Origin of the sequence: Nesterenkonia sp. AN1 (assembly GCF_000582475.1) — a bacterium.
GTDB lineage: Bacteria > Actinomycetota > Actinomycetes > Actinomycetales > Micrococcaceae > Nesterenkonia > Nesterenkonia aurantiaca.
In genome coordinates, this window is record NZ_JEMO01000014.1 from 57672 (window position 1) to 169051 (window position 111380).

General features: G+C 67.7%; 103 protein-coding genes, 2 tRNA genes and 2 pseudogenes (1 of these 107 only partly in view). 51 read left to right on the top strand and 56 right to left on the bottom strand.

All coding sequences use genetic code 11. The features are described 5' to 3' along the window. From BG28_RS07465 to chrA, 3 genes are all read right to left on the bottom strand, one after another. Window positions 1-819, bottom strand: partial view of a gamma-glutamyltransferase gene (locus BG28_RS07465; protein WP_036475446.1) — the 5' portion only. Its footprint begins 912 nt before the window's first position; 819 of the gene's 1731 nt are visible here — the first part of the coding sequence; it begins with the start codon at window positions 817-819; the stop codon falls past the left edge of the window. Between the two features lie 12 nt (window positions 820-831). Then, on the bottom strand, window positions 832-2001 hold the full coding sequence (locus BG28_RS07470; RefSeq protein WP_051501153.1) for a DUF418 domain-containing protein: 1170 nt from the start codon (window positions 1999-2001) through the stop codon (window positions 832-834). 100 nt (window positions 2002-2101) lie between these two features. Next, the gene (gene chrA / locus BG28_RS07475; RefSeq protein WP_036475448.1) at window positions 2102-3334 is read right to left on the bottom strand and encodes a chromate efflux transporter; all 1233 of its coding nucleotides are present in this window, start codon (window positions 3332-3334) and stop codon (window positions 2102-2104) included. A gap of 101 nt (window positions 3335-3435) precedes the next feature. On the opposite strand from chrA, the gene BG28_RS16220 reads away from it, so the two are divergent. Genes BG28_RS16220 through BG28_RS07490 form a run of 4 tightly spaced genes read left to right on the top strand, consistent with a single transcriptional unit; the run spans window position 3436 to window position 8145 of the window. Beyond that, window positions 3436-4044: a hypothetical protein gene (locus tag BG28_RS16220; RefSeq protein ID WP_235181021.1), complete on the top strand. Its 609-nt coding sequence runs from the start codon at window positions 3436-3438 to the stop codon at window positions 4042-4044. Next, window positions 4011-4598, top strand: coding sequence for a hypothetical protein (locus tag BG28_RS16225; RefSeq protein WP_235181022.1), 588 nt, complete (start codon window positions 4011-4013; stop codon window positions 4596-4598). Before BG28_RS16220 ends, BG28_RS16225 begins: the two co-directional genes overlap by 34 nt. A gap of 8 nt (window positions 4599-4606) precedes the next feature. Continuing rightward, entirely contained in the window at window positions 4607-6466 is a 1860-nt protein-coding gene (locus BG28_RS07485) for an ABC transporter ATP-binding protein (RefSeq protein ID WP_133726378.1), read from the top strand. After that, window positions 6463-8145 (top strand): amino acid ABC transporter ATP-binding/permease protein, encoded by a 1683-nt coding sequence (locus BG28_RS07490; RefSeq protein ID WP_036475450.1) that lies wholly within the window; start codon window positions 6463-6465, stop codon window positions 8143-8145. Before BG28_RS07485 ends, BG28_RS07490 begins: the two co-directional genes overlap by 4 nt. Here BG28_RS07490 and BG28_RS07495 read toward each other — a convergent pair. The 4 genes from BG28_RS07495 to mptB (BG28_RS07510) form a co-directional block, all read right to left on the bottom strand. Further along, entirely contained in the window at window positions 8111-9130 is a 1020-nt protein-coding gene (locus BG28_RS07495; RefSeq protein WP_036475452.1) for an AEC family transporter, read from the bottom strand. The genes BG28_RS07490 and BG28_RS07495 overlap by 35 nt on opposite strands. 70 nt (window positions 9131-9200) lie before the next feature. Further along, complete coding sequence (locus BG28_RS07500) at window positions 9201-10610, bottom strand: glycosyltransferase family 87 protein (protein WP_036475454.1); 1410 nt, start codon at window positions 10608-10610, stop codon at window positions 9201-9203. Continuing rightward, the gene (mptB, locus tag BG28_RS15390) at window positions 10607-12250 is read right to left on the bottom strand and encodes a polyprenol phosphomannose-dependent alpha 1,6 mannosyltransferase MptB (protein WP_051501155.1); all 1644 of its coding nucleotides are present in this window, start codon (window positions 12248-12250) and stop codon (window positions 10607-10609) included. Before mptB (BG28_RS15390) ends, BG28_RS07500 begins: the two co-directional genes overlap by 4 nt. After that, window positions 12240-14078, bottom strand: coding sequence for a polyprenol phosphomannose-dependent alpha 1,6 mannosyltransferase MptB (gene mptB, locus BG28_RS07510; RefSeq protein ID WP_166645908.1), 1839 nt, complete (start codon window positions 14076-14078; stop codon window positions 12240-12242). Before mptB (BG28_RS07510) ends, mptB (BG28_RS15390) begins: the two co-directional genes overlap by 11 nt. Window positions 14079-14148: 70 nt before the next feature. Between mptB (BG28_RS07510) and orn the strand changes: the two genes are divergently transcribed. After that, entirely contained in the window at window positions 14149-14763 is a 615-nt protein-coding gene (gene orn, locus BG28_RS07515) for an oligoribonuclease (RefSeq protein ID WP_051501156.1), read from the top strand. Window positions 14764-14869: 106 nt separating this feature from the next. Further along, window positions 14870-14945 (top strand) — tRNA-His (locus tag BG28_RS07520). Window positions 14946-15075: 130 nt separating this feature from the next. Here the strand turns inward: BG28_RS07520 and BG28_RS07525 are convergent. Next, complete coding sequence (locus BG28_RS07525) at window positions 15076-15294, bottom strand: hypothetical protein (protein WP_133726379.1); 219 nt, start codon at window positions 15292-15294, stop codon at window positions 15076-15078. Between the two features lie 221 nt (window positions 15295-15515). On the opposite strand from BG28_RS07525, the gene BG28_RS07530 reads away from it, so the two are divergent. Together BG28_RS07530 and BG28_RS07535 are read left to right on the top strand one after the other, a co-directional pair. Next, window positions 15516-15875, top strand: a complete 360-nt coding sequence (locus BG28_RS07530; protein WP_036475458.1) for a hypothetical protein — start codon at window positions 15516-15518, stop codon at window positions 15873-15875. 279 nt (window positions 15876-16154) lie between these two features. Continuing rightward, the gene (locus tag BG28_RS07535; RefSeq protein ID WP_036475460.1) at window positions 16155-17981 is read left to right on the top strand and encodes a long-chain fatty acid--CoA ligase; all 1827 of its coding nucleotides are present in this window, start codon (window positions 16155-16157) and stop codon (window positions 17979-17981) included. An 80-nt stretch (window positions 17982-18061) separates the two neighbouring features. On the opposite strand, the gene BG28_RS07540 is transcribed toward BG28_RS07535, so the two are convergent. The 4 genes from BG28_RS07540 to BG28_RS14955 all read right to left on the bottom strand — a co-directional run bounded on the left by BG28_RS07540 (window position 18062) and on the right by BG28_RS14955 (window position 21461). Continuing rightward, window positions 18062-18592, bottom strand: a complete 531-nt coding sequence (locus BG28_RS07540; RefSeq protein ID WP_036475461.1) for a DUF1697 domain-containing protein — start codon at window positions 18590-18592, stop codon at window positions 18062-18064. Between the two features lie 51 nt (window positions 18593-18643). Further along, window positions 18644-19618, bottom strand: a complete 975-nt coding sequence (locus BG28_RS07545) for a universal stress protein (RefSeq protein ID WP_036475463.1) — start codon at window positions 19616-19618, stop codon at window positions 18644-18646. 134 nt (window positions 19619-19752) lie between these two features. Continuing rightward, complete coding sequence (locus BG28_RS07550; protein WP_036475464.1) at window positions 19753-20796, bottom strand: NAD(P)-dependent alcohol dehydrogenase; 1044 nt, start codon at window positions 20794-20796, stop codon at window positions 19753-19755. Between the two features lie 26 nt (window positions 20797-20822). Continuing rightward, the gene (locus BG28_RS14955) at window positions 20823-21461 is read right to left on the bottom strand and encodes a BON domain-containing protein (protein ID WP_084479557.1); all 639 of its coding nucleotides are present in this window, start codon (window positions 21459-21461) and stop codon (window positions 20823-20825) included. A gap of 138 nt (window positions 21462-21599) precedes the next feature. Here BG28_RS14955 and BG28_RS15395 point away from each other — a divergent pair, with 138 nt between their 5' ends. After that, window positions 21600-22652: a universal stress protein gene (locus BG28_RS15395; RefSeq protein ID WP_161634815.1), complete on the top strand. Its 1053-nt coding sequence runs from the start codon at window positions 21600-21602 to the stop codon at window positions 22650-22652. A 7-nt stretch (window positions 22653-22659) separates the two neighbouring features. Further along, window positions 22660-23118 carry a pyridoxamine 5'-phosphate oxidase family protein gene (locus tag BG28_RS07565; RefSeq protein ID WP_036475467.1) on the top strand — a complete coding sequence of 153 codons (459 nt, stop codon included), beginning with the start codon at window positions 22660-22662 and terminating at the stop codon, window positions 23116-23118. Between the two features lie 15 nt (window positions 23119-23133). Here the strand turns inward: BG28_RS07565 and BG28_RS07570 are convergent, their stop codons facing one another. Together BG28_RS07570 and BG28_RS07575 are read right to left on the bottom strand one after the other, a co-directional pair. Next, the gene (locus tag BG28_RS07570; protein ID WP_235181024.1) at window positions 23134-23403 is read right to left on the bottom strand and encodes a PLD nuclease N-terminal domain-containing protein; all 270 of its coding nucleotides are present in this window, start codon (window positions 23401-23403) and stop codon (window positions 23134-23136) included. A gap of 19 nt (window positions 23404-23422) precedes the next feature. Beyond that, window positions 23423-23917, bottom strand: a complete 495-nt coding sequence (locus BG28_RS07575; RefSeq protein WP_051501158.1) for a BON domain-containing protein — start codon at window positions 23915-23917, stop codon at window positions 23423-23425. Between the two features lie 292 nt (window positions 23918-24209). Here BG28_RS07575 and BG28_RS07580 point away from each other — a divergent pair, with 292 nt between their 5' ends. Beyond that, window positions 24210-24560, top strand: coding sequence for a DUF2200 domain-containing protein (locus BG28_RS07580; RefSeq protein ID WP_036475468.1), 351 nt, complete (start codon window positions 24210-24212; stop codon window positions 24558-24560). 60 nt (window positions 24561-24620) lie between these two features. On the opposite strand, the gene BG28_RS07585 is transcribed toward BG28_RS07580, so the two are convergent. The 9 genes and pseudogenes from BG28_RS07585 to BG28_RS07625 all read right to left on the bottom strand — a co-directional run bounded on the left by BG28_RS07585 (window position 24621) and on the right by BG28_RS07625 (window position 36241). Beyond that, the gene (locus BG28_RS07585; RefSeq protein ID WP_084479558.1) at window positions 24621-26024 is read right to left on the bottom strand and encodes an NAD-dependent succinate-semialdehyde dehydrogenase; all 1404 of its coding nucleotides are present in this window, start codon (window positions 26022-26024) and stop codon (window positions 24621-24623) included. Further along, window positions 26024-27967: an FAD-binding monooxygenase gene (locus tag BG28_RS07590; RefSeq protein WP_036475469.1), complete on the bottom strand. Its 1944-nt coding sequence runs from the start codon at window positions 27965-27967 to the stop codon at window positions 26024-26026. The genes BG28_RS07585 and BG28_RS07590 overlap by 1 nt, the downstream gene beginning before the upstream one ends. Before the next feature lie 10 nt (window positions 27968-27977). Next, complete coding sequence (locus BG28_RS07595) at window positions 27978-28763, bottom strand: HpcH/HpaI aldolase/citrate lyase family protein (RefSeq protein ID WP_036475470.1); 786 nt, start codon at window positions 28761-28763, stop codon at window positions 27978-27980. Next, window positions 28748-29533 carry a 2-oxo-hept-4-ene-1,7-dioate hydratase gene (gene hpaH / locus BG28_RS07600; protein ID WP_036475472.1) on the bottom strand — a complete coding sequence of 262 codons (786 nt, stop codon included), beginning with the start codon at window positions 29531-29533 and terminating at the stop codon, window positions 28748-28750. The genes BG28_RS07595 and hpaH overlap by 16 nt, the downstream gene beginning before the upstream one ends. Before the next feature lie 32 nt (window positions 29534-29565). After that, window positions 29566-30674 (bottom strand): annotated as a pseudogene (gene hpaD, locus BG28_RS07605) (3,4-dihydroxyphenylacetate 2,3-dioxygenase). A gap of 147 nt (window positions 30675-30821) precedes the next feature. Then, window positions 30822-32327, bottom strand: a complete 1506-nt coding sequence (hpaE, locus tag BG28_RS07610) for a 5-carboxymethyl-2-hydroxymuconate semialdehyde dehydrogenase (RefSeq protein WP_036475473.1) — start codon at window positions 32325-32327, stop codon at window positions 30822-30824. 15 nt (window positions 32328-32342) lie between these two features. Beyond that, window positions 32343-33005: a GntR family transcriptional regulator gene (locus BG28_RS07615; protein ID WP_235181025.1), complete on the bottom strand. Its 663-nt coding sequence runs from the start codon at window positions 33003-33005 to the stop codon at window positions 32343-32345. Further along, on the bottom strand, window positions 33002-34489 hold the full coding sequence (locus BG28_RS07620; RefSeq protein ID WP_036475475.1) for a fumarylacetoacetate hydrolase family protein: 1488 nt from the start codon (window positions 34487-34489) through the stop codon (window positions 33002-33004). The genes BG28_RS07615 and BG28_RS07620 overlap by 4 nt, the downstream gene beginning before the upstream one ends. Window positions 34490-34759: 270 nt before the next feature. Then, entirely contained in the window at window positions 34760-36241 is a 1482-nt protein-coding gene (locus tag BG28_RS07625; protein WP_051501181.1) for an APC family permease, read from the bottom strand. 303 nt (window positions 36242-36544) lie between these two features. Between BG28_RS07625 and BG28_RS07630 the strand changes: the two genes are divergently transcribed. Both BG28_RS07630 and BG28_RS14405 read left to right on the top strand, forming a co-directional pair. Further along, on the top strand, window positions 36545-37543 hold the full coding sequence (locus BG28_RS07630) for a helix-turn-helix domain-containing protein (RefSeq protein ID WP_036475477.1): 999 nt from the start codon (window positions 36545-36547) through the stop codon (window positions 37541-37543). A 27-nt stretch (window positions 37544-37570) separates the two neighbouring features. Next, window positions 37571-38188, top strand: coding sequence for a TetR/AcrR family transcriptional regulator (locus BG28_RS14405; protein ID WP_161634816.1), 618 nt, complete (start codon window positions 37571-37573; stop codon window positions 38186-38188). Window positions 38189-38216: 28 nt separating this feature from the next. Here BG28_RS14405 and BG28_RS07640 read toward each other — a convergent pair whose 3' ends face one another. Next, window positions 38217-40244, bottom strand: a complete 2028-nt coding sequence (locus BG28_RS07640; protein ID WP_084479559.1) for a primary-amine oxidase — start codon at window positions 40242-40244, stop codon at window positions 38217-38219. Window positions 40245-40325: 81 nt separating this feature from the next. On the opposite strand from BG28_RS07640, the gene BG28_RS14410 reads away from it, so the two are divergent. Next, window positions 40326-40922 carry a hypothetical protein gene (locus BG28_RS14410; protein WP_051501160.1) on the top strand — a complete coding sequence of 199 codons (597 nt, stop codon included), beginning with the start codon at window positions 40326-40328 and terminating at the stop codon, window positions 40920-40922. After that, window positions 40919-42328, top strand: coding sequence for an aldehyde dehydrogenase family protein (locus tag BG28_RS07650; RefSeq protein WP_051501161.1), 1410 nt, complete (start codon window positions 40919-40921; stop codon window positions 42326-42328). Before BG28_RS14410 ends, BG28_RS07650 begins: the two co-directional genes overlap by 4 nt. Before the next feature lie 63 nt (window positions 42329-42391). Here the strand turns inward: BG28_RS07650 and BG28_RS07655 are convergent, their stop codons facing one another. Genes BG28_RS07655 through BG28_RS07665 form a run of 3 tightly spaced genes read right to left on the bottom strand, consistent with a single transcriptional unit; the run spans window position 42392 to window position 43269 of the window. Then, window positions 42392-42559: a hypothetical protein gene (locus BG28_RS07655; RefSeq protein WP_036475479.1), complete on the bottom strand. Its 168-nt coding sequence runs from the start codon at window positions 42557-42559 to the stop codon at window positions 42392-42394. After that, the gene (locus BG28_RS07660; protein WP_051501162.1) at window positions 42552-42890 is read right to left on the bottom strand and encodes a helix-turn-helix transcriptional regulator; all 339 of its coding nucleotides are present in this window, start codon (window positions 42888-42890) and stop codon (window positions 42552-42554) included. The genes BG28_RS07655 and BG28_RS07660 overlap by 8 nt, the downstream gene beginning before the upstream one ends. 40 nt (window positions 42891-42930) lie before the next feature. Further along, window positions 42931-43269 (bottom strand): hypothetical protein, encoded by a 339-nt coding sequence (locus tag BG28_RS07665; protein WP_036475480.1) that lies wholly within the window; start codon window positions 43267-43269, stop codon window positions 42931-42933. Window positions 43270-43369: 100 nt separating this feature from the next. Between BG28_RS07665 and BG28_RS07670 the strand changes: the two genes are divergently transcribed. The 7 genes from BG28_RS07670 (at window position 43370) to BG28_RS07700 (ending at window position 51191) form a co-directional block, all read left to right on the top strand. Next, window positions 43370-44755, top strand: coding sequence for a deoxyribodipyrimidine photo-lyase (locus BG28_RS07670; RefSeq protein ID WP_036475602.1), 1386 nt, complete (start codon window positions 43370-43372; stop codon window positions 44753-44755). A 281-nt stretch (window positions 44756-45036) separates the two neighbouring features. Next, on the top strand, window positions 45037-46380 hold the full coding sequence (locus BG28_RS07675) for a DEAD/DEAH box helicase (protein ID WP_036475482.1): 1344 nt from the start codon (window positions 45037-45039) through the stop codon (window positions 46378-46380). 126 nt (window positions 46381-46506) lie between these two features. Beyond that, window positions 46507-47655, top strand: a complete 1149-nt coding sequence (locus BG28_RS07680; RefSeq protein ID WP_036475483.1) for a PP2C family protein-serine/threonine phosphatase — start codon at window positions 46507-46509, stop codon at window positions 47653-47655. A gap of 228 nt (window positions 47656-47883) precedes the next feature. Beyond that, window positions 47884-49614 carry a glycosyltransferase family 2 protein gene (locus BG28_RS07685; protein ID WP_369797210.1) on the top strand — a complete coding sequence of 577 codons (1731 nt, stop codon included), beginning with the start codon at window positions 47884-47886 and terminating at the stop codon, window positions 49612-49614. Next, on the top strand, window positions 49611-49943 hold the full coding sequence (locus tag BG28_RS07690) for an STAS domain-containing protein (protein ID WP_036475485.1): 333 nt from the start codon (window positions 49611-49613) through the stop codon (window positions 49941-49943). Before BG28_RS07685 ends, BG28_RS07690 begins: the two co-directional genes overlap by 4 nt. Continuing rightward, a complete protein-coding gene (locus BG28_RS07695) occupies window positions 49936-50352 on the top strand; it encodes an ATP-binding protein (RefSeq protein WP_036475486.1) in 417 nt (138 codons plus the stop codon). Before BG28_RS07690 ends, BG28_RS07695 begins: the two co-directional genes overlap by 8 nt. A 95-nt stretch (window positions 50353-50447) precedes the next feature. Then, window positions 50448-51191, top strand: a complete 744-nt coding sequence (locus BG28_RS07700; RefSeq protein WP_036475488.1) for an MBL fold metallo-hydrolase — start codon at window positions 50448-50450, stop codon at window positions 51189-51191. 85 nt (window positions 51192-51276) lie between these two features. On the opposite strand, the gene BG28_RS07705 is transcribed toward BG28_RS07700, so the two are convergent. Beyond that, window positions 51277-51819 carry a TetR/AcrR family transcriptional regulator gene (locus BG28_RS07705; RefSeq protein WP_036475490.1) on the bottom strand — a complete coding sequence of 181 codons (543 nt, stop codon included), beginning with the start codon at window positions 51817-51819 and terminating at the stop codon, window positions 51277-51279. 199 nt (window positions 51820-52018) lie between these two features. On the opposite strand from BG28_RS07705, the gene BG28_RS07710 reads away from it, so the two are divergent. Next, on the top strand, window positions 52019-53494 hold the full coding sequence (locus BG28_RS07710) for an APC family permease (RefSeq protein ID WP_051501163.1): 1476 nt from the start codon (window positions 52019-52021) through the stop codon (window positions 53492-53494). Continuing rightward, window positions 53494-54726, top strand: a complete 1233-nt coding sequence (locus BG28_RS07715) for a saccharopine dehydrogenase family protein (RefSeq protein ID WP_036475491.1) — start codon at window positions 53494-53496, stop codon at window positions 54724-54726. Before BG28_RS07710 ends, BG28_RS07715 begins: the two co-directional genes overlap by 1 nt. A gap of 40 nt (window positions 54727-54766) precedes the next feature. On the opposite strand, the gene BG28_RS07720 is transcribed toward BG28_RS07715, so the two are convergent. Continuing rightward, complete coding sequence (locus tag BG28_RS07720) at window positions 54767-55324, bottom strand: flavin reductase family protein (RefSeq protein WP_051501164.1); 558 nt, start codon at window positions 55322-55324, stop codon at window positions 54767-54769. Window positions 55325-55441: 117 nt separating this feature from the next. On the opposite strand from BG28_RS07720, the gene BG28_RS07725 reads away from it, so the two are divergent. Both BG28_RS07725 and BG28_RS07730 read left to right on the top strand, forming a co-directional pair. Next, window positions 55442-56965 carry an acetyl-CoA hydrolase/transferase family protein gene (locus BG28_RS07725; protein WP_036475493.1) on the top strand — a complete coding sequence of 508 codons (1524 nt, stop codon included), beginning with the start codon at window positions 55442-55444 and terminating at the stop codon, window positions 56963-56965. Beyond that, entirely contained in the window at window positions 56962-58359 is a 1398-nt protein-coding gene (locus BG28_RS07730; RefSeq protein WP_133726390.1) for an ASCH domain-containing protein, read from the top strand. Before BG28_RS07725 ends, BG28_RS07730 begins: the two co-directional genes overlap by 4 nt. Here the strand turns inward: BG28_RS07730 and BG28_RS07735 are convergent. Genes BG28_RS07735 through BG28_RS07750 form a run of 4 tightly spaced genes read right to left on the bottom strand, consistent with a single transcriptional unit; the run spans window position 58352 to window position 60777 of the window. After that, window positions 58352-58726, bottom strand: coding sequence for a hypothetical protein (locus BG28_RS07735; protein ID WP_036475495.1), 375 nt, complete (start codon window positions 58724-58726; stop codon window positions 58352-58354). The genes BG28_RS07730 and BG28_RS07735 overlap by 8 nt on opposite strands. Continuing rightward, window positions 58723-59379: a hypothetical protein gene (locus tag BG28_RS07740; RefSeq protein WP_036475497.1), complete on the bottom strand. Its 657-nt coding sequence runs from the start codon at window positions 59377-59379 to the stop codon at window positions 58723-58725. The genes BG28_RS07735 and BG28_RS07740 overlap by 4 nt, the downstream gene beginning before the upstream one ends. A 58-nt stretch (window positions 59380-59437) precedes the next feature. Further along, window positions 59438-60349, bottom strand: a complete 912-nt coding sequence (locus BG28_RS07745; protein WP_235181026.1) for a DMT family transporter — start codon at window positions 60347-60349, stop codon at window positions 59438-59440. Then, complete coding sequence (locus BG28_RS07750) at window positions 60346-60777, bottom strand: RDD family protein (protein WP_051501165.1); 432 nt, start codon at window positions 60775-60777, stop codon at window positions 60346-60348. The genes BG28_RS07745 and BG28_RS07750 overlap by 4 nt, the downstream gene beginning before the upstream one ends. Window positions 60778-61015: 238 nt before the next feature. Here BG28_RS07750 and glnA (BG28_RS07755) point away from each other — a divergent pair, with 238 nt between their 5' ends. Continuing rightward, window positions 61016-62440: a type I glutamate--ammonia ligase gene (gene glnA / locus BG28_RS07755; RefSeq protein WP_036475498.1), complete on the top strand. Its 1425-nt coding sequence runs from the start codon at window positions 61016-61018 to the stop codon at window positions 62438-62440. Window positions 62441-62567: 127 nt separating this feature from the next. Here glnA (BG28_RS07755) and BG28_RS07760 read toward each other — a convergent pair whose 3' ends face one another. Next, window positions 62568-62999 carry a VOC family protein gene (locus BG28_RS07760; protein WP_036475500.1) on the bottom strand — a complete coding sequence of 144 codons (432 nt, stop codon included), beginning with the start codon at window positions 62997-62999 and terminating at the stop codon, window positions 62568-62570. A gap of 61 nt (window positions 63000-63060) precedes the next feature. On the opposite strand from BG28_RS07760, the gene BG28_RS07765 reads away from it, so the two are divergent. The 3 genes from BG28_RS07765 (at window position 63061) to BG28_RS07780 (ending at window position 65528) form a co-directional block, all read left to right on the top strand. Continuing rightward, entirely contained in the window at window positions 63061-63285 is a 225-nt protein-coding gene (locus tag BG28_RS07765) for a hypothetical protein (RefSeq protein ID WP_133726391.1), read from the top strand. Window positions 63286-63726: 441 nt separating this feature from the next. Then, the gene (locus BG28_RS07775; protein ID WP_036475504.1) at window positions 63727-64758 is read left to right on the top strand and encodes an LLM class flavin-dependent oxidoreductase; all 1032 of its coding nucleotides are present in this window, start codon (window positions 63727-63729) and stop codon (window positions 64756-64758) included. Between the two features lie 89 nt (window positions 64759-64847). Beyond that, a complete protein-coding gene (locus BG28_RS07780; protein ID WP_036475505.1) occupies window positions 64848-65528 on the top strand; it encodes a type 1 glutamine amidotransferase domain-containing protein in 681 nt (226 codons plus the stop codon). Between the two features lie 604 nt (window positions 65529-66132). Here BG28_RS07780 and BG28_RS07785 read toward each other — a convergent pair. The 4 genes and pseudogenes from BG28_RS07785 to glnA (BG28_RS07800) all read right to left on the bottom strand — a co-directional run bounded on the left by BG28_RS07785 (window position 66133) and on the right by glnA (BG28_RS07800) (window position 72828). Continuing rightward, entirely contained in the window at window positions 66133-66441 is a 309-nt protein-coding gene (locus BG28_RS07785) for a carboxymuconolactone decarboxylase family protein (protein ID WP_235181027.1), read from the bottom strand. 111 nt (window positions 66442-66552) lie between these two features. Beyond that, window positions 66553-67530: an alcohol dehydrogenase AdhP gene (gene adhP, locus BG28_RS07790; RefSeq protein WP_235181028.1), complete on the bottom strand. Its 978-nt coding sequence runs from the start codon at window positions 67528-67530 to the stop codon at window positions 66553-66555. A gap of 839 nt (window positions 67531-68369) precedes the next feature. Then, a pseudogene (locus BG28_RS07795) lies at window positions 68370-71485 on the bottom strand (bifunctional [glutamine synthetase] adenylyltransferase/[glutamine synthetase]-adenylyl-L-tyrosine phosphorylase). A 2-nt stretch (window positions 71486-71487) separates the two neighbouring features. After that, window positions 71488-72828 (bottom strand): type I glutamate--ammonia ligase, encoded by a 1341-nt coding sequence (glnA, locus tag BG28_RS07800; protein ID WP_036475508.1) that lies wholly within the window; start codon window positions 72826-72828, stop codon window positions 71488-71490. Between the two features lie 102 nt (window positions 72829-72930). Here glnA (BG28_RS07800) and panB point away from each other — a divergent pair, with 102 nt between their 5' ends. Continuing rightward, window positions 72931-73749, top strand: a complete 819-nt coding sequence (gene panB / locus BG28_RS07805) for a 3-methyl-2-oxobutanoate hydroxymethyltransferase (RefSeq protein WP_036475509.1) — start codon at window positions 72931-72933, stop codon at window positions 73747-73749. 3 nt (window positions 73750-73752) lie between these two features. Here the strand turns inward: panB and BG28_RS07810 are convergent, their stop codons facing one another. Further along, entirely contained in the window at window positions 73753-74034 is a 282-nt protein-coding gene (locus BG28_RS07810; protein ID WP_369797211.1) for an SPOR domain-containing protein, read from the bottom strand. 23 nt (window positions 74035-74057) lie between these two features. On the opposite strand from BG28_RS07810, the gene BG28_RS07815 reads away from it, so the two are divergent. From BG28_RS07815 to BG28_RS07840, 6 genes are all read left to right on the top strand, one after another. After that, on the top strand, window positions 74058-75287 hold the full coding sequence (locus tag BG28_RS07815) for an MFS transporter (protein ID WP_051501166.1): 1230 nt from the start codon (window positions 74058-74060) through the stop codon (window positions 75285-75287). Between the two features lie 10 nt (window positions 75288-75297). Further along, window positions 75298-76200 carry a type I methionyl aminopeptidase gene (map, locus tag BG28_RS07820; RefSeq protein WP_133726393.1) on the top strand — a complete coding sequence of 301 codons (903 nt, stop codon included), beginning with the start codon at window positions 75298-75300 and terminating at the stop codon, window positions 76198-76200. Window positions 76201-76241: 41 nt separating this feature from the next. Next, window positions 76242-77105 carry a polyphosphate--glucose phosphotransferase gene (gene ppgK, locus BG28_RS07825; RefSeq protein ID WP_084479563.1) on the top strand — a complete coding sequence of 288 codons (864 nt, stop codon included), beginning with the start codon at window positions 76242-76244 and terminating at the stop codon, window positions 77103-77105. Window positions 77106-77172: 67 nt separating this feature from the next. Then, window positions 77173-77248 (top strand) — tRNA-Val (locus tag BG28_RS07830). 96 nt (window positions 77249-77344) lie between these two features. Next, complete coding sequence (locus tag BG28_RS07835) at window positions 77345-78025, top strand: hypothetical protein (RefSeq protein ID WP_200869313.1); 681 nt, start codon at window positions 77345-77347, stop codon at window positions 78023-78025. Between the two features lie 42 nt (window positions 78026-78067). Then, a complete protein-coding gene (locus tag BG28_RS07840) occupies window positions 78068-78454 on the top strand; it encodes a membrane protein (protein ID WP_036475512.1) in 387 nt (128 codons plus the stop codon). Window positions 78455-78472: 18 nt separating this feature from the next. Here BG28_RS07840 and BG28_RS07845 read toward each other — a convergent pair whose 3' ends face one another. Continuing rightward, the gene (locus BG28_RS07845) at window positions 78473-79225 is read right to left on the bottom strand and encodes a hypothetical protein (RefSeq protein WP_152539245.1); all 753 of its coding nucleotides are present in this window, start codon (window positions 79223-79225) and stop codon (window positions 78473-78475) included. A 133-nt stretch (window positions 79226-79358) separates the two neighbouring features. Further along, a complete protein-coding gene (locus BG28_RS07850) occupies window positions 79359-79847 on the bottom strand; it encodes a hypothetical protein (RefSeq protein ID WP_036475515.1) in 489 nt (162 codons plus the stop codon). Between the two features lie 292 nt (window positions 79848-80139). Between BG28_RS07850 and BG28_RS07860 the strand changes: the two genes are divergently transcribed. Next, window positions 80140-81304, top strand: a protein-coding gene (locus tag BG28_RS07860; protein ID WP_152539246.1) for an IS3 family transposase whose coding sequence is annotated in 2 segments (ribosomal slippage) — window positions 80140-80595 and window positions 80597-81304 — 1164 coding nt in all. Because the reading frame shifts where the segments join, the coding sequence is not laid out codon by codon here. Window positions 81305-81997: 693 nt separating this feature from the next. Here BG28_RS07860 and BG28_RS07865 read toward each other — a convergent pair. Then, window positions 81998-82450 (bottom strand): reverse transcriptase-like protein, encoded by a 453-nt coding sequence (locus BG28_RS07865; RefSeq protein ID WP_036475517.1) that lies wholly within the window; start codon window positions 82448-82450, stop codon window positions 81998-82000. Between the two features lie 62 nt (window positions 82451-82512). Beyond that, a complete protein-coding gene (locus BG28_RS07870) occupies window positions 82513-83400 on the bottom strand; it encodes a Nif3-like dinuclear metal center hexameric protein (RefSeq protein ID WP_036475519.1) in 888 nt (295 codons plus the stop codon). A 62-nt stretch (window positions 83401-83462) separates the two neighbouring features. On the opposite strand from BG28_RS07870, the gene msrA reads away from it, so the two are divergent. Genes msrA through epsC form a run of 3 tightly spaced genes read left to right on the top strand, consistent with a single transcriptional unit; the run spans window position 83463 to window position 85591 of the window. Further along, window positions 83463-84017 carry a peptide-methionine (S)-S-oxide reductase MsrA gene (gene msrA / locus BG28_RS07875; RefSeq protein WP_036475521.1) on the top strand — a complete coding sequence of 185 codons (555 nt, stop codon included), beginning with the start codon at window positions 83463-83465 and terminating at the stop codon, window positions 84015-84017. A gap of 1 nt (window position 84018) precedes the next feature. Beyond that, a complete protein-coding gene (gene cysK / locus BG28_RS07880; RefSeq protein WP_036475523.1) occupies window positions 84019-84954 on the top strand; it encodes a cysteine synthase A in 936 nt (311 codons plus the stop codon). 49 nt (window positions 84955-85003) lie between these two features. After that, window positions 85004-85591, top strand: a complete 588-nt coding sequence (epsC, locus tag BG28_RS07885; RefSeq protein ID WP_036475525.1) for a serine O-acetyltransferase EpsC — start codon at window positions 85004-85006, stop codon at window positions 85589-85591. Between the two features lie 63 nt (window positions 85592-85654). On the opposite strand, the gene BG28_RS07890 is transcribed toward epsC, so the two are convergent. The 4 genes from BG28_RS07890 to zapE form a co-directional block, all read right to left on the bottom strand. Then, entirely contained in the window at window positions 85655-86761 is a 1107-nt protein-coding gene (locus BG28_RS07890; RefSeq protein ID WP_036475526.1) for a nitronate monooxygenase family protein, read from the bottom strand. Window positions 86762-86841: 80 nt separating this feature from the next. Beyond that, window positions 86842-88302: an NADP-dependent phosphogluconate dehydrogenase gene (gene gndA, locus BG28_RS07895; protein ID WP_036475527.1), complete on the bottom strand. Its 1461-nt coding sequence runs from the start codon at window positions 88300-88302 to the stop codon at window positions 86842-86844. Window positions 88303-88602: 300 nt separating this feature from the next. Next, window positions 88603-89526, bottom strand: a complete 924-nt coding sequence (gene ppk2, locus BG28_RS07900) for a polyphosphate kinase 2 (protein ID WP_051501168.1) — start codon at window positions 89524-89526, stop codon at window positions 88603-88605. 110 nt (window positions 89527-89636) lie between these two features. Further along, a complete protein-coding gene (zapE, locus tag BG28_RS07905) occupies window positions 89637-90692 on the bottom strand; it encodes a cell division protein ZapE (protein ID WP_036475528.1) in 1056 nt (351 codons plus the stop codon). A gap of 89 nt (window positions 90693-90781) precedes the next feature. Here zapE and BG28_RS07910 point away from each other — a divergent pair, with 89 nt between their 5' ends. Then, window positions 90782-91672: a sulfurtransferase gene (locus BG28_RS07910; protein ID WP_036475530.1), complete on the top strand. Its 891-nt coding sequence runs from the start codon at window positions 90782-90784 to the stop codon at window positions 91670-91672. Then, window positions 91669-92142, top strand: a complete 474-nt coding sequence (locus BG28_RS07915; RefSeq protein ID WP_036475531.1) for a SufE family protein — start codon at window positions 91669-91671, stop codon at window positions 92140-92142. The genes BG28_RS07910 and BG28_RS07915 overlap by 4 nt, the downstream gene beginning before the upstream one ends. Here the strand turns inward: BG28_RS07915 and BG28_RS07920 are convergent. Then, window positions 92087-93481: a S9 family peptidase gene (locus BG28_RS07920; RefSeq protein ID WP_235181029.1), complete on the bottom strand. Its 1395-nt coding sequence runs from the start codon at window positions 93479-93481 to the stop codon at window positions 92087-92089. The genes BG28_RS07915 and BG28_RS07920 overlap by 56 nt on opposite strands. Before the next feature lie 45 nt (window positions 93482-93526). Between BG28_RS07920 and msrB the strand changes: the two genes are divergently transcribed. The 6 genes from msrB to BG28_RS07950 all read left to right on the top strand — a co-directional run bounded on the left by msrB (window position 93527) and on the right by BG28_RS07950 (window position 99800). Continuing rightward, window positions 93527-93943, top strand: a complete 417-nt coding sequence (msrB, locus tag BG28_RS07925; RefSeq protein ID WP_036475532.1) for a peptide-methionine (R)-S-oxide reductase MsrB — start codon at window positions 93527-93529, stop codon at window positions 93941-93943. A 3-nt stretch (window positions 93944-93946) separates the two neighbouring features. Continuing rightward, window positions 93947-95005 carry a low specificity L-threonine aldolase gene (locus tag BG28_RS07930; RefSeq protein ID WP_235181030.1) on the top strand — a complete coding sequence of 353 codons (1059 nt, stop codon included), beginning with the start codon at window positions 93947-93949 and terminating at the stop codon, window positions 95003-95005. Window positions 95006-95124: 119 nt separating this feature from the next. Further along, the gene (locus BG28_RS07935; RefSeq protein WP_036475625.1) at window positions 95125-95742 is read left to right on the top strand and encodes a DUF3000 family protein; all 618 of its coding nucleotides are present in this window, start codon (window positions 95125-95127) and stop codon (window positions 95740-95742) included. A gap of 19 nt (window positions 95743-95761) precedes the next feature. Next, window positions 95762-96991, top strand: a complete 1230-nt coding sequence (locus tag BG28_RS07940; protein ID WP_036475627.1) for an HRDC domain-containing protein — start codon at window positions 95762-95764, stop codon at window positions 96989-96991. Window positions 96992-97097: 106 nt separating this feature from the next. Then, a complete protein-coding gene (locus tag BG28_RS07945; protein ID WP_051501169.1) occupies window positions 97098-99269 on the top strand; it encodes a 3-hydroxyacyl-CoA dehydrogenase NAD-binding domain-containing protein in 2172 nt (723 codons plus the stop codon). Between the two features lie 99 nt (window positions 99270-99368). After that, window positions 99369-99800, top strand: a complete 432-nt coding sequence (locus tag BG28_RS07950) for a Rieske (2Fe-2S) protein (protein WP_036475533.1) — start codon at window positions 99369-99371, stop codon at window positions 99798-99800. Window positions 99801-99807: 7 nt separating this feature from the next. On the opposite strand, the gene BG28_RS07955 is transcribed toward BG28_RS07950, so the two are convergent. From BG28_RS07955 to dut, 7 genes are all read right to left on the bottom strand, one after another. Beyond that, window positions 99808-100299, bottom strand: coding sequence for a hypothetical protein (locus BG28_RS07955; RefSeq protein WP_051501170.1), 492 nt, complete (start codon window positions 100297-100299; stop codon window positions 99808-99810). Window positions 100300-100301: 2 nt separating this feature from the next. Continuing rightward, on the bottom strand, window positions 100302-102329 hold the full coding sequence (gene dxs, locus BG28_RS07960) for a 1-deoxy-D-xylulose-5-phosphate synthase (protein ID WP_036475536.1): 2028 nt from the start codon (window positions 102327-102329) through the stop codon (window positions 100302-100304). A 166-nt stretch (window positions 102330-102495) separates the two neighbouring features. Then, window positions 102496-105315: an aconitate hydratase gene (locus BG28_RS07965; protein ID WP_036475537.1), complete on the bottom strand. Its 2820-nt coding sequence runs from the start codon at window positions 105313-105315 to the stop codon at window positions 102496-102498. Between the two features lie 127 nt (window positions 105316-105442). Further along, entirely contained in the window at window positions 105443-106975 is a 1533-nt protein-coding gene (locus BG28_RS07970) for a class I SAM-dependent RNA methyltransferase (RefSeq protein ID WP_051501171.1), read from the bottom strand. Between the two features lie 7 nt (window positions 106976-106982). Beyond that, entirely contained in the window at window positions 106983-107777 is a 795-nt protein-coding gene (locus BG28_RS07975; protein ID WP_051501172.1) for a DUF3159 domain-containing protein, read from the bottom strand. Further along, entirely contained in the window at window positions 107767-108693 is a 927-nt protein-coding gene (locus BG28_RS14415) for a DUF3710 domain-containing protein (protein WP_051501173.1), read from the bottom strand. Before BG28_RS14415 ends, BG28_RS07975 begins: the two co-directional genes overlap by 11 nt. A gap of 31 nt (window positions 108694-108724) precedes the next feature. Then, complete coding sequence (dut, locus tag BG28_RS07985; RefSeq protein ID WP_036475538.1) at window positions 108725-109165, bottom strand: dUTP diphosphatase; 441 nt, start codon at window positions 109163-109165, stop codon at window positions 108725-108727. Window positions 109166-109226: 61 nt separating this feature from the next. Here dut and BG28_RS07990 point away from each other — a divergent pair, with 61 nt between their 5' ends. Beyond that, window positions 109227-109754: a DUF3093 domain-containing protein gene (locus BG28_RS07990; RefSeq protein WP_051501174.1), complete on the top strand. Its 528-nt coding sequence runs from the start codon at window positions 109227-109229 to the stop codon at window positions 109752-109754. A gap of 78 nt (window positions 109755-109832) precedes the next feature. On the opposite strand, the gene BG28_RS07995 is transcribed toward BG28_RS07990, so the two are convergent. Further along, the gene (locus BG28_RS07995) at window positions 109833-110132 is read right to left on the bottom strand and encodes a DUF4193 domain-containing protein (protein WP_036475539.1); all 300 of its coding nucleotides are present in this window, start codon (window positions 110130-110132) and stop codon (window positions 109833-109835) included. Window positions 110133-110519: 387 nt separating this feature from the next. Between BG28_RS07995 and sepH the strand changes: the two genes are divergently transcribed. Then, the coding region (sepH, locus tag BG28_RS08000) for a septation protein SepH (RefSeq protein WP_152539247.1) at window positions 110520-111380 on the top strand (861 nt) is incomplete at its 3' end.

The following is a 111380-nucleotide window of genomic DNA, read 5'->3' on the forward strand; positions in this document are numbered from 1 at the left end:
GTCGGCGAGGGTCTGCGCGTCGATGCCGTCCACCTGGGTCAGCTCCTCCGCGAGACTCCCGGTGTAGAAGGACTCCCAACCCTCGGCGGCAAGCGTCTCCAGGGTGCTGGCGAGCTCGGTCTGGACCAGCTGGTCCCCGCTGGCCAGCGGCTCGCCGTCGACCTCGAAGGGCTCCACCCCTTCGATGGCCTCCGGGCCGAGGTCCTCGGTCATCCGGGTCTCCAGGAAGTCGTAGACCTCGAAGCCCTCGGCGGCCAGCTGCTGGGCGGGCTGGATCAGCCGCTCCCAGTCCAGGCTCCCCTGCTCCTCATGCAGCCGGCCCATGCCCGCGGCGAAGCCCGGTGCGCCGATGCCGTTCTCCGGGATCTCGCCATCCACGCCGACCATCTCGCGATAGTCATAGGAGAGCGGGTCCCCGTCCTGACCGGCGATGAGCACCGAGCCGCCGCCGCCCAGGCCGGAGGCGAAGGGCTCCACCACCGACATCGCGAAGGCCGTGGCGATCGCCGCGTCCACGGAGTTGCCGCCCTCGGCGAGGACCTGCTCGCCGGCCTCCACGGCCAGCGGATGTCCGGCGCTGACGCCCTGCTGGGTGAGCACATCCTCCACCGGTTCCGGTGTGCTGGTGGGCTCTTCAGGCTCCTCACTGGGCGCCGGCGGCGGCGGTGGGGGCGGCTCCTCCTCGGCGGCGCAGGCGGCGAGCATGCCCCAGGCGGTCAGCAGGGCCGTGGTGCGCAGGAGCCTGTTTCCTCCGGTGCGCCGAGGCGCGTTCCGAGTGGTGGGTGCGTGGCTGCGCGGCGGCTGGTTCTTCGGCTGCATGTTTCGTCTCCCTCAGGAAGGCGTCGGCTTCTGTTCCATGGATGACCCGGGCTTCGCCCGGCGCGGGTAGGGACGGGCGAGCTGGCGGCGGCGGTGGCGTTCGGGCAGCCGGTAGGTGACCCGCAGGAATCCGGGGGTCTTGCGCAGCAGCGTCTCCAGCGGACCGTAGCGGAAGTTCGCCATCCACAGGACGGCGAAGAGGATCAGCCCCAGCATGATCGCGCAGCTGATCAGGAACCCTTCGATGGGATTCTGCGGACCGGGGTAGATCACCAGCGCGATGATCACCAGGTGAACCGTGTAGGCGGTCAGCGGCATCTGCCCGACGACGACCAGCAGCCGGATGCGCTGGCTGATGTGCGGGACGACGATCAGCAGGATGCCCAGCAGCATGACCGCAGTGCCGATGGAGCTGATCAGCCATAGCGGCATCTGGGAATGTCCCACCGCAGAGATCATTCGGTCGAAGCCGACCTCCGTGGTGTCTGGTTCGCCCAGGACCCGCACCAGCACCTCAGAGGCGCCGAATGCGCCGAATGCGCCGAAACCGGCGATGGCGCCCAGGTAGACCAGACGCCATTGGACCTTGGAGTTGCCCAGCGGCTGCCGACCCAGCCAGACCCCGAGGAAGAACGGGGCGATCCAGACCACCAGTGGATACGGGCCGGAGACCAGGATGGCGCCGATGATCTCGAACGGAGAGTCCCCGATCTGGGCCGGTTCGATCTGGAAATGGGTGGTCTGCCGCGCCAGGATCCACAGCACGGGTCCTAGCAGCGCCGAGGCGGTGGCGGAGAAGAAGAGCCAGCGGGTGGACATCTTGACCATGAACGCGGCAAGGAAGAACAGCGCCGCGTAGGTGGAGAGGATCACGTTGACCCCGTGCTCGAGGGTCTGCAGACCCAGCCCCAGCGCGAGCAGCAGCAGACCCCGCCAGAGCAGCGTGCTGCGTCGGGTGATGCCCTTGGTCAGCGAGCGGCGAGCCAGGAAGGTCACGCCGATCCCGGCGAGCACCACGAACAGGATCGAAGCACGTCCGTTGAGCGCCCGGACGATCCAGGAGGCCCAGCCGTCGGTGTTGTAGGGACCGACGTTGACGATGATCATGCCGAACACCGCGGCGGCCCGCGCCACGTCGAGGGCATAGAGGCGACTCAGCCCGCGAGCTTGGGAGCTCAGCATGCGGCAGGGTCCTCCTCGCCAGAGCGGTCAAGTACCTCAGAACTGTACCTCTCGGCCCTGCGCTTTGGCTCGCACTGTGTCCCCCGGCCAGTCGAGGGGCTCATAGCAGCGCCCAGCCGAGCAGCCCCGCAGCAAGCACCACCGCCCAGGCCGGGGCCCGCCAGCTGTTCAGCGCCACGAAGGCCAGCACCGCCAGCGCCAGGGCCTCGATCCCGACCTCGAGCACCCCGGCGGTGAACACCGGGGTGTAGAGCGCCGCGGCCAGGATGCCGACCACGCCGGCGTTGACCCCGGCCAGTGCCTTCTGTGCAGACACATTGCCGCGCAGCCGCTCCCAGAACGGCAGCGCCGCGATCACCAGCAGGGCAGCGGGCAGAAAGATCGCCAGCACCGCGATGACCGCGCCGAGCACGCCGGTGGGCTCGCCCATGCTGGAGGCACCGAGGAACCCGGCGAAGGTGAACAGCGGACCAGGCACCGCCTGGGCGGCCCCGTAACCGGCGAGGAAGACCTCAGGGTCCACCATGGCGGGGACGGTCTCTGCCTGCAGCAGCGGAAGCACCACATGCCCGCCGCCGAACACCAGCGCCCCGGCCCGGTAGAACGAGTCGATCATCGCGGTCCATCCGGCGCCGGTGGTGGCCGCGAGCACCGGCAGTCCAGCCAGCAGCGCGGCGAAGAGCGTCGCTGCGGTCCATGCGGAGCGCCGGGAGACTCGCACTGTGAAGGCGTCCGCGGGCCTGGGTCCGGCATCTGGGCCGCGCAGCCAGAGGAAGCCGGTGATCCCGGCGATCAGGATCGCAGCGACCTGGATGAAGGGGTGCGGCACGAGCAGCACCAGCACCATCGCGGCGGCGGCGATGGAGGCGCGCGGAGCGTCCGGGGTCAGCGTCTTGGCCATCGAGAGCACAGCGTGGGCCACCACTGCCACCGCGGCGGCCTTGAACCCATCGATCCACCCGGCCTCGGTGAGGTCCCCGGCATGCTGGACTCCCAGTGCGAAGACGACCAGCAGCGCCACTGAAGGCATCGTGAACGCGAACCAGGCCGCGATCATCCCGGGGTAGCCGGCGCGCTGCAGCCCGAGTGCCATGCCCACCTGGCTCGACGCCGGGCCGGGCAGGAACTGGCAGAGTCCCACCAGGTCCGCGTAGGCCTTCTCGCTCAGCCACTGCCGGTGAGTGACGAAGGCGTCACGGAAGTAGGCCAGGTGGGCCACCGGACCGCCGAATGAGGTGAGCCCCAGACGCAGGAAGACCAGGAAGACCTCTGCCACGGTGCCGGGGTGTCGGGAGGCGGCGGGGCCGGCGTCGTCCGCTGAATGCTCAGTCATCGGGACCCACACTCAAGCAGGAAGGTTAACAGCGGTTGAACAGACCCGGCCCGCCGGTTGGTACTGTTCAGCCCACGCGACTCCTGGGATTGGGGACACATATGAGAATCTCTGCCGAGGCCCTGGCCCCGCTGCTCCTCGGTGCGCTGGAGCACGAGTTCACCGACCGGGGTCTGCTGCCCTGGCGGTTGCCCGCCACCGCGCGGCGCCAGAGCACCGATCCCGGTGTGGAGCGCGTGGCCGCAGAGCCCAGCGGAGTCCACCTGGACTTCCGCACCGAGGCCTCGAGACTGGCGCTGATCACCCACCCGACCCGCGAGCTCACCGGGGATGAGATTCCGCACGGTGCGGTCTACGACGTGCTGGTGGACGGGGAGCTCTACGCCCAGCTGTCCTCGCCGGTGCAGGGCGTGGGCACCACCCGCCGCAGCGACCCGATCACCGGTGAGGTCTCCAGCACCAGGGGCGGCGACGCCCGGATCGAACTGCCCCGGCTGCCTCCGGGCGCCCACGATGTGCAGATCTGGCTGCCCCATGACGAGCGGACCGAGCTGGTCGGACTGGAATCCGACGCCACGGTGATCCCTGCTGGAGCCGAGGGGACGACCCGCTGGCTGCATCACGGCAGCTCGATCAGCCACGCTTCGCCGTCAGCCACCCGACCGGCACCTGGCCCGTGGTGGCCGCCCGGGCCGCCGGGGTGCAGCTGACCAACCTCGGGCTCGCCGGACAGGCGATGCTTGACCCGTTCACCGCCAGGACCATCCGCTCCGCCCAGGCCGATGTGATCAGCCTGAAGCTGGGGATCAACATCACCAACGGGGACACGATGCGCCTGCGCACCTTCATCCCGGCGGTGCATGGCTTCCTCGACACGATCCGCGAGGGTCCACACGCCGAGACCCCGCTGCTGCTGGTCTCCCCGCTGCACTGCGCGATCCAGGAGACCCGGCCCGGACCGTTACAGATGGAGCTGCTGGAGTCAGGCCCGCGCTTCTCCTCGATGGGAGATTCCCGCGAGGTGGCCTCCGGCAAGCTCACCCTGCAGGTGATCCGCCGTACGCTGCGCGAGATCGTCCAGGCACGCCGCACGGAGGATCCGCAGCTGCACTTCCTCGACGGTCTGGAGCTCTTCGGGGAACCCGACGAGGCGGAGCTGCCGATGCCGGACCAGCTGCACCCGGACACTGCGGCCCAGCAACGGATCGGGACCCGCTTCGCAAATGTTGCGCTCGCTCCCGGAGGGCCGCTGAACCTGGAATGATCTGAGGCGTGCTTCTGCAAGACATGCCTCCCCGCGCCTGGATCGCGACCGCCCTGCAATGGGCGCGCACGCTCGCGCTGACCACCCTGTTCCTCGCCCTCGGGCGGGTGCTCGACGCTGCCCTGAACGCCACGGACACCACCGGCGGGCTGATCCTCGGCGCGGTCGCCGGCGCCGTGGCGGTGATCTGCTCCGGCATCGCCGCGTCCGTGCCGCCTCGGCTGCGCGCGGTAGAAGAACTGCGCTGGCGCGGCAGCGGAATCCGGGCCGCCCTGAACCGCGATCCGGCGGGTACGGCGACGGGTGCTGCGAGGGGCGCGTCGAGGGTCGCGTCACGGCCCCCCGCGCCCAGCCACGCCGGCGCAGCCCACGGGCGCGCCGGTGGTGGGCGTCCAGCGGGGCGCGCCGGCGGTGGGCGTCCCGGCATGGGTGAGGCTGATCTGCTCACCGGCGGGGTCGAGCGCATCGCCGAGTACCGTGCGGAGTTTCTGGGTCCGGCCCTGGCGGCCTTCACGGCCCCGGCGCTGGTGCTGCTGATGCTGGGCAGCTTCGTGGACCCGATCATCGCGGTCGTGCTGCTCGTCCTGGTGCTGCTGGTTCCGCTGCTGGTCCGGTTCTTCCTGAAACGCTTCCGCGGCCCCACCGCCGCCTACCGGCGGCTCGCCGGGGCGGCGACCGCGAAGTTCCAGGAGGTCCTGCGCTCGCTCGGCGGCCTGGTGCTGCTCGGCGCCGAAGATGCCGGCCGGCGCAGCGTCGCCGAGGCGGCCGCCGCGCTCCGGGTCCAGGCGGTGGCCCTGCTCAGGCGCAGCCAGCTGATGATTCTGGTCAACGACGCCCTGTTCTCCCTGGTGATGATCACCTCCGCCGTCGGCCTTGCGCTGTGGCGCTTCCAGGATGGTGCGATCACCGCTGGCGATTTCCTCGCCGTGGTGCTGCTGACCACGCTGCTCTATGAACCCATCGACAAGCTCGGTCGCTCCTTCTACGTGGCGATGGCCGGGCGGACCCAGCAGGGGCTGTTCACCCAGACCCTGAGCACCCCGGGGGAGGCGACGTCCAGGACCCCCGCCGAGACCGCAGCCGAGTCCCCTGCCCAGTCTCCTGCCCAGCCGCTCGCCCAGTTCCCGGCCCGGACCTCAGCCCAGACCACGGAGCTGCTGCGCCTGGAGGATCTCGGGGTGGATCGCGGCGGCGAGCGCGTGCTGCGTGGGGTCACGCTGAGCGTGACGCGCGGCGCCGCGATCGCCGTCGTCGGGCCTTCCGGTGCGGGCAAGTCCACGCTGGCCCAGGTGCTGCAGGGACTGATCCCGCACGCCACCGGAGAGCTGCTGCTGGAAGGGCGACCTGCCGACTCGACTGCGCTTCAGCAGGCCGCCGTGACCGTCGCGCAGAAGCCGTTCATCTTCTCCGGCACTGTGGCCGAGAACCTTCGCCTGGCCCGGCCCGAGGCCACCGATGACCAGCTCTGGGAGGTCCTGACCCAGGCGCGCCTGGACGCGGAGATCGCAGCGAAGCCGCGCGGGCTGGCCACCCAGGTCGGCGAGGACGGCGGAGCCCTCTCCGGGGGACAGATCCGCCGCCTGGCGATCGCCCGTGCGCTGCTCTCCGGGGCAAAGCTGCTGATCCTGGATGAGCCCACCGCCGACCTGGACCGGCGGGCAGAACGGCTGGTCGATGAGACCCTGCGCGGCCTCGCCGGAGACCACACGCTGATCCTCATCGCCCACCGGCTGGCCACCACCCGCTGGGCCGATCAGGTCCTGGTGCTCGAGGCTGGAGAGCCCGCGGCGCTGGGCAACCCGGAGGAGCTGCTCGCCCAGTCCGGCTATTACGCGCAGGCCACGGCCGGAGAAGGGGAAGACCGATGATCTTGCATCTGCTGACACTGGCCCGGGGCTCCGCCGGGCTGCTCGCGCTCTCAGCCTTCGCCCGCACACTGACCCTGCTCTGCGGCGCCGCCCTGCTGGCCTACCCGGCATGGCTGGTGGGACGCCTCGCCGACGGTCAACAGGTCCCGCCGCTGGGCAGCGTCATCGCGGTGATGATCACCCTGGCCGCGGCCAAGGGCCTGACCCGCTACGCCGAGCAGCTCTCCGGACACACCGCCGCCTTCGCACTGCTGGAGCAGCTGCGGGTCCGGCTCTACGAGAAGCTGATCCCGCTCGCCCCGGCGGTGACCGCCTCCCGCGGCAGCGGCCGGCTGCTCTCTGCGGCCACCCGCGACGTGGACCGGGTAGAGGTCTTCTTCGCGCACACCCTGGCCCCGGTGGTGACCGCCGTGGTCATCCCCGCCACCGCGGTGGCGCTCACCTGGACCCTCACCGGGCCCGCGCTGGCACTGGGGCTGCTGCTGATCTTCCTGGCCGCGGCGGCCACGCTGATCGGCCTCGGGCGCCGTGGTGCCCGTGCAAGCAGCACCGCCGCGGTCCGGGCCCGCGGTGCGCTGGCCCAGGAGATCAGCGATGATCTGCGCGGCCGGCAGGAGATCACGATCTTCGGCGCCCAGGAACAGCGCGCACTAAGGGTGGACCGGATCGGCGCCCAGATCGGTGAGAACTCAGGCGGCGCCTCGGTGCTGCAGGGGCTGCGCGCCGCCGCCGGGCAGGGCTGGCAGGTGCTCGCGCTCTTCGTGCTGCTGCTGTTGGGACTGCCGCAGGCCCAGGCAGGCGTGATCGGCTACACCGAGCTGCTGCTGGTGCTCGCCCTGGTGCCGGGCACCGCACCGGCCTTGGCCGCGATCGAGGCGCTGGGGCTCTCGCTGCCCGCTGCGCTGGCCTCCGCGGCGAACCTGCGCGAGCTCGAGGAGAGCTCCCCGGAGGTCGCCGAGCCGAAGCACCCGGTCCCGGTGCACACCGAGCACGAGGCCGCCGCCTCGGTGTCCTTCCACGGCGTCAGCTTCGGCTACCCCGGCACCGAGCGGGAGGTGCTGCAGGAGGTGGACCTGCGGATCAAGCCCGGAGCGGTGGCCGCCGTCGTCGGGGTCAGCGGATCCGGCAAATCCACGCTCGCCTCGCTGCTGACCCGGGTCTGGGACCCCCAGGCCGGCGAAGTGCGACTCGGCGGCACCGACGTGCGTGAGCTCTCGCTGGCCGCGCTGCGCGCACATATCACCGTGGTGGAGCAGCGCCCGGTGCTGATCAGCGGCAGCATCCGCGAAAACCTGCTGCTGGGCAGCCCGGCGGCCACCGAGGAGCAGGTGCTGGCCGCGTGCCGTTCGGCCTGCTTCGACGGTGACATCGCCGCGATGCCCGAAGGTCTGGACACCCAGATGGGAGCTGAGGGCGCGCGGCTCTCCGGAGGCCAGTCCCAGCGTCTGGCGCTGGCCCGCGGGTATCTGCGCCGCAGCCCGGTGCTGATCCTCGATGAGATCACCTCGGCGCAGGATCCGCTCACCCAGGCCGAGATCCTGCGACGCATGCCCGAGGCCACCAGCGCCACGGTGATCATGATCGCCCACCGCAGCGCGGTGCTGCGCCATGTCAGCAGCGTCTACGAGGTCGACGCCGGGAGGATCAGAGCAGCAGCTCCGCCAGCAGCGGGAGCGTGAGCAGGCAGGCCAGCGTGCTGGTCACCAGGATCGAGGCGGCCAGGCGGCCGTCACCCTCGTACTGCTGCGCGAAGATGTAGACCGTGGTGGAGGAGGGCATGGCGGCGATGATGATCAGCGTGCCGGCCCAGACCGGTCCGAGCTGGTCGTAGAAGGGCAGCACCGCCAGCCAGGTCAGCAGCGGCAGGACCAGGATCTTGCCCAGAGTGCCCAGTGTGATCAGCCGCTTGGGCACTCCCCCGCTGCGGATCCCCTCGATCGCCGGGTGCAGCGCCAGCCCGACGCAGAACAGCGCCAGCGGCACCGCCGTCTGCCCCAGCAGGCTCACCGATTCGTTGATCGGCGCCGGCAGTCCCAGCGGGCTGAACACCACCAGCAGCGCCAGCCCCATCGCGATGAACACCGGGTTCAGCAGCAGCGCACGCTTGAAGATCGGCCCGATCTGGGTGCGCAGCAGCTGCCCGACGCCGGCGGCCCGGCCGGTCTTCCTCGGGTCTGCGGCATTCGTGCCCGCCGCCGAGGACTGCTCGGCGCGGGAAGCCACTATGGTGCGCACCAGCGGGTAGCCGTTGAGGTAGATCAGGTTGTGCACCATGTGCACGATCCCGGCGGCCAGTCCGGCCTCCGGGCCGATCACGCTGATCGAGACCGGGATCCCGAAGTACCCGACGTTGCCGAAGCTGCCGGCCAGTGAGGTCGCCGCCGCGCCCTCCCGGCCGCGGGCGCCGAAGAGGAAGCTGCCGTAGTACAGCGCGATGGAGACCAGTGGGGTCACCACGGCGACGATCGCCACCGCCAGCACGGGGAAGCCGGCGGTGGGCGGAGCCGTGACCATCGCGGTGTAGATGAAGGTGGGCAGCGCGAAGTAGAACAGGAAGCCGTTGAGGTGGTCCTGGGCGCTGCGGAAGCGCGGGACGAACCCGGCGGCGAATCCGACGCCGAGCACCAGGAACATCGGCCCGATCACGGTGAGCATCTCAAGCATCAGAGCCTCCGGAGCCGCGGAAGCAGTCCGTCACCGGAATCCGGGCGAGCCTGTGGCGTCGGAGGGCGGTTCACCAGCGCAGTCTCCACGAGGTGGGCCGGCCGAGTCCGGGCAGCGCGAAGGTCTCGGGCTGCCCACGGGTGACCCCGGCCAACGGGTCGCTCTCCCCCAGCTCTTTCCGCCGCGGTTCGGCGGCGAGCCACTCGGAGCTGTGCGCCTCGTCGTCGGCCGCTGCTGCGCTCACCGTGACCCGGTCACGGTCCCGGCTGCGCACGATGTCCTTCTCGGGATCCAGGATCTCGCGGACCACCTGGACCATCAGATAGATCAGGGTGGCCATATGGGCCAGGATCCCGAGGTGGTAGGCCCAGTCGATCAGCTCGGTGCCGCCGGCGAACTCCCCGCCGGAGGTGATCTTCGCGCTCATCATCCACACCGAGACCCAGTGGTAGACCTCCGCGGCCTGCCAGAGAAGGTAGCCGCGGACCTTCGGGCGGGCCAGCACCAGCAGCGGGATCAGCCAGATCACGAACTGCGGGGAGTAGACCTTCCCCAGCAGCAGGAAGCTGGCGACGATCAGGAAGCACAGCTGCGCCATCCGCGGTCGGGTCGGCGCGGCCAGGCCCAGGTAGGCGACGCCGAGGCAGCACAGCAGGAAGAGCCCGTTGGAGAGCAGCGAGAACCCAGCTCCGTCCAGCGGCAGCCAGCTGAAGAACAGCCAGACCGAGGAGAAGCTGACATCGCGCTCGGAGGAGAAGCGGTAGAAGGTCGACCACTGCTCGAACTGCAGAAGCATGAAGGGCAGGTTCACCGCGAGCCAGGTGAGCACCGCGGCGAGCGTGGTCGCGGCGAAGGAGCGCAGCCGTCCGCTGCGCAGGCACAGCACCAGGATCGCGCCCAGGAAGAAGAGCGGGTAGAGCTTCATCGCCGTCCCCAGGCCGATCAGCACCCCGGCCCAGACCGGATGTGAGCGGCCCCAGAGCAGCAGCGCCAGCGCGCCCAGGAAGACCGCCCACATGTCCCAGTTGATCGACAGCGAGAGGATGATTCCCGGGGCCAGGGCGACCATCAGCGCGTCCTTGCGGCGGTGCCCGGCGGTGGAGTAGGCGGTGGCCAGGACCACGCCGAGCCAGCACAGCACCACCGCGAAGTGGTTGAGGTCGTAGAACGCCAGGATCCGTTCCTCGGTGATGCCCTGCCCGGGGACCAGCAGGGCGAGCACCCCGGCCACCATGACCAGCAGCACCGGGTACTCCATGACCTGGTCCGCCGGGACGTCGTCGACGAAGGGGAAGAGCCCTTCGGCGAGTCCGCGCTGGCTGAACAGCAGCGAGAAGTCGGAATAGCACATGTGGATGTGCTGATCGGGGTCGGTCCAGCCGTTGATCCGGCACCACTGCACGGCGACCACCGACAGCGCGGCGCCCAGGGTGGTCGCGGTCAGCAGCAGCCAGAGCAGCCGGGAGCCGGGGAGCTTCACGTGGTGTCCTTCTCGTAGATGTCCTCGGCCGCCCAGGAGGTGCGCGGCGCGCTCAATCCTCTCAGCCGCTGCCACCCGTGCTGCGCATTCCAGCGCTGGGAGCGGCGGCGCATGTCGAAGAAGTCGGTGGTGTTGGGGTCCAGGAACACCACGTAGATCAGATACAGCGTGACCACTGCGATCGCGATGGTGTGGATCACGGCGGCATCGATCCACTGCGCCACCGAGAGCTGGCTGACCATGGAGAGCAGCACCATCACGGTGATGACCGTGGTGACCAGCACCAGCACGCGCCCACGGTAGATGTGCACCACGGCATAGAAGGGCAGCAGCCAGAGCAGGTACCAGGGTTGGATGATCGAGGAGGTCAGCACCACCAGGGTCAGACCGTAGCCGGCCCAGAGCACCGGGTTGCCGACGTTGCGGCGCAGCAGCATCCAGGCGATCATCGCGCCGGCCGCGGCGCGCGCCAGGTTGTAGAAGATCTCGGTGACGACGGCGGCCTCCACACCTGTCAGCGCTGCCAGCCCGGCGCCCAGGCCGATGCCGAGCAGTCCGACCGGGGCGGCCTGCAGCACCGCGCCACCGGCCCCGAGGGCCGCGGCCACCCAGCCCAGCCCGATGCCCAGCGCCGCGCCGGAGGCCACCAGCAGCACGGCCGCGGCGGTTCCGCCGATGGCCCATTCGCGGAAGCGATGGCGCAGCGCCGCGGTGCTGCGCAGCGGCAGCAGCAGGATGAAGGGCAGCACCACCATGGCGATGGGCTTGACCGCGATCCCCGCGACCAACAAGACGATGCACAGCAGGCGTCTTCGACGCAGCCCGGCCAGGGTGCCGGCGAGCATCAGTCCGATCATCAGCGCGTCGTTGTGCGCCGCGGGCAGAAACACCAGCAGCGTCATCGGGTTCAGCAGGCACAGCCACAGCGCCCAGGAGGGCTCGGAGCCGAAGGCTCGAGCCAGCCGCGGGATGCAGTAGAGCATCAGCGCCATCCCGACCAGAGCCAGTCCGCGGAAGAGCAGGATGGCGATCTCCGGGACGCCGCCAGAGACGAACCAGACCAGCTGTGCGAGCACCAGGAACAGCGGTCCGTAGGGCGACGGGGATTCGGCCCAGAGCCCGTCGGCTCCCTCCATGAACCACCCGGGGAGCTCGGAGACCCCGTGCTCATAGGGGTTCAGCCCGGCGTGCAGCACCCGGCCCTGGGCGAGGTAGGAGAAGACGTCGCGGGAGAAGATCGGCAGGGTGAACATCAGCGGGGTGGCCCACATGATCAAGGTTCGGCGCATCACCGGGGTCGCCCGGGGTGACCAGGACCCTACCCGCTGGGAGAGTCGCAGCCAGGAGCGCACGAGCAGCAGCGCGCCGAAGACCAGCAGCACCGTGCAGGCGACCACCCCCGCGGTCGTCGTGCGCAGCGGCAGCAGCAGCGGGTTCAGCGCGAGCAGCGACTGCGGGGTCATCGCCAGCCAGCCGACGCCCCAGGAGCCCAGCATGATCATGATCGAGGCGAGCAGCCCCTGACGTGCGGTGTGCGAGGCGGCGGCTTCTTCGCCGCCGATCAGCCAGGCGGTCGGCGGCCACTGGCCCAGGAAGGACCGGGCGCGCAGCGCGTTGCGGGAGACCAGGTTAGCGCGCACCGGGGGTGGGCTCCTCTCCCCCGGGCCGCGCGCCCTGAGCGGTGACCGGTTCGGGGGTGACTGGTGCTGCACTGACCGATTCTGCGCTGACCGATCCTGCGCTGACCGGTGCGGCGTCGTCGGCGTCGTCGTCCTCGGCATCCCCGGCATCCTCGGCGGCGCGGCGGCCGCGCAGCCTGGGCCATTCCCAGCGGACCGCGGGCAGGCCCCAGCCGTCCCAGACCACCCAGCGGGTCTGCCGGTCCAGCAGCCCCAGCCAGATGATGCAGATCCAGGACACGGTGATGGACAGGGCCAGCATCTCCTGGTCCAGCTGCAGGAACTGGTAGATCGAGAGCTGGTCCGAGGCGCCGAAGGCCAGGAAGAAGGCGATGGTGAACACCACCCACTTGAACTGCCAGTCTTTGCGGATCCCGGTGATGGCGAACAGCGGCAGCAGCCACAGCAGGTACCAGGGCTGGACGATCGGGGAGAGCACCACCAGCGCGGTGAACGCCCAGACCATCCGCTGGACGATGAACTTCTCATCGCCCCGGAACATCAGCCACAGCACCACGGCCACCGAGAGGATCCGGCCGGCCACCTTGAAGACCTCCAGCGTCCAGCCGCTGTCGAGTCCGAAGGAGCGCAGCAGCGTGCCCAGCCAGCCGTCGGCGATCCCGATCGGGGACCAGAAGACGCTGCCGGTGCCGGTGCCTGCCAGCACGGCGAGCCAGCCGAACCCGTAGCCCTGCACCAGACCGATGCCGATCATCACGGTGCCGGCGATCCCGGCGGTCAGGAACCAGTAGGTGAACTTCCGCGACCAGGAGGCTCCCGGTCCGGCCCAGAGCAGCCCGATGAAGGGAAGCAGCACGATGGTGATCGGTTTGATCCCGATCGAGACCACCACCAGCAGCGTGGCGAGCACTCCCCGGCTGTGGGCCGCGGCATAGACCCCGGCGAGAGCGAAGCCGACCATGATCGCGTCGTTGTGGGCGCTGGAGATGAAGCTGATGATCAGCAGCGGGTTCGCCAGGGTGATCCACTGTGCGCGGGCCGGGTCGACCCCGTGGATCCGGGCCAGCTTGGGCACGAAGATCATCATCATGACCACCCCGCCCACGCAGGCGAGCCGGAACAGAAAGAGCGCCAGGTCGGGGCTGTCTCCGGCGATGCGCATCACGGCGGCCTCGAGCCAGAGGAACAGCGGGCCATACGGGGTCTCGGATTCGGCCCAGAGGATGTCGGTGCCCAGTTGGAACCAGTTGTCCAAGCTGGAGACCCCGGTGGTGTAGGGGTCCTGCCCGGCCAGGACCAGGCGGCCCTGGTTGAGGTAGGCGAAGACGTCACGGGAGAAGATCGGGATCGCGACCAGCTGCGGGAGCGACCAGAGCACGACGGCGGCGTTGACCGTGCGCAGCGAGCGGGTGGGCCACGGCTGGTTCGGGTCGGGGTTCTCCAGCACCCGGCCCAGGCGCAGCCAGGCGCGCAGCATGACCCAGCAGCCCAGGGTCAGCGCGATCGTGGCGAGGACCACGCCCACCGTCTCGGTGCGGAACGTGATGATCCACGGCTGGCGGGACAACGGCGAGACGCTCACCAGCCATCCGACGCCGAAGGAGCCCAGTAGCACCAGCATCGACCCGAGCAGGCCTTCGACCATCGGGGACCAGACGCTCTTGGGCCGGGTGGAGGAGCGCAGGATGTGCAGCCAGATGTCCCGCTTGCGCTGCGTGGGCCGAGGAGGTTCACCCTCGGCGGGGTGGGCGGGGTTGCCGAGCCCGACGGCGCCCTCGGCACCGCGCGGTGCAGGGCTGTTCTCGGCGGCTCCAGCCTCAGCGCTCATCGCCCTTGAATTTATCACCACTGGTGCCGCTCAGCCCGGCGCCGGGCGGGCGGTCGGTAGAGTGAGAACCGTGACTTCCCAAGAGACTGAGACCAACGCCTCATCCGCCACGACCGTCCCGGTCACCCCCGGGGGCTCCTGGGCGGGCCGGATGGTGTGGATCGACTGTGAGATGACCGGGCTGAACCCCGATCACGATGTCCTGGTGGAGATCGCGGCACTTGTCACCGACGCCGAGCTGAACGTCCTCGGCGAAGGGGTGCAGGTCGTCATCGCCCCGGACCCGGCCGAACGGCTCAAGACCATGGAGCCGATCGTGCAGAAGATGCACACGGAATCAGGGCTGCTCGAGGATCTCAAGCACGGGGTCTCGGTGCAGTTCGCCGAGCAGAAGGTCCTGGACTACGTGAAGGCCTGGATCCCCGAGGCCGGGGTCGCACCGCTGGCCGGCAACTCGATCCACGCGGACAAGGCCTTCCTGCGGGTGGCCATGCCGGAGCTGATGAAGCACCTGCACTACCGGCTGATCGATGTCTCCACCATCAAGGAGCTGTCCTCGCGCTGGTACCCGGAGGCGAAGAAGGCCGCGCCGGCGAAGACCGGCAACCACCGGGCGCTGGGCGATATCCAGGACTCCATCGAGGAGCTTCGGCACTATCGCCGGACGGTGTTCAAGCAGAACTGAGCCGATTTCCGGATCCGGGGAGAATCTGTGTAGACTGACATGCGTTGCTTTCGGCCGCTCATGGTTGATCAGCAGCGGGTACGGGAGCCGGTCTCGGCTCCACATGGTGGGCGTAGCTCAGCTGGTAGAGCATCGCGTTGTGGTCGCGAGGGTCGCGGGTTCAAGCCCCGTCGCTCACCCCATGGAACGGTCCTGGTCATTCGACCAGGGCCGTTTTTCGTTGTGTGGACAGATGGGCATGGCGAAGAATCACGCTCTGATCGTCAGGCAGCTGCGCGGTGGCGGCTGAGCAACCCTGGACGGCTCCTGACCTCAGGCTGCGTGTCCCCTGCGCCGCCGTTCCTCGCCCATGCTCTCCAGGGCCTCAAGTGCGGCCTTGCCCGCGCGCGCGGCGGTGATCATGTCCTCGAACGCGGCGTGCGAGCCGGTCCGATCCCTCGCCTGCTCGGCGGTGAGCGCTTCCAACCAGTGCTTATTCACGTCCATCAGGGCGAAGTGGGCCTGGTCCTCTAGCTCAGCTCGGGTGCTCATGTCGTGGCGTCCCCTCGGTCGACGGGTGAGATGGTCTAGGGGATACGCCATTCACCCTGGTTTCGTTCAATCTCTCCTCAAATTTCTTTACAGCCATCTTCTTCGCAGCCATCGAACTCGCGCCGGACCTGCATGGTCAGGGGCTCTGGAGCCTGGGGATCGGACTCTGGGCCGCTCCCCCGCCGTCATGGGTCTCCGTCGCGGTGAGTAGGGTTGGGTCCATGGACATTCTCTCCGCGAACTGGCTCGCTGCCGGCGCGATCGTGATATTGGCGGTGGCGGCCATCGTGGTGGCCATTGCGCGTGGGCACACCGGCAAGGACGCACGGATCACCGCCTCGCATCAGCCTGGCATCATCACTCTGACCAGCAGTCTCGACGCCACGGTCGTCGCCATCCTCAATGACGGGGACAGTCTGGCCGAGTCTCTCCAGCGGGACCCGCTCGACCTTCCCATTGCTCTGGCGGCCGAGGAGCCCTTCAGCATCCGCTACCAGAGTGACCTCGCTCGCGCGCCGCGCAGCCTGCTGCTGCGCCTGCAGGACGGCGCGATCAAACATGTAGATCTCCCGTCGGTGTAGACCCTCCGCCGGAGAAGACTGTCGCATGCCTATGCCATGTCCCATCGCTATGTCCGTCCATAGGGATGGGACATGGCATAAGCATGCGACAAACCGGGTGCGCCCCGGCCGGGACCAGCGCAGGCGGGTCAGCATGGACGGGCACTTCACACGAGGTCGCCGGATTTCGCCCCTGAACGCCTGGCCCCCCGGGCACGATATTCTTGCCCAGGCAGTGGTCACCACCGGATCACCAGCAGCACTCACCGAAGAGCGCGTCACCAGACCGGGAGGAACTCCGTGCAGGAAACCGCGATATCGGCGCTGATCGATGTGCCGTCCGATATGAACACCACCGATCTCTTGGAACAGCAGCGGACCGAGGATCCCGAGAACGTCCTTTTCACCCGCCGTGACGCGTCCGGCGAATGGGTCGAGGTGTCCGCCGCCGCCTTCCACGCCGACGTGGAAGCTCTCGCCAAGGGTCTCATCCAGCGCGGCGTCGCGCCGGGTGATCGTATCGGGATCATGTCGGCCACCCGGTATGAGTGGAGCCTGTTGGACTTTGCGCTCTGGTACGCCGGCGCCGTCTCGGTACCGGTCTATGAGACCTCCTCGGCCGCGCAGATCGCCTGGATCGCGGAGGACTCTGAGCTCAGCCTGGTCTTCGCCGAGACGCCTTCGCATCGCGAGACCATCCTCCTGGGCCTGCGGGATTCCGGACTGCAGAAGACCCCCGAGGTGCTGTTGATCGAGTCCAGCGTCCTGGACCAGCTCCGTGAGGCCGGTGGGTCCGTGCCGGACCAGGATCTGGAGACCCGCCGGGCCAGCGCCGACGGTGCAGACCTCGCCACCATCATCTACACCTCCGGGGCCACCGGTCGGCCCAAAGGCTGCGAGCTGACGCACGGCAACTTCGTGGACCACAGCCTGCAGACCTTGGCCGCCATGGACGGCGTCGTCGGCAAACACTCCTCCACCGTGCTGTTCCTGCCCATGGCCCACGTCTTCGCCCGATTCATCTCGGTGATCTTCATCGCCGCCGGTGGTCGAGTGGCGCACACTCCCGATATCAAGCAGCTCATCGAGGATCTCGGGGTGATCCGCCCGACGTTCCTGCTCGGGGTCCCTCGAGTCTTCGAGAAGATCTATAACGCCGCGGCGCTCAAGGCCGAAGGCGATGGGAAGAAACGGATCTTCACCATTGCCGCTGATGTGGCCGTGGACTGGTCACGGGCCTCCGCCGAGGGCCGTGTCCCGCTGGGACTTCGGCTCAAGCATGCGGTGTTCAGCAAGCTGGTCTACTCGAAGCTGCGCCATCGGATGGGCGGCAACGTCACCCACGCCTTCTCCGGGGGCTCGCCGCTGGGTGAGCGGCTGGGGCACTTCTTCAACGGCGTGGGCATCCAGATCATCGAGGGCTACGGGCTCACCGAGACTACGGCGCCGGTCACCGGCAACATCCCCTCGGTCTACCGGATCGGCACCGTTGGGATCCCACTGCCCGGCAACGCTGTGCGCGTCGAAGCCGACGGCGAGCTGCTGGTCAAGGGCAGCAGCGTCTTCCGCGGCTACCACAACCGGCCCGAGCTCAACGCGGAATCCTTCACAGCCGACGGGTGGTTCAACACCGGCGACCTGGGCCGGCTCGATGATGCGGGACGGCTGATCATCACCGGCCGCAAGAAGGAGATCCTGGTGACCGCCGGGGGCAAGAACGTCGCTCCCGCTCAGCTCGAGGACTCCATCCGGGCAGACCTGTTGGTCTCCCAGGCGGTGGTCGTCGGTGACGGCAGACCCTTCATCTCCGCGATGATCACCCTGGACGGTGATGTCATACCGGCCTGGCTGCGCAGCAGAGGCCTCGACCCGGACACCTCGATGAGCGAGCTCACGGAGCACCCTCAGGTCCTGGAGCATCTGCAGCAGGTCATCGACTCGACCAATGCGAGTGTCTCGAAGGCTGAATCCATCCGCAGCTTCACCGTGCTCGAGGACGACTTCACCATCGACTCCGGGCACCTGACACCCTCCCTGAAGATCCGCCGGGCCGAGGTCATGCGTGACTTCCAGCGTGTGGTCGAGAACCTCTACGAGAAGGCGGCACAACGCGCCAAGCGTCACTGAGCCGCCCGCTCCGCGGCGGATCGGCCGGCCTCACCGGAATTGATGATCGTGCCATACACGTCGCGGCCGAGCAGCCCAGGTCAGTTCCCGGCGAGCTCGATGAGCTTGCGCACGGTGTTGAGGTTCCGCGCAGTGCCGGTCACTCCCAGGGAGCGGGTGATCGCTGCCTCCTTCATCTGGGCGGATCCGGCACCGTTGGCGTAGCGCAGGTGCATCTCGCGACCGATCACCTGCCAACGGTCCTGGCCGGTCTCCAAGCGTGCCGCGGCGGCCACCGCCTCGGCCTCGGGTGCGGAGTGGAGGAAGCTGATGTGGGAGAAACGAGGGTCGATCTCCTCGAACGGGTGGCCGGCCAGCGCGGCGGAGACCTCTTCCCCGGACCGGCTGATCACTTCTCGGAAGAACCCGAACCGGGCCTGGACGGCGTCCTGCAGCGTCCGGTCGAAGTCCATGTGCGGGCCAGGCGGGGTGCAGAGAAGATTGCCGGAGGCGAGATAGCTCGTGACCTCGGTGGCTCCGAGGGACTCGGCCAGGCTCCGCCATTGCGCCATCGGCAGCCTGGCCGTCCCGCCGACATTCACGGCGCGGAGAAGAATGATCCTCCGGCTCACGGGGAAGCGCTCACTGCCGGGACCTCATGGCGCGGCAACCGTTGCCGCGGCCTATCGGGAAGATTCGGGCTGGTCGCTCAAGCGTGGTTCCTGCAGCTCCGGGACCACCATCACCGGCCCCATCGCGCGCAGCAGCACCCCACGAGACACCGAACCCAGGAGTGCTCCGGTGAAACCGCCACGCCCGCGGGTGCCCACCACGGTGAGCTGGGCCTCTCGGGTCTGTTTCACCAGCTGCGCGACGGGGTCCCCCGGTTTCACCGAAGCCGTCACCTCCAAAGCGGGATAGTGCGCCTTGACCCACTGGACCTCCGTCTCGAGGTCCTTCTCCAGCTGAGTCTGGCGCCGGTCGGTGACCCCGGCATCACTGGGCTCGAGTTCCGGATACCACTCGAGCCAACCCTCCAACGAGGGCAGAGCAAGCAGCATCTGCAGGGCCACCCCACGGTTCTGCGCGGCGAACGCCGCTTGGAGCACCGCAACCCTGCTCGCCGGGGATCGATCGATCCCCACCACCACAGGCCGCCGGTCCTCTCCCTGGGCGAACCGCGCAGCTCCCCCGGCCTCGCTGACCTTGTACTGCCGCGGGACCACCACCGTCGGGCAGTCGGCGTGGGCCGGCAGCGCCGAGGACACCGACCCCAGCACCCGGCCCAGAAAGCCGCCCCTGCCCCGAGCCCCCACCACGGCGAGCTCGGCGAGGGCGGAGAGGTCCACCAGCACCCCGGCGGCATCGCCACGCTCGATCCGGTAGATCACCTTGCCCGGATAATCCTGCAGATATCGCCGGGCTTCATCGAGCACCTTCTTGGCAGCGGCGCTGGCGAGCTCGGCCTCCGACTTATTCGGCACCGCGGCCAGGGTCGTGTACACCGGGGTCGGGACGCTGTAGGCACTCACCACGGTCAACACCCGCCCGCTGCGCTGCGCCGCCAGAGCACCATAGTGAAGCGCCAGGATGGATTGTCGGGAACCGTCGAAACCGACCAGCACACCCAGATCGCGGGTGGCCCGGTCAAAGGCCACAGGCCTCGCGCCGAGTGAATGTCATTGTCCATGATGTGCCTCTCCCGGGGGGCCTGACCTCGGCCGACGCGAGCGACGCCCCCATGGTTTGGAATTCGCCCGCTTAGTCGTTGATCCTATTCCTCGACCTGTGATCAGGGAACCACCACGGCGCGGCCGCGCAGCTCGCCGTCGTGAAGTCGGCGGTATGCCTCAGGACCCTCATCCAGGCTGAAGGATTCGGTGTCCACGCTGAGCCGGCCCGTGCGTGCCAGTTCAAGGACCTCCATGAGCTCCGGGCGAGAGCCCCAGTAGGGAGCCCGGATCCGGGAGCCGAAGGGCTGTCCCAGCAGCCCCACCGTGGTCTCAACCGCTCCTGCCCCGACCAGCACCAGGTCAGTACGGGGTCCGCTGAGTGAGCGGACGATCTTCAGCACCGGCTCGGTGGTGACGAAGTCAAAGACTGCCGTGACCGGACCTGGACCGAGGGCTTCGGCGACCTGTGCAGCGGCCTGGTCGTCCGAGAGGAAGGCGTGATGGGCTCCGACCTCCCGGGCGAAGTCGAGCTTGCTCTGGCTGATGTCCAGCGCGATCACCGTGGCGGAGGTCAGAGTGCGCAGCAGCTGGATCGCAAGGTGGCCCAGACCGCCCACGCCGATCACGACGGCGACGCTGCCGGGCACCAGCAGCTCCAGAGAGCCCATGATGGCGTGGTAGGGAGTGAGCCCAGCGTCGGTCAGGGCGACCGTGGCTACCGGATCCAGACCTCCCAGCGGGATCAGCAGCCGCGGGTCTGTGACGATCATATATTCGGCCATCACCCCGTCTTTGCCCAGTCCGGGGGGCGTGATGCCCAGGGCGGCGGCATGGGAGCAGTAGTTCTCGATGCCCGCAGCGCAGCTGTGGCACCGTCCGCAGCCCTGCGGACCATAGACCGCAACGGGCTCTCCGAGCTCGACGCCGGTAGCGCCCTCCCCCAGCGCGTCGACCACCCCGACGCCTTCGTGGCCCAGCGTCATCGGCAGCGGGTAGCCGAAGCCGGCGTACTGCTCCGCGCTGAGTCCCATCACGAAGCTGTCCGAATGGCACGCTCCGGCCGCGGTGATGCGCAGCCGGACCTCGCCGGGCCCGGGTTCCGGGGTGGGGACCTCGCGCACCTCGGGGGGCTGGCCGACGGCGACGTACTGCAGTGCCTTCATGGTGGTCCTCTCAGGGCTTCGAGACGTCATCGGTGACTTCGGAACGACCCGGAGTGGTGTCGACGCACTGCCAGGCGGTTCTCGATCCGAGTCACATCGTGGGATGCCCCGGTTGCGAGTCCGGCCTGCTTCTTCTCGAAGAGAGATCTGACATACCCGCTGAGCACCGCGGTGGTGCCGGTGATGGTGACCACAATGTGGCTCGCGTCGATCTTCTTGTTCAGAGCCAACGCCTTCATGACCCGCTGCGCCGGGCTGTCACTCGGGGGGCGCGCCCGAAGAGTGATCTGCTGTTCCACCCGATCCACCCCCGCAATGTCTCTCACGACACGGACGGCGAGCTCTCGCTGAAAGTTCCACTCCACCTGGCCGGAGAGGATCGCGGTGTGGTTCTGCACGCGAACTCTGACCGTGCTGGGTACTGTCTTGGACCCCGCGAGAATCCCTGCAGCGCGGCTTGAGATCGACGCATCGGGACGCAGGGCGGGGGAGGCCGGTCGAATGCTCCCATCCTCCCTGGGCGCCGCAGCTGCCGCGGATTCCAGAGGGTGGCCGTTGAGGTTCTTTCGCATGTATGTCATAGAAGGAATCCTTCGGGTTGCCGATCGGGTCCCCCCGACGTTGCCCCCACTATGAGACTTCATCGGCGGCACGGGCAGGGCCATTGGTCCCGCAGGCTTCCCAGAGCAGGGACCGAAGCGCGGAGGCTGCCGGTTTGCGTAGAACTTCTTCCTGGTAAAACAGCTTTCCTGCCAGGGTCCAAAGACCCTAGACCTTTCTCCGATGAGACGTATGGTTGGGCCATGAATCCATCACAGGAGAATCACTCTGGCCGCGAGCCTGGCGTCCTCGTGGGCATGGACGGCTCACCGGCAAGTCAGCGCGCCTTCCGAGCTGGCCTGAGGATCGCCCGACAGCGAGATCTTCCGCTGCGACTGGTAGGAACGTTCCCCCGCCCGGTGGTCACCGACGCCTACTACGTCCCCATGATGGATGAGTATTTCGAGACGGTGGTGCGGGAAGTCCAGAAGATGCTGGGCGAGTATGCCGCCCAGGCGGAACAGGTCGGGGTGCCGGTCACCACTCGTGCGGTGCAGGGCGACCCTGGATCGGAGCTGGTGGCGGAGAGCAGATCGGCGCAGGTCGTGGTCGTGGGCAAGCGTGGGCGAAACCGCTTCGCCGGTCGTGTCCTCGGCAGCGTCTCGGCGAAGCTTGCGGCTCATGCAAGCTGCCCGACGCTCGTGGTGCCCGAGCGCTGGGAGACCGAGTCTGCAACGGAGCTGCTCGCCCCGGCGCAGGACCTCCCCTCCCACCATGGGGCACCGGCCGAGCCGTTGACACAGGTCGAGGAGTCGAGTCCGCGGTCCCATGAACGCCGCCACTTCGCCAACGTGGAACAGGATCTGAACTTCGATTCCGAGATCGTCGTGGGCATCGATGTCCAGGCCGACCCTGATCTGGTCGTGGACCTGGCGGCTCAGGCCGCCGCACTGTTGCAGAACCCGCTGACCCTGGTATCGGCTGCCCCGCTGAATGCACAGGGGCATTGGTGGCCCAACACCATCGAGCACAACCTCGATATACCCAATCTGCGCCGCCCCTACATCGAGCATCTGCAGAAATCCGCGGAGCGGGTGTCTGGGGCGTTCCCGACAGTGTCGGTGCGCTGGCAGTTCTTCGACGGCTCACCGGCCGGTGTGCTCTCAGAAGCTTCCAGGACGGCTGCGCTGGTGGTGCTCGGCACCCGAGGTCACGGCGGGTTCTCCGGACTGCTTCTAGGGTCCGTGAGCCAGGCGGTCCTGAATCGTGCGGTGTGTCCGGTTCTGGTGGTGCCGACCCACAAGCACCACGAGTGACGCCCTGATGATTCTCGAACACGCAGACGGTGCACCGACCCTCGTGTTGGAACCCGAGCAGAGCTGGGGACTTCTCGAACCGGGCCGGTTCGGGCGACTGGTCGTCGTCCTGGGCCAGCGGGCCGATGTCTTCCCGATCAACTACGCCGCGGCCCCCGACCGGACCTTGATCTTCCGCACCGCCCCGGGCACCAAACTTGCCAAGCTTGCGATCAATGCCGAGGTCCTGTTCGAAGCCGACCAGGTCTCGACCGACACCGCGTGGACCGTGACCGTTCGTGGCCAGGCGCACTGGCTGCAGACCTCTTCCGAGATCGAGGCCGCCGAGGAGCTGCAGCTTCGACCCTGGGTGCCCACGCTGAAGGACAACTATGTGCGCGTGACTCCTACCGAGATCAGTGGACGTCACTTCCAGCTCAGTCCGCATCCCGCGCGGGAACTCGGTGAAGCCCCCGCCACCGGCTGATGGCCGGCGCAGGGCTCAGCTGGTCTGCCGCCCCTTGAGGAAGTAGGCGATCGGGCCGACGTAGTTGACCGCGATGACGCCCGCCCAGACGCCCTTGCTCCCCTTGACCTGATCCGCGGGCCGTCGGGCCAGATCGATCCAGGCCGCCGCGGCCAGCGTGATCTGGATCGAGGCAAGCACCATCGTGCCGAGCCTGCGCTCCGGGCTCATGTCTTTCCAGCTCTTCTTGGAACTCTTTGTCGCGCCCTCCACGGGGTGCTTCTTCATCACGGTCTTCTTCTTCATGCTCGGCTCCTCTTGAAGGTCACAGTGGGCGAATGTCGAGACGGTTCTCGATGGCGGTCACGCCCGGGGCGATCCAGGCGGCAAGCCCTGCCTGCCGCTTCTCCGCAAGCGACCCGACATACCCGGTCAGCACTGCTGTCTGACCGGTGATCGTGACCACGACGTGGTCGGGCTGGATCTGCGGGTCCCGGAATCTGGCGTTGTTGAGGCGTTCTTGGGCATTCTCCAGAGGTGTCCGCGCAACGGTGGTGATCTGGTTCTCCACAGATCCGACGCCGGGCAGGCTACGAACGATCTGTTCTGCGGCCTCGCGCTGGTAGGTCCAGTCCACCTGACCGGTCAGGGTGACATTCCGGTCAACCACCTGGGCTGCGATTCCTTCGGGCACGGAGGGTGATCTGGTCAGGGCCGCTTCAACGCCTCGGCAGATCACGGACTCGGTGAGATGTCTCAACGCACAGAGGTCCACCGTGACGTCGGCGGTATGGGTGGTGGTCCTTGTCGCGGTCTCCATCGGCGCACCCTTTCATTCGATGATCGCAGTCCTCGAGCCCTCCCCCACTCTCGTAGGGACCTGAGCCGCCGCCTAGGGCCATTGGTCCCGTCGCGGTTGGCAGCGAAATCGTGTTGAGCTGGGACAGAGGCGGAGGATGACACCTGGTCAGGCGCCGGGCCGAGGAGGAAACGGCCCACCGGGGCGAGGGCCTGGCGGCTTCGGGGCCTGGCGCCGTTGAACCCTCGGGTGAGGCCATGGGACCGTGGTGGACCAGAAGCCCGCAGAGTTCCGTGCCCACCCAGGAGTCCCGATGACCACCCACCGGATCTATACGATGAGCTTCGCCAGCGTCTATCCGCACTATGTGACCAAGGCGGAGCGCAAGGGACGAAGCCAGGCCGAGGTCGACGAGATCATCTCCTGGCTCACCGGATACTCCGCGAAACAGCTGCAGACGGTCCTCGAAGAGGAGGTCGACTTCGAGACGTTCTTCGCCCAGGCGCCGGCGATGAACCCCTCCCGCTCGCTGATCACCGGGGTGATCTGCGGGGTCAGGGTGGAAGAGATCGAGGAGCCGTTGATGCGCGAGATCCGCTACCTGGACAAGCTCATCGACGAGATGGCTCGGGGCAAGGCGATGGAGAAGGTGCTGCGCAGCTGATCCCCTGCCTGATCCTCTGGTGGATCCTCAGTGGTGAACCTCCGCGTGAACCTGAGTGGGTCAGGACCAATCCACGCTCAGGTACTGCACCTCGGTGAACTCCTCCATCCCGAAGGACCCGCCCTCGCGGCCGATTCCGGCCTGCTTGACCCCGCCGAAGGGCGCGCTGGGGTCCGAGACGATCCCGCGATTGACCCCGACCATCCCGGCCTCGAGCCGTTCGGCGATCTTCATCGCGGTCTGCAGCTTCCCGGCATAGACATAGGCAGAGAGCCCGACCTCCGCGGCATTGGCAAGTTCGATGACAGCGTCCAGATCGGTCCAGGCCACCACGGGAGCGACCGGTCCGAAGATCTCCTCGCTGAGGATCTCCGCGTCCAGCGGCACGCCCGTGAGCAGGGTCGGGGTGAGGAACGCTGAATTGGCCCCCTCGGGCAGGACCGCCTGAGCGGCGATGACCGCGCCCTGCTCGGTCGCCCGCCGGATCAGGCCCCGGATCTCCTGCGCCGCCTGCTCGGTGATCATCGGACCGATGTCTGCGCCGGAGGCTGGGTCTCCCACGCGCAGCTGTGCAATCCGGGCACCGAACTTCTCGGTGAACTCTCCCAGCACGTCCTGGTGGATGTAGAACCGGTTCGCCGCGGTGCACGCCTGACCGCCGTTGCGGAACTTGGCGAGCATTGCCCCGTCCACGGCGGCGTCGATGTCGGCCCCGGAGGTCACGATGAAGGGCGCGTTCCCGCCCAGCTCCATGGAGGTGTTGACCACCCGATCGGCGCACTGCGCCAGCAGCCGCCTCCCGACCCCGGTGGAGCCGGTGAAGGAGAGCTTGCGCACCCGGTCATCGGCGAGCCAGGCGGTGACCACACGGCTCGCGGAGCTCGACGCCGCAACCTGTACCACCCCCTCCGGGACCCCGGCTTCGGTGAGGATCTCGGCGATCGCGAAGGCGGTCAGCGGAGTCTCGCTGGCGGGCTTGAGCAGCACCGCGCACCCCGCCGCCAGCGCGGGGCCGATCTTGCGGGTGGCCATCGCGGCCGGGAAGTTCCACGGGGTGATCAGCACCGCGACCCCCACCGGGTGCCGGGTGACCACATTGCGCACTCCCCCTGCCGGCGCCTCGGTGTAGTCCCCCGGGCTGCGCACGGCCTCTTCGGCATACCAGCGGAAGAACTCGGCGGCATAGCTGACCTCGGCAGCGGCGTCGGCCTGGGACTTTCCGTTCTCGGCCACGATCAGGTCCCGGAGCCGCTGCGCCTGTTCGCGCATGCCGTGGAAGGCCGCCATGAGCACCTCGGAGCGCTGCCTGGGCGTGGTGCCGCGCCAGGTGCGGAACCCGGCCGCTGCGGCGTCGACCATGGCTGCGGCCTGCTCCGCGGAGTGATCGTGAACATGGTCAAGGACGGCTCCGGTGGCGGGGTTGCGCACCGCGAGCATGCGGTCTTGTGCGTGGTCAGCAGTCATCAGATGGCCTCCAGGAAGATTTCGGCGAAGAAGTCGCTCAGCGCCGCGGTCTCGGTCAGCGGGAGCACGTGGGCGACGTATTGGTCGGGGCGCACGACGACGACGCAGCCCTCCCGGCTGATGCCGCGCTCGCCGAAGATGTCCTGCTCCGGGTGGGTGCCGAAGATCCGGTCCCGCGCGGTAAGTCCGAAGGGCCCCACCGTGGGCAGGAACGCGCGCGGCGCATCGGTGACGTCGAACTTCTCGTGCGGCTGCTGATAGATCACCTTGATGTCGAAGAGCGTGTCCTCATCCTGGGCGGCCGGGGTGTGGCGCAGCACCGGTGAACCAGGGTCGGTGTGCAGCCAGTGCGCCCAGTCGGTGAGCGCGGAGGGCGCACCCGCGGCGGGGGCATCGGCGAAGGCGTAGATCCGCCAGCGGCCGTCCGCCGTGGCGAGGTGTCCCAGCTGCAGCGGGTTGCCGTCGCAGACCCGTGAGACCAGGGCGGACTTGAACCGTTTGCCCACCGGGTAACCGGTGGCCAGCGCCTGATGGGTGGCCTTCCCGGTGATCATCGAGGGGGTGTATTCGGTCATGAATCCGGCGGGGAACTCGATGGTCTTGACATAGAAGTCCTCCAGCGCGGAGGGGTCCTCCATCTCTTCGGGCCTCTGTGCCATCAGGGTGGACCACTTCTTGTCGAAGTCGATCAGGTTCTGCGCGATCACCTGGCGCTCGTCCGAATAGGTGCTCAGCAGCGCTGCCGGGCTGCGTCCGGTGAGCACCTGTCCCAGTTTCCAGCCGAGGTTGAAGCCGTCCTGCATGGACACGTTCATCCCCTGCCCGGCCTTCGCGCTGTGGGTGTGGCAGGCGTCCCCGGCGATGAACACCCGTGGGGTCTGCTGAGCCGTGAGCTCAGCGGGCACGTCGTCGAACCTGTCCGTCACCCGGTGTCCGACCTCGTAGACGCTGTGCCAGGCCACGTGCTTCACGTCCACCGTGTAGGGGTGCATGATCCGGTTGGCGTGGCCGATGATCGCTTCGATGCTGGTCTGGCGGACCTGAGCGCCCTCTCCGGGCTGGACCACCCCGAGATCCACGTACATCCGGAACAGGTGTCCGCCCTCACGCGGGATCAGCAGGATGCTGCCGCCGGAGCGAGACTGGATGGCGCATTTGCGTCGAATATCGGGGAAGTCGGTGACCGCCAGGACGTCCATCACGCCCCAGGCGTGGTTGGCCTTGTCCCCTTCCAGGGTTCGACCGATCGCGGCGCGCACCCCGCTGCGGGCTCCGTCGGCGCCGAGCACGTATTTCGCCCAGACGGTGCGCTGCTCACCCGGCTCAGCCGTGGCTCCGGCGGCCTCGCCGGTCGCGTCGCTGGTCGCGTCGCCTCCGGCACTAGCCGTGCGGCGCAGCGTCACCTCGACCGGGTGCTCCCCGGTCTCGTGCACGTTCAGGTCGACGAACTCCCAGCCGAAGTCTGGTGCCATCCGGGAGGGCGAGTTCGCCATGGACTCCCCGAAGTAGTCCAGCACCCGCGCCTGGTTGACGATCAGGTGCGGGAACTCGCTGATCCCGTGCGGGTCATCGGCGGGACGCGCGGTGCGCACGATGTCCTCCGGCGCCTCAGGGTTCGGCTTCCAGAACGCCATCTCGGTGATGTGGTACGCCTCGTTGGAGATCTCATCGGCGAAGCCGAACGCCTGGAAGGTCTCCACGCTGCGCGCCTGGATGCCGTCGGCCTGCCCGACCTGGAGCCGGCCTTCGCGCTTCTCGATGATCCGGGTGTGGGCCTGGGGGAACTGCGCCAGCTGTGCGGCGGCGATCATTCCGGCGGGGCCGGTGCCCACAATGAGCACATCCATGTGCTCGGGAAGCTGAAGCGGGCGGTCCAGTCCGACGCCGGCGGGTGCCTGCACGCGCGGGTTCTTGGAGACATAGCCGTGGTGGTGGAACTGCATAGATGACTCCTCAGTGAGCGGTGCGGGGGATGAAGTCTGTGGCGAGCTGCTCCGAGCCTCGGGCCACGAGCGAGACGTCGGCGCCCACGAGCACCCAGGACGCTCCGGCGTCGAGGTAGTCCCGGGCGGCCACTGGATCGAAGGCGTTGACGCCGGCCGTCGTGCCGGCACGCTTCGCGGCGCTGAAGGTGTCCTTCACGGCCTTGACCACCTGGGGGTGGGTCTGCTGACCGAGCAGGCCCATCGAGGCCGAGAGGTCGCTGGGACCGGCGAAGATCCCGTCGATGCCCTCCACCGCGGCGATGGCCTCGGCGTTCTCGACTCCCTCCATGGTCTCGATCTGGAGATAGACGCTGATGTGGGCGGCCGCGTCATCGAGATAGCTCTGCACTCGGTTCCAGCGCCCGGAGCGGGCCAGAGCGTTGCCGATTCCCCGCCGACCGGCCGGCGGGTACTGGGTGGCTGCGGCGACCGCGCGGGCCTGTTCCGGGGTGGAGATCATCGGGATCAGCAGGTTCGCCACGCCGAGGTCCAGCACCTGCTTGATGCTGACCGGGTCATCAGAGGAGAGCCTGACCAGCGGAGTCACCGGGTAGCCGGAGAGCGCGTGCAGCTGGGCGAGCACGGATTCAAGCCCGTTGGGGGCGTGTTCCATGTCGATGAGCACCACGTCGAGACCTGATCCGGCCATGATCTCGGCCATCACGGGTGACCCGGAGCAGACCCAGCCGCCGATCAGCGCACGATCGGCGGCGGCGAGCTCCTCGCGCAGGGTGGGTGTCAGTTGAAGCGGCATGTCAGGGTCCCCAGCTCTCTATAGTCACAGGTCACGGTGTCCCCGGGCTCCACCCACATCGGCCGGGTGAAGGAGCCGGCGAGGATCAGCTCGCCGGCCTGCAGGCTGTCGCCGTGGGAGGCGAGCTTGTTCGCGAGCCAGACCACGCCCATCGCGGGGTGGTTCAGCACCGCGGCGGCGACGCCGGACTCCTCGATGGTCTCGTTGCGGTAGAGCAGCGCGGAGACCCAGCGCAGATCCACCGCATCCGGGGCGACGGGGTTGCCGCCGTAGACCATGGCGCCCATCGCCGCGTTGTCGCTGATGGTGTCCACGATGGTGCGCCCGGCCATCTCGATCCGACTGGAGAGGATCTCCAGCGCGGGGACCACGTAGTCCGTGGCATCCAGGACGTCGAAGACCGTGATCCCGGGGCCCTTCAGCGGCTTGCCGAGCTTGAAGGCGAGCTCGACCTCGATGCGGACGTTGGAGAAGCGGCCGTGCTCGATCACTGAGCCGTTCTCGAAGACCATATCGTCGAAGATCGCCCCGTAGTCGGGTTCGGTGATCCCGGTGGCCACCTGCATGACCTTGGAGGTGAGCCCGATCTTTCGGCCCACCATCCGGCGGCCCGAGGCGACGGCGCGGCGTCGCCATTCGTTCTGCACCGCGTAGGAGTCCTCGATGGTCATCTCGGGGTGGCGGGTGGTCAGCAGCGGGATCATGCTGCGCTGCGCCTCGGCCTCGGCGAGCTCATCGGCGATCGTGGTGATCTGTTCTGGGGTCAGCATTCTGTTCTCCGGATCATGGTCGCTCGAGGGCATCAGAGCTGGTGGCCCAGCTTGTACTCGCCCTGTTTCCAGGACGGCATGGACTCCTCGTCCTCCTTGCGGGTATAGGAGAACCCGTCGGCGCCGATGGTCACGTCCATCTCGGAGTTCTCGGTGCGCTCCACCGAGGGGACCGGACGACCGTGCAGGTCCAGCACGGTGGAGGCCTCGGTGTACCAGGATGGGACCACCGGGTTGCCCCACCAGTCGCGGCGCTGGTTGTCATGCACGTCCCAGGTGACCACCGGGTTGTCCGGGTCTCCGGTGTAGTAGTCCTGGGTGTAGATCTCGATCCGGTGCCCGTCGGGGTCACGGATGTAGAGGTAGAAGGCGTTGGAGACTCCGTGCCGGCCGGGACCGCGCTCGATGTGGTCGGAGAGCCGCAGTGCCCCGAGCTTGTCGCAGATGGCGAGCACGTTGTGCTTCTCATGCGTCGCGAAGGCCACGTGGTGCATCCGAGGCCCGGCGCCGCCGGTCATCGCGGTGTCGTGCACCGTGGCTTGCGCCGCATCCAGGCCGCGTAGGTGGTGCCGTGCTCGTCCTGGATGTCCTCGGTGACCCGGAAGCCGAGGTCCTCCATATAGGCCACGGCCTTGGGCACGTCCGGGGTGACCTGGTTGAAGTGATCCAGCCGGACCAGGGCGCCGGGCGTGTAGAGGTCGTAGCGCCACGCCAGGCGTTCCACATGCTCCACGTCGTGGAAGAACTCGTAGGGGAAGCCCAGCGGGTCCTGGACTCGGACGGAGTCTCCGATGCCGCGGGTGAAGCCTTCTTTGGCGCGGATGACCTCGCAGCCGAGCTCTCGGTAGAAGGCCTCGGCCTTGTCCAGGTCCTCCGGTGCACGGACCCGGTAGGAGAAGGCGGCGACGGCGGCCTGCTCGCCGCGGCGCAGCACCAGGTTGTGGTGGATGAACTCCTCCATGGAGCGCAGGTAGATCGCGTCCTCGTCCTCGGCGGTGACCGTGAGGTCCAGGACGTCGACATAGAAGTCCCGGGAGCGCTGCAGATCGGTCACGATCAGCTCCATATACGCGCAGCGCAGGATGTCCGGCGCCGGGGAGGCGGGGGTGGGGATCCGATCCTGGGTGGGGGTGTCAGTCATCAGAAGCGTCCTTGCTCGATGGTGGAAGGTGTGGGGGTGTCGCGCTGCCGGGTGTGGCAGTGCGGCGAGGTGGGTCTTGTAGCAGGCCAGGGTGGCCGAGCGGGGTGGCGGGGCAGGCTTGCTGGCCGGGCCACCGGCTCAGTCGGCTCAGTCGGCCTTGCCGAAGACCGGGTTGTGGACCTCGCCGAGGTTGATGTGCACGGCCTGCTGGTCGGTGTAGAAGTCCAGCGATCGGTAGCCACCCTCGTGGCCCAGTCCGGAGGCCTTGACCCCGCCGAAGGGGGTGCGCAGGTCACGGACGTTGTTGGAGTTCAGCCAGACCATCCCGGCCTGGACCGACTGGGCGAAGTTGTGCGAGCGTTTGAGGTCATTGGTCCAGATATAGGCGGCCAGCCCGTACTTGGTGTTGTTGGCCAGCTCAAGCGCCTCCTCGTCGGAGTCGAAGGGGGTGATCGCCACGACCGGACCGAAGATCTCCTCCTGGAAGATCCGCGCCTCGGGCGCCACGTCGGCGAAGACCGTGGGGGCCACGAAGTTGCCGGTGGGGAAACCCTCAGGGCGGCCGCCGCCGGCGACCAGCCGGGCCTCCTGCTTGCCGATCTCGATGTAGCTCATGACCTTCTCGAAGTGCTCAGGGTGCACCAGCGCTCCGACCTCGGTGCCGGGCTCGTGCGGCAGCCCCACCTTGACCCGTTCGGCCTGGGCCGCGTAGCGCTCGAGAAACTCCTTGTAGATGCTGCGTTCCACCAGGATCCGGCTGCCCGCGGTGCAGCGCTCGCCGTTGAGCGAGAACACCCCGAAGACGGTGGCGTTGATGGCCGCCTCCAGATCCGCATCGGCGAAGACCACGGCGGGCGACTTCCCGCCGAGCTCCATGGAGAGCCCCTTCAGCGCCGGTGCCGCGTTGGCGAAGATGGTCTGCCCGGTGCTGGATTCTCCGGTGAAGGAGATCAGCGGCACGTCGGGGTGTTTCACCAGGGCATCGCCGGCCTGCTCACCGAGCCCGTTGACCAGGTTGAACACGCCCTTGGGCAGTCCTGCCTCGTTGAAGATCTCGGCCCAGAGGCTGGCGGAGAGCGGCGTGAACTCAGCGGGCTTGAGCACCACCGAGTTGCCCGCGGCAAGGGCTGGTGCCAGCTTCCAGCTCTCCAGCATGAATGGGGTGTTCCAGGGGGTGATCAGACCGGCCACCCCGATGGGCTTGCGGCTGACATAGTTGATCTGCCGACCCGGCACCTTATAGACGTCATCGGCCTGGGCGACGATCAGATCGGCGAAGAAGCGGAAGTTCTCAGCGGCGCGTCTGGCCTGCCCCAGCGCCTGGGTGATGGGCAGCCCGGAGTCGAAGGACTCCAGCTCAGCGAGCCGGTCGCCGCGGGACTCGACGAGGTCCGCGATCCGGTGCAGCACCCGGGAGCGCTCCCTGGGCAGCGTCTCGCGCCAGGGTCCGGTCTCGAAGGCCCGGGCGGCAGCGGCGACGGCGAGGTCGACGTCGGCCTTCGTGCCGGCGGCGGCGCTGATGTAGACCTCATTGGTCACCGGGTTGAGCACCTCGAAGCTGCCGCCCTCGACCGAATCGAGGAGCTCGCCGTCGATGTAGTGCTGGATCCGATCCGGCAGATCAGCCGGAACGGGGCTCTGGTAGTCGTTCATCTGTGGTGGGTCTCCTTAGGAAGAGGTGCGCTGCTGGCGGTAGGCCTCGACGGTGCGCCATTTGTGCTCGCGCACGGCCAGCTCGATCTCCAGCGGCTCGGCGTTCTCGCGGATGAGTCGCAGGATGTCGTCATGTTCCATCACCGAGCGGGGCGCCCGGTCAGGGACGAAGGCGAAGGTGGAGCTGCGCAGACCGGACATCCGGTTCCAACCGCGGTCGGCGAGCTCTGAGATGTGCGGGTTGGGGCAGCGTTGGAAGAGCGCCCGGTGGAACTTCTCGTTGAGCGAGGTGAAGGCCACCGGGTCGAAGTCCTCCAGCATCGCGCGCATGGAATCGTTGATCGCCTGGGCCCGGGCGAGGTCGGCCTCAGTCATCAGCGGCAGCGCCAGTGCGGTGGCGGCTCCTTCGAGCACGCCGAGGGTCTGCATGGTGTCGATGTATTCGTCCTGGTTCACCATCGCGACCCGGGCCCCGACGTTGCGCTCGAACTCGATCAGCCCTTCGGCCTCGAGCCGGCGCACCGCCTCGCGGACCGGGACCACGCTGATGCCCAGCTCCTTGGCGATGGCGCCCAGCACCAGCCGGTAGCCGGGGTTGAACTCACGGCCGATGATGCGCTCGCGGATCCAGTCGTAGGTCAGCTCGGACTTGCTGATCCGCTCGTCGATGCGGATCACGGACCTTCCCCCGCTTCGACGGGCGCCTCAGCGCCGGGGCGCCCCTGCTCCTCCTCGTAGCGGGCCCGCCAGGTCGAGTTCATCGGGAACAGCCCGTCCACCGGGTGTCCGGCACTGACCTGCTCCGCGACCCAGGCGTCCTCGGTCTCCTTGACCAGCGCCGCCTGGGCCACCTCCGCGGCGATCGCCGCGGGAAGCACGATCACGCCGTCGTCGTCTCCGACGATGACGTCCCCGGGCTGGACGGTCGCCCCGCCGCAGGCCACGGTGAGGTCCGCGTCCCAGGGCACGTGCTTGCGGCCCAGCACCGCTGGGTGCGGGCCCTGACTGAACACCGGGAGACCGATCTCGGCCACGGTGGAGTAGTCGCGCACCCCTCCGTCGGTCACGACGCCGGCCGCACCGCGGTGCAGCGCGCGCAGCGCCAGGATGTCACCGAGGGTGCCGGAGCCGCGCTCGCCGCGGGCCTCGATCACGATGACCTCGCCTGGGCCCACGGAGTCGAACACCTGTTTCTGAGCGTTGAAGCCGCCGCCGTGGGCGGAGAAGAGGTCCTCGCGGTGGGGCAGGAAGCGCAGGGTCCGCGCGGTGCCGATGAGCGTGGCGCCGGGCCGGGTGGCGCGCACGCCATCGATGGTGACGTTGTTGTAGCCGCGTCGGCGCATCTCCTGTGAGAGCGCAGCGACCGGCACCTGCTCCAGCACGGCGCGCAGCTCGGGATCCACCCCGGAAGCCTGCTTCGGCGGCAGCCCGGCGGCCTCGCGAGAGCCCCAGGCCTCTTCGCGCTGGGTGTCATCCACCGTGGGCAGCGATCCCAGTGCGGGATCGAACTCTGCCGGAACCTCGGTGACCGGACTGATCAGCCGGCCGCTGGTGAGCCCGCCGGCTGCGTCCACCTCGACCTCGATGGTGTCCCCCGGTTCCGCCACGGAGGCGCCGGCCGGGGTGCCGGTGAGGATGATGTCCCCGGGCTGCAGGGTCAGGTGCTGGGAGAGGTCGGCGATGAGCTGGGTCAGCGGGAAGATCATCGAGCCGCTGGTGCCGTCCTGCACCAGGTGGCCGTTCTTCCAGGTGCGCAGGCGCAGCTGGGTCGGGTCCACTGCGGCGGCGTCGATGAGCTCCGGGCCGACCGTGGTGTAGCCGTCGCGCCCCTTGTTGCGCACGTTGGAGCCCTTGTCGGCGGCGCGCAGATCGTAGAGGCCCCAGTCATTGGCCGCGGTGACCGCCCGAACGTGGGCCCAGGCTTGATCGGCGGTGACCTGCCGCGCCGTGGTGCCGATGATCAGCGCGATCTCGCCCTCGAAGGCCAGCAGCTCGGTCCCGCCCGGGCGCTGCACCGGCTCCCCGGAGACGCCCAGCGAGCTGGTCGGCTTGAAGAAATAGGACGGGGTGGCGGGACGTCGGCCCCGTTCCGCGGCACGAGACTCGTAGCTGATGTGGACGGCGACGATCTTGCCCGGTGTGCCCAGCTCTTGTGCGCTCATAGGATCTCCTCCTCGAACCGTCCCGGATCCTTCCGGCGGATGATATTCCAGATCGTATACGGTATGTGATGCGGCGCACAAGCTTCTGCGTGGAATCTCTTGTTCCTGTCATCGAGTGTGCAATCTGCGCAGGTTCTTCCGCCGAAATCACCCGGAACGGTGGTCGAACTGCACCATCGATGCGGCAGGGCGACACGGCGGGGCGGCAGGGTGACGGGGCGACAGGGCGGCGACGGGCGTGGCGGAGCGGACCGGCTTGGCAAGACCAGCTCAGCCGATGTTCGCCTGGCGGACCCCCTCATAGATCTCAGGGCGCCTCACCCGCAGATACTGGGCCCAGAGCAGCCCGACCACACCGGATCCCACGATCACACCGGGCAGGATGAACACGAGCGCCGGGGAGCTGGAGGAATCGATCATCACCTCGAAGTTGAACATGATGAGCACCGCGATGATGCCCAGTCCGATGGCCGCCAACAGCGGAGCAATGGTGCGCACGAAGAGCGGATGCTGCTCGGGATCTCGGTTGAAATAGCGCAACACCGCCACCGAGGTGATGCACAGCAGCAGCACCAGACCGAATCCCGCGGCATTGGTCAGCCAGGGGAACATGGTCAGCACCGGAAACAGCGGACCCAGCTCCGATCCGGCCCCGGCGATCGCGAAGATCAGGATGAACCCGAGCCCGAGTCCGCTCTGCACCAGAGAACCGACCACCGGCGCACCGCTGCGTGCACCGGTGTGCGCCAGAACTCCGGGCAGCACCCGGGCGCGGCCCATGGAGAAGAAGTACCGGGCGGCGGCATTGTGGAAGGCCACAAGTGCCGCCATGATGCTGGTCAGGAAGAGCACCGCGGCAAGATCGACCAGCAGGGCCGGGAGCCTGCCCTCGAGGAAGACGAAGACCAGGTCCGGACCCCACTCCTGGGCCTGCGCCACGATCTGGGAGGGGCCGAGGCCGATGGCCAGCGCCCAAGAGGATGCTGCATAGAACACCGCGATGATCCCGACGGCGATATAGGTGGCACGAGCCACGGACCGTTCCGGGTTCTTCGCCTCCTCGGAGTAGATCGCTCCGGACTCGAAGCCCATGAATGCCGCCATGCCGAACGCGAGCAGCGCTCCCAGGCTTCCGTTCATCCAGTTCTGCGCAAGCAGCGGGGCCGCGGTCACCCCCTCGGGAGCCGAGGAGAGCGAGAGCAGACTCACGACGATCACGACGAGGAACTCCAGAAGCACGATCACCGCGAGCACCTTCGCGGAGAGGTCGATGCGGTTCACGCCCAGCCAGGCCACCAGCAGCCATCCGGCCAGAGCACAGATCCACCAGGCGATCGTGACGCCGAAGAGGCCCTCGATGAGGGAGGACGCGGTGAACCCGAAGACGCCGTAGATGCCGATCTGCATCGCGTTATAGGTCATCAGCGCCAGGAACGCGGTGCCGATGCCGGGCCGGGTGCCGAGACCCGAAGCCACATAGGCATAGAAGGCACCGGCATTCTGCACATAGGTGCTCATCCGACCGTAGCCCACGGCGAAGAGACCGAGGATCACGCCCAGCAGCAGGTACCCCACAGGCACGCCGGACTGCGCCGTGATCGCGAAACTGGTGGTGGCGCCGCCGGCCAGAACCGTCAGCGGCGCGGAAGCGGCGATGATCAGGAACACCAGGGCAGGAACGCCGAGCGTGCGTCGCGCCAGTGCGGTGTCCGCCACCGCCGCGGGCCGGGTTGAGGCAGAGTGCTCAGTCATCAGGTGCTCCATCTCTTCGCAGGTGCCGGCCGGGTGCAGCTGCCGGTGCTTCGAAGTATCCCGAGACGCGGACGGATGAATCTTGCACCACGGTGCACAGGCCTTGCGGATCAAGGCTGAGACCTCCAGGCACGCCTCGTTTGCCCGGGTGTCCCGACCCACCCTTTACATTGCCTGTGAGCACTGTCACACTCAGAAGTCACCCAGGTTCACGTGTTTGAAATCCCTCTGTCATCGATTTTGAGCACGCGCTCAATAACCTGGGATGGACCCCTGCACTGCGGCCACTGCACAGGAGAGACGATGCCCACCACCCACGCCACGAGTGCGGACCTCGAACGGCCCTCGCCCGAGCTCTCCCCTCCGACCACCGACCTCGCCACCTGGCGCGAGGCCATCGCCGCCGCCGTCGTCCCGCTCGACATCCAGGCAAAACCGGGCACCACCTTTGCCGGGCGCATCCGCAGCTCCTGCGTGGACGGCGTGGGCGTCTATGAGCTGCTCACCACCGCCCACAGCGTGCGGCGCACCCCGAGCCTGATCTCCAAGCACGACCCCAGGTTCTACAAGCTCAGTCTGCAGCTCTCCGGACGGGGCATTCTGGAGCAGGACGGCCGCCGCGCCGACCTGGGTCCCGGGGATCTGGCCATCTATGACACCCACCGGCCCTATGCCCTGCACTTCCCCGAGCCCAGCCGGACCATGGTGATGGTGATCCCTCGCGAGCCGGTGGACCTCACCGCAGAACAGATCGCAGGGGTCACCGCCACCTGCTTCTCCCACGACCGCGGATTCGGACGAATGGTCAACCCGTTCTTCGTCGAGCTCTGCAACAGCATCGAGCAGCTGCCAGGGGCCTATGGCGCTCGGCTGGTCCATTCTGCACTGGACCTGATGGTGACCATGCTGGCCCAGGAGCTCGACAGCCGCCGCGAGGAACCCAGCTCCATCACCGGCAGCCTCCACCGGGAGATCCGCGAGTACATCCTGAACCACCTGAGCGATGAGACGATGACCCCGGCCTCTATCGCCGCCGCGCATTTCGTCTCGCTGCGCTACCTCTACACGATCTTCTCGGGGCAGGGCGACACGATCTCCGCCTGGATCCGTGCCCGTCGGCTGGAGCATATCCGCCGGGACCTGCTCGACCCGCTCCACGCGCAGCGCACCGTCTCATGCCTCGCCGGCCGCTGGGGCCTCCATGACGCCGCGCACTTCTCCCGGCTGTTCAAGGCCGAGTACGGCGAGTCCCCGAGCGTGTACCGCCGGCAGCGTCTGGTCGGGGGGTCGCGGGCCGCCTGAGCTCGCGTGATGCGGGAGAATCGGCTCATGCCGAAGAAGATCGACCGTGAAGACCGCCGCCAGCAGATCGTGCGGACCTATCTGCGCATCGCTGACCGAGATGGACTGGAGGCGGCGACCTCCCGGGCCGTGGCCACCGAGCTGGGAGTCTCGACCGGGTCGCTCTGGCATTACTTCACCGGGTTCGACGACGTCGTGTTTCGTGCCTTCACCTTGATCTTCGATCGCACGAACACCCGGATCACCGAGCAGGTCGGCGAGCTGGCCGGCCTGCGGGCTCTGATCGCCATGCTCCGAGAGATCCTGCCGGTCGGCGAGGAGACCGAACGTGAGGCCCTCATCGTGGCCAACTTCTGGGGCCGCGCATCATCGAAGCCTGAGCTCGGTCGGTTCCAGACCGAGGTCGGCGCTCGGTGGCACCGCCAGATCACCGACCTGCTCATCGAGGCGATAGAGGCCCAGGAGCTCATCGACTCCGTCCCGCTCGAGGAGCTCACCGATGTACTCATGGTGCTGATCACCGGCCTGCAGGTGGAATGCGCGCTGCGCACGCCGCTGTCCCCGGCGGAGCGGCAGTGGCGGATGGTCCGCCACTGCCTCTCCCCCTGGCTCACCGAAACGGGCCATGCCGCGGTCATCGCCTGAGAGCTGCCCGACCCGCAGGTGAAACGGTTCAGCTGCAGCCGCAGCCGCAGCCGCCGGATCCCTCGGCATCACCGGATGCCTCGGCGCCGCCGGATCCTTCGGCATCACCGGTCCTGGAACCCTCCGGGGTCGCCGCGCAGTGCCCGGAGGGCTCCGGGGGCACGTCCAGGGTCGGGTTGCGGTCGAAGAAGCCGTTGGGGGTCAGCGTGAAGCCTGCATAGTCCACCGGCATGATCGGCCAGTCCTCGGTCCGCGGGAAATGGGTCAGCCCGAAGGTGTGCCACAACACCAGGTCTTCTCCCTCCAGCGAGCGATCCTGCTCGATGTAGCTCGGCAGCCCGCCGAATCCTGGGTTGAGATTCACCTGGTCGCCGGCTGGGAACTGCTCGTCGGGATGATGCTGGGTCACCCACAGATGGTGCCCGGCGAAGGCCGCGCGGCGCCGGATCGAGGAGTCCTCGGCGGCCAGCAGCGTGGGACTCTCCTCAGGGTGCAACAGATACGCGGTGGGAGCTCCGAGCCGGTTCGTCTGCTCCGCGCTGCTGATCTGCCAGACCCGCCCCACCGAGCCCTTGGCGTCGCGCACCGCCTGCTTCTCCGAACGCAGCCGGGTGACGCTGCGGGTAAAAGCATTGCCCCACGGGTTCTCCTCGCTGGTGGGCACCTGGACAGCGTCGATCTCATCGATCGAGTTCCTGATTCCATCCACGGTCATGTCCAGCCGGGCGCTGAAGAGGTGTTGATGGACGGGTGCCCCCAGACCCGGGGCCAGTTCGGTGGCGTAGGGGTAGTCGGGCGAGGGCATGCCGGAGGTGAAGACGATTCCGGTGGCCTTGGACTCCAGCTCGATCTTGCCGTCAAGGTAGAGGTACCAGTAGAAGCCGTAGTCGTAGTTGCCCACCGTGACGAAGAAGGAGATCACGAGTCGGCGCTGGCGGCGCACCTCGCTGGTGCCCGAGAAGTCGTCGGTGTGCTTCCAGAGGATGCCGTAGTCCTCCTCGTGGATGCAGATCGCATTGGGCAACGTCTTGGGCCGACCGTGGTCATCGACGACGACGGCGTCCACATAGGTGATCTCCCCCTTGCAGTCACAGCCGAGCTCCAAGGCGTTGGCGAGCCGACCGAACTGGTACTCACCGACGTCGAAGTAGTTCTGCCAGGCGTGGGTGGGTGTGGGGTCCCCATAGTTGACCACCATCTCCGCGACCGAGCCGCGGTAGAGGATGGGCCGGTCGACGCCGCGATCGTGGAAGCTCAGCTGGTGCAGGGTCAGACCCTCGCGGCCGTTGAACCCGACCCTGACCTTCCAGTTCTCCCAGGCCAGCACGCCGTCTTGGAGGCTGAAGCTGACCCCCTCGGGCTGGGTGATGGAGATCGGCTTCAGCGAGGTGCGGTACTCCCCCCGAACGGCGGGGTCCAGGTAGTCACCGGACTCCTCGGGCACATGCATCACCTCGGTCTCCACCACACGCAGGACCTTCTTATGGGTCAGGTCCACGTGGGCCACGACTCCGTCGATCGGATGCGCCCATACCGAGTCGCTCGGGTAGTCCTGGCGGAACGCCAGCGCGCGGACCATGCGCACCCCGACCTCATCGGAATAGCCGAAGATCCCTGCGGAGAGCCCGACGACGACGACCTGGTCCAGATCGGTCACACCCCGCTTGGCGACCGCCTCGACCCAGCGCGGATCTGCCTTCACGATCGGGTCCGCGCCGGCGAGGTCTTCGTCGAAGCTCGGGGCCGAGCCCTTCTCCACCGCGTCGACCTCACGGCGTTCCACGATGGCCTCGCGGTCCAGGTCCAGCACCAGCTCGGTGAGTGTCAGCGTGCTCAGGTCCGTGAGCAGCAGCGCCACCTGACGCGGCAGCCGAACCCCGGGGCTCCAGGCGATGACGTCTTGCTTGCTGGGTTCGCGCAGCGTCACGTAGGAGACGCGGGTGGCATCGGTGAGCAGGGATTCGCGTTCCAGCACACCCCGCATCGCCTCGATCTCGGGGACCGAGAGCGGTGTCAGTGGGTGGCGGGACTGCGGGTCTGAGGTCTTGTCAGCCATGGTGATCCTCCTTATAGTTGAGCGCACGCTCAACAATAAATATGACACATCTCACACAGGTTTCGGAAGGGTTCGATGCATATGACGATCCTGCTTCGTCGGACGGCGGCCGCGGGCGCCGCCCTCTCCGGACTGCTGCATCTGCTGATGCTCACCCATGGGCACCACCTGGGCTCGGCCCTGGCGATGGCGGGGATGGCGATCATCTGCCTGCCCTGCGCCGGGCATCTCTGGCGGACGCCCAGTCCCCGCTCCTGGCTCACGATCGCGGCGATGAATGCCGCCATGCTGGGGCTGCACCTCTGGCTGATCGCCGGGACCGAGCAGAGCCACACGGACCCTGTGAGCCGGACACCCGGCGCCGATCAGGCTCTGCTGGGCGACCATGCCCATGCAGCCGCGGGCCCGCTGGGGACCGGCCTGCCCGCAGGCACCGAAGCCGCCGTCGTCGAACCTGGATCCGGCCCGGGCCTGCTGCACGAGGCGCTGCTGCCACTGGCCTCCGGGCTGGCCGCCCTCGAGATCCTGCTGGCGGTCACGGCGCTGATCCTGCTGCGCAGAGGACCAAGCGTGCAGACAGGCAACAGAGCCCTGCACGCTGAATCAATCTCGATCTGCGCGAACGAGGCCATTCTGATCCCAGCACCATCCCCCACCGACAAAGGAGTCACCCGATGAGCACCCAGACCACTGACCTTCTGGACCGCATCCAGGATCCCGAAACGGGGCGTGAGATCCTCGATCCGGCCACCGGCGAACGGGTGGGCTTCGCCCCTCAGGCCACCGCCGAGGACCTCGACGCCGCGGTCGCCCGCGCCCTTGCAGCGCAGCCGGGCTGGGCCGCCAGCGGCGAGGACACGCGCAGGCAGGCCCTGCATGCCGCCGCGGACGCCGTGGAGGCCCACGCCGAAGAGCTCGCCCGACTGCTCTCGCGGGAGCAGGGCAAACCGCTGAACGGTCCGAACGCCAGGTTTGAGGTGGGAGCCTGCGCGGCGTGGCTGCGCACCACCGCCGATCTGACCCTGGAGCCCGAGGTGATCGTCGACGACGAATCCGGCCGAGCCATCATGCACTACCGTCCGCTGGGCGTGGTCGGGGCGATCGGTCCCTGGAACTGGCCGATGATGATCTCGATCTGGCAGATCGCGCCGAGTCTGCGGATGGGCAACACCGTGGTGATCAAGCCCAGCGGGTATACCCCGTTGAGCGTGCTCGCGCTGGTGGAGGTGCTCAATTCTGCGCTGCCGGCAGATGTCCTGCTCGCGGTTCCGGGCCGCGGTGATATCGGCGACCGGCTCTCCCGGCACCCTGATGTCGCGAAGATCATGTTCACCGGCTCCACCGAGACCGGGAAGTCCATCGTGAAGGCCGCCTCGGACACCATGAAGCGGATGACCATGGAGCTCGGCGGCAACGACGCCGGGATCGTGCTTGAGGACGCAGACCCACGTGCTCTGGCCGAGGGGATCTTCTGGGGAGCGTTCATCAACACCGGGCAGACCTGTGCGGCGCTGAAGCGGCTCTACGTGCCGGATGCGATCTATGACGAGGTCTGTGAGGCGCTCATCGAGGTGGCCAAGACCATGCCGATGGGCATCGGGCTCGAAGAGCAGAATGTGCTCGGTCCGCTGCAGAACCGGGCGCAGTGGGAGATCGTGGACCGGCTGGTGCGGGCGGCCAAGGACTCCGGCGCGCGGGTGCTGCTCGGCGGCGATCCCGACCAGGAGGCCGCCGGGAACTTCTACCCGACAACCCTGGTCGCCGACATCGACCCGCAGAACCCCCTGGTCATCGAGGAGCAGTTCGGCCCGGCCCTGCCGATCATCCGGTACACGGACCTGGATCAGGCCGTGGAGTGGGCGAACGCCCTGGACGAGGCTCTGGGCTCCTCGGTCTGGTCAGCGGACCCCGCCCGCGCGGTCGAGGTCGCGGCCCGACTCGTGGCCGGCACCACCTGGATCAACAAGCACGGCGCGGTTGATCCTCGGATCCCCTTCGGCGGCGCCCGAGAGTCCGGGTTCGGCATGGAGTTCGGCGTGGCCGGACTGAAAGAGGTCGCTCAGCCGCATGTGATCAGCCAGTAGCACCCGACTGCGCGGAAAGGGGAGCCCCCTCGTCGGGGGCTCCCCTTCCGGTGCGCGAGCGGCTCAGTGCTCGTCGTAGTGGTCCTCATGGGCGGCGTGGCGGTGGCCGTCGTGGACGTAGTCCACATGGTCACCGTGCTCCACGGCCTCGTGTCCACAGTTCTCGCCGTGGGTGTGGTCTTCGAGCTTGTGCTCCGCGGTGCGGTGCTCGTGGGTCTGGTGCTCAGTCATGATGGTGCTCCTCACCGGCGGACACGCCCGCCGATTCTTGGGGTAGTGGTTCCTGGACGTGGGCAACGGCGTCGGCGATGACATGGGAGACGTGCTCGTCGGCCAATCTGTGCTCGATCTCCCGGCCTTGGCGCTCGGCGAGCACCAGGCCCGCCTGCTTGAGCGTGCGCAGGTGCTGGGAGACCAGCGGCTGAGACATCGAGGTCAGCTCCACGAGCTCGTTCACGGTCCTGGGGGAAGCTCCGATCAGGCACAGCAACCGGAGCCTCGACTCATGACCGAGAACCTTGAACAGCTGGGCCGCGCTGGTCAGCGCCGGGTTGTCACTCACAACAACAGAACACCAGATATATAAGAATATTGCAATATATTTATTGAGACGCACTCTCATCTGTGTCATCCATCGCATCGAGCTCGGCCAGCGCATCCTCGGCCGCCGCGATCCGCCGGGCCTCGGGGAGCTCCCACCAGTAAGGGCCGCGCTCTCCCAGCCCGGTCTTGGCGAGACCGACCCGTCTCCGCGAGGCGGCCACCCGCTCCGCGTCGTCGGTCTTCTTCCCGGCCCCGACCCCGGACCTTCCACGGCCCAGATGTGACTTCAACGCGGCCACCAGCTCCTCGGGAAGCGCCGGATCGGTGCGGCGCCAGCGTCGTCCCTTGATCACCAGCCAGCGCTCGGACTCCTGGGCAGATCGCGTCTCCTCGGCCATCGACATCTCCTTCATCGGCCCAGTGGATGATCGGGCACTCCTGCTACTGTGCCAGCCAGGACGGCCGTTCGCGCGGCGCCGCTTCGCCGAAAGGGCACTGATGACCCGCACGCTCCTCTGGTTCCGCGACGATCTGCGCACCGCAGATCATGAAGCGCTGCTCACCGCGTGTCAGCGCGCGCAGAATCCGGGCGATGTCCTGGCACTCTATGTCCTCGATGAGGTGAGCCCGGGGGTGCGTCCGCTGGGCGGTGCGGTGAAGTGGTGGCTGCATCACGCGCTGGCGTCGATGCGGGAAGAACTTGCCGAGCTCGGCATCCCGCTGCTGCTGCGCGCCGGAGATCCCGCAGTGATCCTGCCCGCCCTGGCCCAGGAGCTCGGCGCCGAGAAGGTGCAGTGGTCGCGGCGCTACGGCGGACCCGAGCGCGCGGTGGACGCCGGGATCAAGGCCGCGCTGCCTGAGCTGGGCATCGAGGTGGAGAGCTTCAACGCCTCGCTGCTGCATGAGCCCTGGACCGTGCAGACCAACACCGGCGGACCCTATAAGGTCTACACCCCCTTCTGGAAGCAGATCAGCGTGCGCGACCCTGGGGCCCCGCATGAGCGTCCGGCTGCGCTGGGCACGCTTGCCCAGGCCGAGGCGGCGCTTCCCACCCTGGAACAGGGTGCCGGGGATCTCGAGGCGTGGGAGCTGCTGCCCACCCGTCCGGACTGGGCCGGGGGCCTGCGTGAGAACTGGACCCCCACCGAGGCCGGGGGCCACGATCGGCTGCGCGAGTTCCTGGAACACCAGGTCGAGGACTACGACGACGCCCGGGACACCCCAGCCGGGGACGGCACCTCCCGGATCTCGCCCTACCTGCGCTTCGGCCAGCTCAGCCCGCGCCAGGTATGGCACGCCGCGCATCAGCAGACCGATGAGGCGGTGGACAAGTTCCTCTCCGAGATCGGCTGGCGGGAGTTCTGCTGGCACCTGCTCTTCCACTTCCCGCAGCTGCCGCACACCAATCTTCGCGCCCAGTTCGACGCCTACCCCTGGAAGTCGCGCCGCGACGCGCCCGAAGACTTCCGCGCCTGGTCCAAGGGCGAGACCGGGTTCCCCTGGGTGGATGCCGGGCAGCGGCAGCTCTGGGAGACCGGACACATGCACAACCGGGTACGGATGGCCTCGGCGAGCCTGCTGATCAAGAACCTGGGCATCGACTGGCGCGAGGGTGAGGCCTGGTTCTGGGACACCCTGGTCGACGCCGATGCCGCCTCGAACCCGGCAAACTGGCAGTGGGTGGCCGGCTGCGGAATGGACGCCGCGCCCTACTTCCGGATCTTCAACCCGGAGCGGCAGCGGGAGCGCTTCGACCCCAAGGGCACCTATGTCAGCACCTGGATCCCGGAGCTGAACTCCCCCGACTACGCCACCCCGATCGTGGACCTGAAGGCCTCGCGCGAGGAGGCGCTGGAGCACTACAGCCAGATCAGCGGCAAGTGATCCGCCCGCCCATGGGGTAGGGTGGAGATTCTGGTGCCCACCTCGTGTGAGTGCCCGCGTCGTAAGAACGCCTTGATCAACGGGGCCGTGTTTTCCACCGGCCCACGTTTCAGCAGTGATTTTCTCGCGGCGACCGAGTGCATCAACCGATGCCTTCGCCCCAAGCCAGACCAGTCTCAGGCGGGTATACCCCTGCCTCCTCTGTGTCTGGCGCTTTCTGAAAGGCTCCCGCCATTTCTGAGACCCAGACCTTCGCCGACCTCAACGTTCCCGCACCGCTGGTGCGCGCTCTCGCTGCAGACGGCAAGATTGATGCATTCGCCATCCAGCAGCAGACCCTGGCCGACACGCTGAGCGGACGCGACGTCCTCGGCCGCGGCAAGACCGGCTCCGGGAAGACCCTCGCCTTCTCCATCCCGATGGTCGCACGCCTCGGTGAGAAGAACGCCGCAAAGAACCGCCGTCCGGGCCGTCCGCTGGGCCTGGTCCTGGCTCCGACCCGCGAGCTGGCCACCCAGATCAACGCGGTCCTCGAGCCCCTCGCGGCCTCGTACAACCTCAAGACCACCACCATCTTCGGCGGAGTCACCGCATCGCGCCAGATCAATGCCCTGAAGTCCGGCGTGGACATCGTCGTAGCCTGCCCCGGCCGCCTCGAGGACCTGCTGAACCAGCGCGCCCTGAGCCTGGAATCGGTGGAGATCACCGTGCTGGACGAGGCCGATCACATGGCCGACCTCGGCTTCCTCCCGGTGGTCACCCGGCTGCTGGAGAAGACCGATTCCAAGGGTCAGCGGCTGTTCTTCTCCGCCACCCTGGACAACGGTGTGGACAAGCTGGTCAAGCGCTTCCTGAACAACCAGGTGATGCACTCCGTGGATGAGGCCACCTCCCACGTCTCCGCGATGACCCACCACGTCTTCGAGGTCCACAACGACGATAAGCGCGACCTGGTGAAGCAGCTGGCCTCCGGCACCGGACGCCGCATCCTCTTCACCCGCACCAAGCACCAGGCCAAGAAGCTGGCCAAGCAGCTCACCGATCAGGGCACCCCCGCGGTGGACCTGCACGGCAACCTCTCGCAGTCCCAGCGCGACCGCAATCTCGCCGCATTCGGCGAGGGCGACATCAAGGTCCTGGTCGCCACCGACGTCGCAGCCCGCGGCGTGCACGTGGACTCGGTGGAGCTCGTGGTCCACGTTGATCCGCCGGCCGAGCACAAGGCGTACCTGCACCGCTCGGGTCGCACCGCCCGCGCCGGCAGCGCCGGTGACGTGGTCACCGTGATGCTCCCCGAGCAGCGCCGCGACACCCAGGCGCTGCTGCGCAAGGCGGCCATCGCCGTGCACCCGATCCGGGTGAACTCAGAGTCCGATGCCGTGAGCGAGCTGGTCGGTGCCACCGCCGAGTTCGTGAAGCCCGCACCGCGGGCCCCGGTCCAGCAGCAGCAGCCTCGCCGTCGTCCCGGCACCTCCTCCCCTCGTGGCGGCGGTCCGGCACGCGGCGGTCGCGGCGGCTCCGGCGGCCCGTCCCGCGGCGGCCAGGGCGGACCCGCCCGCGGCGGACGCCCCTCGGGTCGCAGCGGCGCAGGCGCAGCGGGACGCTCCTCGCGCCCGGCACGCTGATCTGAACGGTCCTTCTGAGGACCTGAAGATGACAACACCGCAGGTGGGTGGGCCTTAGGGCCCACCCACTTGTGCATTAGGGTGATCTCAAGCAGATACTGCACATAAGCTTGAGGAGAACTGAACATGACGGACGAAGAGCGTCGACAACGCGCACTCGACGCACTGAACATCCTTGACACTCCGCCGGACGAACGAGTGGACCGGATCACCCGACTGGCTCAGCAGATCTTCAATGTGCCCATGGTCAGCGTGACGCTGATCGATCGCGACCGCCTCTGGCGCAAGTCAGAGATTGGTCTTGGGCGGGCCGATGTGTCACGCCGAGATGCTTTCTGCGACGTTGCAATCAGCCAGACGGACACGCTGGTGATCGAGGACGCGTCACAGCATGCGGCGTACGCCGCGAATCCCTTCGTCCTGGGGGACCCACACCTGAGGTTCTACGCCGGACACCCTCTCCAAGCACCTGGTGGCGAACACGTGGGCACTCTGTGCATGCTTGATACTCAGCCACGGACACTAGATGCTGACCAGCGCAACCTTCTGAAGGATCTCGCGCTCTGGGTCCAGACGGAGCTCGCCCAGCAGCAGGAGCTGGACCACGCGGCTGTCGTGCAGCGCGCGCTCACTCCGCGGGACCTCCCCCAGCCTGCCGGATTCACCGTCACAGCCGGCTCCGCTCCGGCGGGCGCCGTCTCCGGAGATTTCCATGACGTCACGCTGCGGGGGGACCGCCTCCGCATCACCCTGGCTGATGTCATGGGCAAAGGCACTGGGGCCGGCATCATCGCCTCTGCCGTGCGGGCCTCCATGCGAACCGCTCCGGAACGATCGCTGCTCGCCACCGTCGCCGAGATCGATTCGCTCCTCGAACAGGATATTGGCGATCTGAATATGTTCGTCACGCTCTTCTGCGCCGAGCTCGACACCGGAACGGGTCGGGTCAGCTACGTGGACGGCGGACACAGCCTGAGCTTCGTCCTACGCGCAGACGGCACCTGGGAACACCTGAACTCCACTGGGCTGCCCCTTGCCATGGGCATCGGCGAGCCGCACAGCCTGGATTCGGTGCAGCTCGAACCCGGGGATTCACTCATGAGCTGCAGCGACGGGCTGCTGGACCTTCTCGACCTCGAGGCTCCTTTCGAACAGGTAGCAGAGATCATCTCCCGATACGGACTCGACGGAGCCGTTCAGGAAGCTCTGCGTCGTGCGGGGCGCGCGAAGGCTCCTGATGATGTCACCGTGGTCGTGGTCAGGAGAGACTCTTGACTCGACGGCTCATCCTGATTCGGGTCTTCGCCGTCCTCGCCGTGCTCACCGGGATCAACTACCTCACCTGGCGCTGGATGGAGTCCCTCAACTGGGAAGCCTGGTGGATCGCGGTGCCGCTGGTGATCGCCGAGACTTACAGCCTGATCGACACCTTCCTCTTCGCCGCCACCATGTGGCGGGCCAAGGAACGATCGGGCCCGGAGTCTCCCCCCCCCCACAGGCACCGTGGACGTCTTCATCACCACCTACAACGAGCCCATCGCGATGGTCATGGCCACGGCACGGGCGGCAAAGAACATCGCCTATCCACACCAGACCTTCGTCCTCGACGACGGCGACCGCCCGGAGATGGCGGCCGCCGCCCAGGCCGAGGGGCTGGGCTACATCACGCGTTCCGCGGACTGGACCGACAAGCCTCGCCATGCCAAGGCCGGAAACCTCAATAACGCGCTGTTCGAGACCGAGGGCGAGTTCCTGCTGATCCTCGACGCCGATCAGATTCCAGATCCTCTGATCCTGCACCGCACGCTGGGCTACTTCGCCGACGATGAGCAGGTCGCTCTGGTCCAGACCCCGCAGTGGTTCATCAATGTGGACGAGGAAGATCCTCTGGGCAGCCAGGCACCGCTGTTCTACGGACCGATCCAGCAGGGCAAGGACGGCTGGAACGCCGCCTTCTTCTGCGGATCCAATGCCGTACTGCGGCGCGAGGCGCTGATGCAGCTCGGCATCGTGGGCTACGTTCGGGGACTCCAGGACTCTACGCAACGGACCTTGCGCGCGGCCGAGAGGCTGCTCTCCCGCGAAGCCCGGCGCAATCAGCCAATACCAGCTCTGCACGCCGCTCTGAAGGATCTGCGGGTCGAGGTCTCTCGGGCCCGTGCCGAGGTCTCTGCCGGGGAGCCCATCGCCGATGTCACCTATCGCCTGCAGGGACAGATCACCGAGGCATCCCGCCTGCTGGTGAAGAACGACCTGGACCTGATGGCCGAGGACCTCGCCGCCATCCAGTCGATCCCGGTTCAGCGCGACTCAGAACTGGGCACAGTGGTCATCGATCAGGTGGGCCTGGACGCACTCGCCACCCGAGAGCTTTCCCCATTGGCCGCGGTGAAATCTGTCGCCGCGCTGGTGGACGCACTGCGCGTGGACCGCCCCGACGAGGCCCAACCGATCCAGCCGTTGGCCACCATCTCGGTGACCGAGGACATGGCCACCGCGATGCAGCTCCACAGCATGGGTTGGCGCAGCGTCTACCACCACGAGATCCTCGCCCGAGGACTCGCCCCGGAGGACCTGCAGACGATGCTCAAACAGCGGCTGCGCTGGGCCCAGGGCACGATGCAGGTGTTCCTGCGCGACAACCCACTGGTCAAGCGGGGACTCTCAACCGGTCAGCGACTGATGTACTTCGGCACGATGTGGAGCTACCTCGCTGGCTTCGCCGCGATCGTCTACCTCTGCGCTCCGGTGATCTATCTGATGTTCGGGGTGATGCCGGTGACCGCGTGGAGCGGGGACTTCTTCGCCCGATTCCTGCCATACTTCCTGATCAACCAGCTGCTCTTCCTGATCGTGGCCCGAGGAATCCGCACCTGGCGAGGCCAGCAGTACTCGCTGGCGCTCTTCCCGGTCTGGATCCGCGCCTGTACCTCCTCTGTCGCGAACGTGGTCTTCAAGAAGCCACTGAGCTTCGTGGTCACCCGTAAGGACGGTCGAGTGGGCGGCACGCTGCCGCTGCGCGAGGTCTGGCCCCAGCTCACCGCGATCGCGGTGTTGATTATCGCGCTCATCACCGGCATCATCCGGGTGCTGATCGGCACCGCGGACGGCACCGGCACCCTGGTGAACACCGTGTGGGTGGCCTACTCGCTGGCCGCGCTGAGCATCATCATCCAAGCCCTGCGCTATAAGGGACCCGCAGCACATGCCGAAGAGGCAGAAGGAGCATCATGAATCTCAATGTCACCACCCATGCACGGTATGCGGTCGTGCGCCCGGAAGGCCGGCTCACCGCCTCGGCCGCACCCCGGCTCAAACAGGCGATGCGAAAGCTCATCGAGGAGGGGAATCCGCGCATCGTGGTCGACCTGGGCCAGACGGATTTCATCGATTCCTCCGGTCTGGGCGCGCTGATCGGCGGGTTGAAGGCCGCCCGGCTCGCCGAGGGTGATCTGCGGCTCGCCGCCGCCAGCGAGTCGGTGCAGAGCGTCCTGAAGCTGACCAGCCTCGATCGCGTGCTGCGGGACCACCCCACCGTCGAGGCGGCATTCGGCGATGAGTGACGGCAGCACCCGGGCCACCTTGACCGGCGTCGCGGAACTTGGCTTCGTGGACCAGGTGCTCGACGCGCTGCAGAACCTCTTCACGGCAGCCGGAGAGCTCTCCCTGGAGGACCGCACGTTGTTCTCCCTCGCGGTCAGCGAGATCGCCACCAATATCGTCACCCACGGCAGATGTGCCGGGGGCGCGGAGGTGACCGTCACGGCAGACATGAGCATCGACAAGGAGGCCCTTTCAGCCCGGTTCAAGGACGACGCAGCGCCGGTCACCATCGCCCTCAATGAGGCCGAGCTCCCCGACGAGCTGGCGGAGTCAGGCAGGGGTCTCGCGATCGCGAAGATGGCCCTGGACCAGCTCAGTCACGAAGTGGACGAGGGACACACCTGGACGCTGGTCCGGAAGCGCCGCTGACGGTCTGCTGAAAGCTCAGCCCGGGTCACGCTTGACCAACCGCCGTGTGGAGAACCAGGATTGACGAAACCCCTCACGGAACGGAACCGCAGCACATGATCGAATACGGCGTCGCCCCTGGCATCCATCTCGTGTCGCAGGCGAATGTGAACTGCTACGTCGTCGAGGCCGAGGACGGCATCACCCTGATCGACGCCGGACTGCCCCGAATGTGGCACGAGGTCATGGAGGTGCTCAAGACGCGCCAGCGGATGCCCTATGAGGTGAAGGCACTGGTGCTGACGCATGGACACTTCGATCACCTGGGCTTTGCGCTGCGCGCGCAGCAGAGCCTGGGCATTCCCGTGATCATCCACCACGAGGACGCAGAGCTGGCCACGAGGCCGTATCGCTACGTCACCGAGCGCAATCGGCTGCTCTACCCGCTGGGCCACCCGCAGTCGCTTCCGCTGCTGGGACGAATGGTGGGCTCCGGCGCGCTGACCGTCAAGGGCGTCCATGGCGTGCAGCTGATGACGGCCGGATCGGTGCTGGAGGTTCCGGGATTCCCTGTGCCGGTGCACACCCCGGGACACACCGACGGACACTGCATCCTGCACTTCCCTGACCGCAGGGCGGTCTTCACCGGGGACGCCCTGGTCACCCTGGACCCCTACACCGGGCAGACCGGTCCGCAGATCGTCGCCGGGGCCGCCACCAAGGACACTGCGCAGGCGATCAGCTCCCTGGACGCCATCGCACTCACCGAGGCCGACCACCTGCTCCCAGGTCACGGAGCCGTCTGGTCCGACGGGGCGGAGGCCGCCGTGACGGCAGCCCGCGAGGTCGGCAGGCACTGAAGTCAGCGGACCCTGAGGTCGGCACGCACTGAAGTCAGCGGACCCTGGGGTCGGCAGGCACTGAGAGCCGCGCGGCACCAAGCGCTCAGTAGCGGATGGTGCCGATCAGGCGGACGATCCGGTCGATCGTGGCCGGATCGGTCTCCTCGGGCATGGCGCCGGTGCCGGTGAGCGAGGCGTTGAAGTAGATCCCATCACCGAGCAGCATCACCAGGTGGACCATGTCCTCGTGGCCGACCGCGTCCATCAGCACCTCGAACCATTGGGTCCGGCACCTGGCGAGGAGTTCGTTGGCTTCCGGATGCGATCCCTGCGCCAGCCGTGTGACCGCCATATTGCAGCGTTCCAGCGGGCTCTCCACCTCGAGCGAGCTTCTGATGTAGTAGTCCGCGGCCCGCGAGGGGTCCGACCGCATCACCGCCAGATCGGCCTCCACCAGGCTCTGCAGCCGCTCGAACAGCGCTGCCGCCAGCTCATCCTTGGATCTGAAGTGATAGGTCAGCCCGCCCTTGGAGACCCCTGCGCGCGCAGCGATGGCCTCAAGGGTGGCGCTGCGTTCCCCCTCGGACACCAGGATGTCCTGGTACGCGGTGATCAGCCGGTGAACGGTGCTCGGAGCATGGCCCATGACAGCGATTCTAGGGCCTATCAAAAAACCGACTAGTCGGTATAGTGGCGCGCATCACACCACACCGGGTCCTTGACGCTGACCCGGCCGGGGATCGGAGGAACACCATGAGCCAGGCAGCTCTCGGGAAGAATCCCTCTGGCGCGCGCCGGGTGCGGGCAAGGGTCTCTCCGCCGGCACGCTCGGCGTCTGGGGATCGGTGGTCATCGGACTCGCCTCCACCGCCCCGGTCTATTCGCTCGCAGCCTCCCTGGGATTCGTGGTCCTCGCGGTCGGGGCTCAGGCGCCCATCGCGTTCATCCTGGCGTTCATCCCGATGTTGTTCATCGCCTTCGCCTACCGAGAGCTCAACCGAGAGATTCCCGACTGCGGAACCTCCTTCACCTGGGCCACGAAGGCCTTCGGCCCGTGGGTGGGTTGGATGGCCGGCTGGGGGGTGGCGGTCGCTGGCATCATCGTGCTGGCCAACCTGGCGCAGATCGCCGGGATCTACCTCTGGCTCCTGATCGGCGACGGTTCCCTCGCCGAGAACTCCCTGGTGGTCACCGCCACCGGGGTGTTCTTCATCGCCGCCATGACCTACATCAGCTACCGCGGGGTCGAGATCGGCGCCAAGCTGCAGAACGTCCTCCTGGGGATCCAGTACCTCGCACTGGGCCTCTTCGTGGTGTTCGCACTGATCGGGATCGCCGACGGGACCGCCGAGAACGCCACCTCACCGTCCCTGGACTGGTTCAACCCCTTCGCCTTCGAGAGCGTCGCCGGATTCACCGAGGCGGTGCTGCTGGCCCTGTTCATCTACTGGGGCTGGGACGCCTGCCTGGCGCTGAACGAGGAGACCCGCGATGCCCGTCGGATCCCGGGACTGGCCGCCCTGATCTCCACGGTGCTGCTGCTGATCACCTATGTGGGAGTGACCGTGGCCGCCATGATGTACGCCGGAGTGGGCGAAGCGGGGGTCGGCCTGGGAAACGAGGGAAACGCGGAGGACGTGTTCTTCGCTCTGAAGGATGTCGTCCTCGGCCCCGCCGCATGGCTGCTCGTGGTGGCGGTGCTCGTCTCTGCGGTCTCCTCCACCCAGACCACCATCCTGCCCACCGCCCGGGGCACCCTCTCCATGGCGGTGTACCGGGCGCTGCCGAACCGGTTCAGCACGGTGCACCCGCGTTTCAAGACCCCGTCCTTCTCCACGCTGGTCATGGGGGTGTCCGGGATCGGGTTCTATGTGGTGATGACCCTGGTCAGCGAGAACATCCTGGCCGACTCCATCCTGTCCCTGGGATTGGCGATCGCCTTCTACTACGCCATCACCGGGTACGCCTGCGTCTGGTACTTCCGCCGGGAGCTGTTCACCTCGGGCCACAACTTCGTCTTCCGCTTCCTGCTCCCGCTGCTGGGCGCATTGATCCTGAGCGCGGCGTTCATCAGGTCAGCGATCGACATGGCCGACGTCGACTACGGATACAGCGTGCTCCTCGGCGTGGGCGGCACCTTCGTCGTCGGCATCGGCTCGCTGGCCCTTGGCCTGGTGCTGATGCTGCTCTGGCGGACCCGTTCCGGGTCGCTGCCGTTCTTCCGCGGGGAGAGCCTGAACGCCGAGACCGCCGTGCTCGTGCCCGACTCCCCCGATGCGACCGATGCACGCCCACGTTCGATCGATGGAGGCTTGACCTGATGCGCATTCTCATCATCGGAGCCGGCGGCGTGGGATCCGCCGCCGTCCGGATCGCCGTTCGCCGCAGATTCTTCGACCGGCTGGTGATCGCCGACTACGATCCCTCACGGCCGCAGGCCCTGGTGGACTCCCTCGAGGACGATCGGCTGGTGGCCGAGCAGGTGGATGCCTCCTCGGCAGAAGCGGTGGCCGAGGTCATGCGGAAGCACCAGATCACCCATGTGCTCAACGCGGTGGATCCGCGGTTCGTGATGCCGATCTTCAACGGCTGCTTCGCCGCGGGGGCGACCTACCTCGATATGGCGATGAGCCTCTCGATCCGGCACCCGGAGCAGCCATACTCCAAGACCGGGGTGATGCTGGGCGACGAACAGTTCGCCCTGGCCCCGCAGTGGGAGCAGGCCGGTCGGCTGGCCCTGGTGGGCATGGGCGTCGAGCCTGGACTCTCCGACGTCTTCGCCCGCTACGCCGAGGATGAGCTGTTCTCCTCGATCGAGGAGCTCGGCGTGCGCGACGGGGCGAATCTGGTCGTGGCGGGGGCCGACGGCGAGCCGGCCTTCGCGCCGTCCTTCTCGATCTGGACCACGATCGAGGAATGCCTGAACCCACCGGTGATCTTTGAGCGCGAGACCGGCTGGTACACCACCGAGCCCTTCAGCGAGACCGAGGTCTTCCACTTCCCCGAGGGGATCGGAGAGGTGGAGTGCGTCAACGTGGAGCACGAGGAGGTGATCCTGATGCCCCGTTGGACCAAGGCCCGGAAGGTGACCTTCAAGTATGGGCTCGGCGACGAGTTCATCGACGTGCTCAAGACCCTGCACAAGCTCGGTCTCGACTCCACCGAGCCGCTGATGGTGAAGGGGGTGCCGGTGGCCCCACGCGACGTCGTCGCCGCGGCGCTGCCCGATCCCGCCACCCTGGGCGATCGCATGACGGGAAAGACCTGCGCAGGTCTGTATGTGACCGGACTCGGCAGGGACGGTGAACCCCGGGCGGTGTACCTCTACCATGTGGTGGACAACCAGTGGTCGATGGCCGAGTACGGCTCGCAGGCCGTGGTGTGGCAGACGGCGGTGAACCCGGTGATCGCGTTGGAGCTGCTGTCGAAGGGGACCTGGCAGGGCAGCGGCGTCCTGGGCCCGGAGGCCTTCGACTCCCGGCCGTTCCTGGAGCTGCTGGCGGCCGAGGCGCCGCTCGGCTACGGATCGCCCTGGGGCCTCGAGGAGCGCTAGAGACTTCCGGCCCAGCGCCGCGCCGCGCGGTCCGGAACCCCTAGTTCGTGAAGTACTTCCACTTCGTCATCTCATCGCTGAGGTCATGCAGCTCACCATTGGTGGAGAAGGTCCCGTTGCCCCGGTGGTGGAACTCCGGGGTGGGCGCCGCATCGGGCCGGATCCAGGCGGCCGTGGTGCGCAGCAGCCACAGCGAGTAGTCCTCCACCAGGGAGTCGTCCTCGACCTTGCACTCGATATTGGCCACACACTCCCCGATCAGCGGCGCAGCCACGCTGACTCCTGGCACCCGGGTCAGCCCGAAGTGGTCCCACTTGTCCAGGTCCTCTCCGGAACAGTTCCCCACCTGCACCGTGGTGCGCATCAGATCGGCACCGGGAATGCCGATCACGCACTGCCGGGTGGCCTGCAGCGTCGCGAAGCTGGCATCCCAGGTGCCCACGATCACCGCCAGGATCCCGTCGTGGCGGACCGGCATGTTGAACGCGTTGGTCATGATGTTGTCGCGGACGCCGTCGGAGGTCGAGATCAACACCGTGGGGCCCGGCTCGATCAGTCGGTAGGTGTCTCGGACCGGATAGGGCACGAATCCGTTCATGGTGCGTCCTCCGTCTTGAGCTGGGGCTGAGGTGCGGGTCGACCGGCCTCGTGTCACCCAGCGTAGCGCCAGCGCTGCGGATCCCGGCAGGGTCTCTGTTCGCCTAGGCTGGGTTGAATGAGCGCTGTTTCGAGTCGAATCACCTGCCCCACGCTGGCCACCAAGGTCACCACCGCCGCTGAGGCCGCCCGCTGGATCCACGACGGCGACCGGGTCGGGATGAGCGGCTTCACCGGTGCCGGGTACCCGAAAGCGGTCCCTGCGGCCCTGGCCGAGCGGGCCAAGGACGCCCACGCTCGCGGCGAGGACTTCGGCATCGACCTCTGGACCGGGGCGTCGACCGCGCCCGAGCTCGACGGCGTGCTCGCCGAGGCCCGCGCGGTGCGCAGACGGCTGCCCTTCCAGTCGGACCCGACCATGCGTGAGGCGATCAACACCGGCGAGACCGATTACATCGACACCCACCTGAGCCACTCCGCCCAGCAGGCCTGGTTCGGCTTCTACGGCAAGCTCAACGTCGCGGTCATCGAGGTCGCCGCGATCCTCCCCAACGGACTGCTGATCCCGGGCAGCTCGGTGGGCAACAACAAGACCTGGCTGCAGCTGGCGGACAAGGTCATCCTGGAGGTCAACGACTGGCACCCGCGGGCCTACGAGGGCTTCCACGACATCTACTACGGCACCAAGCTGCCCCCGGAGCGCCGACCGCTGCAGCTCACCGACCCGCTCCAACGCATCGGGGATCCCTACCTGCGCGTGGACCCGGAGAAGGTGGTCGCGGTGGTCGAGACCGACGCGCCGGATCGGAACCTGCCCTTCAAGCCCGCCGACGAGCAGTCCAAGGCCATGGCCTCCCACGTGGTGGACTTCCTGCGCTACGAGATCGAGCAGGGCCGGCTGCCCAAGAACCTGCTGCCGCTGCAGTCCGGCATCGGCAATGTCGCCAACGCGGTGATGGCCGAGCTGGCGCACAGCGAGTTCGAGGACCTGCTGGCCTATACCGAGGTCATCCAGGACGGCATGCTCGACCTGATCGACACCGGCAAGCTGACCGCGGTCTCCGCGACCTCCTTCTCGCTCTCCGCCGAACGCGCCGAACAGTTCAACGCCCGCGCCGGAGAGTACAAGGGCCGGATCCTGCTGCGCACCCAGGAGGTCTCCAACCACCCGGAGGCCATCCGTCGGCTCGGAGTGATCTCGATCAACGGGATGGTGGAGGCGGACATCTATGGCAACGTGAACTCCACCCATGTGATGGGCAGCTCCATCATCAACGGCATCGGCGGCTCCGGGGACTTCGCCCGCAACGCCTACCTCAACTTCTTCGTCTCCGGCTCGATGGCCAAGGCCGGCGCGATCTCCTCGATCGTCCCCTTCGCCAGCCACATCGACCACACCGAGCACGACACCCAGATCCTGGTCACCGAACGAGGCCTGGCGGACCTGCGCGGCCTCTCCCCCGCGGCCCGCGCCCGCAGGATCATCCGCAACTGCGCCCACCCGGACTACCAGGACCTGCTGCAGGACTACTTCGACCGGGCGGTGGCGCAGAACCAGCGCGGCCGGCACACCCCGCACCTGCTGGGCGAGGCACTGAGCTGGCACGAGAACTACCAGCGCACCGGCCGGATGAAGCCGTGACACCTGCACCGATGCTGACCGCAGAGCAGATCGACGCGCTGCCCCCGATGGACTTGGCCTTCGGGGAGCTGCGCGCGCGTCTCACCGGCGCGGTCATCACCGGGGTCAAGACCATGACCACCAGCCTGCATCGCAGCTACCTCGCCGAGGCCGAGCCGCTGCCGAGACCTGGGCTCCAACGACTCCTGGGTGTCCAGGAGGAGAGCCTGGGCGTCGTCGAGGTGATGGAGGTGGCTCTGGTGCCGCTGGGAGAGATCTCCCAGGAGGTGGCCCGCGGCGAGGGTGAGGGCTACGCCTCCGTGGCGGCCTGGCGCGAGGTTCATGAGGATTTCTGGCGCAGCACCGGCGAGATCGCGGACGGCGAGACCCAGGGACCCGGCCTGGGCGATGATGAGCTGATCGTCGTCGAACGCTTCCGTTGGCTTCCCGAACACAGCCTGGTCCCCGCACCGCGGCCGCGACGGGTCGGGATCGTGGTGACCGATGACTACTCGAAGGCCCCTGACCGGGACACCGATCCGCTGATCGCGGCGCTGCAGCGGTGTGACATCGCGGCTGAGCCGGTCATCTGGCACCACTGGGAGCCGGGACGGGAGTATGACCTGCTGGTCGTCCGCACCCCCTGGGACTACTCCTCCAGACCGCAGGATTTCCTGGCCTGGCTGGAGCGCGCAGCGGCGCAGGTCCCGGTGCTCAACAGTCCCGCGCTGATCCGCTGGAACCTGGACAAGGTCTACCTGCGCGAGCTCGAGACTGAAGGGCTCGCCAGCGTGCCCACCAGCTGGGCCGAGGACGACGCCGCGCTGCGTCGCGGGCTGGCCGAGCACGGCGAGGACTGGGTGGTGATCAAGCCCAGCATCTCCGCCGGCGCCTTCGACACCGAGCTGCTGCGCGCGGACTCGGCCGCGGCGCTCACCCTTGGCGAACGGATCCTGGCCCGCGGCCTCACCGTGATGGTCCAGCCCGAGATCCCGGAGCTGAGTCAGGGACGGGAGAAGGCGCTGTACTTCATCGATGGGCACCACACGCATGCGATCTCCAAGGGTGCGCTGCTGGCCCGCGGCGGAGGTCTGCGCGGCGGCACCTACCTGGAGGATCCGCAGCTGGTCCAGGCCTCCGCCGCCGAGATCAGGTTCGGTGAGCGCACCCTGGCCGCCGCGGCCCGAACGACTGGAACCGAGACCCCGCTCTACGGCAGGATCGATGTGGTCGATTCCGCCCGATACGGAATCGTGCTGCTGGAGGCGGAGCTGTTCGAACCCGCGCTGAATCTGCACCGCGCACCCTGGGCCACTGACGAGCTGGCTCGCGCGATCGACCGCCGGCTGACCCAGAGTGTGGAGCCTGGAGCCGGCGCGAAATCGCTGACCGGCCGACGCGAGCAGCTCAGCTGATCGCGCCGATCACGGCCAGACCGATCAGGCCCAGCGCACCGGACCAGATATAGCTGGCCAGGGTACCGATGATGAATCGTTCGGTGGCCTTCGCGCGCTGGTCGGCCTGCCAGGCGCGCAGCTCTGGGTAGCGGCCGAGACCCTTGACCGCCAGGACCACCGCGATCGCCTCGGGATAGCCGCCGAAGACCGCACCCGTGATCGCCAGCCTCTCCAGGATCCCGATCCAGGTCCCTCCACGCAGGATGCCAGGACCGTAGCCCTCGGGCTCCACCCGGCGCAGCAGCCAGCCCACCAGGAGCGCGCCCAGAAATGCCGAGAGGCCCAGGGCCAGCAGCACCACCGCCGAGATTGCAAGCCATGTCATAGGTGTCCACCTTCTTGGTCCTGAGCAGGGTCGATCTTCCAGCTGCCTTCGCCAGCGGCGGCTGAGATCAGGGCTGCCACGACAGGTCGGCTGCGTCGCTCCTCCTCCAGCATCGCAGAGCGCGCCCGCTGACTGACCGCTGACACGGTGATTCCCAGCTCGACGGCGATCTGCGCTCGGCTGTGCCCCTGTGCGGTCAGGTCGCTGACCTCCCAGCCGGTGTCCGCGCGTCGTCGCACCACCCCGCCGAGCAGCTGCAGCACCGAGGTGGCGGCCGCGGCAGCTTCCTTGTGATCCCCCTGGACCACCAGCGGGACCGGTTCGGCCTGACTGCGGGCTCGCTCCACGGCATACCGGGCCTGGATGAACGCACTCCCGGAGCTGGCCCGAGCGCTGGCACCCAACGGGTGCGTCACGGTGCCGGCCCCGATGCCCACGGCCCACTGTTCGGTGCGGCATAGCGCCAGCGCGAGATCCACCGCCGCCTCGGCGCTGCTCAGCAGGATCTGCACCTCATCGCCCACGGTGCGCTCCAGCGGCAGCGCGATCTGTTTCTGCCAGCGAACACTCCAGGGTGTGAGCTCCGCGAGCAGCGCATCGACCCGTTCCCCGGTTTCGGTGCTGCGGCGCTGATCAGCAGTGACGACGAACATGAATACAGGCTACAGCCTGCAATAGAGGGTTTCAAGGGTAGGGCCTGTAAACGTCTGATCACCGGGAGGGACCTGGACCGGCTGCACCGCGGGGCGGGGGCCGCCGGAGCGGGCCGCTGAGCGTGAGCGCATTGCTCAACACCACCAGCAGGATGCCCGTCCAGGCGATCAGCGGCAGCTGCTGGGCCAGGAAGCCCGCCCCGATCAGCGCCGCGAAGAGCGGGTGCAGAGACATCCCTAGACCGAACACCACCGGAGAGATGTGGCGCAGCACGATGAGATCCAGCGAGTACGGGACCGCAGAAGCCAGGACTCCGGCGACGGCGGCGAAGAGGAACGCCTCCAGCGGCGGCTGCAGATGCCAGACGATCACCGCGGCGACCGGCAGCAGTCCCAGCGCCGAGATGGCGGTGCCGACCGCGACGCCCTGGACCCCCTCCAGGCGCTGGCCCACCACGCGATTGGTCAGGATGTACCCGGCCCAGCAGCCCGCCGCGAGCACCGCGAAGCCCAGGCCCAATAGGTCGCTGGTGGGTCCCGGGCGAGTCAGCAGCACCACTCCGGTCAGGGCCATCAGGGCGCACAGTCCGTCGCGGGGGCGCCGGGAGGAGAGTACGGCGACGGCGAGCGGACCGAGGAACTCGATGGTCACCGCGGTGCCCAGCCCCACCCGGTCCAGGGCGGCGTAGAGTGCGGTGTTCATGCCGGCGAAGAACAGGGCCAGCAGCAGCACCGGGGACCACTGGCTGCCGGTGAAGCGCCAGAACCGAGGCCGGGCGATCGCCAGCAGGACGGTGGCGGCCACCAGCTGGCGAGCCGCGACCACCCCGACCGGAGTGAGGCCGCTGAAGGCGAGCGAGCCGACGGCGGCGCCGGACTGGGTGCTGAGCGCGCTGGCGCAGATCACCGCCAGGCCGCGGCCCGGGCGTCCGCTGAGTCGACTGACCCTTGCGGGTCCGGGGGCGCTCACATGCGCAGCTGGACGGTGCCGGCTGCCCGATCATGGGCGCCGCGACCGTCGGTCCCGATGAGGATGACCGGAAGGATCAGCAGCAGCAGCAGCGTGCGGACCGTGGACCAGAGCGGGCCCGGCAGGCTCTGGCCGCGGACCACCTGGATCCGCATCAGCCGCTTGCCGATGGTCACGCCGAGCAGTCCGATCAAGATGACGTGGATGGCCACGAAGATGCCCAGGGTCATCAGCTCCTCGCCGCCGAAGAAGGCCATCGAGATCAAAGTGGCAATCCCCCAGTCGATGAACAGGGCGAAGATGCGTCGACTCCAGGGCGCCATGCTGCCGGGGCCTGACTCCGGCAGACCCAGCTGTTGCCCGGCCCATCGAGGTCCTCCGGCACCCGCCGCGGAGCCGCCAGGGGGTGCGCCGTCGTTCTTCGCCACAGATCTCCTTCTGCTTCGGATATGAGAGAGTGATGCTTGACATGTGGCCGTACGAGCACGGCCCTGGTCAGTCTATTCCTCCGACCGGGGACGCCTTGTCACAGGCCCATGAGCAACTTAAGTTACATGACGGAAACATTTGCGTGATGGCCGGGAAACGCCCGGCCCATAGCGTGGGACCGAGCGTTCACCCCAGTTACGCACGCAAGCCCAGCCACCTGACGAGGAGCACGGACGTATGTTCACAAGCCCTGACGAAGTTCTGAAGTTCATTGAGAAAGAGGATGTCGTCTTCGTCGACGTCCGCTTCACCGACCTTCCTGGCCTTCAGCACCACTTCAACCTCCCGGCTAAGACCGTTGACCTTGACTTCTTCGAGAACGGACAGCTCTTCGACGGCTCTTCCATCCGAGGGTTCCAGGGCATCGCCGAGTCCGATATGCAGCTCATCCCCGATGTGACCACCGCGTACCTCGATGAGTACCGCGTGGAGAAGACCCTGGTCATGACGTTCTCGATCGTCAACCCGCGCACCGGCGAACCCTACGCCCGTGATCCCCGCGGCGTGGCACAGAAGGCCGAGGAGTACCTCGAGGCCTCAGGCATCGCCGACACCGCATTCTTCGCCGCCGAAGCCGAGTTCTTCCTCTTCGACGATGTGAAGTGGCAGTCCAGCCCGGATGCGTCCTTCTACTCCCTGGACTCTGATGAGGCCTCCTGGCAGTCCTCCGAGGAGATTCCCGGCGGAAACCTCGGTCACAAGATGGCCACCAAGGGCGGATACTTCCCGGTCAGCCCCCAGGACAAGAGCGCGGACCTGCGCGACGCGATCTGCGTGGCGCTCGACGCCGTCGGCCTGGAGGTCGAGCGCTCCCACCACGAGGTCGGTGGCCCCGGTCAGCAGGAGATCAACTACAAGTTCAACACGTTGACCCACGCTGCCGATGACCTGATGAAGTTCAAGTACATCGTGAAGAACACCGCGGATCAGTTCGGCAAGTCGGCCACCTTCATGCCGAAGCCGATCTTCGGCGAGAACGGCTCCGGCATGCACTGCCACCAGTCGCTGTGGACCGATGGCAGCCCGCTGTTCTTCGATGAGAAGGGCTACGCGAACCTCTCCGACACCGCCCGCTGGTACATCGGCGGTCTGCTCAAGCACGCCTCGGCCGTGCTGGCCTTCACCAACCCCACGGTGAACTCCTATAAGCGCCTGGTCAAGGGCTATGAGGCTCCGGTCAACATGGTCTACTCGCAGGGCAACCGCTCGGCCGCGATCCGCATCCCGATCACCGGGGCGAACCCGAAGGCCAAGCGCCTGGAGTTCCGCGCACCGGATCCCTCCTCCAACCCCTACCTGGCCTTCTCCGCACAGCTGATGGCCGGCCTGGACGGAATCCGCAACCGGATCGAGCCCGCAGACCCGATCGACAAGGACCTCTACGAGCTGCCCGCCGAAGAGGCTGCCAGCATCCAGAAGGCTCCCGGCTCGTTGGAAGAGGCGCTGCTGGCTCTGGAGGCCGACCACGAGTTCCTGCTCGAGGGTGGAGTCTTCACCGAGGACCTGGTCAAGGCCTGGGTCGAGTACAAGCGTGAAGAAGAGATCGCCCCGCTGAACCTGCGGCTGAACCCCTATGAGTTCGAGCTGTACTACTCGGTCTGATCTCACACCGAGCTTCAACAGCTGCGGCCCCGCACCGGAGAATCGGTGCGGGGCCGCAGCTGTATCTGGGACCGCTGTGTCAGGGCCAGCATGGTTCAGGGCTGGCACGGTTCAGGGCTGGACCACATCAGCCCAGGGGCGCGGTGAGCTCCAGGTTGATGCCGTCGGGGTCCTGGAAGGAGAGGATCGCGAGCCCGGCATCACGGAGATCGTTGATCTCTCCGTGTTCAATGCCCGCGCCGGTGAGAGCCTGCGCCGCGTCTTGCAGCGCATCTCGAGAGTCGACCGCGAAGCTCAGGTGATCGAGTCCGGTGGTCTGGGCATCGAACGAGGTCTCCCCCACCGGACGCAGACCGACCAGCGTCCCCTGGGGCGTCTGGTAGATCACTCCGCCGTAGAACTGCTCCTGGGAGGCCCGAACCGCTGGATCGTGGGCATGTGCCGAGGTGTCCACCACGGCGGGCCAGCCGAAGACCTGGTCGTAGAACGCTTTGGAACGCGCGATATCGGTGACGGTGAGCCGGACGTGTGCCAGCCCGTTGCTGTTGATGAGAGCCATGGCCTCACGGTAGCCCGCAAGCCGCTGACCTGACCGGACGCTGCTCGCCAGACTGCTCTTTGTGACAAGGCCAGGACCGCTGGATGTGGTCGACGTCTTCGTCCACACCGTGGTGCTGGGACTCTTCGTCCAGTCCTTGCCGGAGGCCATCTCGGAGTCGTCGGCGATGACGCTGCTCACGGGAGTGGTCCTGGGGCTCACAGCCCTGATCTTACGTGGCGAGGTGCAGCTGGGCGGCACCCGGGGACTCCTCGATCCCAGACCTGCTTCGGTCTCACCGGACTGAGGGTCTAGCACCCCTCGGCGGTATGGAAGCTCCTCACGTCCCCCAGAAACGTGGCGATGCCGGCGGTCTCACAGTTTGACCAGATCAGGAACCCGTAGGTCAATACGGTAAGAAGCAACGAGCCTGCTGCCAGAGAGACGCCGAAAGATCGCGCCGGGTGCTGACTCTCCGAGGCTGATTGATCGACTGTCTCCACGGCGTGACTCCTCCTCTCCAGATCGAATGCTCGACGAGAGAGATCGAACTGTTCCGGCATTCCAGACGGAGGAAATGGGATCGTCTGCGTCGTCTGGTTCTGCATCAGCAAAGCAATTCGAACATATCATTTTGGTTCAATGCGTCAACCAAATTTCACCGTGTCCGGCCAAATGGCTCGGATCGAACCCGTGCCGGTGCTCACGTCGCGGAATGAGAACACTCCCCCTGGCTGTTGCATCCAATATGCCCAACACCGCTTCGCGCCCGCTGTCCCTCCTTGACCTCGCGTTCGTCCGCCCGCCCGAGACCATCGCCGACGGCATCGCTCGCAGCGTCCGGCTCGCCAAGACCGCAGACAAGCTGGGCTATACGCGCATCTGGTTCGCCGAGCACCACAACATGCCCAATATCGCTTCCAGCGCCACGGCCCTGCTGATCCAGCATGTGGCGGCCGCGACCCAGAACGTGCGGGTCGGCTCGGGCGGCATCATGCTTCCCAACCATGCCCCGCTGATGATCGCCGAGCAGTTCGGCACCCTCGCGACGCTCTACCCCGACCGGATCGACCTGGGCCTTGGCCGTGCGCCCGGCACCGACGGCCCGACCATGCGCGCACTGCGCCGCGACGGCACCGAGGCCGACCGCTTCCAGGCCGATGTGATGGAGCTCAGCGGCTACCTCACCGGTCACAGCCGGATCCCCGGGGTCAACGCGTACCCGGGCTCGGGCACCGACGTCCCGCTCTACATCCTGGGGTCCTCGCTCTTCGGCGCCCAGCTCGCGGCGCAGCTGGGCCTGCCCTATGCGTTCGCCTCACACTTCGCCCCGCAGATGCTGAACCAGGCGGCCCACATCTACCGCGAGCATTTCGACGCGACCCATTCGCTGCTGGGTCCGGACGCGCAGCCGCACTTCATCGCCGCGGCCAACGTGATCGCCCACGACGACGCCGAGATCGCCAGGGAGCAGAAGACCCTGGCCGAGAACGCGTGGATCAAGAACCACCTGGGCCGCAACCGGGCGATCACCGATGAGGATGTGGTGATGCTGCGCGACCACCCTGCCGGCCAGCAGGTGCTGAGCATGCTCTCCCGGGCCGCTGTCGGGAATCAGGAGGAGGTCGTCTCCTGGCTGGATGCCTTCGCTGAGGAGGTCCAGGCCGATGAGCTCATGCTGGTGAACCTGGCTCCTGAGGAAGCAGTCCAGCACCGCACCCTGGAGCTGCTCGCACCCAGCGTGAGCGTCTCCCAGCACACCCGTTCGCAGGTCGCCTGACCGCTGAACCCAGGTCGCTGCGCGTCCTTTGACCGCGCGCGGCACCACCTCCTCACCACCGTAAGACCGTCTATTTCAAGGAGTTCCCCATGAAGGTCCTGATCGTTCTCACCTCCCACGACGAGCTCGGCGACACCGGCAAGAAGACCGGGTTCTGGCTCGAAGAGCTCGCCGCCCCGTATTACCGGTTCAAGGAAGCCGGTTATGAGATCACCCTGGCCTCCCCGCAGGGCGGCCAGCCGCCACTCGATCCTGCAAGCAACGTGCCGGACTTCCAGACCGATGACACCCACCGGTTCGAGGACGACGCTGAGGCCACTGCCGCCCTGGCCGAGACCCTGCGCCTGGACACCGTCTCCGCCTCCGACTACGACACCGTGTTCTACCCGGGCGGCCATGGCCCACTCTGGGACCTCGCCGAGGACCCCGCCTCGATCCGTCTGATCGAGACCACGCTTCGCGCCGACAAGCCCGTGGGGCTGGTCTGTCACGCCCCGGGTGTGCTGCGCCACGCCACTAACGAAGACGGCACTCCCCTGGTGCAGGCAAAGCTGGTCACCGGCTTCACCAACACCGAGGAGGCCGGGGTCGACCTGGTCGACGTCGTGCCCTTCCTCGTGCAGGACGAGCTCACCAGGCTCGGTGGCAGGTACTCCAAGGGTGAGGACTGGAGCTCCTACGTTGTTGAGGACGGCCTGCTGATCACCGGTCAGAACCCTCAGTCCTCCGCAGAGACCGCCCAGGCCCTGATCGCCAAGCTCGCAGTCTGAGTCTGACATCAGCCCGGCCGGCTGGGTTAGTCTCAGGCTTCCCCGGCCGGTCTGGGCCGTCGTGTTGCATGAGGCAGCCTGGGTCTTCGGTCCATCGTGGGCCGATCCATCGCACCGGTTGCCCTGGTTCCTCGATCACCGTTGCATCCGGCCTCTGCGACAGGTGAGCAGGACAGACTCAACGTCGCTGACCAGTTCTTCCGGCAGTGACGCACGGCAGCGAAAGCGAGCCGATCTCCTGGGGAAGGTCGGGGCCGCATATCCACAGCTGGCTCGCCGGCGGTCTCGGCCCCCTGCGCCGGACAGACCCGAACCGCGAATGCACTCCGGGTTCGGCGGTATGCCCCGCGTCGTTCTCGCGCGGTGCTGCCGCGGTGCTGCTTCGCGTCTGCACAAGCACCCGTCATTCGTCGGATGAGCGTCCAGATAGTGGAATCTCGAACAGAGGACAGCCCGGAGGGCCGTCGGTCCCCGGAGATCAGCCGAGGCAGGGCTCCGGGGACTCTCGCCAGGCGGAACTTCATGCCTCGGTGACATTCGGTCCGCCTGCGAGCCTCATCAGTGGGCGGGCCCTCGAGAAGCGAGAGCGGACCAGGAAGGCACCTCACCCACTGTTGGCCTCATCCTGGAAGAACTTCATCGCCATCCAACCGTGCGTCACCGCGCCACCTGCACGAAGCGCTGCGGAGACCATGACGGCTTCGGAGATCTCCTCCTCGGACGCCCCAGCCTTATACGCACCCCTGGAGTGGATCTCGACGCAATGAGGACACTGGGTAGTGGTCGCTACTGCGATCGCAATGAGTTCGCGGGTTTTTTTGGACAATACATGGTCGTTCTCGGAAAATACGGCGCCGTCGAACGCCGCGAAAGCCTCGAATCCTTTCGGGTATTTTTCCTTGATATTCTCCATGTATTTCGCGTCCGATGACTCATAATGCATCATATTTGTTCTCCAACGCTCGTATTTGCTTTCGTATTATTCACGGGCGGCACTTTCGACCGTCCACGGGTCTGGCTTCGGTCAGCGCTGCGGGGTGGCGCTGTAGTCCACCACCACGCGCCCCTCAATCTTGGCGTGCTGCATCTCGTCGAGAACCGCGTTGATGTCCTCGAGTGGACGGCGGCTGTACGTGGGATGGATCTTTCCCTGGGCGTAGAACTCCAAGGCTTCCACCATGTCCTGGCGGGTACCCACGATCGATCCGCGGATGGTCAGCCCCTTCAGCACGATGTCGAAGATCGGAGCGGGAAATTCTCCCGGGGGCAGACCGTTGAACACGATGGTTCCGCCGCGTCGAGTCATGGCGATGGCCTGGCCGAATGCCTTGGGGTGCACGGCGGTGACCAGGACGCCGTGGGTCCCGCCGGTCTTCTCCTGTATCTCGATGGCCGGATCCGCCACCATGGCGTTGACCACGATCTCGGCCCCGTGCTGCTTGGCCAGGGCCAGCTTGTCGTCAGCGATGTCCACCGCGACGACTCGCATGCCCATGGCCACCGCGTACTGGACAGCGATGTGGCCCAGACCGCCGATGCCCGAGATCACCACCCACTGGCCGGGGCGGACCTCTGTCTGCTTCAACCCTTTGTATACGGTCACGCCGGCGCAGAGCACAGGTCCGACCTCGTAGGGGTCAGAACCCTCGGGGATGAGGGGGGCGTACTTGGCGTCGACGATCATGTACTCGCCGAACGATCCGTCGACGCTGTATCCCCCGTTGCTCTGAGACTCGCACAGCGTTTCCCACCCGGTTCGGCAGTATTCGCAGGTTCCGCAGGCACTCCACAGCCAGGCATTGCCCACCAGCTGCCCCACCGAGAGCTCGGTGACCCCCTCACCAAGCTTCTCCACGGTGCCCACACCTTCATGCCCGGGGATGAACGGCGGACTGGGCTTGACCGGCCAGTCGCCCTCGGCGGCATGCAGGTCGGTGTGGCAGACGCCCGAGGAGATCAGCTTGACCAGGGCCTGTCCCGGCCCTGGCTCGGGAATGGCCATCTCTTTGATGGCGAGGTCCTGGCCGAAGGCCTAGACGACCGCTGCCCTCATCGTGGTTTCGTGGGCTGGTGGAGTGTGCGAGTCCGTAGTGGTGGAGGAAGCGCTGACATGGCTCATGATGACTCCTGGGTGGTGGCGGGACTTCTTCTGGAGGTCCGGGTCGAGACTGAGGCTGCCGCCTGTTCCCGGGCCGATGCCTGAGAAATAGTCGGGTGTGCGTATGGACCATGCCGGCTTCTCGGAGCGGGCTTCTGTTCACGCGGCCTCTTCTCGTGACTGTAGTCACATCCGAGTTGCGCCCACGTTGCATCCCGACGGGTGCTCGCTTCTGCCCCTCGTGGAAGAATCATTCCGCTCAGCCCCACTCTTCACTGGAGCTGGCCGGAGGCGCCCTTTGCGACTGAGACCCGAGACATGAACCAGTCGACCACCACTGCAGCGCCTCCAAGGGCCCCACCGAGGGGAGCCCCCGGCGGTCTCATGGTGATTCTGGGTCTCGTTCCGGAATGTGCCCTGGGACTTCTCCCGCATCGGCGACTTCGGGAAGAAGACCGGGTCCAGCAGGCGGCGGCGCTGTGAAGCCCACGGAGGGTACACGGTCAGCGCATCAACGACGCCGGCCGATCAACATCCAGACGACCGCCCACTCCGGAGTCTGAGGTTCGAGACCGTGGCCTGCCTCGTGACCTTGGCGTTCGGCGCGCGGGCCGTGCTGTGGTGACGGCTTCGGCGGTGCGAAACGGGTCGCGCTCAGATGAGTCCGCTGGATGGGGAGCCCTCACCGGGTTCGTCTTGATGCTGGCCATGTCCGCCTGAGGAGGCGTGGAGGCAGGAGCAGCCTAGACCTCGTCGTAGAACAGCCGCTCATACACCTGCCGGCAGCGCCGGGTGGTGCGCAGGTAGTGGTCTTCGAAGTCCGCGCTGCCGCCGGGCGGGAACCCGCACCAGCGTGCAACAGCGTCCAGATCTCGCGCGCCGAGGGGAGCACGTCGGCGGTCTTGCCGCTCCACACCGTGGTCGCGGAGCGCACCCGGGTGCATAGCTTCCAGGCCTCGGTGAGCTGTTCGGCGTCGAGCGGGCTGATCAGCTGCTCGTCGACCATCGCGTCGAGCGCGATCAGCGTGGAGCTGGTCCGCAGCCGCGGCATCGAGTGGGCGTGCTGGAGCTGGAAGAGCTGGACCAGCCATTCCACGTCGCTGAGACCACCGCGGCCCAGCTTCACGTGCCGGGACGGGTCCGCTCCGCGCGGCAGCCGTTCGGACTCCACCCGGGCCTTGATCCGGCGGATCTCCCGGATCTGTGAGGTGCTCGGCGGCGCGCCGTAGCGCACCGAGTCGGCGAGCTCCATGAACCCGTCGAGCAGCTCATCGTCGCCGCCGATCGGCCGGGCGCGCAGCAGCGCCTGACGCTCCCAGACATCCATCCAGCGACGGTAGTACTCGCGGTAGGAGTCCAGGGACCGGGAGAGCGGTCCCTGCTTGCCCTCGGGCCGCAGATCGGCGTCGAGCTTGAGCGGGAACTCCCCGCGGATCGCTGGTTTGAGCGGTTTGGAGAGCTGGGTGCTGATCCGCATGGCCAGCTTCTGTGCCTGCGCGTCGGCGAGCGTCGGATCACCGCCCTCGGCGAGGTTGTGGACGAACATGGCATCCATATCGGAGCCGTAACCGATCTCCCGTCCGCCCTGACGGCCCATGGCGATCACCGCAAGGTCGGCGTGGCGGCCCTCGGCCTGCCAGACCTCGGACTCGGCCACGCGCATCGCCCCGAGGGTCGCGGCGCGGTCCACGTCAGAGAGTGCGGTCCCGACCTCAGAGATCTCCAGCAGCCCCACAGCGTCACCGATCGCGACCCGCAGGGTCTCGCGCTGGCGCACCAGGCGGGTCAGCCGCATGGCGGCCTCAAGGTCACCCTTGTGCCGCGTGATCTTATTGCTGATCTCTTTCCAGAGCGCCTCATAGCTGAGCGGGGCCAGCGCCGCGTTGTCCCCGAGCCACTTGGTGGACTCCGGGGAGTGTTCCAGCATGTCGGAGATGAACCGCGACCCTGAGAGCACCAGGCAGAGTCGCTCTGCGGCCACCGAGGAGTCGCGCAGCATGGTCAGGTACCAGGGGCTCTGGCCCAGTGACTCGCTGAGCCGGCGGAAGGCCAGCAGTCCGCCGTCGGGGTCCACGCCTTCGCCGAACCAGCCCAGCATCATCGGCAGGATCCGGCGCTGCAGCTTCGCGCGCCGGGACAATCCCGAGGTCAGTGCCGAGATGTGCCGCATCGCCCCGGCCGGGTCGTGATAGCCCAGCGCGGCGAGCCGGTCCTGGGCGGCCTTGGCGGTGAGCCGGACCTCCTCGTCGGAGAGCACCGCGGTGGTGGAGAGCAGCGGGCGGTAGAAGATCCGCTCATGGAAGCTGGCGACCTCCTTGGCGATCTCGCGCCACTGGGTGAGCACCTCCTCCCCGGAGGGACGACGACGCCGGTTCGGCGGGTGCACCGCCTGGGCCAGCGCACGGATCTCATCGGGCTTCACCGGCATCAGGTGGGTCCGACGCATGTTGCTCATCTGGATCCGGTGCTCGTAGAGGCGCAGCATCCGGTAGCAGCGTGACATCGCGTCCCGGTCAGCCCGGGCCACGTATTCTCCAGCTTCGAGCAGCTCGATCGCGGTCAGTGAATCGCGCACCCGCAGCGACTCATCGACCCGGCCGTGGACCAGCTGCAGCAGCTGGACGGTGAACTCGATGTCGCGCAGCCCGCCGCGGCCGAGCTTGATCTCCCGGTCCACCTCATCGGCGGGGATGTTGTCAAAGACCCGGCGGCGCATCCGCTGGACGTTCTCCACGAAGTTCTCCTGCGCCGAGGAGGTCCACACCTGCGGCCAGATCGCCTCGATGTAGTCCCGTCCCAGACTGCGGCTGCCGGCGATGGGCCGGGCCTTGAGCAGCGCCTGGAACTCCCAGCCATGGGCCCAGCGCTTGTAGTACTCCAGGTGGGATTCCAGGGTGCGGGAGAGATCTCCCTCGCGGCCCTCGGGGCGCAGGTTCGCGTCGATCTCCCAGAGACCGGGCTCGGGACCGGAGCCGTTGATGACCTTGGAGATCCCTGAGGCCATGGCCACCGCAGTGTTGCGTGCCGCGGCGGTGTCGATCTCCGCGGAGGCGCGGTGGACGAAGATCACGTCCACGTCCGAGATGTAGTTCAACTCGCGGGCGCCGCATTTGCCCATCCCGATCACGGCCAGCTCCACGACCGCCGCGGTGCGCCCGTTGCGGTCGGTCAGCTCGGCCCGGCTGACCGCCAGCGCCGCGTCGATGGCAGCCCCGGCCAGGTCCGAGAGTTGTCTCGAGACCAGCGGCTGATAGGCCGCAGGATCCGCGGCGCTGAGATCGCGCAGCGCCAGGGAGGTCAGTTCACGCCGGTAGGCCCGGCGCAGCGCGACTCCCGCCGCCTTGGCGGTGAACTCGGAGTCCAGCGCTGCGGTGGGCAGCTCCGCCGAGGCGTCGGCGTGCACGGATTCCATCAGCCGGGTGCGCAGCACCTCGGGTTCGGTGACCCCTGGGACGGCGCTGGCCGCGGCGTCGTCGGGGGCATGGTTGTGCTGGTGCTCGTCCCGATCCGCCTCCAGGGTGTCGGCGATCTCGAACAACAGATCGCGGTTCTCTGGGCGGCGGACCAGGAACTCGCCCAGCGCCTGGGAGGCGCCGAGCAGCCGGACCAGCGGGACCGCGCGCAGGTAGACCCCGTCGGTGACGACCTGGAAGAGGTCACAGACCTCCCCGGCACGTTCCACCAGCCGGATCAGCAGCAGCAGCGCCTGATCCGGGTTCGGCGCATAGTGCAGGGTCTTCAGCAGCACCTGCGGGTCCAGTCCGGCGAGATGCTCGTCGGCGAAGAACCCGGAGGCACGCTCCAGCTCTTGGAAGCCGGCAGCGATGAGCTGCCGGCGGGTCAGCGCAGAGTCAGCCACGATCAGATCAGGCCGAGGTACCGTTTGATCTCGAAGGGCGAGACGTTCACCCGATACTCGTCCCACTCCTGCTGCTTATTGCGCAGGAAGTTCTCCAACACCTGCTCGCCGAGGATCTCGGCCATCAGCTCAGAGTCTTCCATCTGGCGCAGCGCCTCATGCAGGGTGCCCGGCAGCGGCTTGATGCCCAGCGCCTTGCGCTCGGAGGTGGTCAAGGACCACACGTCCTCGCCCACCGGTTCCATCAGCTCGTAGCCCTCGCGGATGCCCTTGAGCCCGGCACCCAGCACGGCGGCGTAGCCCAGGTAGGGGTTCGCGCCGGAGTCGATCCCGCGGAACTCCACGCGCGCGGAGCCGCCCTTGGTCGGCTTGTACAGCGGCACCCGGACCAGCGCCGAGCGATTGTTGTGGCCCCAGGAGACGTGGGACGGGGCCTCTCCCCCACCCCAGAGACGCTTATAGGAGTTCACGAACTGGTTGGTCACCGCGGTGAACTCCGGGGCGTGGCGCAGGATCCCGGCGATGAACTGCCGGGCGGTGGTGGAGAGGTTGTATTCGGTGTTCGGCGCGAAGAAGGCGTTGGTGTCGCCCTCGAAGAGCCCGAAGTGGGTGTGCATCCCGGAGCCCGGGTGCTCGGTGAACGGCTTGGGCATGAAGCTGGCGTACTTGCCCTGCATGATCGCGACCTCTTTGATCACGGTGCGGAAGGTCATGATGTTATCCGCGGTGGTCAGCGCATCGGCGTAGCGCAGGTCGATCTCGTTCTGGCCCGGACCTGCCTCGTGGTGGCTGAACTCCACCGAGATGCCCACGGCTTCGAGCATGTTCACCGTGTGCCGACGGAAGTCCTGGCTGACGCTTCCGGTGACGTGGTCGAAGTAGCCGGCCCGGTCCACCGGGATCGGCTCGCCGTCGGAGTTGAGGTCCTGGGACTCGAGCACGTAGAACTCGACCTCGGGGTGGGTGTAACAGGTGAAGCCCATCTCCCCGGCGACGTCGAGCTGGCGGCGCAGCACGTTGCGCGGGTCCCCGGCGGCGGGTTCCTGATCGGGGGTCAGGATGTCGCAGAACATCCGCGAGGTCGGTTCTTCCTCACCGCGCCAGGGCAGGATCTGGAAGGAGGAGGGGTCCGGGCGCAGCAGCATGTCGGATTCGAAGACCCGGGAGAGGCCCTCGATCGAGGAGCCGTCGAAGCCGAGCCCCTCGTTGAAGACCCCTTCGACCTCGGCCGGGGCCAGCGCCACAGACTTCAGCGAGCCCACCACGTCGGTGAACCAGAGGCGCACGAAGCGGACGTCGCGCTCCTCGATGGTGCGCAGTACGAATTCCTGCTGTCGATCCATACGTTGAAGCCTCCTGAAATGCAGTGGGTGTCGCCGGGACCACTCTACCCAACTCACTCGATCCCCAGCTTTGGTCCGCGCGGGATTGGGTAGCCTGATCACATGTCAGAACCGATCAGCCCGAAACGGGTCCGCACCGTGCACCTTCAGCAGTTCAAGGATGCCGGCCAGAAATTCTCCATGTTGACCGCCTACGACGCGCAGATCGCGTCGATCTTCGACGAGGCGGGGATCGAGCTGCTCCTGGTGGGCGACTCCGCCTCCAGCGTCATGATGGGGCATTCCTCCACGTTGCCGATCACGGTGGACGAGATGCTGGTCTTCACTCGGTCCGTGGTCAACGGCGCAAAGCGTCCGCTGGTCGTCGCCGACCTGCCCTTCGGCAGCTACGAGGCGTCCCCGGCGCATGCGGTGGCCACCGGGGTGCGGTTCATGAAGGAGGCCGGGGCCCAGGCGGTGAAGATCGAGGGCGACGCCGCGATGGCCGAGCATGTTCGCGCCATGGTCGCCGCCGGGATTCCTGTGATCGCTCACATCGGCTTCACCCCGCAGGCCGAGCACGCCCTGGGCGGCTACCGGGTCCAGGGCCGTGGAGACACCGCGCAGGCACTGATCGATGATGCCCTGGCCCTGGAGGCCGCTGGCGCGTTCTGCGTGCTCATGGAGATGGTGCCCGCAGAGCTGGCCACCCAGGTGGACCGGGCGCTGCGCGTACCCACCATCGGGATCGGCGCCGGCAGCGGCACCACGGGTCAGGTGCTGGTCTGGCAGGACATGCTGGGCCTGGGCTCCGGGCGGGTGCCGCGCTTCGTGAAGCAGTACGCGAACCTGCGCGAAGTGGTCGGGCAGGCGGCCGCGGCGTACCGCGAGGACGTCAGCGCCGGCGCCTTCCCGGCCCCGGAGCACAGCTTCGAGGGCTGAGGCTCAGCTGGTGGGCTTGCGGTCGTGACCGCCGTCGTCGTCCCAATGCTCGCTGGACTCTTCGTCCTCCCAGGCCTCGTTGTTCTCCTTCACACGCTTGAGCGCCTCGGAGGCGGCCTCGCGGGTGGGATACGGGCCTAGCAGCTGACTCCAGGAGGACTGCGCGCCCTCCTCGACTTCGCCGGTGCGGAGATTGAACCAGTATTCGGTGCTCATGGCCCCAGAATACGCCCCCGCCTCGACCGGCGGGTCTTGGGCCTCGGCGATCGCCGGTTCCGCCGCCACCGAGGCATGTCACACTTCTGCTCATGCACGCGAACCCCTCACCTTCGACCGCCTCGGTCTCCGGTCGACGACGGCGCGGCGCCGCCTCTCTGCGGGGCAGCCGGGTCGCGACCATGGCCGCCTTCGCCACCAACGGCGCCCTGCCGGCTTCGCTGCTGGCCCGTTATGCCGAGGTCAAGGACGCGCTGGGCCTCAGCCCCGCCATCTTCGGACTGGTGGTGGTGGGCTTCGGACTGGGCGGCGCGCTGGCGCTGCACATGCCAGGTGTGCTCAACCGCTGGCTCGGGGTCGCGCGCACCGCGAGCTTCGGCACGCTCTGGATGGGCGGCGGGCTGACCCTCGCAGCCGCCGGGGTGGCGCTGGGGAATCCCTGGGTGGTGGTGGTGGGTCTGCTGGTCACCGGTTTCGGTGATGCCGCCGTGGACGTGGCGCAGAACAGTCAGGGGCTGCGCGTCCAGGCCGCGTATCGACGGTCGCTGCTGAACTCGATGCATGCCGGGTGGAGCATCGGCGCGGCGCTCGGCGGCGCCGTCGGGATCCTGGCCGCGGTCCTCGGCGTGCCGCTGGTGGTCCATATGGCGGCCTGGTCGCTGGTCTGTGTGCTGGCGATGACCCTCGCGGCCAGGGCGTTCATGCCTGAACCCGAAGCGGAGCCGGAGGACGCGCAGACCCCGGTGAGACCCTCCGGGTGGTCCACGATGAAGATCCTGCTCCCGTTGGCGCTGATCGCGCTGGCCGGAATCTCGGTGGAGGATGTCGGCAACAACTGGTCCGCTGTGCTGCTCTCGAGCGAGCGCGGCATGGACCCCGCCTCGGCCGGCGTCGGACTCACCGTGCTGCTCAGCGCCCAGTTCATCGGCAGGATGTTCGGGGACCGGGTGATCGACCGGCTCGGGGAACGGGGTTCGCTGATCCTGAGCCTCTCGGCGGTGATCCTCGGGCTGCTCGGTGCCGCCTGGGCCCCCGGAGCCGCGCTGACCCTGGTGGGGCTCGCGCTGGCAGGCCTGGGCTGCGCCGTGACCGTCCCGCTGGCCTTCGCGCGGGCGGACCGGGTACCGGGGCTGCCGGCGCACAGCGGCGTGACCTGGATCAGCTGGGCGATGCGCGCGGTGATGCTGAGCCTGTCTCCGGCCATCGGGGTGATGACCCAGGGCTCCTCGCTGCCGGTGGCGATCAGGGTGATCGTGGGCATCGCGGTGGTCGCGCTGGCGCTGCAGCTGCGCCCCCGGCGCCCTGAACCCGCGGACCGATAGGATGAATGCCATGGCTACCCCGCAGTCCACCCCCCTGTCTTCCCGTGCCCCGGTGGGCACGCTCACCAAGGGCACGGTGTCCCCGCAGCGTCCGGTCCCGGCGCATATCGAACGGCCCAACTACGTAGGTCTCGAGGCACCGCCGGAGTACACCGGCGAGGACGTCTACGACGCCGCCACCGTGGAACGGATCCGCCGGGCCGCCCAGCTCGCCGCCGATGCCATGGTCGCCACCGCCGCGCTGATCCGCCCCGGGGTCACCACCGAGGAGCTGGACGCCTACGCGCATAAGTACCTCACCGACCGCGGGGCCTACCCGTCCTGCCTGTCCTACCGTGGATTCCCCAAAGCGATCTGCACCTCGGTCAACGAGGTGATCTGCCACGGCATCCCGGATTCCACGGTGCTCGCCGAGGGGGACATCGTGAACCTCGACATCACCGCATACATCGACGGCGTGCATGGGGATCACAACCGCACCTTCTTCGTCGGCGAGGTCGACGAGGAGACCCGGCTGCTGGTGGAGCGCACCGAAGAAGCCATGATGCGCGCCATCCGAGCGGTGAAGCCTGGCCGCCCGATCAACGTGATCGGTCGCGCCATCGAGTCCTACGCGAAACGCTTCGGCTATGGTGTCGTACGCGAGTTCATCGGCCACGGCGTGGGCAAGGCGTTCCACACCGGCCTGGTGATCCCGCACTTCGATGCAGCACCGGACCACGCGCGCCTGATGGAGCCGGGAATGGTGTTCACCATCGAACCGATGCTCACCCTGGGCACGCGCCACTGGGACATGTGGGAGGACGGCTGGACGGCCGTGACCCGCGACCGGAAGCGCACCGCGCAGTTCGAGCACACTCTGGTCGTCACCGATGACGGCGCCGAGATCCTCACGCTGCCCTCAGGCGCCTGAGTCCGGTCCCCTCCCCCACAGCACGGAGATACTGCATCACTATGAGCTCTTCCCACGAGCAGCCCCTGGCTGCCCAGGCCCTCGGCTCCGCCAGCGAGACCATCAGCGATCTTCCCAAACGGGCCATCGGCATCGATGTGGGCGGCACCGGCATCAAGGGCGGTCTGGTGAACCTGCACAAGGGCACCCTGACCGGTGACCGGTACCGCATCCCCACTCCGAAACCGGCGACCCCGGAGGCGGTGGCCGAGGTGATCGGGCAGATCCTCGACGAGCTGCTCAGCCGGGAGAAGGCACCGGCGCTGGAGGAGCTCTCGGTAGGCGTGCTGTTCCCGGCGATCGTGGACAAGAACATCGTGCTCTCCGCGGCGAACATCGATGAGTCCTGGATCAACACCGATGCCGCGAAGCTGCTGCGCCACCTCCCCGGTCAGATCCACACGCTCAACGACGCCGACGGCGCCGGTCTCGCCGAGGCGCGCTACGGTGCCGGCAAGGGGCTCGAGGGCACGGTCATGACGATCACCCTGGGCACCGGCATCGGGTCGGCCCTGGTGCACGACGGCGTGCTGGTCCCCAACAGCGAGATGGGCCACCTGGAGTTCGAGGGCGAGGTGGCCGAGAAGAAGGCCTCCGCGGCGGCTCGTGAACGGGCCGATATGCCCTGGGATGAATACGGCCAGCTGTTGAACCGGTTCCTCAAGCACGTCGAGCGGCTGCAGTCCCCAGAGCTGTTCATCATCGGCGGTGGGATCTCCAAGCGCAGCGAGGACTTCCTCCCCGAGATCAAGGATCTGCGGGCGAAGGTCGAGGTCGCGGCGCTGCAGAACAACGCCGGGATCGTGGGGGCGGCGCTGTACGCGGCCGAGCAGACGAAGCTCGACGCGTCTCGCGGCCGGTCCTGAGCCGCAGCTTGGGGTTGTTACACTTCTTGCTGCACCAGATCGCGCCCACTCGGCGGCCTCTGGGCACGGGCCTTTAGCTCAGCTGGTAGAGCACCGCGTTTACACCGCGGGTGTCGTCGGTTCGATCCCGGCAGGGCCCACCACTTTCCGAGCTGCCCGCCGCGCCTGGCTCCCTGCCCAAAAGAACGCTGGGGTGGCAGGGTTCCAAAGTCGGCGCACCAGGCTCTGGAGCGGGCGGTATGGGAGCCCTATCCTACAAATATGGAGTCCCCGTCCTGGTGCCCGACCACGCGGCCCGCGCAGCCATGACCGGGCATCACGTGGACCTGTGGTGGATTCCGGTAGGGGCCGGCGGGCACGTCGTGGTCCATACGAGCAGGTGGTGGGAATCGCTGCGCGCGCGCAGGGCGCGCCGCCGACCCCGTCCGTTGTTCCATGCCGCACTCGAGGTGACCCACGGCCCCGATGACTATGTGGTGGAGATGACCCCGGTATGGGGCCAGCCCCGCGGGCCTCGCGGCGTAGTGGCCCAGGGACCCGTGGGCATCGCCTGGTTCGGCGCCTCTCCGTTCTTCCGCTACGAGATCAGATGTTGGAGAGACGGAACCATCCCCGATCTTGAATGGGCCGTCGGTCCCCCGAATCAATTCCTGCTCGCCGCCGAGGATGCCTGTGCTCTCATCGGCAGAATCTCTAGGGCCCCACAGCTGACCTGGGGGCGCGACGTGTTCGGGATCGGAGACATGTGGAACTCCAACTCACTGATCTCCTGGCTGCTGGAGTCCGCTGGAATCGACGCTGCCGCGCTGGCTCCGCCTGACGGAGGGGACGCACCCGGGTGGCACAGCGGAATCGCCGCGGCCCACTCGCCGGAACACTCCGGCACCGCCGGTGCGCAGGGTACTGCGGATCACCCCTGAGCGGATTCCCCGCCGAGGGTGGGGCGAGGATAACCTGTCTCCATGGCTTCCATCGCGCGCACCACCGGTCGAATCTTCCTCGGCTCGGCACTCACATTCGCCGGGGTCTCACACCTGGCCTGGGCCCGCGAAGAGTTCCGCGCCCAGGTGCCTGAATCCATCCCTCTGGACCCTGACACGACAGTCCTGGCGTCCGGCGTGGCCGAGATCGGGCTGGGCACCGCGCTGCTGTTCTCCCGTGAGCACCGCCCGCTGGTCGGGAAGGCTGCAGGGGTGTTCTTCGCCGCGGTCTTCCCCGGCAACATCGCACAGTACGTGCACAAGCGTGACGGGTTCGGCCTGGACACCGATCGCAAGCGGCTCGTGCGGCTGTTCTTCCAGCCGGCACTCGTCGGGCTGGCGGTGTGGTCCACGCGTCGGGCCTCCTAGCAGCGCCGAGAAGTTCTGCTACGTCCGTGGAGAGCGCAGGAGCGGATCGACGAGCTGCGCCACCGTGATCCCTCGGGTCGCCGCCTCTTGCCGCAGGGCCGCCACCAGAGCCGGGTCAAGCGCTCCCCCCTCGGTTGGCACGGCCCAGGCATCGTCTCGGACTCCTCGCTGATCTTCTGACTGGTGCGGGGCGCCTCGCTTCCGAAGACTGGACAGCAGCGGAGCCACCACCCCGCAGAGAACGGCCAGAATCAGGACGATGCCATAGGCGCGGGGGAAGAGTTCGCCCTCCCACCCCTCGTCCCAGATGAGCACCATCGTGAGGGAAACGCCGACAGCGATCAACCCGAGGCAGGACCAGAGCAGGCCGCGGATCAGCTTGTCGCGAGCGGTTGCGGATGCCAGGACCAGGCTCGCAAAGCTGAACGCCACGGTAAGGGTGATCCCCGAGAGCAGAACCTGGAATGTGCTCCATGCGTGTTCCACCTCAGACCAGATCATGAAGATGCTCCAGGCCAAGGTGAGCAGGCAGACTGCCACACCTGCCACGCCCACCATCCGACTGGGCCGACTGAAGACCGCGCCACAGCACAACATCGCCAGGCTGAACGCGCCCACCGTCGAGGTTGTAGCGAGCACCCGCGCACCGGTCTCGCCGAAGCTCACGCCGATCAGGACGAAGATCCCGGCAGCCGCCGCGAGACAGAACGAGCCGATCATCGTCCACAGGAAGACTCGCCGAATCCGTGGTCCCAGACTCTTCTTCTTCATGGCGCTCGTGGCCTCCTCCAGGCAGGACACCGTGCCCTGCTATGACAATAGCGGCGGGTTCACCTCCTACGGGAGGCTCGACACAGACTTCTGGAGGTGGCCGGTGTGATGGGCTCGGAATGCTGGTGTCGCATCATGGCGAGTATCCGGGCGCCTCCTGGTCCAGCAGCAGCTGATCAAAGTCCGAGGAAGGCCCCTTGGCGGCGGTGGTGCCGCTCCAGATCGGTGACCGCTGCTCCGCGCACGAGGCGAAGACTGCCTCCGGGTAGACGATGCCCACCGGATCGTCCCCCTCGAGGACGAGCAGTGGCTTGACGTCATCGGCGCGATAACGTTCGAGCACGCCTTCGATGTCGTGCTCCGGCCTGAGGAAATCAAGATCCTCGGTCAGGAGGCAGGCACAGCGCTTCTTCCTCCAGTCACCTGGATGCCGCGCCGCGATCTCGGCCAGATCTGCCTCGGTGATCAACCCCACTGGGCGGTGGGAAAGATCGCTCACCAGCGCTGCGGTCTCTCCACCGCTGATATTCCCGTCACAGAGCAGCGCTGCGGCATCGTGAAGGGACTGAGTCACAAAGAGGTTTGAGGTGATCCCAGACATGAGCTGGTTGACGGTGATCATCAGCCCGCCCCTCGCTGGACGAGGGCAGTTCGGTGCAGAGTTGAAGCTGCCCTGAGACCACGCGTCGAGTCGGTCTCGCGGGATCGAACCGGGCCGAGGGCAACGGAAGCCGCACACATCACGCACCGTGTGACCCTGGTGCTGAAAATTCCGGAACAGGCAGAAGTGCGGACGACAAGATGCGAATTAGGCTCCACGGGGTACCCCTTGAATTCAGAATCAAGAGGGTCTGCTGCACCGGTAGGTGACATCTACTCTGGCTTGCCTGCGGGCGGCCTGGAAGGATGTCCTTGTGCCCAAGCCCTATCCCTCAGAGTTCCGCGACGATGTTGTCCGCGTGGCCAGGAAGCGTGAACCCGGAGTCACGATCGAACAGATCGCCAAAGACTTCGGTGTCCACTCCATGACGCTGCAGAAATGGCTGCGCCGGGCTCAGATCGATGACGGGGCCAAGCCCGGTCAGACCCGCACCGAGTCAGCCGAGCTGCGCGAAGCCCGCAAGCGGGTCCGGCTCTTGGAACAGGAGGTCGAGGTACTGCGGCGTGCAGCGGCGTATCTCTCGCAGGCGAACCTGCCGGAAAGGCTCTACCCGCTCGTGAGTGAGCTCGCCGTCGATGGGATCCCCATCGCGGTGGCGTGCCGGGTCTTGAAGCTTGCTCGTCAGCCCTACTACCGGTGGCTGGCTGATCCTGTCACTGACGCTGAGCGGGTCCAGGCCCATCGAGCGAACGCGCTCTTTGATGCTCACCGTCGATGACCCTGAGTTCGGCTACCGGTTCCTCTTGGATGAGGCCCGTGATGCTGGTGAGCCGATGGCAGGCCGTACGGCGTGGCGGATCTGTCGAGACAACGGCTGGTGGAGCGCGTTCGGGAAGAAGAAGGGCGGCAAGGGCCGCCGGCCCGGCCCACCAGTCCACGACGACCGGGTCCAACGCGACTTCGCCGCTGATGCTCCCAATCAGCTCTGGCTCAGCGACATCACCGAACACAAGACCGCTGAAGGAAAGCTCTATCTCTGCGCGGTCAAGGACGTCTTTTCCAACCGGATCGTGGGGTATTCGATCAGTGACCGGATGAAGGCCCGCCTGGCCGTGGATGCAGTCAACAACGCCGTGGCTCGGCGCGGTGACGTGGCCGGGTGCGTGTTCCACACCGACCGCGGATCGCAGTTTCGAGCACGGAAACTGGTGCGTGCTCTGGGTCGACATGACCTGGTCGGATCGATGGGCAGAGTCGGGGCCGCGGGAGACAATGCGGCGATGGAGAGCTTCTTTGCGCTGCTTCAGAAGAACGTCCTGGATCGCCGCTCATGGCAGACCCGCGATCAGCTGCGGATCGCGATCGTGACATGGATCGAGCGGACCTATCACCGCCGCCGCAGGCAGAAACGGCTATTGGGGTTGACCCCAGTTGAGTACGAAGCAATCATGAACACCGGCGTCGCTCTCGCGGCGTGACTACACCTGTCACCTATTGGTGCGGCAGACCCCAACCCGCGCTGACCCTCAGGCTCGTCACCGCCATGATACAGCGACGGGTGGGTGGAGCCGATGCACCGAGTAGGCTGACTACTCCGAATCCGGGTTCGAGCAAACTGCTCGCTTATACCGAAGTCTGACCGCTGCAGCCACACAGAACGCTGTGGCTAAGCAGATGTCTACCCCGGCCCAAAGTCCCCATCAAACTCCACCCCGGGCGGTCAGCTCTCGAGCACAGTATTCCTATGGAGAGTCGTGTTAGCGATAGCTCGCTTGGGGAGTGTCCGAGAAAAGTTCGACGGGTTCTGGCCCGTCGTGGTCAATGACCGACTTCTCACCTCCTCATCCCGACGGCTTGTTATGCGTGGGAGGTCACGAGGGACGCTGCATCCTGCTACCCGGGGCTCTGCGACCTCAGTTGGACGAATCACGAACATGTTGTCTGGGCATTGGACTGCACTCGGACGCGGAACGTTGGGAGTGGCTTGCCCCACATCCTGCCGTTGCACTTGCTTGATGGTCAAAACTGTCCACAGGAGTCCGGCAGAGGCGAACCGAGTTCTCGTTCAGGTCTCTGTCACCGTGAGACTTACGCTGTGGCGTGTTGGTCCCGAACCATCCAATCGTCTGTGACGCTCGTTTCAGACTGGACTTTAACCGGGACTAAAGCGTTCAGGCCACCGGGCGGATCCGACTGCGGCTCGGATCCCAGGCGCTCCCGGCGGCGCAGGCGTCCATGGCCTCGTTGCTGAGCGCGTCGGCGTCGCCGTTGTCCTTGCGCGGGATCCAGGTGTAGCGAACCTGCATCGGCGGCAGGATAGTGGCGGCCTCAGCGGCCAGGCGCTTCATGTCCTCGTGCTTGATCTTCCAGCGCCCGCTCATCTGCTCCACCACGAGCTTTGAGTCCAGCTTGACCTCCACGGAGGCCTGCGGGTCCAGGTCACGGGCCAGCCGCAGACCCTCGATGAGCCCGGTGTACTCGGCGACGTTGTTGCTCGCCTTGCCCAGCGGGGTGGCCTTGGTGGCGAGAATCTGACCCGCCTCGTTGCGGACCAGGGCGCCGGAGCCGGCGATTCCAGGATTGCCGCGGCTTCCGCCGTCGGCCTCGACGAACAGAGTGGTCATGGCTCACGCACCTTCAGGTCAGTACAGGTCTTGAAACAGGGACGTCGGGGCCACGGGCCGGCTCAGTGGCCGGGTGTGAGCACGAAGTCCCAGGGGTCGGTGTTGATGCCGCTCACGGCAACTTCCACATCGTAGCCGCGATCGGTCAGCGCCCGGTGGAGCGCCTGGGCCGCGGTGGGCAGCCAGAGCCATTCCGAGGCGAAGTGTGAGACATCGATCAGACCCGGGCGTCCCCCCACGGCCGCCTCCCGGGCCTCTGAGGCCGGATGATGCCGCAGATCCGCGGTGAGGAAGACATCGGCCCCTGCCTCGGCAGCCGCGGACAGCATGGAGTCCCCCGCCCCGCCGCACAGCGCCACGCGCTGGACAAGGCCGTCCCGGTCACCGGCAACCCGCACGCCGCCCGCCACGGCAGGCAGCACGGAGAACACCCGTGCGGCGAAGTCCCCGAGCGTCATAGGCTCGGTGAGCATGCCGATCCGGCCGAGGCCCTCCTCAACCAGTCCTTCTGCGGCAGGAGCCAGCGGCGCGGTGTCCTCGAGCCCCAGCGCACCGGCGAGGACATCATTGACCCCGCCGATCGCGGAATCCCCATTGGTATGAGCAGTCAGCAAGGCGCATCCCGACTCGATCAGCCGGTGCACCATCTCGCCCTTGAACTGTCCCGCCTCCACCGAGGTGACCCCGCGCAGCAGCAGCGGGTGATGGGTGATCAGCAGATCTGTCCCGGAGCTCGCCGCCTCCTCGATGACCGCGCGGACCGGGTCCACGGCGAAGTGGATCCGGCGCACCGGTGCCTCGCGCCGCCCGGTGACCAGCCCGACGGCGTCCCAGGACTCGGCCAGGGAGCGCGGCCAGAGCTCCTCGGCGGCATCGAGCACCTCATCGAGGGTCGGGACCTGGGAATCGGTGGTGGTCTCATTCGGACGCGGAGCGGGGCTGGGCGACATATCTCTTTTCTACAGGCCACAGATCAGGAATACAGTCCGGGACACGGACGGTTGTGTTGGGCATGGACAATTCTCTCAAGACCGTGGTGCTCGCGGCCGGCTGCTTCTGGTGCCTGGATTCCCTCGCACGCCGACTCCGCGGAGTGCATCACGTGCGCAGCGTCTACACCGGCGGCTCCGGTCCCGCCATCTATGAAGCCGTGGCCTCCGGCGGCACCGGACACGCAGAAGCCGTTGAGATCGGTTACGACCCCAACGTGCTCCCGGACCAGGTGCTCTACAACGTGTTCTTCTCCAGCCACGACCCGACCACCCTGAACCGGCAGGGCTACGACGTCGGCACCCAGTACCGCTCGTCCATGTTCTACACCGATGAGGCACAGCACGATGAGTTCGCCGCCGCGATCGCCCACGCGCAGAACTCCTTCAACCGGCCCATCGTCACCACCCTGGAACCGCTGGGACGGGTCTTCGAGGCCGAGGAGGTCCATCAGGACTTCCACTCGCGCCGTCCCGATGTCGGATACTGTCAGGTCATCATCGATCCCAAGGTCGCAAAGCTCCGCAGAGACTATGCTTCATGGTTGAAACCCGAGGAAGAAAGGTCCACACACTGACATGGCCAAGATTCTTGACAACATCACCCAGGCAGTCGGCAACACCCCCCTGGTCCGGCTGAACCGGCTGGGTGCGGACCTTCCGGGCAACATCGCGATGAAGCTGGAGTTCTACTCCCCCGCCGGCTCGATCAAGGACCGCATCGGCGCCGCCATCGTCGACGCCGCGGAAGAGTCCGGAATGCTCAAGCCCGGCGGGACCATCGTGGAGGGCACCTCGGGCAACACCGGGATCGCGCTGGCCATGGTGGGTGCCGCCCGCGGCTACCGCGTGGTCCTGACCATGCCGGAGACCATGTCCACCGAGCGTCGCGTGATGCTGCGCGCCTACGGCGCCGAGATCGTGCTGACCCCCGGAGCTGAGGGCATGCGCGGCGCGGTGGAGCGCGCCAAGGCCATCGTGGCCGAGACCGAGAACTCCATCTGGGCCCGGCAGTTCGCCAACGAGGCCAACCCCGCCACGCACTACCGGACCACCGGTGAAGAGGTCTGGCGCGACACCGACGGCGAGGTCGACATCTTCATCGCCGGCATCGGCACCGGCGGCACCATCACCGGTGCCGGGCGCCGACTCAAGGAATACAAGCCCAGCATCCACCTGGTCGCTGTGGAACCCGAAGACTCCCCGATCCTCTCCGGCGGCACCGCCGGTCCGCACAAGATCCAGGGCATCGGGCCGAACTTCATTCCCGACATCCTGGACCAGGAGATCTACGACGAGGTCTACCAGGCCAACCTCGAGAAGGCCGTGAGCTGCGCCCGCGACCTCGGCACCCAGGAGGGCATCCTCGGCGGCATCTCCACCGGAGCCAACGTCGCCGCCGCACTGGAACTGGCCTCCCGCGAGGAGAACCGCGACAAGCTCATCGTGACCTTCGCCTGTGACTTCGGAGAGCGCTACATCTCCACCCTGCTCTACGAAGACATCCGCGGCTGATCCGCCCACCAGCCGTGAAGTTCGATCCCTGTGAAAGGTTGGTTCCCCCTTGGGACCTCTGAAGCGTCTGCGCGAGGACATCAAGGCCGCGCGTGAACATGATCCGGCCTCGCGCAGCACCGCAGAGGTGGTGCTCGTCTACTCCGGCCTGCACGCGGTCTGGTCCTACCGGGTCGCCCACAAGATGTGGCAACGGCGACCGCTGAAGACCCCGGCCCGCGCGCTGTCCCAGCTGACCCGCGGCCTCACCGGGATCGAGATCCACCCGGGAGCCCAGATCGGGCGTCGTTTCTTCATCGACCACGGCATGGGCGTGGTCATCGGCGAGACCGCCGAGATCGGTGACGACTGCATGCTCTATCAGGGCGTCACCCTCGGTGGACGATCCCTGGAACAGACCAAGCGCCACCCGACCCTGCGCGACGGAGTCGTCGTGGGTGCCGGCGCGAAGGTGATCGGCCCCGTGGAGATCGGCGCCGGCTCAGCCGTGGGCGCCAACGCCGTGGTGGTGAAGTCCTCACCGCCCAACTCGATCCTCACCGGCGTTCCGGCCAAGGCGCGTCAGCGCGGAGTCGCCGAGCGGAAGCCCCACGTCGACCCGGCGGAGTACGCGCTGGACCCGGCCATCTTCATCTAGAGGCTGTGTGCGCTAGCTAGAGCCCGTCCATCGGGAGCCGGTCCTTGCTAGGAGGACGTCCGCTCAGATCCGGTGGCCGCCCGCGAAGCAGCGCATGACCTCGCCGGCCGGGTCCGAACGTGCTGCGGCGAACCCTGTTCCGGCCCAGAGGTTCAACCCGTGCGGGTCTGAGGCGGCACCCGCTGCTCGGCGCAGTCCCGCGCTGAGCTGATGCAGTGCCGGGAACCCCGACGGCGCAGATGCGGTCAGCGCCTCGGTGAGGCTGTTGCGCAGCGCCCGCGCCGGCCGACCTGAGAACGCGGTGGTCATGATGGTCTCTGACACTCCCGGAGGAGCGGCCAGAGCCTGCTGATGTACCGGATGTGTCCCGCTCTCGGGGCAGCGCAGCAGCGCGGTGCCCAGCACCGCGCCCTCCGCACCTGCATGCAGTACGGAGCTGACCCCTTCGGCGTCGGCGATGCCGCCCGCCGCCCAGAGCGGCAGTTCGGTGCGGCCGGAGACAGCCTGAAGCAGCTCGAGGAGATCTATCTCCGCGGGTGGATCCCGCGGAGTCCAGGTCCCGGAGTGGCCCCCAGCTGATGAGGCCTGGACGATCAGCCCGTCGACCCCGGCGCCGGTTGCGCTCACAGCCTCCGCGACAGAGGTCACGGTCTGCAGCACCTTCGCCCCGGTGGCCCGCATCCGTGCGATGTCCAGGGCTGACGGCAGACCGAAGGTCAGGCTGATCAGCGGCACCGGGTTCGCCTCGAGCACCTCGAGCTTCTGCTCCCAGAAGTCCTCCCAGACCTCGCCGGGCGCTGAAGTGACTCCCGCGAGGCTGCTGATCTCCGGCAGCTCCACCTCCGCCGCCCACCCTGCCCCAGCGCGGGCATGGTCGCCCAGCCACTGCTGCAGCTCAGCGCGGTGCCGATCGAGCTCCTCAAGCCCGATCGGGACCGGGTTCGGCACGAAGAGGTTCACCCCGAAGCGCGGCGTGGACTGCTGCACCTGCTGGATCTGCGCCGCCAGGTCCTCGGGCCTCTTGTACCCGGCCGCGAGGAAGCCGACTCCCCCGGCTGCGGCGGCGGCCACGACCAGCTCGGGACGGCTCGGCCCACCGGCCATCGGGGCGGCCACCACGGGAATGGTGGCGCCCACCGAGGCCAGCAGGCCGGTCCTCCTGCTGCTCATCTGCTCAGCCTGCTCATTCGTTCAGCCTGCTCATCTGCTCAGCTCCGTCGCTTCGGAGTCAGTCCGTGGATCCGATCAGGTCAGGCGTCGATCTCGCTGCGGTCCCCGGACCACAGGGTGTGGAAGGTGCCTTCCTTGTCCACGCGCTGATAGGTGTGCGCACCGAAGTAGTCGCGCAGTCCCTGGGTCAGCGCCGCCGGGAGCCGTTCCCGGCGCAGGCTGTCGTAGTAGGACAGCGAGGAGGAGAACACCGGTGCGGGCACGCCGTAGGTCGCGGCGGCCGCGACCACACGGCGCCAGGCCGGGAGGCATTCGTTGATGGCCTCGTTGAACTCTGGTGCCAGCAGCAGATTCTTGGGCTGCTGGTCCCGGGGGGCGTCGTAGGCCTTCATGATGGTGTCCAGCAGGTCGGCCCGGATGATGCAGCCGGCGCGCCAGAGCGAGGCGATGGCCTTGAGGTGCAGCTCCCAGCCGTACTCCTCGCCAGCGGCGACGAGCATGTCCAGGCCCTGGGCGTAGGCGACGAGCTTGGAGGCGTAGAGCGCCTTGCGCACGTCCTCGACGAAGTCCTGACGGTCTTCGGGGCTGCCGTACTTCTCGGTGGCGGAGAGGGTCTCGTCGATGCCGGCATGGAAGGTGGCGTTGGTGACGGCGCGCAGCTCACGCTGCGAGGAGATCGAGCGGGCGAAGACCGACTCGGCGATCGCGGTGACCGGTGAGCCGACCTCCAGGCCGGAGATCGCGGTCCAGCGACCGGTGCCCTTCTGGCCGGCGGAGTCCACGACCACGTCCACCAGCGGACGGCCCGTGGTCTCATCCTCCTGCTCGAGCACCTCGGAGGTGATCTCGATCAGGTAGGAGGCCAGGTCTGTGGTGTTCCATTCGCGGAACACCCCGGCCTGGTCGCGGGGTTCGATGCCTGCCAGTGAGCGCATCAGGTCGAAGGCCTCGCCGATGACCTGCATATCGGCGTATTCGATGCCGTTGTGGACCATCTTGACGTAGTGCCCGGCGCCGTCGGTGCCGACCCAGGCGCAGCAGGGCTCGCCGTTGTACTTCGCGGAGATCTTCTCCAGCATCGGGCCCAGCGAGTCATAGGACTCCTTGGAGCCGCCGGGCATGATCGAGGGCCCGTTGAGCGCGCCCTCTTCGCCGCCGGAGACGCCGACCCCGACGAAGTGCAGGTTCTGCGCGCGCAGGCTCTCTTCCCGGCGTCGGGTCTCTTCGTAGAAGGAGTTGCCGCCGTCGATGATGATGTCGCCCTCGTCCAGCAGCGGGACCAGGTCCGCGATCACGGAGTCCACCGGGGCTCCGGCCTGGACCATGATCAGCACGCGACGGGGGCGCTCCAGAGATTCCACGAGCTCAGCCAGAGTCTCGGTGCGCACGAAGTCGCCGTCGCCTCCGTGGGCCGCCAGAAGGGCGTCCGTGCGGGCGACCGAGCGGTTGTGCAGCGCGACCGTGTAGCCGTTGCGCGCCAGGTTGCGAGCCAGATTGGCTCCCATGACGGCCAGGCCGGTCACTCCGATATGGGCACTCATGCATTCTCCTTCGTCGAGGTCAGTCAGACATTCTCACAGCACAGCATCTTCCCCGTCTGCACTCGCGGACCGCGGTGACGCGGGCCCGGATCACCGTGCACACAGCAGCCGTCCTGGAGGTCGGACATGGGATCCCCGCCGTCGTGAACCTCGGTGTCCCCGGGGCGAGCACTGCAACTCTACCGCTTCGCCTTGCGCACCGGCCCAGGTCAACCCTGAGTCCGCGTGGCCGGCCCGGGCTCAGACGCCCACGCCGACGGTCAGGCGCCCACGCTGACGGGCAGTCGCCCGCAGCGGCGGTCAGTCACCCACGGCGTCGCGGCCGCGCTGCACGATCAGCGGATCGGGCTCCCCGACGATCTCATGGTCCTTGCCCTCGTATTCGAACTGGGCCAGGAAGCACTTGATCGCGTTGAGCCGGGCTCGCTTCTTATCGTTGGACTTGATCGTCATCCACGGCGCATGGTCGGTGTCGGTGCGCAGGAACATCTCTTCCTTGGCCTCGGTATAGGCCTCCCAGCGGTCCAGGGACTCCAGGTCCATCGGTGAGAGCTTCCACTGCCGGACCGGGTCGATCTGGCGGATCGCGAACCGGGTGCGCTGCTCCTGCTGGGTCACCGAGAACCAGAACTTGGTCACGTGGATCCCGGCGTCGACCAGCATCTGCTCGAACTGCGGGGCCTGGCGCATGAAGAGCTCATACTCCTGCTCGGAGGAGAACCCCATCACCCGCTCGACCCCGGCCCGGTTGTACCAGGAACGGTCGAAGAGCACCATCTCCCCTGCGGTGGGCAGATGGTCCACATAGCGCTGGAAGTACCACTGGCCCAGCTCACGGTCTGAGGGCCGGTTCAGCGCGACGACCCGCGCGGTGCGTGGGTTCAGGTGTTCAGTGAACCGCTTGATGGTGCCGCCCTTGCCGGCGGCGTCCCGGCCCTCGAAGACGATCACGTGCTTGAGCCCGTAGTCCTCGGCCCAGTACTGGAACTTCAGCAGCTCCACCTGCAGGTGGTACTTCTCGATCTCGTAGACGTCTCGGGAGAGCCGATTCTCATACGGGTAGTTCTCGTGCCAGGTCTCCACGGCACGGCCCTGCGGGTCGATCAGGTCCGGGTCAGGGGTGTGACCGTCCAAGACCGTGTATCCGCCCTCGCGGAGCTCGTCGATGAACTCACGGAGGTTCTTGCGGGCGGTGCCGTCGACCTGGAAGATCGGGTCATTCATCAGATCAGCCTTTCTCTGGTTGCGGCTGCTGCCAGCTCATCGGATGTCCATGGACACATTGTCGACCGTATCGGCCCGATCTGGAAGCACCGCGGCCTGTTACAGCTGGTTCAGAGCGCGACCTCACCCATCTGGCCGGCGCGGGCGAGCGCGGTGAGCCGGGAGACTGTGCGATGGTATTTCTTCATATAGCCGCCAGACATCATCTCTTCGGTGAACAGCTGATCGAAGGGCTTCCCGGAGGCGACGATCTTGATGTCCTGATCGTAGAGCCGGTCGGCGAGCACCACGAAGCGCAGCGCCAGCGCCTGGGCCTCGATGGTCTCGACATCCTTGAGCACCAGCACATCCATATCTGTGACCAGCTGCCGGTAGCGGCTGGGATGGACCCCGGTGATGTGCTTGGAGAGTGCGTCGAAGTCGTCCACGGCGATCCGCGCCTCGGGGTACTGCTTGGCTGCGAAGTCTTCGATCTCCTCGGAGCCCAGCGGCGCGGGCGCCTCGGGCAGGCCGCGGTGACGGTAGTCCTCGCCGTCGACCTTGACCACGGCGAACTGGTCCGAGAGCACCTGGATCTCGCGCTGGAAGTCGGCCGCGGCGAAGCGGCCCTCGCCCAGCGAGCCGGGCAGCGTGTTCGAGGTCGCGGCGAGCTTGACCCCGGCGTCGGCCAGCTCGCGCATCAACCGGGACATCAGCACGGTGTCCCCCGGGTCGTCGAGCTCGAACTCGTCGATGCAGACCAGCGCGTAGTCGCTGAGCACGTCCACGGTGCGACGGAAGGACAGCGCCCCGACGAGGTTGGTGTACTCCACGAAGGTGCCGAACGCCCGCTGGCCTTCGACCGAGTGGTAGAGCGAGGCCAGCAGGTGGGTCTTGCCCACCCCGAATCCGCCGTCGAGGTAGATCCCGGCGGGCGCCTTGGGGCGGGCCGGTGCCCGTCCGAAGAGCTTGCCGAGGAAGCCGCCGCCGGTCTGGGTTGCGCCCACCGTGGCGGAGAACTCGCGCAGCGCGGTGACCGCCTTCTCCTGCGAGGGATGCGCGGGGTCCGGGATGTAGGTGTCGAAGGAGACCTCCGCGAAGCGGAAGGACGGCCGCAGGCCCTCCAAGAGCTGACCGACTCCGAGCTGAGGGGTCCGCTGGCTCAGCGGAGTGGCGTTTGACGGCATGTGACCCACTCTACCCACGACTGCGTGTTTCACCGGCTGATTCCCTATCCTGGAAGGTGACCCAGTGACGACGGAAGGTTCTGAGCATCATGACCGAAGAAAAAGACTTCTCCCAGTACGCCCACCCCGACGCCCTGGTCTCCACCGACTGGGTGGCCCAGCACCAGGACGACCCGTCCGTGGTGCTGTTGGAATCGAACGAAGATGTGCTGCTCTACGAGACCGGCCACATCCCCGGTGCCCAGAAGATCGACTGGCACACCGATCTCAACGACCCGGTCACCCGCGACTTCCTGGGCCCGGAGCAGTTCGCCGCGTTCGCCTCCGCCAAGGGGATCACCCCTGAGACCACCGTGGTCTTCTACGGGGACAAGTCGAACTGGTGGGCCGCCTACGCCCTCTGGGTCTTCACGCTCTTCGGCCACGAGGACCTGCGCCTGATGGACGGTGGCCGGCAGAAGTGGGCCGCCGAGGGCCGCGAGCTGGTCACCGAGGTGCAGGCCCCGGCCGCGGCGGAATACCCCGCGCCGGCGCAGCGCGATGACTCCACCTTCCGCGCGTTCCGCGAGGATGTCCTCGCCCACTTCGGCAAGCCGATGATCGATGTGCGTTCACCCCTGGAGTACTCCGGTGAGCGCACCCACATGGAGGGCTACGAGCAGGAGGGCGCGCTGCGCGGAGGCCACATCCCCTCGGCCGCCTCGGTCCCGTGGGCCAAGGCCGCCAACGAGGACGGGACCTTCCGCTCCCGCGCCGAGCTGGAGGCGATCTACACCGAACAGGCTGGCCTCGGGGCCGCCGAGGAGGTCATCGCCTACTGCCGGATCGGGGAGCGCTCCTCGCACACCTGGTTCGTGCTGCAGCACCTGCTCGGCTACGACAACGTCCGCAACTACGACGGCTCCTGGACCGAGTGGGGCAACGCGGTCCGGCTGCCGATCGCCACCGGCGATCAGCCCGGTGCGGTGCCCGGCGCATGAGCCAGACCCCGAACTCGACGCTGCCCGCGCAGCTGACCGAGGTCATCGAGGAGTTCGCCGAGCTGGAAGATCGGCAGAAGCTGGAACTGCTGCTTGAGTTCTCCCGCGAGCTGCCGGAGCTGCCCGAGCGCTACCTCAACAGCTACGACCAGATGGAGGAGGTGGTGGAGTGTCAGTCCCCGCTGTTTCTGACTCTGGAGTACGACGACGCCGCCGGGACCGCCGCGATCTTCTTCGCCGCTCCCCCGGAGGCGCCCACCACACGGGGCTTCGCGGCGATCCTGCATGAGGGGCTGAGCGGTCTGCGCTTCGAGGAGATCCTCGCGGTGCCCGAAGACCTCTCGGAGCGTCTGGGCCTGTCCAAGGCGATCACACCGCTGCGGCTGCGCGGGATGACCGCGATGCTGGGCCGGATCAAGCGGAATATCCGGGCTCACCAGGCCGGGTCTGCCCCGGGGCAGCCCGGCTGAACAGGTCGGTGACCCAGTCGATGACCGTGGCGTCCCAGCGCTGCGGATCGTGGTTCCATTCCTTGACGTGGCGGGCCTGGGCGAAGGAGACATAGGTGACCTTCGGGTTCTTCCGGGCGAGATCCCGGGAGGGCCCGTAGGGCACGATGTTGTCATCGACGCTGTGCATGATCAGCACGTGGTCGCGCAGCTGCTCGGCCCGGTCGATCCAGTTCATCGCCTGCAGGTCCACCGGAGCGGCGAGCCCGGTGACCCTGCGGCCGCCCGGGTTGGAGATGAACCACTGGCCCAGTCGGCCCACCGCGTCGGGGATCCGGTTGGCCTTGGCCTGGTGGGCGAGCACGTCCATCCAATCGATCACCGGGCCGGTGAGCACCAGGCCCCGGATATAGGCGGCGTAGCGTGACCGGTCGGCGGTCTGCAGGCTGATCGCCCCGCCCATGGACCAGCCGAAGAGCAGGATGTCCTGCGCCCCGCGCTCCAGGGCGAACTCGATGCCGGCCTCGACGTCCTCCCATTCGGTGACCCCCAGGCCGTAGCGGCCGTCGGCGGCGGCCGGGGCCTCGCCGTCGTTGCGGTAGGAGATCAGCAGCGTCTCGGCGCCCAGCGCCGAGGTGGCCGCCAGCGCCCGGATGCCCTCGGTGCGGTTGCTGCCTCGGCCGTGGACCCCGATGGCCCAGACGTTGCGCCCGGTCAGCGGGCCCTGATGATCTGCGGGCAGGCCCGCGGCCACCGGCTGCGGCGCCACGTGCCAGGCCGGTGAGGGTCCGCCCGGAAGCGTGATGACCACCTCCTCGCTCTCGAAGCCGGCATCGGCCGGGTTCAGGTAGACCACCGAGGTCCACCAGCCGCGCACCGCGGTGCGCAGGTCCCCGCCGTAGACCTTCTGCACCGGACGGGTCACCGTTCCACCCTTGGGCTCCAGCGCGATGATCGGCCCGATCCGCGCCAGGGAGCGGCCGCCGTGGAAGAACAATCCGTAGGTGCCCTCCACCACGGTCTCCGCGGTGATCGGCAGGATCACCTCGTCGCCCTCGGGACCGCGGGTCACCGCGAGGATCTGGAGGTCCTCGGCCCGCTCGCGCACCGGGGTGACCACGGCGCGGGCAAAATAGCCGGCGAGCCCGGAGGCCGCGGCAGCCAGGGTCATCCCGGCTGCGAGCCCGGTGCCCACTCCCAGGGTCGTGGCGCGGATCCATGGGGTGTGCCCCGCGGTGTGCCTCGGGGTGTGCCCCACCGCTCCGCGCCGAAGCCGTCTGGTCCAGGTGTGTGCCACCCGTGGGACCAGCGCCTTCGCCTGAGTCGCTGCAGCACCGGGTTCATTCAACCGTGACGTCATGCGGCTCAGCTTACGCGGGCGCGCGGAACGTGATGAGATGGGGACATGAGTGAGAACCAGAACACCGGAACCAGCGCCGATGAGTGGCGCGAGAAGCTCACCCCGCAGGAGTTTCAGGTGCTGCGTCAGGGCGGCACCGAACGTGCCTATACCGGGGAGTACTGGGACAACAAGGCGGCGGGAACCTACTCCTGCCGGGCCTGCGGTGCGGCGCTGTTCACCTCCACCGAGAAGTTCGACTCGCGCTGCGGCTGGCCCAGCTTCTTCGAGCCCGCCGGCGACGCGAACATCCGGTATCTCAGTGACACGTCGATGGGTATGGAGCGCACCGAAGTGCGCTGCGGCTCCTGCGACTCCCACCTCGGACACCTCTTCACCGGTGAGGGCTTCGACACCCCCACCGACCAGCGCTATTGCATCAACTCCATCTCCATGGACTTCACCGAAGCCGCTGAGAGCTGAGCGGTGCAAGACACCGAGACTCAGCCCCGGCTGCTGGATGCCTCCTTCGCCTCTGACAACGTCGCCGGGGTCTCCCCCGAGATCCTGCAGGCGCTGAGCCGGGTCAACGCCGACGCGGCGCTGCCCTACGGCGCCGATCCGGTGAGCGCCCAGCTGCGCGAGGTGATCAAGGAGACCTTCGGCGCTCGCGCGGAGATCCTGCCGGTCTTCAACGGCACCGGCGCCAATGTGGTGGCGCTGCAGGCGTTGCTGCCGCGCTGGGGTGCCGCGATCTGCTCCGCCCAGGCCCACGTGAACAACGACGAGGGCGCCGCACCGGAGCGCCTGGGCGCGGTCAAGCTGCTGCCCCGCCCGACCGCGGCCGGGAAGCTCACACCGGCAGACATCTACGCAGAGTCCAAGGCGTTGGGCTTCGTCCACGCCGCGCAGCCGCTGGCCGTCACCCTGACCCAGTCCACCGAGCTCGGCACGGTCTACACCGCGCAGGAGATCGCCGAGGTCGCCGAGGCGGCCCACGCCCAGGGCCTCGGGGTGCACCTGGACGGGGCCCGGATCTCCAATGCGGCCGCCGCTCTGGGATGCTCGCTGGCCGAGATCACCACCGCGGCCGGGGTGGATGTGCTCAGCCTCGGCGGGACCAAGAATGGCGCGATGGCGGCCGAGGCCGTGGTGGTGATCGACCCCGACCGGGTGGCGGGCACCGATTTCATCCAGAAGTTCTCGATGCAGCTGGCCAGCAAGCAGCGCTTCGTCTCGGCGCAGCTGCTGGAGCTCTTCGGCACTGACCTCTGGCGGCGCAACGCGACCCACGCCAATGCACAGGCCGCGAAGCTCGGGGAGGCGCTGGCCCAGGTGCCGGGGGTCACGCTCTCGCGGCCCACCGAGGTCAACGCCACATTCCCGGAGGTGCCGGTCCGGGTGGCCGAAGCGCTCCGCGACCGATACCTGATCCACGTCTGGGACACTGCGGCCAGCGGCGACCCGGTGCTGCGGATCATGTGCTCCTTCCAGACCACCGACGCGCAGATCGAGGCGCTGGTGGAGTGCGCGCGGCGCGCCTAGCACGGCAGGCTGATCGTTGTTCCTAATCTGGGGGCGTGACAGCTTTCGGTCCTATAGGAGGACCCGACCAGCAGAGCGCAGCCGGTGGCTCCTCCCAGCCGCCCCATGGTGCCACCGGCATCGAGGGTCTGCCCGAGGCGTTCCTGTGGGCACTGGGCAGTCTGCGCCACGCCTCCCCGCGACCAGAGGCGCTGGTCCAAGAGGTGCCGGCCCCGTCCAGGCTGGCGCCCTTCGCCGTAGCGCTGCGCGCCGAGGTGCATTCCGACGGCGGCCTCGCCCTGGGCTCCCACCCGGTCACCCGGCTGCACCCGCAGCCCGAGGACACCGAGGTGCTGGCCACCGGTCGCTTCATCCTGCTCCATGACCCGGCAGGCCAGCAGGCCTGGGGCGGGACCTTCCGGGTGGTGATCTATATCCGCGCCGAGCTCGACGCCGAGATGGGCAATGATCCGTTGCTGGCCTCCGTGGCCTGGACCTGGCTCTGTGATTCCCTGGCCCAGCACGGGGTGGAGTACAGTCATGCGGGCGGCACGGCCACCCGGATCCTCTCGGAGAGCTTCGGAAGCATGGAGAACCGGCTGCCGAGCAACGATGTTGAGCTCCGCGCCTCGTGGAGCCCCACCGGACACGGGTTCGGGTCCCACCTGCAGGCGTGGGCCGATATGGTCTGTTCCTTCGCGGGACTTCCGCCGCTGCCCGATGGAGTGATCGCCCTGCCACATATCAGGAGGAGCTGACGCAGTGCCGGAGACCTCGATGGACTCCCCCGACCAGGGGCCGCCGCCGCTGCTGACCGAGCCCGAGGACGGGGTCCCCTTCGTCATCGACACCGACCGGGGCCTGCAGCGCTGCGCCGATGCGCTGGCCGCCGGCACCGGCCCGGTCGCGGTGGACGCCGAACGTGCCTCGGGCTTCCGCTACGGACAGCGCGCCTTCCTGGTCCAGCTCAAACGCGAAGGCTCCGGGCTCTGGCTGATCGACCCGGAACCGTTCACCACCCTGGCCCCGGTGCAGGAGGCCCTCGACGGCGTCGAGTGGATCCTGCACGCCGCCAGCCAGGACCTGCCCTGCCTCGCCGAGCTGGGCATGCACCCGCACAGCCTCTTCGACACCGAGCTCGCCGCCCGACTGGGCGGGCTCCCCAGGGTCAGCCTCGGCGCCGTGGTGGAATCCCTGCTCGGGGTCCGCCTGGCCAAGGAACACTCGGCGGCGGACTGGTCGCGGCGTCCGCTGCCGCAGGACTGGCTGCGCTACGCGGCCCTCGACGTGGAGCTGCTGATCCCGCTGCGTGCGAGCCTCACCGAGCTGCTGGACGAGCAGGACAAGCTGGGCTGGGCCGAGCAGGAGTTCGAACACCTGCGCACCCACCGCCCGGTCACGGTCCCGCGCAGCGAACGCTGGCGCAAGGCCACCGGGGTGAACCGGCTGAAGTCCCCGCGCAAGCTCTCGGTGCTGCGCGAGCTCTGGGCCGCCCGGGAGAACATGGCCGAGTCCAAGGACATCGCCCCCGGACATATCCTGCCCGACTCCGCACTGGTCGCCGCGGCCGACGCGGTGCCGCGCACCGTGCCCCAGCTGCTCTCGATCAAGGGCTTCTACGGCAGGGCCGCCAAGCGCGAGGCGCCCAAATGGCTGCGCGCGATCGAATCCGGGACCAAGAGCCCCGAGGCACCGGAGTCCAAGCGCCGTGCCGCCGGCCCGCCACCGCCGCGGACCTGGAAGGACCGCAACCCGCTGGCCTTCCGCCGCTACCGCACCGCCCGGGACTGGTTGAACCACCGCGCCGAGGAGCTCGACCTCATGCCCGAGACCCTGCTGACCCCGGCGGTGCTCAAACAGCTCTGCTGGACCCCGCCGAAGGTCCTGGACCTCGACGGCGTCAGTGCGGCGCTGGCCGAGCTCGGCGCCAGGCCCTGGCAGATCGAGCAGTGCGCCGCCATCGTCACGGTGGCCCTGCTGGACCCGGAGCCGTTGGAGAGCTTCTGAACGCCGAGGCGTGGGTTTCGCCGTTGGTTACTCATGGGTAGGATGTGAGCTGAGACTCACCCCAGGCGCGGTTGCCCCGCGCCGACCCACGTCACGGAGGCAGCACATGACATCAGCGCACCCACCCGAGGTCCCGGCCGAGATCCCCGCAGCGGCCCTGGACTTCTCCCGCTTCGCAGACCTCGCGGAGGCCTTCAGCGATGAGGTCATCACCCACTCCCGCGCCGAGGACGTCGTCCTGCCCGAGGGCGCCGGAACGCTGGTGCTGATCCGCCTGGACAATGACCACCCCAAACGCCCCTCCACCCTGGGCCCGAGCAGCCTGATCCAGTTCGGTGAGGTCCTCGCCGCCGCGCTGCCGCGAGCCCAGGCCGGAGAGATCGCCGGCATCGCGGTGATCGGCAAGCCCGGGGTGCTCGCCGCCGGAGCCGACCTCGGCGCCGCCGAACGCGTGGAGTCTCGGGACCACTCCACCGCGATGGCTGATCTGGGCCATCACGCCTATCGGCTCCTGGAGGACTTCCCGGTGCCCAGCTTCGCGTTCATCAACGGCACCGCGCTGGGCGGCGGACTCGAGATCGCGCTGGCCGCGCAGCATCGCACGGTCTCCACCGCTGCCAAGGGCATCGGTCTGCCCGAGGCGTTCCTGGGCCTGGTTCCAGGCTGGGGCGGGATCTACCGCCTCCCCCGGCTGATCGGCCCCGAGGCCGCCGCAGAGGTCATCTTCAACAACGCGCTGAACAACAACCGCACGCTCACCGGGAACAAGGTCCACGCTCTGGGCATCGCCGATGCGCTCTTCGAGGCGGAGGACTTCGAGGCCGAGAGCCTCGGCTATGCCGCGCGGATCATCAGCGGCGACCCCGCCACCGCGCAGCAGCTCACCGCGCACCGCAGCCACGACTTCTCCGCCGAAGCCTGGGCCCGCGCCGTCGAAGCCGCCGAGCGCACCGTGGCCACCAAGCTCGGCCCCTCGGCGCCGGCTCCGCGCCGCGCGCTGGACCTTTTCACCCAGGTGCCCGAGCGCACCCGGGAGCAGAGCCGGGCCGCCGAGTGCGAGGCGCTGGGCGATCTGATGCTCACCGATGAGTTCCGCAACACCGTCTACGCCTTCCTGAACCTGCTGCAGAAGCGCGCCAAGCGTCCAGCCGGGGTCCCCGCCGTCGAGCCGCGCAGCATCACCAAGGTCGGCGTCGTGGGGGCCGGACTCATGGCCTCGCAGCTGGCCATGGTCTTCGCGGCCCAGCTGCAGGTCCCGGTGGTGCTCACCGACATCGACCAGGCCCGGGTGGACAAGGGGCTGGCCCACATCGCGGCCCAGCTCGAGAAGCAGGCGAGCCGGGGCCGGCTCACCCAGGAGCAGGCCGCAGGACTGCGCGGACTGATCACGGGCTCCACCGACAAGTCCGTCTACGCCGACGCCGACTTCGTCATCGAGGCGGTGTTCGAGGAGATCAACGTGAAGAAGCAGGTCTTCGCCGAGCTGGAGGCGATCGTGCCGGCCGAGACCATCCTGGCGACCAACACCTCCTCGCTCTCGGTCACCGAGATGGCCGCTGACCTGCAGCACCCGGAACGGGTGATCGGCTTCCACTTCTTCAACCCGGTGGCCGCCATGCCGCTGATCGAGATCGCCCGGGCCCCGCAGACCGCCGATGAGCCGATCGCCACGGCCTTCGCCCTCGCCGCGGGGCTGCGCAAGACCCCGGTGCTGACCAGCGACTCCACCGCGTTCGTGGTCAATCGGGTGCTGCTGCGTCTGATGAGTGAGGTGCAGCGGGCCTTCGACGAGGGCACCGATGCCGCCACGGCGGACGCCGCGCTGAAGCCGATCGGGCTCCCGATGAGCCCGTTCACCCTGCTGGCGATGGTGGGCATCCCGGTGGCCCAGCACGTCACCGAATCGCTGCACACCAGCTTCGGGGATCGCTTCCACGTCTCGGCCAACCTGCAGCGTCTCATCGACGCGGGGGTCACCGAGATCTGGAGCACCGACGACGCCGGCCGGCCCTTCATCAAGGACAGCACCCTCGCGCTGATGAGCTTCGGCAGCTCCCCGCGCACCTCCGAGCAGCTGCTGCGCACCGTCGAAGACGCACTGGCCGAGGAGATCGGGATGATGCTCGAGGAGGGCGTCATCGCCTCCCGCCAGGACGTGGATCTATGCATGATCCTGGGCGCCGGCTGGCCGCTGCACCGCGGCGGGATCACTCCCTACCTGGACCAGGTGGGCGCCAGCGAACGGATCAACGGCCGGGCGTTCAACACCCGGGACTGATCCCCCCGTCGGCTTTTGGGCCCAGGCCCTGGTTCAGTTCCCGCACAGCGGGCTGACCCAGGGCCTGGGCCCGGTCCGATTCCTCGTAGACTGGGCACCATGACTTCGCCCTGCTGTGATCGCCGCAGATTCCTGCGCGCCTCGGCCCTGACCGCGGGCTCCGCGGCGCTGCTGAGCGCCTGTGGCGCCGATGAGGCGCCAGATCCTGCCGCGCCGAGTGTCGCCGAGGGCGGCACCTGGACCGAGGTCATGGCGCTTGCCGAGCTTCAGGTGGGGGCGAGCAGCACCGCGGAGGTCGGAGAGACCCAGCTGCTGCTGCACCGCAGCGCCGAGACCACGGTCCATGCGTTCTCGGCGGTCTGCACCCATGAGGGCTGCGCGGTGGGCACCGAGCCGGAACGCTTCGCCTGCCCCTGTCACGGCTCGATCTTCAACCTGGAGACCGGCGCCGCCGAGGGCGGACCGGCGCGCGAGCCGCTGACCCGCTACCCCGCGGAGATCGACGGAGACTCCATCCGGGTCCGGGCCTGAGGAAGGCTCAGCCGACGCGCAGCTCGATCTTCGAGGCCGGCACATCTCCGGCGCGGACCGCGGCCTTCACCGCCTCACGGGCCTTGCCCTGGTGCAGCGTCTGGATCCGCATCACCGAGGCATGGCCGCCGCTGTGCGGTTCGATCACCGGGTCGCTGAGCAGGCCCAGGCCGCGCCAGGCGAGGGTGGCGAGCACCTCTCGGTGCACCGCCCCGACGTTGCGCTGCTCCGAGGCGCTGGGGTGCTCACCCTTGAGCGGGTAGAGCAGCCGCAGTTCGATCTGGTCATCAGGGGCAGGTTCGGCGAAGCCATCTTCCCGGCACTGGGCGGTGAAGCTCTCGAGCAGCTGCTCGGCCTCCGGTGCGCTGACCTTCTCGGAGGTGAGCTTGCCGTTGGCGCCCAGCGCACCGTGGTGGATCACGAACTCTCCGGTCGCTTCGTCGTACCAGGCTTCGCGGTAGATCCAGGCCTGCTCGTCGCGGCGGTAGAGAGTGATCAATGTCAGACCTTTCGGGTACGGAGACTGGGGATCTGGCCGGTGGGGACCGGTTCACCGGGCAGCGGACGGGCGTAGGGCACCTTGGTGCCGAGTACCTGTCCGACGGCGTCCTGGGTGATCTTCTGGGCGGTGAGGCCCACTCGTTCGAGAACCTCGCCACGGGTGCCGTGGGCGAGGAACTCCACCGGGAGTCCCACCTCGTTGAGGCCGGTGTCCACGCCGGCCTCGCGCATGCTCTGACGGATGCGTGAGCCGACGCCGCCGGCCTTGACGCCGTCCTCGATGCAGATGACGGTGCGATGCCGCGCGGCCAGGGAGATCACCGAGTCCGGCACCGGGAGCACCCAGCGCGGGTCTACCACGGTGGCGCTGATCCCTTGATCCGCGAGCCGCTGCGCGACGTCGAGGGAGAGCTCGGCCATGGTGCCCACGGAGACGATGAGCACGTCGTGGGCGTAGGGCTTCTGCGCCTCGGAGGTCGCTGCGGAGCTCGCCTCAGAGGTCGCCGCGGAGCTCCACAGCACGTCCACGCCGTCCTCGAGGCGTTCGAGCGCGTCGATCTCACCGTTGACCGAGCCCTTGGAGAAGCGCAGCACGGTCGGGGCGTCGTCCACGGCCACGGCCTCGCGCAGCTCCTCGCGCAGCCGGGTGGAGTCTCGTGGGGCCGCGATCCGCAGCCCCGGGACGATCTGCAGCAGCGAGAGGTCCCACATGCCGTGGTGGCTGGGGCCGTCAGGTCCGGTGACGCCAGCGCGGTCCAGGACCACGGTGACCCCGGCGCGGTGCAGCGCGACATCCATCAGCAGCTGGTCGAAGGCCCGGTTGAGGAAGGTCGCGTAGATCGCGACCACCGGGTGCAGTCCGCCGAAGGCGAGCCCGGCGGCGGAGGTCAGCGCGTGCTGTTCGGCGATGCCGACGTCGAAGACCCGCTCCGGGTGCTTCTGCGCGAAGCTGCGCAGCCCCACCGGGATCATCATGGCCCCGGTGAGCGCGACGATGTCCTCCCGCTCATCGGCGATGGCAGTGATCTCCTCTTCGAACACCGAGGTCCAGGAGCGGGCGCCGCCGCGGTGCACCGGCTCCCCGGTCTCCGGGTCGATGACGCCCACGGCGTGGAACTGGTCGTTCTCATCGGCGCGGGCCGGGGCGTATCCCTTGCCCTTCTCGGTCAGCGCATGCACGATCACCGGTCCGCCGTAGTTCTTGGCGTCGGTGAGCGCCTCCTCCATGGCACGCTGGTCGTGGCCGTCCACCGGCCCGATGTACTTCATGCCGAGGTCCTCGAAGAGTCCCTGGGGCGCCCAGAAGTCCTTGGCGCCCTTCTTTGCCGCGTGCAGGCTGCGGTAGACCATCTGGCCCATCGGTCCGCCGTTCTGCAGCTTCTGCTTGGTGCCGTCCATGATGTTCTCGTAGGTGCGGTGGGTACGGACCTTGTCCAGGAAGTTCCGCCGCAGCCGCCCGAGCTGCTCGGCCAGCCCCCCGACGGTGGGCGCGTAGGAGCGGCCGTTGTCGTTGACCACGATGATCACGCGGCGGTCCTTGTCGGCGGCGATGTTGTTCAGCGCCTCCCAGGCCATGCCGCCGGTGAGCGCGCCGTCGCCGATCACCGGGATCACACAGCGATCGGATTCCCCGGCGAGCACGCGGGCCTTGGAGATGCCGTCCGCCCAGGAAAGCGAGGAGGAGGCGTGGGAGGACTCCACGATGTCATGCACCGATTCGGCCCGATCCGGGTAGCCGGCGATGCCGCCGGTCTGGCGCAGCGTGGAGAAGTCCTGACGCCCGGTGACCAGCTTGTGCACATAGGACTGGTGGCCGGTGTCGAAGATGATGGAGTCGCGCGGGGAGTCGAAGACCCGGTGGATCGCCAGGGTCAGTTCGACCACCCCGAGGTTGGGCCCCATGTGTCCGCCGGTCTTGGAGACATTGGCGATGAGGAACTGCCGGATCTCCGCCGACAGCCGCTCCATCTGCTCGTCGCTGAGCTTGGACAGCTCCTGCGGAGACGTGATTGTCTGCAGAATACTCATTGCAGGAGTCTACCTCTCACGGCCTGCACGGGCGGACTTTGACGGGGCCCTGACACGTTTGACGACATGTTCCGCAGACCGAAGGAGGGGCGCCCGATCCGAAGATCGAAGCGCCCCTCCTCTTATTCACCGACCGCAGCCGCTCAGCGGCTTGGGCTCAGGCTGTCTACTTCTTCACCAGCTGACGCAGCACGTACTGCAGGATGCCGCCGTTGCGGTAGTAGTCGGCCTCGCCCGGGGTGTCGATGCGCAGCACGGCGTCGAAGCTGACCTCGGCGCCGTCCTCCTTCACCGCGGTGACCTTCAGCGTCTTCGGGGTGGCGCCGTTGTTCAGCTCGGTCACACCCGAGATGGAGAAGGTCTCCAGGCCGGTCAGGCCGAGCGTGTCGGCCGACTCGCCCTCGGGGAACTGCAGCGGCAGCACGCCCATCCCGATCAGGTTTGAGCGGTGGATCCGCTCGAAGGACTGCGTGATGACCGCGCGGACGCCCAGCAGGCTGGTGCCCTTGGCCGCCCAGTCACGTGAGGATCCGGAGCCGTATTCCTTGCCGCCGAGGACCACCAGCGGAGTGCCGGCCGCCTGGTAGTTGACAGCCGCGTCGTAGACCGCTGCCTGCGGACCGCCCTCCTGGGTGAAGTCGCGGGTGTAGCCGCCCTCCACGCCGTCGAGCAGCTCGTTCTTGATCCGGATGTTGGCGAAGGTGCCGCGGATCATGACCTCGTGGTTGCCACGCCGGGAGCCGTAGGAGTTGAAGTCCTTCCGGGCCACGCCGTTCTCCAGCAGGTAGCGACCGGCCGGGGTGTCGGACTTGAAGGAGCCCGCCGGGGAGATGTGGTCGGTGGTGACCGAGTCGCCCAGCTTCAGCAGCACCCGGGCACCCTCGATGTCGGTGACATCCGAAGGCTCGAGCTTCATGCCTTCGAAGTACGGGGGCTTCCGCACGTAGGTGGAGTCCTGGTCCCAGGCGAAGGTAGAGCCCTCAGGGGTCTCCAGCTCCTGCCAGCGGTGATCGCCGTCGAAGACCGTGGCGTACTTGGAGGTGAACATCTCGGTGTCGATGGATGCGTCGATGATCTCCTGAACCTCCACCGGGTCCGGCCAGATGTCGGCGAGGAAGATCGCCTTGCCGGCCTCATCGTGGCCCAGGGGCTCGTTCTCGAAGTCGAAGTCCATGGAACCGGCCAGGGCGTAGGCGACCACCAGCGGCGGGGAGGCCAGGTAGTTCATCTTCACGTCCGGGTTGATCCGGCCCTCGAAGTTGCGGTTGCCCGAGAGCACCGAGGTCACTGCGAGGTCCTGCTCCTGGATCTTCTGTGAGATCTCCTCCTCCAGCGGACCGGAGTTGCCGATGCAGGTGGTGCAGCCGTAGCCGACCAGGTAGAAGCCGATCTTCTCGAGGTATTCGGTCAGGCCCGACTTGTCGTAGTAGTCGGTGACCACCTTGGAGCCTGGCGCCAGCGAGGTCTTGACCCAGGGCTTGCTGGCCAGTCCCTTCTCGGAGGCGTTGCGGGCCAGCACGCCGGCCGCCATCATCACGTTGGGGTTCGAGGTGTTGGTGCAGGAGGTGATCGAGGCGATCGAGACGGCGCCGTGATCGAGGTGGAACTCGCGACCGTCGGGCATGGTGACCGGGGTCGGGTTCGAGGGGCGGCCATCCACCGGGGCACCGGAGGTGTCGCGGGGCTTATCGGCCGCGGACTGCTCATCGGTGGCATCGTGGGCGGGCGCGTCGGAGGCTGGGAAGGACTCCTCGGAGGCGTCATCGACGGCTCCGTTGGTGACCGCGCCGTCCTTGGCGTAGTTGTGGATGTCCTTGCGGAACTGCTCCTTGGCGTCGGTGAGCTCGATCCGGTCCTGCGGGCGCTTCGGGCCGGCGATGGAGGGCACCACGGTGGAGAGGTCCAGCTCGAGGAACTCCGAGAAGCGCAGCTCCCGGGAGGGGTCGTGCCACATGCCCTGTTCCTTGGCGTAGGCCTCGACCAGCTTCAGCTGCTCCTCGGTGCGTCCGGTCAGCCGCAGGTAGCCCATGGTGACCTCATCGATCGGGAACATCGCCGCGGTGGAGCCGAACTCCGGGGACATGTTGCCGATGGTGGCGCGGTTGGCCAGCGGCACGGCCGCGACGCCTTCGCCGTAGAACTCCACGAACTTGCCCACCACACCGTGCTGGCGCAGCATCTGGGTGATGGTGAGCACCACGTCGGTGGCGGTGGCACCGGCGGGGATGGACCCGCTGAGCTTGAAGCCGACCACCCGCGGGATGAGCATGGAGATCGGCTGGCCGAGCATCGCTGCCTCGGCCTCGATGCCGCCCACGCCCCAGCCGAGCACGCCCAGGCCGTTCTCCATGGTGGTGTGCGAATCGGTGCCGACACAGGTGTCCGGGTAGGCGCGCAGGGTGCCCTCGACCTCGCGGGTCATCACCGTGCGGGCCAGGTTCTCGATGTTGACCTGGTGCACGATGCCCATCCCCGGAGGAACGACCTTGAAGTCGTCGAACGCGGTCTGGCCCCAGCGCAGGAACTGGTAGCGCTCGCCGTTGCGCTGGTACTCCATGTCCATATTGCGTTCCATGGCGTCGGCGTTGCCGAAGGAATCGATCTGGACGGAGTGATCGATCACCATCTCGGCGGGAGCCAGCGGGTTGATCTGCTCGGGCTTGCCGCCGAGCTCCTTGACCGCTTCGCGCATGGTCGCCAGGTCCACCACGCAGGGCACACCGGTGAAGTCCTGCATCAGGACTCGGGCGGGGGTGAACTGGATCTCGGTGTCCGGCTGCGCGTTCTCGTCCCACTGCGCCAGCGCCTTGATGTGATCGGCGGTGACGTTGGCACCATCTTCGGTGCGCAGGAGGTTCTCGAGCAGGACCTTCAGGCTGTAGGGCAGGGAGTCGTATCCCTCCACAGCGTTGAGTCGGAAGATTTCGTAGTCGGTGCCGTCGACGTTGAGGACGCCTTTGGCCCCATAGCTGTCCGCATTATTCACTCGGGACTCCTTGTTAGTTGCCAGTCGTGCCAGCCCGCGCAGATGAAAAGCCGGGCCGATGGATCGATGTTCAGTCTACTCTTTCAGATTTCTTGAGACGCCCGTCATGGGGCTTCTGGCGCGCCGTTCACCTGCGACGCGGTGCGCGGAACAACGCCACTGATTCCATATGGTGGGTGTTGGGATAGAGATCGAAGACCTTCAGGTCCGCCAGCTCCCAGCCCCGGCCCAGCAGCGACTTGGCGTCCCGGGCGAAGGAGGAGGGCTCGCAGGAGACGTAGAGGACCTCGCGCGCCCCGGCGGCGTCGATCCCGGCGATCACGCGCTCCCCGGCTCCGGTGCGCGGGGGATCCAGCAGGATCAGCTCGCGCTGGGTGAGCCGCTTGAGGACCGCTTCCACCGGCGCCTGGAGCACCTCCACCTGGGGGGTCTGCGCGAAGAGCTGTGCCGCGCTGGCGCTGGAGCCGGGCGCGCCCTCGACGCTGAGCACCGATCCCTCGGTGCCCGCGAGCTGGGCGGCCCAGGCGGTGAAGAGTCCCGCACCGGCATAGAGGTCTGCCACGGAGGCGCCCTGCGGCACCTGGGTCATCGTGTTCACCGCCTCGATGAGGCAGGACGGGGCATTGCGGTGGATCTGCCAGAAGTCCTCGGGCTGGATCTCCACCGTGGTGAGCCTCGGCGGAGCCGCGTCGGTGCCTGCCGCGGTGAGCGCCGGCAGCGGCAGCGGGAGCGGTTCGGTGATGGTGCGGGAGCCGGCGAGCACGGTGTAGCTGATCCGCTCCGGGCGCGGCGCGGACTGGTTCGCGGCGCGCGAGCCCGGACCGGAGCGCTGGGTGCGGCCTTGGCGTGCGGCGCTACGGGCGCCGCCGCGACCACGACTCGGTGCCGGTTCCGGCTGCGAGGTGGCCAAGACGATATTGGCGACCTCGGGCGCACGCTGGTGCAGCTGCAGCAGCCGCTCGGTGAGCGCCTCCTGCTCGGGCGCAGGCAGCCCGGCCCGGGTGTGCACCACGAGCGTGACCTGCGCGCCGGCGCCGGCGGCCACCGCGTCAACGCGTTCGGCGCCCTTGAAGCTGTAGCCGAAGATCCCGCTCTCGTGGATCGAGGAGACCGCGAGCGGCATCCCGCGCAGTTCGATGAGCTCGTTGCTGCGGTGCGGCTTCATGCTCAAAACACCCTCGGCCCCGACGGCGAAGCTCGCCCGGGTCCGCCAGTGCAGCCCGTGATACGGCCCGTCGGAGAGCACATCGTGGACGTGGACCTCCCCGTCCCCGGAGGCCAGCGGCAGTCGCTGATCGTGGATCGAGAATCCGCCGATCCGCTGCATGGTGTCGCGGAAGACCTGACCCTTGAGTCGACGCTGGTGCTGGTCGGTGATGTGACCGAACTCCGCGCCGCCCACCGGAAGCCGGTCGTTCTCATGGGCGCGCAGCGAATCGGCAAGCTTCCAGATGTGTCGGCGCCGGTAGTCGGAGGCGTTGAGCACCTCGACGACGTCGGCCCGCCAGTATTTCGCACCGGGCTCTCCCTCGGTGACCCGGGCCCGCACGGTCTCCCCGGGGATGGCGTGGCGCACGAAGACGACACGACCCTCGTGGCGGGCCACGCAGTGGCCACCGTGGGCCATCGGGCCGATGTCCAGCGTCAGGGTCTGCGTCATCGCAGAATCACCCTCTCTCGTCTTGGTCGGGCGCTGCGGCGGGCTTCTCGGCTGAGAGCTCGAGCGGGCTCTGCGCGGGTCGTGAGATCAACCAGCCCACCCACAGGGCCAGAGCGTAGAGCGGGATGCCCATGACCAGGCGGGCGGTGCCGAGCCCGGCCACGTCGTCGGCCAGGTAGAGCGGCACCTGGATGATCAGGCGCAGCGCCGGCACGGCGAGCAGCAGCCAGGTGGCCAGGGAATATCGACGGCGGCGCACCGGATCCCTGCGCCAGTCCAGACCTTCCCCGCGCACGATGCCGAAGAGCAGGCCGAGGAACGGCCACTTGACCAGGATCGAGACCAGGAACGCCAGCAGATAGCCGGCGTTGATCAGAAAGCCCCAGGCATAGAAGTCGCGAGCGTCCCCGGTCCGGTAGGCGACCAGGGCGCAGATCAGGATGCCGGCGAGTCCCGCCAGGGACTGCACCAGGGAGCCCTTCTGCACCAGCCGCAGCACCGCGAATCCGACGCCGATCGCCACCGAGATGATCAGCGCGGTCATCAGGTCCTCGGTGACCAGGAACGCGATCAGGAACGCGGCGGCGGGCAGCGAGGACTCCACGAGTCCGCGCACCCCTCCCACCGAGGCCAGCACATCGATCGAGCCGTCCTCGCCCGTGCGCACCCGCGACCCGGCCGCGGTGGAGAACTGCGCCGCGGCATGGGGACCGGAGTCCGGCCGCGGGTCCTGCACCGGGTCTTGAACGGAGTCCTGCTTCGGGTCCTGCTCTGGGCGTGGCTGGGCTGGGTCAGCGGACATCGCTCACCGGAGCCGCGGCGGGGTTGGGGCCGGGGGAATCATCGCGGCGCTGCGCTCGATTGCGCGGGACCACCACCCGCTTCGCCCCCTCGGGAGGCTGCAGCCGCAGCAGCTCGCGCGGAGGCAGCGGGTCGTCACCGCGGACCACGACGATCTTGGCGAACAGGTCCTCGACCGCACGGGCCGCCGATGCGTCGATGGCGCCGCGGCCACCGACCACCCCGCGCAGGAACCAGCGGGGACCCTCGAAGCCGATGAAGCGGGCCACGCGCCAGCCCTTGCGGCCGTCCTGCAGCACGGTGGGCACGCGTGCCGCGAGCTCCTTGCCGAAACGACCGTCGACCCGCTTGACCTTGCCGCTCTGCTTCATCACCGACTCTTCGATCTGATCCAGCACCTCACCCCAGGTCCCCCCGGACTTCGGGGCGGAGAAGGGCTGGACCTGAATGCTCGCCTGGTCGACCATGATGGTCAGCGCGACCACGCGCTTGGTCTTCTGGTCGATGTCCAGCCGGACCTGCTGGTTCTTCGCGGCCGGGACCAGCAGCGCACCGAAGTCCAGGTAGCCCTTCTTGGACTCCAGCTCACGGGAGTCCCGCGGCACTGCCAGCGGGGTGGCCTCGGTGACCGGCTGCGCCACGGGGGTGACCGGGGCCGCGGCGGCTGCGGGGTCGGAGTCCGTGGCTGCGGTGTCGGTGGGTGCGGTGTCGGTGGGTGCGGCATCCGTGGTCTCGGCGTCGGAAGCCTGAGCCTCGGACGGTTCCGTCGAGGCTGGTTCCGTCTGGGCAGGTTTCGCTGCTGGCGCCTCTGCTGATGGTGTCTGGGCCGGTGGTGTCTGGGCCGGTGGTGTCTCTGCCGGGGCAGCGTCTGTCTCCGGTGCCTGCGTCGCTGGGGTCTTCTTCTTGCCGAAGAGCATGCCTGTCCTCCTGGTCGGTTCTGCGCTGTTGCTATCGCCCGGTGGAGCCGAAGCCGCCCGCACCGCGATCGCTGGTCTCGAGATCGTCCACCAGGGTGAAATCGGCCTGCTCCACCTTCTGCAGAAGCAGCTGAGCGATCCGATCCCCACGGGCGAAGTGGACGGTCTCACGGCGGTCCGTGTTGAGCAGGCACACCTTGATCTCCCCACGATACCCAGCGTCTACGGTCCCTGGGGCATTGACCACTGTGATTCCGTGGCGCACGGCCAGCCCGCTGCGCGGATGCACCAGGCCGACCCAGCCCTGGGGCAGCGCCAGCGCGACCCCGGTGGGGACCAGTCGGCGCTCCCCCGGTTCCAGGCTGAAGTCTTCGGAGGTCAGCAGATCCGCTCCGGCGTCACCGGGATGGGCATAGCGCGGGAGGTCGAGGCCCGGGTCAAGCTGCTTGAGTGGTACTGAGATGCGATTCACAGCCTTGAGTGTACCGTCGCGGTCCCGACGATTCCCCAGCCGGACATGCGACGATAGTGCCATGAGTGACGAGAGTTCCAAGAGCGGCGAAGCTTCCTCCACCCGCGCGGACGTGGAGGCCGCCCCGATCTATACCGAGAAGCTGTGGCCGGCCTGGTGGCTTTGGGTCGCCGGGGTCATGCTGGGCGCGTCGATCTCGCTGATCTTCTTCCCGATCAGCGTCACCTTCGGGGTGCTGACCGTGTTCATCGGCATCGGCCTGGTGATCTTCGGGCTGATCATCACCACCCCGACCCTGGAGGTCACTCCGGGGTGGCTGCGGGTGGGCCGGGCTCGGATCCAGACGGTGCATCTGGGCCGGATCGTGGCGCACACCGGAGATGCCGCGCGGGAGCAGCTCGGACCGGGCTTTGATGCGAGCTCCTATCAGTGCATCCGGGGCTGGATCGATCCGGTCATCACCGCGCAGATCATCGATCCCAAGGACGCCACCCCGTATTGGATCTTCTCCACCAGAAAGCCGAACGCCGTGCTCTCCGCGTTGGGCTCCGCAGAGCCCGTGCAGGAGCACGGCGTCAGTTTCGAGTGACCGGTGATTCTAGAGGACTCGGATGCCCTCAGTCCGTCGGCGGCTGAGGGTCACCAGGTCCGCCTCGCTGCGGAGCGCTCAGCCCTCGCAGTCCTTGCAGAAGAACATGCCGTTCTCCTCGCGAGCCACCTGGGAGCGGTGACGCACCAGGAAGCAGGATGAGCAGGTGAACTCATCCGACTGGGCGGGCAGCACGCGGACCTGCAGCTCCTCATCGGAGAGATCAGCGCCTGGGAGCTCGAACCCTTCAGCGGCCTCGGTCTCGTCCTCGTCCACCACTGAAGACTGCCGCGAGGTGTTCCGGTTCTTCAGCTCCTCGATGGAATCTTCGCTGGTTTCGTCGTCGTTCTTCCGCGGGGCGTCGTAATCGGTTGCCATGAGAGGTGCTCCACACTCCGAATTCTTGAGATCGAAGCGCTCGTTGACCGGCTTCGGGTTGAAGCTGATTGAGCGCGATTTCCCTGTGGCGTGGCCCCCTGCCGGACCAGGCTGTTGCCCGGCCCGCAGAACACGTGGGAAATTCTGGTCGGACAGATTGTGTCCCATCCGGATCACAGGACCAAATCCTGATCAACCGTTGAGCCCTGGGCTGACACGGAGGGGCTCGGAACACAGCTGGCAGGTGCGGATGAGGACCAAAGAATGTCACGGGCCGACCGATTGAGCAATCCTTCCAGGAGTGGTTGAGCACCTCGAGAGTTTTTTGAACCGCCCCGCGATACAGTGGCCGCAATAGCCACCAGCTCGTTCTTCGGAGGAGCCCAAATGCAGCACCTGCGCATCGTCGGGGTCAATGACGAGGAGAACATGGCGCAGCTCATCCTCTCCGACGACTCAGGGCAGGAGTTCTCGCTGCCGATCGATGAGGCCCTGCGCCACGCCGCGACCCGGCCCCCCGTCCGGCCCTCCCAGGCCAGACCCGCCACAAGTCCGCTGACTCCTCGTGAGATCCAGGCGCGGCTGCGCGCCGGGGCCACCGTGGACCAGGTCGTGGCCGCCTCGGGACTGACCACCGCGCATGTGGACCGCTATGCCGGACCGGTCCACGCCGAACGCTCGTACATCGCCCAACGAGCCCGCACGACCCAGGTTGCACCTGCCTCGGCCGCCGAGGCGCATCGCCTGGCCTTCGGCGATGAACCCGCCAATCTCGAGGACATGGTGAACGTCCGGCTGCGCGCTATGGACGTGGATCTCACCACTCTGAGCTGGGACTCCTGGCGCCGGGAAGACGGTCTTTGGCAGATCACCTGTGTCTTCGACGTCGACTCCTCGGCCACTCACGGTGCCGGCATCGGCCTCAAGCCCCCCGCGGAGTGGAGCTTCCAGCCGGTCACGCGCCAGCTGCGAGCGGTCAACCGGTGGGCTGAGTCGCTCAGCGAGCTCTCCGCGACGGTGCCGACCCCGCGGAGATCCGAGTCGGAGCCCCAGGGCGCCACCTCGGGCACCGGGAGACGGCTGAGCGCCGTGGACGCCGTGTTCAACGTAGAGGAGGCCGCCGATCCACGCGGACTCGGCGCGACCTCCGGCACAGCCGGTCCGGCCGCTGGACGCCCGCAGACAGAGGCAGGCCCCCGAGGCGCGCGTGCCTCCGTGCCGAGTGCTGGCGCCGGGTCCCGTGGCGAG

Bases quoted from the DNA above. Each gene is read 5' to 3' on its own strand.
- BG28_RS07735 (WP_036475495.1), bottom strand. From the start codon at position 58,726: ATGACATGGCTTGCAATCTCGGCGGTGGTGCTGCTGGCCCTGGGCCTC.
- BG28_RS07950 (WP_036475533.1), top strand. From the start codon at position 99,369: ATGACTTCGCCCTGCTGTGATCGCCGCAGATTCCTGCGCGCCTCGGCC.
- BG28_RS07625 (WP_051501181.1), bottom strand. From the start codon at position 36,241: ATGACTGAGCACTCTGCCTCAACCCGGCCCGCGGCGGTGGCGGACACC.
- BG28_RS14410 (WP_051501160.1), top strand. From the start codon at position 40,326: ATGACGATCCTGCTTCGTCGGACGGCGGCCGCGGGCGCCGCCCTCTCC.
- BG28_RS07565 (WP_036475467.1), top strand. From the start codon at position 22,660: ATGATTCTCGAACACGCAGACGGTGCACCGACCCTCGTGTTGGAACCC.
- BG28_RS07595 (WP_036475470.1), bottom strand. From the start codon at position 28,763: ATGCCGCTTCAACTGACACCCACCCTGCGCGAGGAGCTCGCCGCCGCC.
- BG28_RS07690 (WP_036475485.1), top strand. From the start codon at position 49,611: ATGAATCTCAATGTCACCACCCATGCACGGTATGCGGTCGTGCGCCCG.
- BG28_RS15395 (WP_161634815.1), top strand. From the start codon at position 21,600: ATGAATCCATCACAGGAGAATCACTCTGGCCGCGAGCCTGGCGTCCTC.
- BG28_RS07680 (WP_036475483.1), top strand. From the start codon at position 46,507: ATGACGGACGAAGAGCGTCGACAACGCGCACTCGACGCACTGAACATC.
- mptB (WP_166645908.1), bottom strand. From the start codon at position 14,078: ATGAGCGCTGAGGCTGGAGCCGCCGAGAACAGCCCTGCACCGCGCGGT.
- BG28_RS07990 (WP_051501174.1), top strand. From the start codon at position 109,227: ATGAGTGACGAGAGTTCCAAGAGCGGCGAAGCTTCCTCCACCCGCGCG.
- BG28_RS07670 (WP_036475602.1), top strand. From the start codon at position 43,370: ATGACCCGCACGCTCCTCTGGTTCCGCGACGATCTGCGCACCGCAGAT.
- glnA (WP_036475498.1), top strand. From the start codon at position 61,016: ATGTTCACAAGCCCTGACGAAGTTCTGAAGTTCATTGAGAAAGAGGAT.
- BG28_RS07975 (WP_051501172.1), bottom strand. From the start codon at position 107,777: ATGTCCGCTGACCCAGCCCAGCCACGCCCAGAGCAGGACCCGAAGCAG.
- BG28_RS07695 (WP_036475486.1), top strand. From the start codon at position 49,936: ATGAGTGACGGCAGCACCCGGGCCACCTTGACCGGCGTCGCGGAACTT.
- BG28_RS07970 (WP_051501171.1), bottom strand. From the start codon at position 106,975: ATGACGCAGACCCTGACGCTGGACATCGGCCCGATGGCCCACGGTGGC.
- panB (WP_036475509.1), top strand. From the start codon at position 72,931: ATGTCAGAACCGATCAGCCCGAAACGGGTCCGCACCGTGCACCTTCAG.
- BG28_RS07865 (WP_036475517.1), bottom strand. From the start codon at position 82,450: ATGACCACTCTGTTCGTCGAGGCCGACGGCGGAAGCCGCGGCAATCCT.
- BG28_RS07570 (WP_235181024.1), bottom strand. From the start codon at position 23,403: ATGAAGAAGAAGACCGTGATGAAGAAGCACCCCGTGGAGGGCGCGACA.
- gndA (WP_036475527.1), bottom strand. From the start codon at position 88,302: ATGAGTGCCCATATCGGAGTGACCGGCCTGGCCGTCATGGGAGCCAAT.
- ppgK (WP_084479563.1), top strand. From the start codon at position 76,242: ATGAGCTCTTCCCACGAGCAGCCCCTGGCTGCCCAGGCCCTCGGCTCC.
- BG28_RS07470 (WP_051501153.1), bottom strand. From the start codon at position 2,001: ATGCTGAGCTCCCAAGCTCGCGGGCTGAGTCGCCTCTATGCCCTCGAC.
- BG28_RS07995 (WP_036475539.1), bottom strand. From the start codon at position 110,132: ATGGCAACCGATTACGACGCCCCGCGGAAGAACGACGACGAAACCAGC.
- BG28_RS07630 (WP_036475477.1), top strand. From the start codon at position 36,545: ATGCCCACCACCCACGCCACGAGTGCGGACCTCGAACGGCCCTCGCCC.
- msrA (WP_036475521.1), top strand. From the start codon at position 83,463: ATGGACAATTCTCTCAAGACCGTGGTGCTCGCGGCCGGCTGCTTCTGG.
- BG28_RS07715 (WP_036475491.1), top strand. From the start codon at position 53,494: ATGCGCATTCTCATCATCGGAGCCGGCGGCGTGGGATCCGCCGCCGTC.
- BG28_RS07590 (WP_036475469.1), bottom strand. From the start codon at position 27,967: ATGCAGTTCCACCACCACGGCTATGTCTCCAAGAACCCGCGCGTGCAG.
- BG28_RS07815 (WP_051501166.1), top strand. From the start codon at position 74,058: ATGCACGCGAACCCCTCACCTTCGACCGCCTCGGTCTCCGGTCGACGA.
- BG28_RS07720 (WP_051501164.1), bottom strand. From the start codon at position 55,324: ATGAACGGATTCGTGCCCTATCCGGTCCGAGACACCTACCGACTGATC.
- BG28_RS07700 (WP_036475488.1), top strand. From the start codon at position 50,448: ATGATCGAATACGGCGTCGCCCCTGGCATCCATCTCGTGTCGCAGGCG.
- glnA (WP_036475508.1), bottom strand. From the start codon at position 72,828: ATGGATCGACAGCAGGAATTCGTACTGCGCACCATCGAGGAGCGCGAC.
- BG28_RS07940 (WP_036475627.1), top strand. From the start codon at position 95,762: ATGGACTCCCCCGACCAGGGGCCGCCGCCGCTGCTGACCGAGCCCGAG.
- BG28_RS07575 (WP_051501158.1), bottom strand. From the start codon at position 23,917: ATGGAGACCGCGACAAGGACCACCACCCATACCGCCGACGTCACGGTG.
- msrB (WP_036475532.1), top strand. From the start codon at position 93,527: ATGAGTGAGAACCAGAACACCGGAACCAGCGCCGATGAGTGGCGCGAG.
- BG28_RS07665 (WP_036475480.1), bottom strand. From the start codon at position 43,269: ATGGCCGAGGAGACGCGATCTGCCCAGGAGTCCGAGCGCTGGCTGGTG.
- BG28_RS07775 (WP_036475504.1), top strand. From the start codon at position 63,727: ATGCCCAACACCGCTTCGCGCCCGCTGTCCCTCCTTGACCTCGCGTTC.
- BG28_RS07780 (WP_036475505.1), top strand. From the start codon at position 64,848: ATGAAGGTCCTGATCGTTCTCACCTCCCACGACGAGCTCGGCGACACC.
- BG28_RS07835 (WP_200869313.1), top strand. From the start codon at position 77,345: ATGGGAGCCCTATCCTACAAATATGGAGTCCCCGTCCTGGTGCCCGAC.
- BG28_RS16220 (WP_235181021.1), top strand. From the start codon at position 3,436: ATGAGAATCTCTGCCGAGGCCCTGGCCCCGCTGCTCCTCGGTGCGCTG.
- hpaE (WP_036475473.1), bottom strand. From the start codon at position 32,327: ATGAACGACTACCAGAGCCCCGTTCCGGCTGATCTGCCGGATCGGATC.
- hpaH (WP_036475472.1), bottom strand. From the start codon at position 29,533: ATGCTGACCCCAGAACAGATCACCACGATCGCCGATGAGCTCGCCGAG.
- BG28_RS07870 (WP_036475519.1), bottom strand. From the start codon at position 83,400: ATGTCGCCCAGCCCCGCTCCGCGTCCGAATGAGACCACCACCGATTCC.
- BG28_RS07910 (WP_036475530.1), top strand. From the start codon at position 90,782: ATGACCGAAGAAAAAGACTTCTCCCAGTACGCCCACCCCGACGCCCTG.
- BG28_RS07840 (WP_036475512.1), top strand. From the start codon at position 78,068: ATGGCTTCCATCGCGCGCACCACCGGTCGAATCTTCCTCGGCTCGGCA.
- BG28_RS07640 (WP_084479559.1), bottom strand. From the start codon at position 40,244: ATGGCTGACAAGACCTCAGACCCGCAGTCCCGCCACCCACTGACACCG.
- BG28_RS07785 (WP_235181027.1), bottom strand. From the start codon at position 66,441: ATGGAGAATATCAAGGAAAAATACCCGAAAGGATTCGAGGCTTTCGCG.
- BG28_RS14955 (WP_084479557.1), bottom strand. From the start codon at position 21,461: ATGGCCCTGCCCGTGCCGCCGATGAAGTCTCATAGTGGGGGCAACGTC.
- BG28_RS07580 (WP_036475468.1), top strand. From the start codon at position 24,210: ATGACCACCCACCGGATCTATACGATGAGCTTCGCCAGCGTCTATCCG.
- BG28_RS07655 (WP_036475479.1), bottom strand. From the start codon at position 42,559: ATGACTGAGCACCAGACCCACGAGCACCGCACCGCGGAGCACAAGCTC.
- BG28_RS07850 (WP_036475515.1), bottom strand. From the start codon at position 79,847: ATGATCACCGTCAACCAGCTCATGTCTGGGATCACCTCAAACCTCTTT.
- BG28_RS07725 (WP_036475493.1), top strand. From the start codon at position 55,442: ATGAGCGCTGTTTCGAGTCGAATCACCTGCCCCACGCTGGCCACCAAG.
- BG28_RS07920 (WP_235181029.1), bottom strand. From the start codon at position 93,481: ATGACGTCACGGTTGAATGAACCCGGTGCTGCAGCGACTCAGGCGAAG.
- BG28_RS14405 (WP_161634816.1), top strand. From the start codon at position 37,571: ATGCCGAAGAAGATCGACCGTGAAGACCGCCGCCAGCAGATCGTGCGG.
- cysK (WP_036475523.1), top strand. From the start codon at position 84,019: ATGGCCAAGATTCTTGACAACATCACCCAGGCAGTCGGCAACACCCCC.
- BG28_RS07585 (WP_084479558.1), bottom strand. From the start codon at position 26,024: ATGACTGCTGACCACGCACAAGACCGCATGCTCGCGGTGCGCAACCCC.
- BG28_RS07530 (WP_036475458.1), top strand. From the start codon at position 15,516: ATGGACATTCTCTCCGCGAACTGGCTCGCTGCCGGCGCGATCGTGATA.
- BG28_RS07890 (WP_036475526.1), bottom strand. From the start codon at position 86,761: ATGAGCAGCAGGAGGACCGGCCTGCTGGCCTCGGTGGGCGCCACCATT.
- BG28_RS14415 (WP_051501173.1), bottom strand. From the start codon at position 108,693: ATGCTCTTCGGCAAGAAGAAGACCCCAGCGACGCAGGCACCGGAGACA.
- ppk2 (WP_051501168.1), bottom strand. From the start codon at position 89,526: ATGAATGACCCGATCTTCCAGGTCGACGGCACCGCCCGCAAGAACCTC.
- BG28_RS07525 (WP_133726379.1), bottom strand. From the start codon at position 15,294: ATGAGCACCCGAGCTGAGCTAGAGGACCAGGCCCACTTCGCCCTGATG.
- BG28_RS07495 (WP_036475452.1), bottom strand. From the start codon at position 9,130: ATGCTTGAGATGCTCACCGTGATCGGGCCGATGTTCCTGGTGCTCGGC.
- BG28_RS07945 (WP_051501169.1), top strand. From the start codon at position 97,098: ATGACATCAGCGCACCCACCCGAGGTCCCGGCCGAGATCCCCGCAGCG.
- chrA (WP_036475448.1), bottom strand. From the start codon at position 3,334: ATGACTGAGCATTCAGCGGACGACGCCGGCCCCGCCGCCTCCCGACAC.
- BG28_RS07845 (WP_152539245.1), bottom strand. From the start codon at position 79,225: ATGAAGAAGAAGAGTCTGGGACCACGGATTCGGCGAGTCTTCCTGTGG.
- adhP (WP_235181028.1), bottom strand. From the start codon at position 67,530: ATGGCCATTCCCGAGCCAGGGCCGGGACAGGCCCTGGTCAAGCTGATC.
- zapE (WP_036475528.1), bottom strand. From the start codon at position 90,692: ATGCCGTCAAACGCCACTCCGCTGAGCCAGCGGACCCCTCAGCTCGGA.
- BG28_RS07650 (WP_051501161.1), top strand. From the start codon at position 40,919: ATGAGCACCCAGACCACTGACCTTCTGGACCGCATCCAGGATCCCGAA.
- BG28_RS07550 (WP_036475464.1), bottom strand. From the start codon at position 20,796: ATGAAGGCACTGCAGTACGTCGCCGTCGGCCAGCCCCCCGAGGTGCGC.
- BG28_RS07915 (WP_036475531.1), top strand. From the start codon at position 91,669: ATGAGCCAGACCCCGAACTCGACGCTGCCCGCGCAGCTGACCGAGGTC.
- BG28_RS07620 (WP_036475475.1), bottom strand. From the start codon at position 34,489: ATGAGCGCACAAGAGCTGGGCACACCGGGCAAGATCGTCGCCGTCCAC.
- BG28_RS07490 (WP_036475450.1), top strand. From the start codon at position 6,463: ATGATCTTGCATCTGCTGACACTGGCCCGGGGCTCCGCCGGGCTGCTC.
- dxs (WP_036475536.1), bottom strand. From the start codon at position 102,329: ATGAGTATTCTGCAGACAATCACGTCTCCGCAGGAGCTGTCCAAGCTC.
- BG28_RS07740 (WP_036475497.1), bottom strand. From the start codon at position 59,379: ATGTTCGTCGTCACTGCTGATCAGCGCCGCAGCACCGAAACCGGGGAA.
- map (WP_133726393.1), top strand. From the start codon at position 75,298: ATGGCTACCCCGCAGTCCACCCCCCTGTCTTCCCGTGCCCCGGTGGGC.
- BG28_RS07760 (WP_036475500.1), bottom strand. From the start codon at position 62,999: ATGGCTCTCATCAACAGCAACGGGCTGGCACACGTCCGGCTCACCGTC.
- BG28_RS07705 (WP_036475490.1), bottom strand. From the start codon at position 51,819: ATGGGCCATGCTCCGAGCACCGTTCACCGGCTGATCACCGCGTACCAG.